The organism is Loktanella sp. DSM 29012, assembly GCF_900110705.1.
In the GTDB taxonomy this organism is placed as follows: Bacteria; Pseudomonadota; Alphaproteobacteria; order Rhodobacterales; family Rhodobacteraceae; genus Loktanella; species Loktanella gaetbuli.
In genome coordinates, this window is the sequence record NZ_FOEJ01000001.1 from 7,501 (window position 1) to 121,571 (window position 114,071).

General features: G+C 62.3%; 114 protein-coding genes, 1 tRNA gene and 1 pseudogene (2 of these 116 only partly in view). 33 read left to right on the top strand and 83 right to left on the bottom strand.

What is annotated here, in order from left to right:
* Nucleotides 1-294, bottom strand: partial view of a protein-methionine-sulfoxide reductase catalytic subunit MsrP gene (gene msrP, locus BMX27_RS00040; RefSeq protein ID WP_090157912.1) — the start only. The gene continues 609 nt to the left of window position 1, outside the view; the window shows 294 of its 903 coding nt (coding positions 1-294); it begins with the start codon at nt 292-294; its stop codon lies beyond the left edge, outside the window.
* A gap of 293 nt (nt 295-587) precedes the next feature.
* Here msrP and BMX27_RS00045 point away from each other — a divergent pair, with 293 nt between their 5' ends.
* Entirely contained in the window at nt 588-1,070 is a 483-nt protein-coding gene (locus BMX27_RS00045) for a fasciclin domain-containing protein (RefSeq protein ID WP_090157913.1), read from the top strand.
* Nucleotides 1,071-1,137: 67 nt separating this feature from the next.
* On the opposite strand, the gene BMX27_RS00050 is transcribed toward BMX27_RS00045, so the two are convergent.
* From BMX27_RS00050 to BMX27_RS00060, 3 genes are all read right to left on the bottom strand, one after another.
* Nucleotides 1,138-1,869, bottom strand: coding sequence for a M48 family metallopeptidase (locus BMX27_RS00050; RefSeq protein WP_090157914.1), 732 nt, complete (start codon nt 1,867-1,869; stop codon nt 1,138-1,140).
* 124 nt (nt 1,870-1,993) lie between these two features.
* Nucleotides 1,994-4,597 (bottom strand): ATP-dependent chaperone ClpB, encoded by a 2,604-nt coding sequence (gene clpB / locus BMX27_RS00055; RefSeq protein ID WP_090157915.1) that lies wholly within the window; start codon nt 4,595-4,597, stop codon nt 1,994-1,996.
* A gap of 186 nt (nt 4,598-4,783) precedes the next feature.
* On the bottom strand, nt 4,784-5,563 hold the full coding sequence (locus tag BMX27_RS00060) for a hypothetical protein (RefSeq protein WP_143056765.1): 780 nt from the start codon (nt 5,561-5,563) through the stop codon (nt 4,784-4,786).
* A gap of 149 nt (nt 5,564-5,712) precedes the next feature.
* Here BMX27_RS00060 and pyrF point away from each other — a divergent pair, with 149 nt between their 5' ends.
* Together pyrF and BMX27_RS00070 are read left to right on the top strand one after the other, a co-directional pair.
* Nucleotides 5,713-6,435: an orotidine-5'-phosphate decarboxylase gene (gene pyrF, locus BMX27_RS00065; protein WP_090157917.1), complete on the top strand. Its 723-nt coding sequence runs from the start codon at nt 5,713-5,715 to the stop codon at nt 6,433-6,435.
* Nucleotides 6,436-6,542: 107 nt separating this feature from the next.
* On the top strand, nt 6,543-6,755 hold the full coding sequence (locus tag BMX27_RS00070) for an orotidine 5'-phosphate decarboxylase (protein WP_090157918.1): 213 nt from the start codon (nt 6,543-6,545) through the stop codon (nt 6,753-6,755).
* Between the two features lie 112 nt (nt 6,756-6,867).
* Here BMX27_RS00070 and BMX27_RS00075 read toward each other — a convergent pair whose 3' ends face one another.
* The 14 genes from BMX27_RS00075 to BMX27_RS00140 form a co-directional block, all read right to left on the bottom strand.
* On the bottom strand, nt 6,868-7,137 hold the full coding sequence (locus BMX27_RS00075) for a hypothetical protein (protein WP_090157919.1): 270 nt from the start codon (nt 7,135-7,137) through the stop codon (nt 6,868-6,870).
* Nucleotides 7,137-8,027: an SPFH domain-containing protein gene (locus tag BMX27_RS00080; RefSeq protein ID WP_090157920.1), complete on the bottom strand. Its 891-nt coding sequence runs from the start codon at nt 8,025-8,027 to the stop codon at nt 7,137-7,139. The genes BMX27_RS00075 and BMX27_RS00080 overlap by 1 nt, the downstream gene beginning before the upstream one ends.
* A gap of 291 nt (nt 8,028-8,318) precedes the next feature.
* Nucleotides 8,319-8,561, bottom strand: a complete 243-nt coding sequence (gene pufX, locus BMX27_RS00085; protein ID WP_090157921.1) for an RC-LH1 core complex protein PufX — start codon at nt 8,559-8,561, stop codon at nt 8,319-8,321.
* A gap of 12 nt (nt 8,562-8,573) precedes the next feature.
* Nucleotides 8,574-9,503: a photosynthetic reaction center subunit M gene (pufM, locus tag BMX27_RS00090; RefSeq protein ID WP_090157922.1), complete on the bottom strand. Its 930-nt coding sequence runs from the start codon at nt 9,501-9,503 to the stop codon at nt 8,574-8,576.
* A 13-nt stretch (nt 9,504-9,516) separates the two neighbouring features.
* Entirely contained in the window at nt 9,517-10,350 is an 834-nt protein-coding gene (gene pufL / locus BMX27_RS00095) for a photosynthetic reaction center subunit L (RefSeq protein WP_090157923.1), read from the bottom strand.
* A 95-nt stretch (nt 10,351-10,445) separates the two neighbouring features.
* Entirely contained in the window at nt 10,446-10,613 is a 168-nt protein-coding gene (gene pufA / locus BMX27_RS00100) for a light-harvesting antenna LH1, alpha subunit (RefSeq protein ID WP_056029170.1), read from the bottom strand.
* A 12-nt stretch (nt 10,614-10,625) separates the two neighbouring features.
* The gene (gene pufB / locus BMX27_RS00105) at nt 10,626-10,784 is read right to left on the bottom strand and encodes a light-harvesting antenna LH1, beta subunit (protein ID WP_056029173.1); all 159 of its coding nucleotides are present in this window, start codon (nt 10,782-10,784) and stop codon (nt 10,626-10,628) included.
* 108 nt (nt 10,785-10,892) lie between these two features.
* Nucleotides 10,893-11,114 (bottom strand): cytochrome PufQ, encoded by a 222-nt coding sequence (gene pufQ / locus BMX27_RS00110; protein WP_056029176.1) that lies wholly within the window; start codon nt 11,112-11,114, stop codon nt 10,893-10,895.
* Nucleotides 11,111-12,562: a chlorophyllide a reductase subunit Z gene (gene bchZ, locus BMX27_RS00115; RefSeq protein WP_090157924.1), complete on the bottom strand. Its 1,452-nt coding sequence runs from the start codon at nt 12,560-12,562 to the stop codon at nt 11,111-11,113. The genes pufQ and bchZ overlap by 4 nt, the downstream gene beginning before the upstream one ends.
* A gap of 109 nt (nt 12,563-12,671) precedes the next feature.
* Nucleotides 12,672-14,276: a chlorophyllide a reductase subunit Y gene (gene bchY / locus BMX27_RS00120; RefSeq protein WP_256212338.1), complete on the bottom strand. Its 1,605-nt coding sequence runs from the start codon at nt 14,274-14,276 to the stop codon at nt 12,672-12,674.
* Nucleotides 14,263-15,267, bottom strand: a complete 1,005-nt coding sequence (locus tag BMX27_RS00125; RefSeq protein ID WP_090158680.1) for a chlorophyllide a reductase iron protein subunit X — start codon at nt 15,265-15,267, stop codon at nt 14,263-14,265. Before BMX27_RS00125 ends, bchY begins: the two co-directional genes overlap by 14 nt.
* A complete protein-coding gene (gene bchC, locus BMX27_RS00130; protein WP_090158681.1) occupies nt 15,264-16,199 on the bottom strand; it encodes a chlorophyll synthesis pathway protein BchC in 936 nt (311 codons plus the stop codon). Before bchC ends, BMX27_RS00125 begins: the two co-directional genes overlap by 4 nt.
* A gap of 100 nt (nt 16,200-16,299) precedes the next feature.
* Nucleotides 16,300-17,427, bottom strand: a complete 1,128-nt coding sequence (locus tag BMX27_RS00135) for a methyltransferase (protein ID WP_090157925.1) — start codon at nt 17,425-17,427, stop codon at nt 16,300-16,302.
* Nucleotides 17,424-18,299, bottom strand: coding sequence for a polyprenyl synthetase family protein (locus tag BMX27_RS00140; RefSeq protein WP_090157926.1), 876 nt, complete (start codon nt 18,297-18,299; stop codon nt 17,424-17,426). Before BMX27_RS00140 ends, BMX27_RS00135 begins: the two co-directional genes overlap by 4 nt.
* A gap of 89 nt (nt 18,300-18,388) precedes the next feature.
* On the opposite strand from BMX27_RS00140, the gene crtD reads away from it, so the two are divergent.
* Both crtD and crtC read left to right on the top strand, forming a co-directional pair.
* Entirely contained in the window at nt 18,389-19,861 is a 1,473-nt protein-coding gene (crtD, locus tag BMX27_RS00145) for a 1-hydroxycarotenoid 3,4-desaturase CrtD (RefSeq protein ID WP_090157927.1), read from the top strand.
* Nucleotides 19,862-19,932: 71 nt separating this feature from the next.
* On the top strand, nt 19,933-20,772 hold the full coding sequence (gene crtC / locus BMX27_RS00150) for a carotenoid 1,2-hydratase (RefSeq protein ID WP_143056766.1): 840 nt from the start codon (nt 19,933-19,935) through the stop codon (nt 20,770-20,772).
* Here the strand turns inward: crtC and BMX27_RS00155 are convergent.
* From BMX27_RS00155 to BMX27_RS00185, 7 genes are all read right to left on the bottom strand, one after another.
* Nucleotides 20,769-21,401, bottom strand: a complete 633-nt coding sequence (locus BMX27_RS00155; RefSeq protein WP_090157928.1) for an ATP-binding cassette domain-containing protein — start codon at nt 21,399-21,401, stop codon at nt 20,769-20,771. The two genes, crtC and BMX27_RS00155, sit on opposite strands and share 4 nt — an antisense overlap.
* Entirely contained in the window at nt 21,394-23,103 is a 1,710-nt protein-coding gene (locus BMX27_RS00160; protein ID WP_090157929.1) for an ABC transporter permease, read from the bottom strand. Before BMX27_RS00160 ends, BMX27_RS00155 begins: the two co-directional genes overlap by 8 nt.
* Nucleotides 23,104-23,161: 58 nt before the next feature.
* Complete coding sequence (locus BMX27_RS00165; RefSeq protein ID WP_090157930.1) at nt 23,162-24,355, bottom strand: ABC transporter substrate-binding protein; 1,194 nt, start codon at nt 24,353-24,355, stop codon at nt 23,162-23,164.
* Nucleotides 24,352-24,975, bottom strand: a complete 624-nt coding sequence (locus BMX27_RS00170; protein WP_090157931.1) for a CDP-alcohol phosphatidyltransferase family protein — start codon at nt 24,973-24,975, stop codon at nt 24,352-24,354. Before BMX27_RS00170 ends, BMX27_RS00165 begins: the two co-directional genes overlap by 4 nt.
* Before the next feature lie 93 nt (nt 24,976-25,068).
* Nucleotides 25,069-25,416, bottom strand: a complete 348-nt coding sequence (locus BMX27_RS00175) for an antibiotic biosynthesis monooxygenase family protein (RefSeq protein ID WP_090157932.1) — start codon at nt 25,414-25,416, stop codon at nt 25,069-25,071.
* The gene (locus BMX27_RS00180) at nt 25,413-27,425 is read right to left on the bottom strand and encodes a hydantoinase/oxoprolinase N-terminal domain-containing protein (RefSeq protein ID WP_090157933.1); all 2,013 of its coding nucleotides are present in this window, start codon (nt 27,423-27,425) and stop codon (nt 25,413-25,415) included. The genes BMX27_RS00175 and BMX27_RS00180 overlap by 4 nt, the downstream gene beginning before the upstream one ends.
* Before the next feature lie 167 nt (nt 27,426-27,592).
* Nucleotides 27,593-28,033, bottom strand: a complete 441-nt coding sequence (locus tag BMX27_RS00185) for an NUDIX domain-containing protein (RefSeq protein ID WP_090157934.1) — start codon at nt 28,031-28,033, stop codon at nt 27,593-27,595.
* 25 nt (nt 28,034-28,058) lie between these two features.
* Between BMX27_RS00185 and BMX27_RS00190 the strand changes: the two genes are divergently transcribed.
* On the top strand, nt 28,059-29,312 hold the full coding sequence (locus tag BMX27_RS00190) for a DNA polymerase IV (protein WP_090158683.1): 1,254 nt from the start codon (nt 28,059-28,061) through the stop codon (nt 29,310-29,312).
* 9 nt (nt 29,313-29,321) lie between these two features.
* Here the strand turns inward: BMX27_RS00190 and BMX27_RS00195 are convergent, their stop codons facing one another.
* The gene (locus BMX27_RS00195; RefSeq protein WP_090157935.1) at nt 29,322-30,182 is read right to left on the bottom strand and encodes an N-formylglutamate amidohydrolase; all 861 of its coding nucleotides are present in this window, start codon (nt 30,180-30,182) and stop codon (nt 29,322-29,324) included.
* Between the two features lie 130 nt (nt 30,183-30,312).
* On the opposite strand from BMX27_RS00195, the gene BMX27_RS00200 reads away from it, so the two are divergent.
* The 3 genes from BMX27_RS00200 (at nt 30,313) to BMX27_RS00210 (ending at nt 31,951) form a co-directional block, all read left to right on the top strand.
* Nucleotides 30,313-30,387, top strand: a tRNA-Val gene (locus tag BMX27_RS00200).
* A gap of 80 nt (nt 30,388-30,467) precedes the next feature.
* Entirely contained in the window at nt 30,468-30,593 is a 126-nt protein-coding gene (gene ykgO / locus BMX27_RS00205; RefSeq protein ID WP_083484190.1) for a type B 50S ribosomal protein L36, read from the top strand.
* Between the two features lie 134 nt (nt 30,594-30,727).
* Nucleotides 30,728-31,951, top strand: a complete 1,224-nt coding sequence (locus BMX27_RS00210; RefSeq protein ID WP_090157936.1) for a DVUA0089 family protein — start codon at nt 30,728-30,730, stop codon at nt 31,949-31,951.
* A gap of 21 nt (nt 31,952-31,972) precedes the next feature.
* Here the strand turns inward: BMX27_RS00210 and BMX27_RS00215 are convergent, their stop codons facing one another.
* The 13 genes from BMX27_RS00215 to BMX27_RS00275 form a co-directional block, all read right to left on the bottom strand.
* Nucleotides 31,973-33,475: a peptidoglycan-binding domain-containing protein gene (locus tag BMX27_RS00215; protein WP_090157937.1), complete on the bottom strand. Its 1,503-nt coding sequence runs from the start codon at nt 33,473-33,475 to the stop codon at nt 31,973-31,975.
* Nucleotides 33,476-33,485: 10 nt separating this feature from the next.
* Nucleotides 33,486-34,682: a phenylacetate--CoA ligase family protein gene (locus tag BMX27_RS00220; protein WP_090157938.1), complete on the bottom strand. Its 1,197-nt coding sequence runs from the start codon at nt 34,680-34,682 to the stop codon at nt 33,486-33,488.
* 139 nt (nt 34,683-34,821) lie between these two features.
* The gene (locus BMX27_RS00225; protein ID WP_090157939.1) at nt 34,822-35,649 is read right to left on the bottom strand and encodes an ABC transporter ATP-binding protein; all 828 of its coding nucleotides are present in this window, start codon (nt 35,647-35,649) and stop codon (nt 34,822-34,824) included.
* Between the two features lie 78 nt (nt 35,650-35,727).
* Complete coding sequence (locus tag BMX27_RS00230) at nt 35,728-37,011, bottom strand: ABC transporter substrate-binding protein (protein WP_090157940.1); 1,284 nt, start codon at nt 37,009-37,011, stop codon at nt 35,728-35,730.
* A gap of 73 nt (nt 37,012-37,084) precedes the next feature.
* Complete coding sequence (locus BMX27_RS00235) at nt 37,085-38,161, bottom strand: branched-chain amino acid ABC transporter permease (RefSeq protein WP_090157941.1); 1,077 nt, start codon at nt 38,159-38,161, stop codon at nt 37,085-37,087.
* Nucleotides 38,162-38,350, bottom strand: a complete 189-nt coding sequence (locus BMX27_RS00240) for a hypothetical protein (protein ID WP_090157942.1) — start codon at nt 38,348-38,350, stop codon at nt 38,162-38,164.
* Nucleotides 38,337-39,332, bottom strand: a complete 996-nt coding sequence (locus tag BMX27_RS00245; RefSeq protein WP_056029235.1) for a branched-chain amino acid ABC transporter permease — start codon at nt 39,330-39,332, stop codon at nt 38,337-38,339. The genes BMX27_RS00240 and BMX27_RS00245 overlap by 14 nt, the downstream gene beginning before the upstream one ends.
* A gap of 11 nt (nt 39,333-39,343) precedes the next feature.
* Nucleotides 39,344-40,162: an ABC transporter ATP-binding protein gene (locus BMX27_RS00250; protein WP_090157943.1), complete on the bottom strand. Its 819-nt coding sequence runs from the start codon at nt 40,160-40,162 to the stop codon at nt 39,344-39,346.
* Between the two features lie 67 nt (nt 40,163-40,229).
* Nucleotides 40,230-42,188, bottom strand: coding sequence for an AMP-binding protein (locus BMX27_RS00255; protein WP_090157944.1), 1,959 nt, complete (start codon nt 42,186-42,188; stop codon nt 40,230-40,232).
* Nucleotides 42,189-42,402: 214 nt separating this feature from the next.
* Nucleotides 42,403-43,242, bottom strand: a complete 840-nt coding sequence (locus tag BMX27_RS00260) for a DUF481 domain-containing protein (RefSeq protein ID WP_090157945.1) — start codon at nt 43,240-43,242, stop codon at nt 42,403-42,405.
* A gap of 225 nt (nt 43,243-43,467) precedes the next feature.
* The gene (gene fdhF, locus BMX27_RS00265; RefSeq protein ID WP_090157946.1) at nt 43,468-46,257 is read right to left on the bottom strand and encodes a formate dehydrogenase subunit alpha; all 2,790 of its coding nucleotides are present in this window, start codon (nt 46,255-46,257) and stop codon (nt 43,468-43,470) included.
* 98 nt (nt 46,258-46,355) lie between these two features.
* Nucleotides 46,356-47,129 carry a peroxide stress protein YaaA gene (gene yaaA, locus BMX27_RS00270; protein WP_090157947.1) on the bottom strand — a complete coding sequence of 258 codons (774 nt, stop codon included), beginning with the start codon at nt 47,127-47,129 and terminating at the stop codon, nt 46,356-46,358.
* A 72-nt stretch (nt 47,130-47,201) separates the two neighbouring features.
* Nucleotides 47,202-47,885: a helix-turn-helix transcriptional regulator gene (locus BMX27_RS00275; protein ID WP_090157948.1), complete on the bottom strand. Its 684-nt coding sequence runs from the start codon at nt 47,883-47,885 to the stop codon at nt 47,202-47,204.
* Nucleotides 47,886-47,957: 72 nt separating this feature from the next.
* Here BMX27_RS00275 and BMX27_RS00280 point away from each other — a divergent pair, with 72 nt between their 5' ends.
* A complete protein-coding gene (locus BMX27_RS00280; RefSeq protein ID WP_090157949.1) occupies nt 47,958-48,575 on the top strand; it encodes a glutathione S-transferase family protein in 618 nt (205 codons plus the stop codon).
* Here BMX27_RS00280 and recQ read toward each other — a convergent pair.
* A complete protein-coding gene (gene recQ / locus BMX27_RS00285) occupies nt 48,572-50,611 on the bottom strand; it encodes a DNA helicase RecQ (RefSeq protein ID WP_090157950.1) in 2,040 nt (679 codons plus the stop codon). The two genes, BMX27_RS00280 and recQ, sit on opposite strands and share 4 nt — an antisense overlap.
* Nucleotides 50,612-50,739: 128 nt before the next feature.
* Here recQ and BMX27_RS00290 point away from each other — a divergent pair, with 128 nt between their 5' ends.
* Together BMX27_RS00290 and BMX27_RS00295 are read left to right on the top strand one after the other, a co-directional pair.
* Complete coding sequence (locus BMX27_RS00290; protein ID WP_090157951.1) at nt 50,740-51,384, top strand: histidine phosphatase family protein; 645 nt, start codon at nt 50,740-50,742, stop codon at nt 51,382-51,384.
* Nucleotides 51,385-51,441: 57 nt separating this feature from the next.
* Complete coding sequence (locus BMX27_RS00295) at nt 51,442-52,491, top strand: saccharopine dehydrogenase (protein ID WP_090157952.1); 1,050 nt, start codon at nt 51,442-51,444, stop codon at nt 52,489-52,491.
* Nucleotides 52,492-52,551: 60 nt separating this feature from the next.
* Here BMX27_RS00295 and BMX27_RS00300 read toward each other — a convergent pair whose 3' ends face one another.
* From BMX27_RS00300 to mutL, 8 genes are all read right to left on the bottom strand, one after another.
* Nucleotides 52,552-53,244 (bottom strand): hypothetical protein, encoded by a 693-nt coding sequence (locus tag BMX27_RS00300; protein WP_090157953.1) that lies wholly within the window; start codon nt 53,242-53,244, stop codon nt 52,552-52,554.
* A 108-nt stretch (nt 53,245-53,352) separates the two neighbouring features.
* Nucleotides 53,353-54,087 (bottom strand): SDR family NAD(P)-dependent oxidoreductase, encoded by a 735-nt coding sequence (locus tag BMX27_RS00305; RefSeq protein ID WP_090157954.1) that lies wholly within the window; start codon nt 54,085-54,087, stop codon nt 53,353-53,355.
* 23 nt (nt 54,088-54,110) lie between these two features.
* Nucleotides 54,111-55,352: an MFS transporter gene (locus BMX27_RS00310; RefSeq protein WP_090157955.1), complete on the bottom strand. Its 1,242-nt coding sequence runs from the start codon at nt 55,350-55,352 to the stop codon at nt 54,111-54,113.
* Complete coding sequence (locus tag BMX27_RS00315; RefSeq protein WP_090157956.1) at nt 55,352-56,104, bottom strand: DUF1365 domain-containing protein; 753 nt, start codon at nt 56,102-56,104, stop codon at nt 55,352-55,354. The genes BMX27_RS00310 and BMX27_RS00315 overlap by 1 nt, the downstream gene beginning before the upstream one ends.
* Nucleotides 56,101-57,399: an NAD(P)/FAD-dependent oxidoreductase gene (locus BMX27_RS00320; RefSeq protein WP_090157957.1), complete on the bottom strand. Its 1,299-nt coding sequence runs from the start codon at nt 57,397-57,399 to the stop codon at nt 56,101-56,103. The genes BMX27_RS00315 and BMX27_RS00320 overlap by 4 nt, the downstream gene beginning before the upstream one ends.
* Before the next feature lie 86 nt (nt 57,400-57,485).
* On the bottom strand, nt 57,486-57,875 hold the full coding sequence (locus tag BMX27_RS00325; protein ID WP_090157958.1) for a hypothetical protein: 390 nt from the start codon (nt 57,873-57,875) through the stop codon (nt 57,486-57,488).
* A 27-nt stretch (nt 57,876-57,902) separates the two neighbouring features.
* Nucleotides 57,903-59,150, bottom strand: coding sequence for a DNA recombination protein RmuC (locus BMX27_RS00330; RefSeq protein WP_177172611.1), 1,248 nt, complete (start codon nt 59,148-59,150; stop codon nt 57,903-57,905).
* Complete coding sequence (gene mutL, locus BMX27_RS00335) at nt 59,147-60,967, bottom strand: DNA mismatch repair endonuclease MutL (RefSeq protein ID WP_177172612.1); 1,821 nt, start codon at nt 60,965-60,967, stop codon at nt 59,147-59,149. The genes BMX27_RS00330 and mutL overlap by 4 nt, the downstream gene beginning before the upstream one ends.
* Nucleotides 60,968-61,051: 84 nt before the next feature.
* On the opposite strand from mutL, the gene BMX27_RS00340 reads away from it, so the two are divergent.
* A complete protein-coding gene (locus BMX27_RS00340) occupies nt 61,052-61,393 on the top strand; it encodes an ArsR/SmtB family transcription factor (RefSeq protein ID WP_090157961.1) in 342 nt (113 codons plus the stop codon).
* Nucleotides 61,383-61,850, top strand: coding sequence for an SRPBCC domain-containing protein (locus tag BMX27_RS00345; RefSeq protein WP_256212341.1), 468 nt, complete (start codon nt 61,383-61,385; stop codon nt 61,848-61,850). The genes BMX27_RS00340 and BMX27_RS00345 overlap by 11 nt, the downstream gene beginning before the upstream one ends.
* 6 nt (nt 61,851-61,856) lie before the next feature.
* Here the strand turns inward: BMX27_RS00345 and BMX27_RS00350 are convergent, their stop codons facing one another.
* The 7 genes from BMX27_RS00350 to BMX27_RS00380 form a co-directional block, all read right to left on the bottom strand.
* Complete coding sequence (locus tag BMX27_RS00350) at nt 61,857-63,167, bottom strand: M16 family metallopeptidase (protein ID WP_090157963.1); 1,311 nt, start codon at nt 63,165-63,167, stop codon at nt 61,857-61,859.
* Nucleotides 63,164-64,504, bottom strand: coding sequence for a M16 family metallopeptidase (locus tag BMX27_RS00355; protein WP_090157964.1), 1,341 nt, complete (start codon nt 64,502-64,504; stop codon nt 63,164-63,166). Before BMX27_RS00355 ends, BMX27_RS00350 begins: the two co-directional genes overlap by 4 nt.
* Nucleotides 64,505-64,597: 93 nt before the next feature.
* Nucleotides 64,598-64,816, bottom strand: coding sequence for a DUF3035 domain-containing protein (locus BMX27_RS00360; protein WP_056029299.1), 219 nt, complete (start codon nt 64,814-64,816; stop codon nt 64,598-64,600).
* Between the two features lie 52 nt (nt 64,817-64,868).
* Nucleotides 64,869-65,354, bottom strand: a complete 486-nt coding sequence (gene lspA, locus BMX27_RS00365) for a signal peptidase II (RefSeq protein ID WP_090157965.1) — start codon at nt 65,352-65,354, stop codon at nt 64,869-64,871.
* Nucleotides 65,355-65,363: 9 nt separating this feature from the next.
* Nucleotides 65,364-66,953 (bottom strand): bifunctional phosphoribosylaminoimidazolecarboxamide formyltransferase/IMP cyclohydrolase, encoded by a 1,590-nt coding sequence (gene purH, locus BMX27_RS00370; protein WP_090157966.1) that lies wholly within the window; start codon nt 66,951-66,953, stop codon nt 65,364-65,366.
* Nucleotides 66,946-68,742 carry a heparinase II/III family protein gene (locus BMX27_RS00375; protein ID WP_090157967.1) on the bottom strand — a complete coding sequence of 599 codons (1,797 nt, stop codon included), beginning with the start codon at nt 68,740-68,742 and terminating at the stop codon, nt 66,946-66,948. Before BMX27_RS00375 ends, purH begins: the two co-directional genes overlap by 8 nt.
* 39 nt (nt 68,743-68,781) lie before the next feature.
* Nucleotides 68,782-70,053, bottom strand: coding sequence for an RsmB/NOP family class I SAM-dependent RNA methyltransferase (locus BMX27_RS00380; RefSeq protein ID WP_090157968.1), 1,272 nt, complete (start codon nt 70,051-70,053; stop codon nt 68,782-68,784).
* A gap of 67 nt (nt 70,054-70,120) precedes the next feature.
* Here BMX27_RS00380 and BMX27_RS00385 point away from each other — a divergent pair, with 67 nt between their 5' ends.
* Nucleotides 70,121-70,297 carry a DUF1674 domain-containing protein gene (locus BMX27_RS00385; protein WP_090157969.1) on the top strand — a complete coding sequence of 59 codons (177 nt, stop codon included), beginning with the start codon at nt 70,121-70,123 and terminating at the stop codon, nt 70,295-70,297.
* On the opposite strand, the gene BMX27_RS00390 is transcribed toward BMX27_RS00385, so the two are convergent.
* Nucleotides 70,294-70,653 carry a dihydrodipicolinate reductase gene (locus tag BMX27_RS00390; protein WP_256212342.1) on the bottom strand — a complete coding sequence of 120 codons (360 nt, stop codon included), beginning with the start codon at nt 70,651-70,653 and terminating at the stop codon, nt 70,294-70,296. The genes BMX27_RS00385 and BMX27_RS00390 overlap by 4 nt on opposite strands.
* 59 nt (nt 70,654-70,712) lie before the next feature.
* Complete coding sequence (dapB, locus tag BMX27_RS00395) at nt 70,713-71,522, bottom strand: 4-hydroxy-tetrahydrodipicolinate reductase (protein ID WP_090157970.1); 810 nt, start codon at nt 71,520-71,522, stop codon at nt 70,713-70,715.
* Between the two features lie 89 nt (nt 71,523-71,611).
* Between dapB and rbfA the strand changes: the two genes are divergently transcribed.
* From rbfA to BMX27_RS00435, 8 genes are all read left to right on the top strand, one after another.
* Nucleotides 71,612-72,022, top strand: a complete 411-nt coding sequence (gene rbfA, locus BMX27_RS00400; protein WP_371260049.1) for a 30S ribosome-binding factor RbfA — start codon at nt 71,612-71,614, stop codon at nt 72,020-72,022.
* Complete coding sequence (locus BMX27_RS00405) at nt 72,022-72,738, top strand: phosphodiester glycosidase family protein (protein WP_090157972.1); 717 nt, start codon at nt 72,022-72,024, stop codon at nt 72,736-72,738. Before rbfA ends, BMX27_RS00405 begins: the two co-directional genes overlap by 1 nt.
* Nucleotides 72,739-72,802: 64 nt before the next feature.
* A complete protein-coding gene (gene truB, locus BMX27_RS00410; protein WP_090157973.1) occupies nt 72,803-73,720 on the top strand; it encodes a tRNA pseudouridine(55) synthase TruB in 918 nt (305 codons plus the stop codon).
* A complete protein-coding gene (locus BMX27_RS00415) occupies nt 73,707-74,231 on the top strand; it encodes a DUF1643 domain-containing protein (RefSeq protein WP_090157974.1) in 525 nt (174 codons plus the stop codon). Before truB ends, BMX27_RS00415 begins: the two co-directional genes overlap by 14 nt.
* Nucleotides 74,228-75,118 carry an alpha/beta fold hydrolase gene (locus BMX27_RS00420; RefSeq protein WP_090157975.1) on the top strand — a complete coding sequence of 297 codons (891 nt, stop codon included), beginning with the start codon at nt 74,228-74,230 and terminating at the stop codon, nt 75,116-75,118. The genes BMX27_RS00415 and BMX27_RS00420 overlap by 4 nt, the downstream gene beginning before the upstream one ends.
* A 90-nt stretch (nt 75,119-75,208) precedes the next feature.
* Nucleotides 75,209-76,078, top strand: a complete 870-nt coding sequence (locus tag BMX27_RS00425; protein ID WP_177172613.1) for a calcium-binding protein — start codon at nt 75,209-75,211, stop codon at nt 76,076-76,078.
* Between the two features lie 112 nt (nt 76,079-76,190).
* Nucleotides 76,191-76,460, top strand: coding sequence for a 30S ribosomal protein S15 (gene rpsO, locus BMX27_RS00430; protein ID WP_056029334.1), 270 nt, complete (start codon nt 76,191-76,193; stop codon nt 76,458-76,460).
* 189 nt (nt 76,461-76,649) lie between these two features.
* Nucleotides 76,650-76,832, top strand: coding sequence for a CsbD family protein (locus tag BMX27_RS00435; protein WP_090157977.1), 183 nt, complete (start codon nt 76,650-76,652; stop codon nt 76,830-76,832).
* Between the two features lie 69 nt (nt 76,833-76,901).
* On the opposite strand, the gene BMX27_RS00440 is transcribed toward BMX27_RS00435, so the two are convergent.
* On the bottom strand, nt 76,902-78,446 hold the full coding sequence (locus BMX27_RS00440; protein ID WP_218144637.1) for an alanine/glycine:cation symporter family protein: 1,545 nt from the start codon (nt 78,444-78,446) through the stop codon (nt 76,902-76,904).
* Nucleotides 78,447-78,457: 11 nt separating this feature from the next.
* Nucleotides 78,458-78,895 (bottom strand): universal stress protein, encoded by a 438-nt coding sequence (locus BMX27_RS00445; protein WP_090158685.1) that lies wholly within the window; start codon nt 78,893-78,895, stop codon nt 78,458-78,460.
* Between the two features lie 363 nt (nt 78,896-79,258).
* Here BMX27_RS00445 and pnp point away from each other — a divergent pair, with 363 nt between their 5' ends.
* Nucleotides 79,259-81,394 (top strand): polyribonucleotide nucleotidyltransferase, encoded by a 2,136-nt coding sequence (gene pnp, locus BMX27_RS00450; protein ID WP_090157979.1) that lies wholly within the window; start codon nt 79,259-79,261, stop codon nt 81,392-81,394.
* Between the two features lie 300 nt (nt 81,395-81,694).
* On the top strand, nt 81,695-81,826 hold the full coding sequence (locus BMX27_RS16985; protein ID WP_256212343.1) for a hypothetical protein: 132 nt from the start codon (nt 81,695-81,697) through the stop codon (nt 81,824-81,826).
* Nucleotides 81,827-81,869: 43 nt separating this feature from the next.
* Here BMX27_RS16985 and BMX27_RS00455 read toward each other — a convergent pair whose 3' ends face one another.
* The 10 genes from BMX27_RS00455 to mutM all read right to left on the bottom strand — a co-directional run bounded on the left by BMX27_RS00455 (nt 81,870) and on the right by mutM (nt 93,518).
* Nucleotides 81,870-83,279, bottom strand: a complete 1,410-nt coding sequence (locus tag BMX27_RS00455; RefSeq protein WP_090157980.1) for a hypothetical protein — start codon at nt 83,277-83,279, stop codon at nt 81,870-81,872.
* A gap of 149 nt (nt 83,280-83,428) precedes the next feature.
* Nucleotides 83,429-85,846, bottom strand: coding sequence for a DNA topoisomerase (ATP-hydrolyzing) subunit B (gene gyrB, locus BMX27_RS00460; RefSeq protein WP_090157981.1), 2,418 nt, complete (start codon nt 85,844-85,846; stop codon nt 83,429-83,431).
* Nucleotides 85,847-85,926: 80 nt separating this feature from the next.
* The gene (locus BMX27_RS00465) at nt 85,927-86,547 is read right to left on the bottom strand and encodes a LysE family translocator (protein WP_090157982.1); all 621 of its coding nucleotides are present in this window, start codon (nt 86,545-86,547) and stop codon (nt 85,927-85,929) included.
* Nucleotides 86,544-87,071, bottom strand: a complete 528-nt coding sequence (locus tag BMX27_RS00470) for a GNAT family N-acetyltransferase (RefSeq protein ID WP_090157983.1) — start codon at nt 87,069-87,071, stop codon at nt 86,544-86,546. The genes BMX27_RS00465 and BMX27_RS00470 overlap by 4 nt, the downstream gene beginning before the upstream one ends.
* Nucleotides 87,061-88,179 (bottom strand): DNA replication/repair protein RecF, encoded by a 1,119-nt coding sequence (recF, locus tag BMX27_RS00475; protein ID WP_090157984.1) that lies wholly within the window; start codon nt 88,177-88,179, stop codon nt 87,061-87,063. Before recF ends, BMX27_RS00470 begins: the two co-directional genes overlap by 11 nt.
* Nucleotides 88,180-88,246: 67 nt before the next feature.
* Nucleotides 88,247-89,365: a DNA polymerase III subunit beta gene (dnaN, locus tag BMX27_RS00480; protein ID WP_056029364.1), complete on the bottom strand. Its 1,119-nt coding sequence runs from the start codon at nt 89,363-89,365 to the stop codon at nt 88,247-88,249.
* Nucleotides 89,366-89,467: 102 nt separating this feature from the next.
* Nucleotides 89,468-90,838, bottom strand: a complete 1,371-nt coding sequence (gene dnaA, locus BMX27_RS00485) for a chromosomal replication initiator protein DnaA (RefSeq protein ID WP_090157985.1) — start codon at nt 90,836-90,838, stop codon at nt 89,468-89,470.
* Between the two features lie 568 nt (nt 90,839-91,406).
* A complete protein-coding gene (gene rpsT, locus BMX27_RS00490) occupies nt 91,407-91,670 on the bottom strand; it encodes a 30S ribosomal protein S20 (protein WP_056029372.1) in 264 nt (87 codons plus the stop codon).
* Nucleotides 91,671-91,815: 145 nt separating this feature from the next.
* Nucleotides 91,816-92,592, bottom strand: coding sequence for an enoyl-CoA hydratase (locus BMX27_RS00495; protein WP_056029375.1), 777 nt, complete (start codon nt 92,590-92,592; stop codon nt 91,816-91,818).
* Between the two features lie 74 nt (nt 92,593-92,666).
* Nucleotides 92,667-93,518: a bifunctional DNA-formamidopyrimidine glycosylase/DNA-(apurinic or apyrimidinic site) lyase gene (gene mutM / locus BMX27_RS00500; RefSeq protein WP_090157986.1), complete on the bottom strand. Its 852-nt coding sequence runs from the start codon at nt 93,516-93,518 to the stop codon at nt 92,667-92,669.
* 82 nt (nt 93,519-93,600) lie between these two features.
* Here mutM and ubiE point away from each other — a divergent pair, with 82 nt between their 5' ends.
* Nucleotides 93,601-94,350: a bifunctional demethylmenaquinone methyltransferase/2-methoxy-6-polyprenyl-1,4-benzoquinol methylase UbiE gene (gene ubiE / locus BMX27_RS00505; RefSeq protein ID WP_056029381.1), complete on the top strand. Its 750-nt coding sequence runs from the start codon at nt 93,601-93,603 to the stop codon at nt 94,348-94,350.
* 3 nt (nt 94,351-94,353) lie between these two features.
* Complete coding sequence (gene ubiB / locus BMX27_RS00510; protein WP_090157987.1) at nt 94,354-95,883, top strand: 2-polyprenylphenol 6-hydroxylase; 1,530 nt, start codon at nt 94,354-94,356, stop codon at nt 95,881-95,883.
* Nucleotides 95,884-95,956: 73 nt separating this feature from the next.
* Here the strand turns inward: ubiB and BMX27_RS00515 are convergent, their stop codons facing one another.
* Both BMX27_RS00515 and BMX27_RS00520 read right to left on the bottom strand, forming a co-directional pair.
* Nucleotides 95,957-96,556: a flagellar hook capping FlgD N-terminal domain-containing protein gene (locus BMX27_RS00515; RefSeq protein WP_256212344.1), complete on the bottom strand. Its 600-nt coding sequence runs from the start codon at nt 96,554-96,556 to the stop codon at nt 95,957-95,959.
* 11 nt (nt 96,557-96,567) lie between these two features.
* On the bottom strand, nt 96,568-98,115 hold the full coding sequence (locus BMX27_RS00520) for a flagellar hook-length control protein FliK (RefSeq protein ID WP_090157988.1): 1,548 nt from the start codon (nt 98,113-98,115) through the stop codon (nt 96,568-96,570).
* A gap of 102 nt (nt 98,116-98,217) precedes the next feature.
* Between BMX27_RS00520 and BMX27_RS00525 the strand changes: the two genes are divergently transcribed.
* A complete protein-coding gene (locus tag BMX27_RS00525; protein ID WP_371260050.1) occupies nt 98,218-98,505 on the top strand; it encodes a rod-binding protein in 288 nt (95 codons plus the stop codon).
* The gene (locus BMX27_RS00530; RefSeq protein WP_090157989.1) at nt 98,498-98,839 is read left to right on the top strand and encodes a hypothetical protein; all 342 of its coding nucleotides are present in this window, start codon (nt 98,498-98,500) and stop codon (nt 98,837-98,839) included. The genes BMX27_RS00525 and BMX27_RS00530 overlap by 8 nt, the downstream gene beginning before the upstream one ends.
* 154 nt (nt 98,840-98,993) lie before the next feature.
* Here the strand turns inward: BMX27_RS00530 and BMX27_RS16675 are convergent, their stop codons facing one another.
* The 8 genes from BMX27_RS16675 to BMX27_RS00565 all read right to left on the bottom strand — a co-directional run bounded on the left by BMX27_RS16675 (nt 98,994) and on the right by BMX27_RS00565 (nt 106,116).
* Complete coding sequence (locus tag BMX27_RS16675; protein WP_371260051.1) at nt 98,994-99,128, bottom strand: hypothetical protein; 135 nt, start codon at nt 99,126-99,128, stop codon at nt 98,994-98,996.
* Nucleotides 99,129-99,208: 80 nt separating this feature from the next.
* Entirely contained in the window at nt 99,209-99,982 is a 774-nt protein-coding gene (locus tag BMX27_RS00535; protein ID WP_090157990.1) for an FkbM family methyltransferase, read from the bottom strand.
* Nucleotides 99,979-100,383, bottom strand: a complete 405-nt coding sequence (locus tag BMX27_RS00540; RefSeq protein ID WP_090157991.1) for a DUF6165 family protein — start codon at nt 100,381-100,383, stop codon at nt 99,979-99,981. The genes BMX27_RS00535 and BMX27_RS00540 overlap by 4 nt, the downstream gene beginning before the upstream one ends.
* Nucleotide 100,384: 1 nt before the next feature.
* A complete protein-coding gene (locus tag BMX27_RS00545) occupies nt 100,385-101,746 on the bottom strand; it encodes a tetratricopeptide repeat protein (RefSeq protein WP_090157992.1) in 1,362 nt (453 codons plus the stop codon).
* A gap of 7 nt (nt 101,747-101,753) precedes the next feature.
* Nucleotides 101,754-102,539 carry a hypothetical protein gene (locus tag BMX27_RS00550; protein WP_090157993.1) on the bottom strand — a complete coding sequence of 262 codons (786 nt, stop codon included), beginning with the start codon at nt 102,537-102,539 and terminating at the stop codon, nt 101,754-101,756.
* A gap of 87 nt (nt 102,540-102,626) precedes the next feature.
* A complete protein-coding gene (locus tag BMX27_RS00555) occupies nt 102,627-104,276 on the bottom strand; it encodes a glycosyltransferase family 4 protein (protein WP_090157994.1) in 1,650 nt (549 codons plus the stop codon).
* Entirely contained in the window at nt 104,273-105,334 is a 1,062-nt protein-coding gene (locus BMX27_RS00560; RefSeq protein ID WP_218144638.1) for a Gfo/Idh/MocA family protein, read from the bottom strand. Before BMX27_RS00560 ends, BMX27_RS00555 begins: the two co-directional genes overlap by 4 nt.
* Nucleotides 105,331-106,116 carry a ThuA domain-containing protein gene (locus tag BMX27_RS00565; protein WP_090157995.1) on the bottom strand — a complete coding sequence of 262 codons (786 nt, stop codon included), beginning with the start codon at nt 106,114-106,116 and terminating at the stop codon, nt 105,331-105,333. Before BMX27_RS00565 ends, BMX27_RS00560 begins: the two co-directional genes overlap by 4 nt.
* Before the next feature lie 138 nt (nt 106,117-106,254).
* On the opposite strand from BMX27_RS00565, the gene chlG reads away from it, so the two are divergent.
* The 4 genes from chlG to idi are packed head-to-tail and all read left to right on the top strand — an operon-like array spanning nt 106,255 to nt 110,156.
* Nucleotides 106,255-107,160, top strand: a complete 906-nt coding sequence (gene chlG / locus BMX27_RS00570; RefSeq protein ID WP_090157996.1) for a chlorophyll synthase ChlG — start codon at nt 106,255-106,257, stop codon at nt 107,158-107,160.
* Between the two features lies 1 nt (nt 107,161).
* Nucleotides 107,162-108,442 carry a BCD family MFS transporter gene (locus tag BMX27_RS00575; RefSeq protein WP_090157997.1) on the top strand — a complete coding sequence of 427 codons (1,281 nt, stop codon included), beginning with the start codon at nt 107,162-107,164 and terminating at the stop codon, nt 108,440-108,442.
* Between the two features lie 2 nt (nt 108,443-108,444).
* Nucleotides 108,445-109,626 carry a geranylgeranyl diphosphate reductase gene (locus BMX27_RS00580; RefSeq protein ID WP_090157998.1) on the top strand — a complete coding sequence of 394 codons (1,182 nt, stop codon included), beginning with the start codon at nt 108,445-108,447 and terminating at the stop codon, nt 109,624-109,626.
* Entirely contained in the window at nt 109,623-110,156 is a 534-nt protein-coding gene (idi, locus tag BMX27_RS00585) for an isopentenyl-diphosphate Delta-isomerase (RefSeq protein WP_090157999.1), read from the top strand. Before BMX27_RS00580 ends, idi begins: the two co-directional genes overlap by 4 nt.
* A 155-nt stretch (nt 110,157-110,311) precedes the next feature.
* Here the strand turns inward: idi and BMX27_RS17115 are convergent.
* The 4 genes and pseudogenes from BMX27_RS17115 to BMX27_RS00605 form a co-directional block, all read right to left on the bottom strand.
* A pseudogene (locus BMX27_RS17115) lies at nt 110,312-110,456 on the bottom strand (DapH/DapD/GlmU-related protein); the annotation flags it as partial.
* A gap of 475 nt (nt 110,457-110,931) precedes the next feature.
* The gene (locus tag BMX27_RS00595; protein ID WP_090158001.1) at nt 110,932-111,942 is read right to left on the bottom strand and encodes a cytochrome d ubiquinol oxidase subunit II; all 1,011 of its coding nucleotides are present in this window, start codon (nt 111,940-111,942) and stop codon (nt 110,932-110,934) included.
* A gap of 2 nt (nt 111,943-111,944) precedes the next feature.
* Entirely contained in the window at nt 111,945-113,333 is a 1,389-nt protein-coding gene (locus BMX27_RS00600) for a cytochrome ubiquinol oxidase subunit I (RefSeq protein WP_090158688.1), read from the bottom strand.
* 206 nt (nt 113,334-113,539) lie between these two features.
* Nucleotides 113,540-114,071, bottom strand: the 3' portion of a protein-coding gene (locus BMX27_RS00605) for an ABC transporter substrate-binding protein (RefSeq protein WP_090158002.1). 452 nt of this gene lie beyond the right edge of the window; the window shows 532 of its 984 coding nt (coding positions 453-984); its start codon lies off the right edge, out of view; the stop codon is at nt 113,540-113,542.

The window sequence follows — 114,071 nt, forward strand, 5'->3', positions numbered from 1 at the left end:
ATATTCGCCGGGGTTGTCCACCATACCGTCGATGGTCACGGTCCAAGGGTCGATCACCATGGCACTGGCGTTCTGTACAGGATCGGTCTTGCCGGTGCCGAATTCATAAAAGTTGTTGTAGGTCGTGATGTCCTCAAAGCTGTTGGGCACCAGTGCGTCCTGCGCCCGTGCGCCGCCCGCGACGGCGATCGCACCCAGACCTGCCGTGCCCGCGATCAACTGGCGCCTGTTCAGGAACAGGGACTTTGGTGTGACGTCTGCGGGTGTCAGGTCGTTCTTCCAGCGATAGGCCATGCGGCGCTCCCTCGTTTTTTGTGTCTCTCTATATACGCATGGATTGACTGAAAGGTTTCTCACGATGCAGCCAGCCACTGAAATGCCGCACAATCAGGGGGTGAAATCGATCACGAAAACTCACGGGCGATCACACAGATGGCATTTGAAAAATAAAACTATCGCAGCTTAGTGACAGACCTAGGTCTGACCAGTGACATGCTGCCGCAGAAGGCTACGAAACTTTCGCGCGAGAGGGGCATTGGGAAGCATACAGCGCATGACGCTGTTGGATCAAACTAGGAGACGACAAAATGCTACGCCGTACCTTTATGACGACCGCCGCCCTGATGACCTTGGGCACCGGTGCGTTTGCCGCCGCCCACGCCGCTGAAAAAGACATCGTGGACACCGCTGTCGAAGCCGGCAACTTTACCACGCTGGTTGCAGCCGTTGAGGCCGCTGGCCTGGTCGAGACGCTGAAGGGCGAAGGCCCGTTCACCGTGTTTGCACCGACAGATGAGGCATTTGCCGCGCTGCCCGAAGGCACAGTCGAGGGTCTGCTGGCAGATCCCGAAGCACTGGCCGCCGTCCTGACGTATCACGTCGTGCCGGGTTCCGTGATGTCCACGGACCTGTCCGATGGCATGAACGCCACAACCGTCAACGGTGCCGATGTCACGATCACCGTGGGTGATTCCGTGATGGTCAACGACGCAACGGTCACGACCGCCGACATCGCAGCCACCAATGGCGTGATCCATGTGATCGACACCGTTATTCTGCCGCCGATGTAATCGCCGCATCAGCGACAGAGAAAGGCCCCGGCAATTGCCGGGGCCTTTTGCGTTGTTGGGCCTCGTTCTACAAATCGGCGATGATCGCCTCGATCTGCTGAATCCGCGTGTTCGGCGCGGGATGGGTCGCCAGGAACTCGGGGCTGCGACTGCTGGCACGGCTCATCTTTTCCCAAAATGTCAGGGCAGCGCGCGGGTCGTAACCCGCTGCATCCATCAACGCGATACCCAAGCGATCTGCCTCCAGCTCGTTCCGGCGCGAATAAGGCAGCAGGACACCGTATTGCACCCCCATGCCCAGGGCCGACCCGATCTGTTCGCGGCCCGCGACCTCGCGCGCACCCAATGCAGCGTCCAGCACACTCAATCCGATTTCGCTGGCCATCTGGGCCGACACTCGTTCCGCTCCGTGATTTGCCTGCAAATGCGCGATCTCGTGCCCCACGACCGCGGCCAGTTCCGCATCGGTGCTGGCAATCTGCATCATGCCTGAAAACACACCGATCCTCTTTCCCGGCAGGGCAAAGGCATTTGGTTCAGGGCTCTGAAACACCTGCCAGCGCCAACTGGAAGAATTCTCACCGGCGGCGTCCAGCAGGCGGCGCGTCACACGATCAAGCCGGTTCTGATAGGCCGCGTTGTTCGACACCGGGACCTGCTGCTGGATCGCATTCCATTCCTGCAATCCCATCTGCGCGACCTGTTGTTCGGACACCAGTGTCGGTCCGTCATCGCAGGCCACAAGGCCGAGTGCCGCGATGCTGGCGAAAATCGTGCTGCGAATGGTCATGATGCGCATGCTGTGCCTCCGTTGGACATGATTGCGTTTCAACACATTGCACCATGACGCGGTTCCCCGCCATCACGCCGTCACGGCCCCGCACAAGAAAAGGGGGCGGGCATCGGCCCGCCCCCGTCCGTGTTCAGTGGACGATTTCAGGTTTGGGCAGCCGGGTCGCACTGACCCTGTCGCCCACGATCAAACCATCGGCACCGGCGCTGATCTGGACGGTATCCCCGTCACGCACATCACCACCCAGAATCATTTCGGCCAGATGATCCTGAATGGCCCGCTGGATCACGCGCTTCAACGGGCGCGCGCCGAACACGGGATCATAGCCTTCGTCGGCCAGCCACTGCCGCGCCGCCGCATCGAGGTCGAGCGTGATGTTGCGGCTTTCCAGACGGCGCTCCAACCGCCGCAACTGGATATCGACGATCCCGCCCATGTCGTCGCGGCTGAGCCGGTCAAATATGACGGTGTCATCCAGCCGGTTCAGGAATTCGGGCCGGAAATGCGCCTGCACCGCTTGCATCACATCACGCTTGGCCGCCGCGGAATCCGCACCCTCTGGCAATTGGCTCAGCGCTTGCGACCCAAGGTTCGAGGTCAGGATGATCAGGGTCTGCTTGAAATCCACGCGCCGCCCCTGCCCGTCGGTCAGAATACCGTCATCCAACACCTGCAACAGGACGTTGAACACGTCGGGGTGTGCCTTTTCGACCTCGTCGAACAGCACGACCTGATAGGGTCTGCGCCGCACCGCCTCGGTCAGCACGCCACCTTCGTCGTAGCCGACATAGCCCGGAGGCGCGCCGATCAGGCGGGACACGGCGTGTTTCTCCATGAATTCACTCATGTCGATACGCACCATCGCGTTGTCATCGTCGAACAGATAATCCGCTAGGGATTTCGTCAGTTCGGTCTTGCCGACGCCGGTTGGCCCCAGGAACAGGAACGACCCCAGCGGCCGCGCCTCGTCGTTCAAACCCGCGCGTGCGCGGCGCACGGCGTTAGACACCGCGCGCACGGCAAACTCTTGTCCGATGACGCGGGCACCCAGCGCCTCTTCCATGCGCAGCAGCTTGTCACGTTCGCCTTCCAACATCTTGGACGTGGGAATACCGGTCCAGCGCTCGACGACCTCGGCGATCTGTTCAGGGCGTACGGCATCCTCGACCACCTGATCGTCACCGTCGGTTTCCGCCAGCTTGCGTTCCAGCTGCGGGATTACGCCATAGGACAGCTCTCCGGCTTTGGCGAGGTTGCCCTCGCGCTTGGCGATGTCCAGCTCGGCGCGGGCGCGATCGAGCTGCTCCTTGACCTCGCGCGCGCCCTCCAGCTTGTCACGCTCGGCCTGCCAGGCAGCCGTCATTTCCGAAGCGCGTTCCTGCAATTCGGCAAGATCCTTTTCCAGCCGTGCCAGCCGTTCCTTGGACGCCGCGTCGTCTTCCTTGCGCAGGGCCTCCTGCTCGATCTGCTTTTGCATGATGTCGCGATCCAGCGCGTCCAGCGCCTCTGGCTTGCTGTCCACTTCCATCCGCAGGCGGCTGGCGGCCTCGTCCATCAGGTCGATCGCCTTGTCGGGCAGGAACCGGTCGGTGATGTAGCGGTGCGATAGCGTGGCAGCAGCGACCAATGCGGCATCGGCGATCCGCACGCCGTGGTGCAGCTCGTACTTTTCCTTGATCCCACGCAGAATGCTGATGGTATCCACAACGGTCGGCTCCTCGACCATGATCGGCTGGAACCGCCGTGCGAGGGCCGCATCCTTTTCGACATACTTGCGGTATTCGTTCAACGTCGTCGCACCCACGCAATGCAGCTCGCCACGCGCAAGCGCCGGCTTGATCAGGTTGGCCGCGTCCATCGCACCATCCGATTTGCCCGCCCCCACCAGCGTGTGCATTTCGTCGATGAACAGGATCACCTCGCCTGCGGCGGCCTCGATTTCCTTGAGGATCGCCTTCAGTCGTTCTTCGAACTCGCCGCGATATTTTGCACCGGCAATCAGCGCCCCCATGTCCAGCGCCATCAGGCGCTTGTTGCGCAGACTTTCCGGCACATCGCCATCGACGATGCGCAGGGCAAGACCCTCTGCGATCGCGGTTTTGCCGGTGCCCGGTTCGCCGATCAGCACAGGGTTGTTCTTGGTCCGGCGCGACAGCACCTGCATCGCGCGGCGGATTTCCTCGTCCCGGCCAATGATCGGGTCGATTTTCCCTTCGCGGGCGGCTTCTGTCAGGTCGCGGGCGTATTTGTTCAGGGCGTCATAGCCATCTTCGGCGCTCGCGCTGTCGGCCGTGCGCCCCTTGCGCACGTCGTTGATCGCGCTGTTCAGGCCCATGGCCGTCACCTTGCCGGCGTCCAGCGCATCCTTGGCCTTGGATTTGACCACCGCCAGCGCCGTCAGAATGCGTTCGACAGGAACAAAGCTGTCACCGGCCTTGGACGCCAGCTTTTCGGCCTCGTCCAGCACCTTGGCCGTCAAGGTATCGACGTAGATCTGGCCACTGCCGCCAGTGACGCTTGGCAGTTTGGCTACGGCGGCATCGACGGCAGCACGCACGACCGCAGCATCGCCAGCGGCCTTGGTAATCAGGTTATTCGCCAACCCCTGTTCGTCGTCCATGACGGCTTTCAACAGGTGTTCGGGCAAGACGCGCTGGTGATCTTCGCGCATAGCGATGGTCTGGGCGGCCTGTATGAAACCGCGCGACCGTTCCGTGAATTTTTCGAGGTTCATGTCATCTCTCCTGTAAAGCACCCTGTCTCGGCGCCCGCTTTGCGGCACGCCCGTTCTGGGCCTCAGAATAGAAATGGGTGGGGTCAGCAGGTGTTGCAAGTCTGCCGCAGTCGATTTCTACGCGCCTCAAACGCAAAACGCGGCCCGCAAACGGGCCCGCGTTTCGTCAGGTCATCAAGACCCAGATCAGTTGTTGGTCAGCGGATCGCCGTCAGCACCTTCGGGACCGGAAGGAGTCGGAAAGAACGGTGCAGCACCACCGTCCGGATCAGGACCGCCTGCGGCACCCTGATCGGGATCGACAACCTCGTCGATGACCAGACCGCTTTCGGTCGTGACGCTTTCGTCGCCCTCCACCTCTGCAGGCGCATCCTCGGTAGCGGCCTCTGTATCGTCACCCGTGGGGGCCTCGGCTGCCGTGTCAGATGTCGGGGACGTTGTGGCATCGGTATCTTCAGGTGTGACGGCATTGCCGCTTTGCTCTTCGACGGCAGCATCGGGGTCAGGTGCGCCTTCACCGACGGTGTCACCATCGGTTGCCTCTTCCACAGCCTCGGATTCGGCGTTGTCGCTGGCCTCTTCCTCTGCGGGAGCAGCTTCTTCCTCGGCAGGCGCAGCTTCTTCCTCACCCGGAGCAGCCTCTTCCTCAGCCGGTGCAGCTTCTTCCTCTGCCGGAGCAGCCTCTTCCTCAGCCGGAGCGGACTCTTCCTCAGCCGGAGCGGCTTCTTCCTCAGCCGGTGCGGCCTCTTCGGTCATGTCTTCTGCTGCGGGCTCTTCCATGGCGTCATCAGCCGTGGCCGGTTCGGCCTCTTCGGCAACATCGACCTGCGGGCCGGACCCTACGGCCTCTCCGACATGCGGCGCAGTCGCCGCGATGGCGATCGCGATCAGCGCGGCTGCACCAACGCCGAGACCGACAATCATGAAAAACGGGTTGCCGGACATACCGCCAGTTGAATTCGCCATCTGTGTCTCATCCTTCATCTTTCGCCGGTTCCGGCGCGTTCATCTATAAATAGGGTTTCACGGGATGTGGTCAATTCAGACCGGCCTGTCACATTGCCCTTTTTCGGTTCCTTCCCTAAACGACATTTACCCGCGAAAAGGAAGCTGCCATGTCCCTGCCCGCCGATGACCGCCTGATTGTCGCCCTTGATGTGCCCAATGTAATTGCGGGGCTGGAACTGGCACAGACCCTCGGGGATGCGGTTTCATTCTACAAGATCGGGCTGGGCATGTTGACCGGTGGCGGCCTCGCGTTGGCTAACGAACTCAAGCAGGACCAAGGCAAACGCATCTTTCTGGACATGAAGCTGTTCGACATCGGTGCCACAGTCGAGGCTGCGGTGCGGGGTTTTGCCCAGTTCGATATCGATTTCCTGACGGTCCACGGCGATCCGCATGTGGTGCGCGCTGCCAAACAGGGGGCCGCTGGCAGTGATCTGAAAATCCTTGCCGTGACGATCCTGACTTCGCTGGACCGCGCCGATCTGGACGCGTCCATGATCCGCGACGGCGCGGTACCGGATCTGGTGGTCGAACGTGCAGGCCGCGCCTTTGACGCCGGCGCTGACGGCATCATCGCATCCCCCCAAGAGGCCGCCGCAATCCGCGCCCTGCCCGAATCGCAAGGCCGCCTGATCGTCACACCGGGGGTGCGTCCATCGGGTGCTGCATTGGGGGACCAGAAACGCGTTGCTACACCTCAAAGCGCCATACAGGACGGGGCTGACCACATCGTTGTCGGGCGCCCGATCTGGCAAGACAAGGACCCCAAATCAGCCGCGCAATCGATTCTCGCACAGATGAACGCGGCCCACAGCCATCAGGCGATGTAAACGTTTTTTATACGAGCCCGGAACTTTTTTCGCCGACGGCTCGTTACTCTTGCAACAGTCAGGGCCAAGCAACGGAATTCGCTGGCCTTTTGAGCAGGAGTAACACGATGACACAGATCAACCTCGGTTCCGTCAGCTACAACGCCACCGCCGGCGCATTCGAAGCACGCGTCGACATTCGCCGCGCAGGTCAGACGTTCCGCTACCCCTGTCAGGTTGCCGGCCCGATGACGATGGACATGGAACGCGTCAAATCCGGTCTTGCACGCCACGCATTGCGCATGTCCGACAGCGGATCAAATCTGCTGTCCCACGTCTGAATACCATCCCTTCCGAAGGTTCGGCTGCGATCCCTGCCTCTGTCCCAAGAGTGATCGCACCCCTTGGCCGACCTTTTACTGTGGGCCCGTCACATTTGGCGGGCCCATTTTTTCAGTCGTTGATATCGCGATCCCAGACCTTGGGTTTGGACCCTGGAAGTCCAAAGACCCGGCGCATCGCCAGATAGGCCAGCAATGACAGGACCGCGAAAATCACAAGTACCCAAGCCAGCGCGTTGATCGGCGCAACCAGCAGGATCAGCCCAAGCGCTGCTGCGCCAGCGGCAAACCCCAAAAAGATGTAGCCCGGCACCATCACCTCGAGCGTGGCAAGTGCCAGCGCCGCCGACATCCAGACCCACCAGACGGACCACAGCGCCATCAGACCTTGCCCCGCAGCATTTTGAACGCGTTGCCGAATGCCTCGACCGCGTCGGCGGGCAGGATGATGGTCTGCTTGCCCGGCCCGGACCCCAGCTTGTTCAGCGCCTCGACCTGTTTCAGCGCGACCTGGTACTGCGCCGCTTCCAGTCCGTTTTCCGCAATCGCGACCGCCACCACCTGGGTTGCATAGGCTTCGGCGTCGGCCAGAACGCGGCGGGCCTTGGCCTCTTGTTCTGCGGCATAGAGGTCGGCATCGGCCTGCAATTCGACTGACCGCTTCTTGCCCTCGGCCTCGGTCACCTGGGCGCGGCGGGCGCGTTCGGCGTTCAGCTGCTGCAACATCGCAGCACGGGTCGCGGCATCCAGATTGACGTCCAGAATTTCGGCGCGCGTCACCTCGATCCCCCAGTCATCGACCTGCTGGGCCAGTTGTTCGCGCACGGCGGCAATCACGCTGGACCGGTTGGATTGCACCTGATCCAGTTCCATCCGGCCGACCTCTGACCGGACGATGCCTGCGACCGTGGTGCCGATGGCGCCGTCTACGTCGCGGATACGGTACACCGTCTTTTCGGGTTCGATGATGCGGTAGAACACGCTGGTTTCAACCTGCACCAACACGTTGTCCGATGTGATCGCGTCCTGCTGCATCGTGGGCAACTGACGTTCCAGAATGCTGACCTGATGTTTGACCCGGTCCAGAAAGGGAATGATGAAATTGATCCCCGGCCCCAACACCGCCCGCAGGCGGCCCAGCCGTTCGACAACGAATTTTTCGGACTGCGGCACGATCCGGACACCCGCAAGGATGCAGACGATCAAAAAGATCGCGAGCAGGATCAGAACCAGATTGTCAGCCAAAAATTGCAAAAACACGTCCTCGGCCATGATCGCCTCCTGATTGCTGCGACAGAGCTATGTTAGCACGGGATGCGTTGCAATGATCCAGTTTGACCCATCGCGGTCGTTTTTGCGCCGCGCGCAAAGCATTTGACCAAATCGCGGACAGGGTAGAGACTAAAGAACGCCGCCGGACCTGGGTCCGACGACGTTCAGCCCTGTAGCCAACAGGACGGGAACAGGTGCCGCAGCCGGGAAGCGAGGCACCCACCGGACCGACTGCAAACAGTCGACCGATCCCTATGCCCCGGCGCACGACGCGCGCCGGGGAAACGCTTATCAGACCCGTTTCAGGTCCGTGATGGACATGTCCCACGACAGCGGCGTGGGGTCGGGTTGCTGCCTGCTCTCTTCGGGCAGGGCGCGTCCGACCAGCGCGATGATTGCGATCACCGCCCAGATCGACAGAACCACGATCGCGGCATAGCCTGCCCCCTTGAGCATCAGCATCAGCACGTCACCAGCCAGCCGGGACTTGTTGCTGACGCCCAGCAAGTTGGTCGAAGTTTCGTCGCTATTCATATCGCACGCTCCTTAGTTGACTGGCGCATAGCCGTGGATCTGTGCCCAGGCGAACCAATTGTCGACAACCGTGCCGGTCAGCAGGATCCCGATGCCGCCGGTCAGCGGTGTCAGGACAGCGAACCACCAGGCCCAGCGGTGAATGCCTTCCATCGTGGCGTTGAACCCCATGGTCCAGCGCCAGAACAAGGCGGCGCGTTCCGTTGCCGTGCCGCGGTCCACGATCTGTTCCAGCTCTCGGTCGCCGCCGAAACGGCTGACCGCCAGAATGGTTGCGCCATGCATCGCGAACAGCAGGGCAGAGCCATAAAGGAACGCGATCGAAAGCGCGTGGAACGGATTGTAGAACAGGTTTCCGTAGGTGATCGAAAACAGATTGGTCCAATCGAGGTGGCTGAACACGCCGTAGGGGACGCCTTCGGACCAGCTGCCCATGGCAATCGGACGAAAGAAGTTCAGCACAAAGATCAGCCACAACAGCGCGGCAAAGGCCCAGCTGACGTGATGGCCCATCCCCAGCGCCGTGGCGCGGGTATAGGTGCGGATCCACCATGCGATGCAGCCCACCCCAAAGAAGAAGCTGGAAATCAGCCACCAGCCACCTTCGTCCAGCGGGGCAAAGCCCAGACCGTAATCGGCTGGCGGCGGGTCCAGCGACAGCCAGAACAGATCGCGCAAGAAGATCCCCGGCGAATAATCCGCCTGATCCCAGAACGCCATGCCGATGATAAAGAACCACGCAGCAAATCCGATGACCGCGACCAGACCGTATGGTCCCAGATGCACCGGACCGATCTGGGCGTTGCCGAAAATACCCGCCAGTGTCGAAAAGCCCGCCTTCTTGGACCGTTCGAAATCGGTGGTCAGGTCGCCTTCGCTGACGCCCATTTCGGGAGGACCCTGAACCTGGACGGCCGTAAAGATGTTTTGATACTCAGGCATGTCTCATTCCTCCTTACAGGTTCACCCACCAGGGCAGTTCGTAATACCAGTCCCACCAGACGATCCATTCCTCGAACCAGATGGTGCCGGAAATCACGATGCAGACGGCTGACCAAAAACCGGCCATCAGCGCCAGGAACAGACCCAGACGGTGGATGCCCAGCGGCCCGATCGAATAACCGATGAGATCGCGGAAATAGGTGTCTTCGTGATCAGGCGAACGCACGACATCGCCTTTGCGGGCCGGGTTCATGGCCGACAGGATCAGCGATCCGTGCAACGCCAGCGCCAGTGCCGTGATCCAGAAGAAACTGATCGCGACCATGTGGGCGGGGTTATAGTGGAAGTTGCCGTAGGCGTATCCCACGTTGTTGACCCAATCGAGGTGGCTGAAGATGCCGTAGGGAAATCCGTGACCCCAGGCGCCCATAAGGACGGGGCGGATGATGACCAGTGTGACATAGGCGAAAATCGCGACGCCGAATGCGAACGGCACGTGATAACCGATGCCCAGCTTGCGGCAGATTTCGACCTCTCGCATCATCCAGCCGACAAAGGCGAAGACGGCGCAGATGGTGATGATTTGCCACAACCCGCCTTCCAGCAGTGGCGCGGCCCCAAGGCCCACCTCCAGGCTGGGTGGATTGATGGAAATCAACCACGGGTTCCAGGTCGGTCCCTGACTCGCACCGTAGAAAATCAGAATTGTGCCCAAGGCCGAAAAGAAGAAGGTCACGACCCCGAAGAAGCCGACATAAAACGGCCCCACCCAGAAATCGAACAGGTCTCCTCCGACAAGCGTCCCGCCGCGGACGCGGTATTTTCGCTCGAAGCTGAGTTGCGCCATTATGCGTCCCCTCGTTGCGTGACGCGGCCCCCATGGCCGTATCGTTTGTTGTTTACCGAGGGCGGGTCACCCCGCCCTCGGCGAAGTTTCAATGCTTATTCAGCGGCCATTTCGCTACCGAATGCACGGTTGAACCAGTTCGTCTCCGGATTGCTCAGCAGGACGAGGTGAATCATCGCTGCCAGCAGAAAAAGGAAGACGCCCTGTGCCACGAAAACGCGGCGCGGATCGAAAATGAGCCAGATCTTGTAGAACTGTGCCATGATAGGTCTCCTTTAGCTCCAGTTGAACCAGGGCAGTTTGATGTACGTCAGTACGTGAGCGACGACTGCGACCGCGGTAAAGATCGCAAATCCGCTCATGTAGACTGTGTGCAGCTCCTGCGCTTGCTCGTCTGTCAGACCTGTAAAGGACAGGTCAGTTTTATCAGCCATCGTTAGTCTCCAACTTTGAACTGACGCCGCGCACCCCGGCGGCCGGGTCTTACGAGGGCTCCTCCCTCGTGGTATCCGCAAGTCCGGGGACCGGCGAAATTCGAAACGCTAGGCACTGAAGATGTGCGGCGTGATGATACGGGCCTGGCTCCAGGCGCTGGCGATGGGGCCCTTTTCGGGCAGCTCCATCCGGCGCGCGGCCTTCAGCACCCAGGTCAATAGCGACAGCGGCAGCGTCGCCGCAAAGATCAGCGCGAAATACGCATAATACTCGCGCTTGGGCGGTGCCGTGCGATCGCGGACCATCTGGTTTGTGGTGAAGTCAGTCATGTCTGTCCTCCTGATTGAAGCGCCGCCACGGTGGTCAGCACCACGCGGTCGTCCCCGTTGTCGCGGGCCGATTTTTCAGCGGCGTCGCGCAATGATTTGGCCGCCGAGATCCGGGTCAGGATCGGATGGCTGGCCACGATTTCATCCAGACGCGCCTGCGCGTCGGCATCCCACGGCAACTGCCGTGTGGTGGTCGGTGTCGCCGGGCCCGCGTCCATGTCGGACCCCAGCGGCAAAATGTGGAACAGGGCATCGAACAGCCCGTTGCAAACCTCTTGCAGCAGATAGGTCGCACCGGCGTAGCCCATGAAAGGCGTGCCGGTATGCCGGCGGATCGCGGCCCCGGGAAAGCTGGCGGGAATAAAGGCGGGTGCGGGTCCGAACCCGGCCTTCATTTCGGCCATGTACATTTTTTCGTTGATCGACCCCATCACGATCAGTGGACGTTTGGTGTGCATCATGTGCCGCACCTCGTCGTTGTTCGTTTTCTTGCCGCGCACACGGGACACCGCAAAAGCGCAGGGAAATCCCAAATCGGTTTCCAGGTAATTGCGGATGCCGCGGGTGTAGGTTTCGTTCGCGACCACGGCGAATTCGCATGTCGCGAAAAAGTCCTGCGTGACCGACCGCCACAGATCCCAGATCGGTTTCAGCGTGGAATGCTTTTCCTGCTCAATAAATGGTTCAGGGTCGAGGCCCAGCAAACCACCCAAAGTGCGCAGAAATTTCGTCGTCTGTTCGATCCCCATGGGGGCTTGCAGATACGGCTTGCCCAGCACCTCGCATAGCCCGCGACCAAATTCACGATACATGCAGATGTTGACGTCGGCATTCACCAGATTGCGCATCTCGGCCAGATGGCTGCCCAGCGGCATGACCATGTTGACGTCAGCGCCGATGCCTTCGACCAGACGCCGGATTTCAGCCAGGTCTGACGGCATGTTGAACGTGCCATACATCGGCCCAAGGATGTTGACCCGCGGGGCCGCACCCTCTTCGCGCTTTTTCTCGGGGGGCATACGCCCCTTGGTCTGGCCGAATTCGGTAAACAGCCATGTCATCGCACGGTCAGCCGATTCCCATTGATCCTCGTCGATGGTTCGCGGCAGGAAACGCTGAATATTGGTGCCCTGCGGCGTGACACCGCCACCGATCATCTCGGCAATCGACCCGGTCACGACAACGGCGGGCAGTGCGGGATCCAACACCTGCCAGGCGCGCTTCATCGCCTCTTCGGTGCCTTCGCCCATTTCGGTTTCACCTAGGCCGGTGACGACAATCGGCAGCTCGTGCGGCGGCAATCCGTCGGTGTAATGCAGAACAGAGGTCACAGGCAGGTTTTCGCAACCCACGGGACCGTCAATGACAACCTGCAAACCCTTGGTGGCGCAAAACGCATAGACAGCACCCCAGTACCCGCCGGCCCGGTCGTGATCGGTGACTAGCATGGCGCAGCCCTCCGCATCATCTTGCCCGAAATACTCCGGGGTCCGGGGCAGCGCCCCGAAAGGGGTGGGTGGGCGGGCCTACCCACCACATATGACCGGGATGCAGACATCATATCATCTGCTCCGCTTTGGTAGCGCGGGCCTGCTTATCCAGCTTTTTCTGGTGCTGTGCGCGGAAATCGGGGCGCAGGTTGGGTGCGCCCTCCCAGACACCAGCCGTATCGCCATGGCCCACACCCTCGAAAAAGCCCTTCATCTTGGCCATCCGATCGGTATTGCCCATCGCGGCGGTGACGACCTGTTGCAGGCTGCCCGCACCGGCAGGCCCCATCAGGGGCCGGGCGGAAATAAGATTGGTGAAATACAGCGCCGGGATGCCTAGCTCCTTGGCCTTTTGCACGACCGGCGTCGTACCGATCGCGAGGTCAGGACGGACACCTTCCATTGCAGCCAGATCATCCTCGAGGCTCGCGCGGAATTTGACTTTGACGCCCTTCGCTTCCAGCCAGGCGGCATCATCGGCAGACCAAGGCGTCTTGGGGCAAGCCGTGCCCACATAGGGCACATGCGCGCCGCTTTCGATCAGCAGCCGCGCGACCAGCAATTCAGATCCTTCGTATCCCGACACCGTGATCGTGCCCTTGACCTGCGCGCCGGACAGCGCACCCTTGATCGCGGGCAAAAATGCGTTTTGCGCCGCTGCAACCTTGTCGGCAGCGATCCCGTAGGCGTCGCCGATACCGGCCAGCCAGGCGGCGGTGCCATCCATCCCGACCGGTGCAGAACCGACGACCTTGCGGCCGGCCGCCTGAAACTCGCGCACGCTTGCGGTGTAGAATGGATGGATCGCCGCCGCGACACCGCAATCCAGCGCGGCATATAGCTCGCGCCATTCACGTGTCGGGACGGTCGGACCGGCGGACAGGCCCATCGGGGCCAGCATGGCACCAATCATCATCGGATCGGCGGGGAACATCTCACCCAAGAGGGCGACGGCGGGCAGATCCGACGCCGCGCGATCCGGTCGCGCGACGGGTCCGGCCTCCGCCTCGGCACGGGCATAGTTCAGCATGGCCCCTGCGAGAACGTCCTTTGCCTCGGCGTGGGTGGGGATGCCGAAACCGGGCACATCGATCCCGATGATGCGCACGCCGTTGATGTCCTTAGGCAGCAACCGCAGCGGTACGCCGGAGGCAGTCGGCACGCAGAGGTTCGTCACCACGATCGCGTCGTAGCGATCAGGATCGGCCATGTCGTGAACGCTTTCGCGGATGTCCTCGAACAGCTTGCCCGTGACCAGCGATTCGGAATTGAAAGGCACGTAACCGACAGACCGGCGCGCGCCGTAGAAATGCGACACGAACGTCAGTCCGTAGACGCAGCAGGCAGAACCCGACAGGACGGTTGCCACGCGTTTCATTCGCAAACCGACACGCAGTGACCCGAATGCAGGGCACATCGACTGCGGCTGATCGTGTGGCCCCTTGGGGTAATCGACGGCATATTGGTCGAGGATATCAGATTGGCCCGCATTGCGCGCGGCGGTGTCCAGTTCGGATTTCGATGCGCATAGGCCTGCGTCAGCAGGGGGCTCTGCCCCCGATGCTATCGCATCTCCCCCGGGATATTTTTGACCAGAAGAAGCCGGGGCCTCGGTCACCATGACCGTGCCGGAGGCGTCCTTGCTGACATGAAATCCCTCACGCATCGTCATAGATGACCTCGAGGCTGTCCTTGATGGCACCGTGCTTGCCGCGCATGTCCGTGTCGGTTGCGGGCACCAATTCATAATCGCCGCCCGTGTCCTTGCTGTCGAACAGGGCCAGAAGGCCGTCCTGATCCAGCGGCGTCGGGCGGACGGGGGGCGCGATGCCGACGGCCTCTGCTAGGCCCTCGAACATTGGACCCCACTGCGATTTATGCGTGCCGACGATCTGGTAGTTCGCCGATTTCTTTCGCAAGTCATCGTCCTGCGGGATTGCCGACAGCACCGGGATATCGACGGCCTTCGCAAAGGCTTGCGCCTCACCGGTGCCATCGTCCTTGTTGATCACAAGGCCCGCGACACCGACGTTGCCGCCCATCTTGCGGAAATATTCCACGGCGGAGCAGACGTTGTTCGCCACATACAGAGATTGCAGGTCGTTTGACGCAACCAGAATGACCTTTTGCGCCATGTCCCGCGCGATGGGCAGGCCAAAGCCGCCGCAGACCACGTCGCCAAGAAAATCGAGCAGGACGTAATCAAAATCCCAATCGTGAAAGCCCAGCTTCTCCAAGAGCTCGAACCCGTGGATGATCCCGCGACCGCCACAGCCGCGACCGACCTCTGGCCCGCCGAGTTCCATCGCGAACACGCCGCCGCGTTTGAAGCAGACGTCGCCGATCTTGACCTCTTCGCCGGCCAGTTTCTTCTTGGAGGAGGTTTCGATGATCGTGGGACAGGCCTTGCCGCCGAACAGCAAAGATGTGGTGTCGGATTTGGGATCGCAGCCGATCAGCAGCACACGTTTGCCCATTTCGGCCATCATGTGCGACAGGTTCGCGAGCGTGAAGGATTTGCCGATGCCACCCTTGCCGTAGATCGCGATGATCTGCGTTTTGGACGTGGGTTCCCCCTGAGGCACCTCGAGCGTGGCCTCTGAGTTGGCCTCGTCGCGCAGGGTGCGATCGTAATCCTTGAGGTTCGGGATTTCGTCTTTCATGCGGCGTTCCAATCGAGGATCATTTTGAGACAAGCGGTATCGGTAAAGGCTGTTTGATAGGCCTCTGCCGCGTTACGCGCCGGGCGCGTGTGGGTGATGAGGCCGGACAGGTTCAAAAGTCCGCCCTCGACCAGATCGCGGGTGGCGACCATGTCGGAGGCCTGCCATTCGGCGGCGATGCGGATGCGGGCTTCGCGCATGAAGGCCGGAGCAAAGGCGAACTGGATCGGATCGGTGTAGAACCCGGCCAGCGTGATCTCGCCCCCTTTGGCCAGACGGCCAATAAGGTCCGGCAGCAGGCTGGCCTGGCCAGACGCGTCGTAGATCGCGTTGTAATCGCGGCGCTGATCGGTGGCGGGATCAATGACATCGTACCCCTGCGCACCACCGCGCCGCGCCGGATCGATTTCCCAGACTGTCGGGGCCAGGGCACCAGACAGCACAGTCAGACGGGCCAGCAGGCGACCCAAGGTGCCGTGTCCCACAATGAGGTCAGGTGCGGATTTACCAGGGCCCGTCATCGCATGATAGGCGGTCGCGGCGAGGGCCAGCAAGGCACCAGCGGGCCCGTGTCCTGCGTCCATTTCCGTCACCCGCGCAGCAGGTGTGACCAGCGTTGCTGCGGACGCCCCGAACAGACCATGCGCGTCGCGGTAGCAGGTGGCACCGGGGACAAAGACGGTTGCACCGACAGCCACTGACGGGTCATGCGATTCGACGACCTCGCCGGTCGCCTCGTAGCCGGGCACCAGCGGGTAGCCCATGCCGGGAAACGGCGGCATCGCCCCGGACCAGAACAGCTTTTCGGTTCCTGTGGAAATACCCGAATGGCGCACAGCCACAACAACATCCCCCGCAGACGGCGGCGTCAAAGCCACCGATTCGACGCCGATGCGGCGCGGTTCATGCAAGAGGATGGCGTCAGTATTCACGAAGCTTTCCCACGTTTCCCACACAGTCGTTGCGACCCCGGGGCAACTGTCACTTTAACCTGACGCGACGTTGTGTCAACCCAGTTAGACATTATATGTGTCAACTTTGATTTACACCTGTCACGACGCTCGTGACGAAGGGCCGCGCTGATCGCGGTATCCGGACATCCCCGAAACCGGCCTGCATCAAGAGGGCGGACACCTGTGCCGGTGACCGCGCAGCACCCGTGCGCATCGCCTGACAATAGAGTGCAAAATAGGCATCTCCTGCACGCGTCGGACGCGCGCCGCCCGTCATGGGTTCTGACACGATGATGCGTCCGCCCCGCGGCAGTGCCGCCCGGACCGCCCGCAAAAGCGCCAGGACCGTATCATCCGCATGGTCGTAGAGCACCCGCACGAGGGTGATGACGTCCGCGCCCTCAGGCAGCGGATCGTCGCGGAATGATCCGGCATGGATAATCGTGCGCGCCGACAGCCCGGCCTGTGCGAATCTCTGGCGGGCGGCGGGCACGACGGCAGGCAGATCAAACAGCATCAGCTGCGGCGCAGCGTGCCGCACACCGACTGCCGCCAGAAACGCACCCGTGCCACCGCCGATGTCCATGATGCAGCGCGCGCGCCCCAAATCGACGGCATCCAGCGTGTCCTGTGCCACCAGCGACTGACTGTCCGCCATCAGCTGTGAATAGGTCTGCGCCACGGCAGGGTCAGCAACACCGCCCGCTCCAAAGACATAGGGCCAGAAATCCGCGAGTTCTGTCGTCACCTCATCGCGAAAAAAGGCAACCGGGTCCGACAGATCCCTGTACAGGACGTCGTGGTGCGCGATCATCTGCTGCAACCCCGGCACACCGGCCAGCGCAGCCCCCCGCGTCGTCAGTTGCCACAGGCCGCGCCTCTGCCGCAGCAGGCCCAGACTGGCAGCGCCATTCAGCAAAAGCGTCATGTTGCGCAGCGGGACCGAGGCACGTTGAGCCAGCGCCGCCGTCGGTGACGGGGCGTCGAGCAATTGCGCCGGTATGTCGAAACGTACAAAGGCCTGCAAAATCTGACTGTGGCAAAACCCGGCCACCAGATCGAACATCGCCTCGCCTTCGCGCCGGACGAGGCGACGCAGCAGTGGAATGCGGGCACAGCGCGCCTGAAACGCAGGATCAGCCATCAGACGGGTCCAGCGCGAGGTCCGCACACCCAGTCGCGCAGGCCGGTCGTCGATTGCCGTCATTCGCCGGGCACGGGTTGTCTGGCGACCGCAGGCACCAACCGGTCGGCATAGGCGCGCACCATGCCGGCAAGCGCCGCTTCTCCGGGGCAGGCCGGGATCGACGCGATGGCACCGCCCAGAACATCGTCGAACCGCGCCACGGCCCCACGGACCCCAAGCGCCGCAACGGCGTTTGGTCGCCCGTGCAGATCGTCCTGACCAGCAGGCTTGCCCAGATCAGAGGCGCTACACAGCGCGTCGCGTAGATCGTCGGCAACCTGAAACGCCTCGCCGATGCGGTCGCCCAACTCTTCCCATGGCTCGGCCTCCTGGCCTGCCGCGATGGCACCCATCGTCGTGGCCGCAATGAACAGCGCACCCGTCTTGGACCGGTGATAGGCCGCGAGATCGATGGTTTCCTCGCTCTCCCAACCTTGTCCTGCACAGATACCGTCCGGCATGCCGGTGCGCGTCGCCAGTGAGTCGATCAGCGCAACAGCACGCGCGGGGTGCTGTGCCGCTGCGCGGGCGAGGGTTTGGAACCCCATCACGATCAGGCTGTCACCCGCCAGGACCGCCAGCGGTTCGGAATAGGCGCGATGGACCGACGGCTTGCCCCGCCGGGTATCGGCGTCGTCAAAACAAGGCAGGTCGTCATGCACGAGGCTGGCGCAGTGGATCAGCTCCAGCGCCGCGGCGGCTGCATCGGCAAGCGGCGGCGCATCATCGCCACAGGCACGCGCGACGGACAGCAAAATCGTGGGCCGAATGCGGGCACCACCCGGCGCAGTTGCGTAATCCAGCGCCGCAGCAAGCCGCGTCGGTGCCAGTCCGCCCTGCCCGGTTGCGATGGCCCGCTGAATGGCGGTTTCGATCCGTTGGGTCAGTGGCATTGGACGCACTCCGCAGGTTGTCATTTATTTCTGACAGTTTTGTGTAAATCAGACTGGACAGTTTTAGGCCTGCTGTCAACAATGCAACCATGACATCGCGCACGACCCCACCCGTCATAGCCATCATCGGCACCGGTATCGGCGGGCTGGCCGCAGCATTGCGGCTGGCACATGCAGGTGCGCGAGTGACCGTGTTCGAGGCGCAACCGGCCCCCGGCGGCAAGATGCGCACGATCCCCAGCGCGGCCGGCCCGATCGACGCAGGCCCCACCGTGCTGACGATGCGCAGCGTTTTTGACGACCTGTTTGCCGCAGCCGGGTTGCAACTGGATGATTACGTTACACTGACGCCGCTGGACACGCTGGCCCGCCACTATTGGCCGGACGGCACGATGCTGGACCTGATGGCTGATCCTGACGACAGCCTGGATCAGGTTACGGATGTCTTTGGGCCGCGTGCCGCTGACGAGGTGCGCGGATTTTCGGCCCGTGCGGCGCGGCTCTTTGATGCTTTCGAGTCACCGATGATGAAAACCGCCTCACCCCATCTGGCCGCCATGGCGGGACGTGTCATGCGACAGCCGGGCCTTGCCCTGGACATGGCACCGCATCTCTCTCTGGCCGGTCTGGTGCGGCGCAGCTTTGGCGACCCACGGCTTGCGCAACTGTTTGCACGTTATGCCACCTACGTCGGCGGCGCGCCGCAGCAGTCACCCGCATTGTTGTCGTTGATCTGGGCGGCAGAGGCACGGGGTGTCTGGACCGTCACGGGTGGCATGCACCAACTGGCTGTGACCCTCGCACGACTGGCACAAGAGGCGGGGGCAAGGTTTCACTACAACACGCCTGTCCACCGCCTTGCGGCACAAGGCGGCAGGGTCGCAAGACTGGAATACACCGGCGGCACCCTCGACGTGGATGCGGTCTTGTTCAACGGCGACCCACAGGCCATCGCCCAAGGTCTGCTGGGTGCGGCACCGCGCCCGACTGTCAGACCCGACAGTATCCGGCCGCGCAGCCTGTCCGCCCATGTGGCAAGTTTCGCCGCGACACCTCGGGGCCTGCCACTTGCGCATCACACCGTATTCTTTGCCGACACGCCCAACACCGAATTCGATGATATCGCCAAGGGCCGCACCCCCGTGGATGCCACGCTCTATTTGTGCGCGCAGGACCACGGTCACGTTGCTGCCGATGCGTTGCACCGGTTTGAAATCATCCGCAACGCACCGCCCCTGCCGACTGACAAAAAGGAAGATGACCAATGCAAGACCATGATGTTCGATCGCATGCGGCAGTTCGGCCTGACCTTCAGTCCGGGACCGGTGACGATCACGGGGCCGCAGGAATTCGCGACGCTGTTTCCGGCCAGCGACGGCGCGTTGTACGGGCGATCCCCGCAGGGCACGATGGCGGCGTTCAAACGTCCGACGGCACGCACGACGCTGCCGGGTCTGTACCTGTGCGGGGGCGGTGCACATCCGGGGGCGGGGGTGCCGATGGCCGCACTCTCCGGCCAGCATGCGGCAGAGGCGATGAAACACGACCTGTCTTTGACCTAGAGATTCCACCCGACGGCTATGCTTGGTGGTATGTCGATGGCGTCAGCCACGACAGCAAGCAGGCCGTGAGCGTGATCGGTTTTATCGGATCGGTGTTTTCGCCGTGGTACAAATGGTCTGGCCGTCGCGATCCTGCAAACCACTGCTGCATCAATGTCGCCACCTACGGACCCGGCGCCCGGTTCACCATGACCGACCGTGGCCGCGCGGCCTTGCGCACCACTGACGACACGCTGACCGTCGGCCCGTCGTCAATGCATTGGCAGGACGGCAAACTGGTGATTTCCATTGACGAAATCAGTGCCCCCCCCATCATCAGCCGGGTGCGCGGCACGATCACGCTGACACCGCAAGCGGTGACAGGGGTGGAATTGCCACTGACCACGGACGGCGCCCATGTCTGGCGACCCTTTGCGCCCATCGCCGATATCGCTGTGGATCTGGAATCGGATGGTTGGCAATGGGACGGTCACGGCTACTTCGATGCCAATTTCGGCACGCGCGCGCTGGAAGCGGACTTCGATTTCTGGACGTGGGGGCGCTATCCGACGGCCACCGGTGCCACATGTTTCTATGATGCGACCCTGCGCGATGGCGGCGGGTTCGAGACTGCAATCGCCTTTGACCGTGATGGCGGTGCGGCCCATGTCGCTGCACCCCCGCTGACCCCGTTCAAACGATCCCTATGGCAGGTGAAACGCGAAACACGGGCCGATCCCGGTGTTACGCCAAAACAGCGGTTGAACATGCTTGATGCGCCGTTCTATTCGCGCAGCACCGTGGATACCGTGCTGAACGGCGAATCCGTCACCGGCGTGCACGAGGCGCTGGACCTGACCCGTTACCGGCAACCGCTGCTGAAACCGATGCTGGCTTGCCGGGTGCCGCGCCGCGCGGGCTGGACGTTCTAGCCCAGCGTCACGACAGCACCGCCTGCCGCGGCCGCATCCTCGGCGTCATGTGTGACCATCAGCACTGGCAGATCGCGGTCACGCGCGCGGGCAAAGACCAGATCACGGACCTGCGCGCGCAACGCTGCATCCAGACGGGAAAACGCCTCGTCCAGCAGAAGGGCACAGGGGTCTGACAGCAGCATCCGGATAAGCGCGACCCGCGCCTTTTGCCCCCCAGAAAGCGTGGCGGGATCGCGGTCGGCAAAACCCTCCAGATCGACCTCGGCGAGGGCCGCATCCACCTTAGCGCGGCGCTGGTTACGGCTACCGCCGGGCCGCAGGCCAAAGGCCAGGTTTTCACCCACGCTCAGATGGGGAAACAGCAGGTCGTCCTGAAACAGGATACCGATCATGCGCTGGTGCGGTGCGACGTCCGTCACGTCGCGCCCATCCAGCAGGACGCGCCCCGTGGCGGTAAAGACAGGTGGCAGCGTGCCGGTGACAAACGACAGCAATGTCGATTTGCCCACACCGGACGGCCCCATGACAGACAGCACCTGCCCCGGCGCGATATGCCGGTCCAGCGCCACCATTGGCGTGCCGTTCTTCGATATGCGGACATCCCGCAGGGTTAGCCCCTTATCCATGTTGCAGTCCTTTGCGATTGCGCCAGATCAGCGCGGGTATGCCAAGGGCCAGCGCGAATGGCACCAGCGCCGCCGCGGTCTGCATCAGCCCGTAGGTCGCGATGGCGCGCCGGTCCCCGCCAGAGGCAAGCGCCACGGCCTCGGTCGTGAGGGTGGATACCCGGCCGCCGCCGATCAACAGCGTGGGCAGATATTGTCCGACACTGACCGACAGGCCAATGGCTGTGGCCGTCAGCAACGGGCGCAGCAGAATCGGCAGTCGCACGCGCCACAGCACCCTGTCGGGCGAGGCCCCCAATGCCGCGGCAACGGTCGCGTTGCGCACGTCCCATGCCCGAAACGGATCGGCAAGCGACAGGTAGACATAGGGCAAAACGAACACCAGATGCGCCAGCATGACGGGTGCCCGCCCGGTGTCTGCACCCGCATTCAAGAGCAGCGTCTGAAGCCCTGGCAGAAACGCCGTCTGCGGAATGATCAGCGGCAGATACAGCAACCACATGCCGCGCCGCGTCATACGCAAACCGTGCCGATGCTCGGCCTCCAGACAGCCGATCGTCAGGACCAATGCCGCGGCAGTGACGCTGATGGCGATCACGGCAGTCTGCGTCAGTGCGTCGCCCAATCCGGCGGCATGACGCATCCAGTTTTTCAGCGTCAGCGCGTCAGGCATCGCGTCGGGGAATCCCCAGAACCCCGCAAACGACCAGACCACCAGCACGGCAATTCCCCCTGCAATCGCAAAGGCCGCGGTCGCTGACAGGCCCAGTGCAGCGGCCGCGATCGTGCGATCACCGCAGAACCGCCTGCCCGCCACGATCCAGCGCCGCCCAGCCCAGGCGACGATGCGTTCTGCCAGCCGCCAGACGCCCAGTGCTGCGATCACCAGCGCCAGTTGCAGCAGGGCCCCCGCATTGGCCAGCAGGCGGGCCGCGAAATCGGGCTCTCCCATCCAGCGGACAATCTGCACGGACAGCGGCGGCGGCGTGTTCGGTCCTAGGATGACCGCCACGTCAACCACGCTCATGCCGTAGGCCAACACGACATAGACCGGCAGGCGGATCTGCGCATAGACGCGCGGGAATACGCATTTCAGCCACCCCGTGACGCGCCCATACCCCAGGGACGCGGCGATTGTGCGGGCGCGCACCGCATCGGTCTGCCCCAGTGCTGCCAGTGTCATCAGCAGCAGGAACGGAATTTCCTTGATGACCAGACCCGCCGTCATGGTCAGACCCCACGTGTCCTGCACGATCAACAGGTCAGGCGGCCGGTCCCATCCGGTCAGCCAGGGCGAGGTGGCCCGCGCCACCCAGCCCGAGGGCGCGATCAGAAACGCAAGGCCAAAGGCCGCCGCCGCATGCGGCACCGACAGCAGTGGCGACAGCGCACGTTCCAGCACGCGAAACGCCGCAGTGCCGGACCAGCCTGCAACCAGCCCCATGACGATGGCCAATGCGATGGCCGTCGTCGTGATCCCTGTTGTCAGCGACAGCGTAACCGCACGCGGCAACCCCGGCCAGTCGAACAGGCCGCGCATCGCCTCCAGCGACGGGCCGGTCAGCCCCGCCGCGGGCAGATGGCCAAAGGCGGGCAGCACGGTGCCATAGAGACCCGCCACCACCGGCCCCAACATCGCAACCAGCGTCAGCGCCGGCAGGACCGGCAACAACCGCCGCCGGGTCACAATGCGACCCGGCATGTGCAAACGCCCCCGAAAGGGGGCGCTGCGATCACCTGAAACACTGGCAAAGCCACCGTTACTGCGCGACGCCGTAACGGGTGACCCAGTCATCGGCGATGCGGGTCATCCAGCTGGGATGCGGTTCGGCCTGAACGGTGCCCAGTTCAGCGGGCGACAGCGTGGCCACGCCCAGTTCCAATGCGTCAAAGGCCGCGCGCTGATCCGCATCCAGTTTGTCCATGTCCAGCACCGTGCCATAGCCCAACACGTCGGGGTCCTGCGCACGGGCCTGCGCCTCGGGCGACATCAGGAAATTCGCGACGACCATCGCGCCCTCTGCACTACCAGAGTTGTAGGGGATCGCGACAAAGCTGGCGTTGCCGATGGTGCCCTTGTCCAGAACAAAGGTCCGCACGGTGTCCGGCAGCTCAGAATTCGCGATCGCGGTCGAGGCTGCACCCGGCGAAAAGGAAATCGACAGGTCCAGTTCCTCGTCCGCGATCAGCGGGAACATGGCCGTGCCGGTCGCGGGATATGCGCGCCCCTCGCGCCACAGGGTCGGCGTCAACGCATCGAGGTAATCCCACAGGGGTGCTGTCACAGCGTCGTAGTTTTCGTCCGTCGCGGGCGATTGCAGCACACTGGGATCATCCAGCGTATCGACCAGCACCTGTTTCAGAAACGTGGTGCCCAGAAAATCCGGCGGCTGCGGATAGGTGAACCGGCCAGGGTTGGCGGTCGACCAATCCAGAATGGACTGCATCGATCCCAGCGGCTCCATGTCGGCGCTGTCGTAGACGAACACGACCTGCGCCATGGCCCAGGGGGATTCGTAGCCTTCGACGGGGACGGTGAAATCGGTCTGCACGGTCTTGCCGTCGACGTCGACATACTGCCAGTTCGGCAACTGTTCGGCAAAGGGCCCGAACAACAGATCAGCCTCTTTCATCGCGGCGAAATTCGCGCCGTTGATCCAGATCATGTCGATCGCACCGTCGGTGTCGGTGCCGGCCTGCTTTTCGCTCAGCACGCGGGTCACGGCATCGGCGGTATCCGTCAGCTTTACGTGTTCCAGCGTGACGCCATAATCCTCGGCCACACGCTCTGCGACCCACGAGATAAAGTCATTGGTCGTCGTGGAACCGCCCCAGGCATTCCAGAAAACGGTCTGCCCCTGTGCAGCAGATGTCACGGCATCCCAGTCGGCGGGGTCGGCCTGCGACCATGCGGGCGTTGCCGCAACGGCCGCGAGTAGAGCGAGATATTTCATGCAGAGGGTCCTTTATCCACAAAGATACGCGACGCGCCGTAAATCCGAAGTCCGGCGGTCAGAAAACACAACATTCCAAACATCCACGCCAGCGCAGGAAACGCCGCCGGGAACATGCAGATGACAACAAAGAACACGATGGTTTCGGTGCCTTCAAGAATGCCATTCGAATAATACAGGGATTTGATCCCTTGTGCGCGGGTTTCCAGGCCGTGTTTTTCGGCCAGGATGGCATAGCCCAGAAAACTGGTGCCATTGACGTAGAACGCAAACAGCAAGAACGCCCCGGCCAATGTGTTCTGCGCGGGGTCGAGAACGACAAAGGCGAATGGAACGGCTCCGTAGAACATGAAATCGGCAGCGATATCGAGGTAGCCACCAAAATCGGAGCCTTTCGTTGCGCGGGCGACGGCCCCGTCCAGACCATCAGCGATGCGGCTGGCCAACAGCGGGATCAGCGCCAACAGCGGCGCGCCCAGCGCGATGACCAGTGCCGACAGCACGCCCAGCGCCAGTCCCAGCAAGGTCACACCATTGGCCGTCCAGCCCGCAGCGGCCAGACGCGCGCCTGCGCGGTTCAGCGGCGGGTCGATCAGACGGCGTGCGGCGGCGTCAAACATGCTCGGGGGTCTCCTCTTGGGACAACCTGACGCAGGTCGCGGGGACTGACAACGGACCTGACGCTAACGTGAGAGGCTGCAACGTGACGGCCTCTAGGCCCCGTGCACGTCGCGGCTGTCGGCCGGGGCCTGATCGCGCTCGAACATGCCATAATCCCGGATCACCCCGGCCACCCGCAGACGGTAATCCGCAAACATGCCTTGGCGTCCGGCCTTCTGGGCACCCCGATGGGCCGTCAGCCTGCGCCAGTCGTCCAATGCCTTTTCATCCCGAAAGAACGACACCGACAGCAGCTTGTCAGGGTTGGTCAGACTCTGGAAACGCTCGACCGAGATGAAACCGTCAATCTGTTCGACCAACGGGCGCATCTGTGCGGCCATGGCCAGGTAATCGTCCTTTTTGCCCGGTGCAGGTGTCACTTCGAAAATGATGCCGATCATGCGCTGTCCCTCGCGATGCGGGGGCGGCCACGTGCCGTGACACGGATGGTCGCCCCGTAGAATGTGTCCGATCCCTCGACCTCGGCGCGATTGATATCACGCGCGACAGCGACTTGCGGGTCACTGACCCCGGCATCGGCCGCGCGGGCCGTCACCGTGGCGGTCAAATCCGCGATCAACGTATCCATCGCTGTATCAGGGTCGCCGTAGGAAACCGGACCGCCCGACAGATGCGCGACAAACCGACCGCCCCCCGGCGCGCTGACCGTCCCGGTGGCATGCTGCGACACCTGCCCCACCACCGCACCGATGGCATTGGCGACATCGGCGTGTTCGGGCACGATCACCCGGGTGTGCAACGTGTCACCCACCGCGCCGTAATAGCTGGCCGCAGATGCCCCTAGCCCAATCACAGGCACCGCCAGCGACAGTTGCGTGGCGATCAGACCATTGTGCCGCGCCAAGCCGGCCCGGGTCAGCGGGTGCCGCGCCAGCGCATCCGGTGTGGTATCCCCCCAGGCCCCCGGGTCATCGGCAAAGGCGGCCTGCAACAAACAATCCGCCGTCTGCGCGGTGACCTGATCGATGATCCGCCGCGCCAGCGCGCTGGCATCCGCGGCGCACCGACTGCCATCGCCACGCCTGCGCCGGGCAAAGAGCGTCAAGGCCTTTTGGGCAGCGGTCCCATCCCATTGATCGGTCAGGCCCAGCACATGCGCCGCATCCGATGGCGTGACACCCGCCACCATGACTAGCCCGCGTGTGACAAGCCGTGTCAGCGCCGGTGCCTCCATCCGGCTGAGAACGACATCACCGGTGCGGCGTGGCCCCTCCGACAGGCGGCTCGCGACCAACGCCTCGCGCTTGTCCAGCCCCATGGGTGTGGCCGACCACAGCGGGACGGCAAAGGTGCCGCCATCCAGCGGCGGTCCGATCGCCGTCAGTGCGAGATCCAGCGCCGCGTGCACAAGTGTCGGTTGGCTGACGGCCAGCAATGCAATGGGCATCACCCGGCGCGGCCCCAGGCGCAGATCGCCCGATAGCCCGTCCTGCAGATGCACCTCGCTGTCGCCACCCAGCCCCCAGGTCCGCATCGCGACCGCCTCGACCATGGTGCGAAAGCCGCCCACCAGCGCACCCTGCGGGTCGATCCGGGGACGACCGTCGGTCAGCTGGCAGATATCCGTCGTGGTTCCACCGATGTCGGACACCAGCGCATGGGACGTATCCGTCAGCCATGCAGCACCCGCAGCGGATGCAGCGGGACCGGACAGGATCGTTTCGATTGGCCGGCGACGCGCCAGATCGGCGGGGATCAGCGCCCCGTCGCCGCGCACCACCATCAGGCGCGCACCGGTTCCAATCAACGCCAGATGCGCCTCGACCGCATCGATCAGCGACGCGATCATGCCGATCAGTCGGGCGTTCAGCACCGCCGTCAGGGCACGTTTCGGGCCACCAAGGGCCGCCGAAAGTTCGAACGAACAGGTCACCGGCAGTCCGGTCTGTGCCCGGATCGCATCGCGTGCGGCGCGCTCATGCGCGGGGTTACGCGTGGCAAAACGCGCAGCGACGGCGAAACCGGTGACACCCTCCAGCGCGGCGACCTGCGACGACAGCGATTCAAGGTCCAGCGGTGCGGCCTCGCTGCCTGCGTGGTCGTGCCCACCCGCCAGCGCGATGACCGGGTCGCCGTTCAGCGCCACATCGAGGCCACCGCGCGACAACTCTGCCGCATCGAAACCGATGAAGACAAGCGCTACGCGCCCGCCCTGCCCCTCGACCAGCGCATTGGTTGCCAGGGTCGTCGACAGCGATACCATGTCGATCTGTGCAGGGGTGACGTCTGCCGCCGCCAGTGCGGCATCAATGGCGGCGGCGACCCCGGTCGACAGATCAGGCCGCGAGGTCAGTGCCTTGGCACGGCCCAGCACACGGGTCGCGGCGCCGTCCAGAACAGCCGCATCGGTATAGGTCCCGCCCGTATCGATCCCCAGCAAGTGGCCCATGTCACGCTCTCCTTTGAGCGGCCTTGTGCCAAGGATCGACGGCGCTGTCAGCATCGATGTGTGCAGGGGGCTGTCTGCCCCCGCGGCTGCGCCGCCCCCCCGAGGAGTATTTCCAACCAGAAGAAGCATGGGACCGGTGCAACCCGTGTTGCCGTTGCAGGGCCGCGTCAGACAGGTGGTGCCGCAGGCGGGACGTCGCACGCGGCCTGCCCGGCCAGCCAGTTGGCCAGCCGTTTTTGCAACTGGCCCGCGACATCCGGCCATTGCAGCACCTCTGTCACGGTTGCGAGGCACCAGAACTGGCCTTCGTCGCCGAATGTGACCCGGGCATCCCCCGGCAGCCGCGCCACGAAAAACCAGACCACACCCCTGTCGGATCGGTCGCAGGTCTGCCAGCAGATATCAGCAGGTGTCAGGGGCAATCCGACCTCCTCCAAGGTTTCGCGCGCCACGGTCTGGAACGGCGTTTCGTTCCCTTCGCGCCCGCCACCGGGAAAATCCCAGTGATCGGGATACGCAATGTCGGGTCGGTCGTCGCGGCGGATGACTAGCAACCGATCACCGATGAACAGGGCGACCTTTGCGCCGTCGAAACCCGTTGTTGTCATGCGCCGTGCCCCTTATCTTGCGGCCATGCCCAGCCTGTGCCGCGACTGCCTGACGACCTTTGACGACGCGCGGCGCTGTCCCGCGTGCCGGTCGCCCCGTATCTTGTCGCACCCCGAACTGTTCGATTTGACAATCGCGCACATGGATTGCGACGCATTCTATGCCAGCGTGGAAAAACGTGACAATCCCGCGCTGGCCGACAAACCCGTCATCATCGGGGGCGGACGGCGGGGCGTCGTGTCGACCGCCTGCTATGTTGCCCGCATCCGCGGCGTGAAATCCGCGATGCCGATGTTTCAGGCGCTGAAACTCTGCCCCGACGCCGTCATCGTGAAACCGCGATTCGACGCCTATGTCGCTGCCTCCCGCGCCATTCGGGCGATGATGGACGACCTGACCCCCGTGATCGAGCCTTTGTCGCTGGACGAGGCGTTTCTCGACATGACGGGCACCGCCCGGTTGCACGGCGCACCGCCTGCCGTGATGCTGGCCGGTCTCGTCAAACGCATGAAAGACGAACTTGGGCTGACCGGTTCCATCGGACTGAGCCACAACAAGTTCCTGGCAAAGGTTGCCAGTGATCTGGACAAACCGCGCGGGTTCTCCGTGATCGGCAAGGCCGAGACCACGGCATTTCTGCGCCCCAAACCCGTGCGGATCATCTGGGGGATCGGTGCAGTCGGACAGGACCAGTTGGCACAGGCCGGCATCCGCACCTTTGACGATCTGCTGCGCTGGGACAGGCGCGACCTTGGTGATCGCTTTGGCGGCATGGGCGACCGGCTGTGGCGGCTGGCGCGCGGCGAGGATGGCAGGCGGATCAGCGCCAATACCCCGGTCAAGGGACTGAGCAACGAGACCACATTCAACGAGGACACGTCAGACCCCGACATCTTGGACGGACACATCTGGCGCATGGCCGAAAAAGTGTCTGACCGCGCCAAGGCCAAGGAAAAGGCCGGGCGCGTTGTTACGCTGAAACTGAAACGCGCCGATCACAAATTGATCACCCGGCGGCAATCGCTGCGGCATCCGACGCAACTGGCCGATACGATCTATCGCACTGCGCGCGGGTTGTTCGACGGGGCTGCGCCGCATCCCGCCTACCGTCTGCTGGGGGTCGGCATTTCGGACCTGACAGGCGTGACCGAGGCCGACCGCGAGGGTGACCTTCTGGATCCCGGAGCAGCGCGGCGCACGCAGGCCGAACGCGCCGCCGACAAGATCAGGGCCCGATTCGGAGCAGATGCAATCATCAAGGGTCGGGCGCTGCGCTGATGCGCCCCGTCATTCCGCCGCCAGTTGTCCTGCCTGCGGTGCACCAATCGCCGCAATCCGGGACAGGACGCCCGTGATCAGCGCCTTGAAATCCGCAAAATCGGGGCGCAGCGTCAGTGTTGCCTCGTCCATGTAGAGCGCACGGTCAACCTCGACCTGGATTGCGTGTTGATGCCGCGACGGGCGACCATAGGCCTGCGTGATATAGGCCCCGGCAAAGGGATTGTTGCGCGCGACCCGCAGACCAGCCGCGACAAAGGCGGCCTCGACCGCCTCGACGATGCGCGGCGATGCGGCCGCGCCAAAGCGATCTCCGATCACGATCTCTGGGCGTGTGCCGTTCTGGCTGGCCTGGTCCAGCGCCTCGTGCGGCATGGAATGGCAATCGATCAGGATTCCCATGCCGAAATCCCGGCGTGATTCGTCCAGCAGTGTTTGCAGCCGGTCATGATAGGGACGCCAGTAGGCGCTGATCCGGTCATGGGCATCTTCGATCGGAATCCTGCCGGTGTAGATTGCGCGCCCACCAGCGACGACACGGGGAATCACGCCCAGACCAGAGGATACGCGGGGGTTCTGACTGATCCGGCGCACCCCCGCGATCAGCGCCGGGTCCAGTTCCTCTGGCGCACGATTGAGGTCGACATAGGCCCGTGGCGCAAGGGCGGTCAAGAACGGCGCGCCGAAATCCGGTGCCCGATCGTAAAGCAGATCGACAAAAGCATCCTCTGACGACCGGATCGCCAGCGAATCAAGGCGGCTGGTTGCCAGAAAGGATTCAGGATAGGCCCGCCCACTGTGGGGTGAGGCGAACACCACCGCCGTGGTGCGCCGTCGCGGCAATGCAATGGAATAGGCGTCGGGCGGCATCCGTGGCTCCTGTTGAGAGGGAACAGATAGCGCGATTGTCGAAACCTTCAAAAGGCGCTTGATCCCCTCGCGGTCACCTTCTATAGACCGCCTGACCGACGCAAGGGGCTAGCGCCTCTGTGGCCGGAATGGATGATTAGCTCAGCGGTAGAGCACTTCGTTGACATCGAAGGGGTCACTGGTTCGATCCCAGTATCGTCCACCAGAATTCACCGGGCCTCCGCTGGCCCAGACCGTAACCCAAAGGCGCATCGCCGCGCCGCGACGACAAGAAGGAGACTTTCGATGAAAGTTCGCAACTCCCTCCGCTCGCTCAAGCAGCGCCACCGCGATTGCCGCATCGTGCGCCGTAAGGGCCGCGTCTATGTGATCAACAAGACGCAAGGTCGGTTCAAGGCTCGTCAGGGCTGAACCACCCCGATACTTCGGAATGCAAAAGCCGCGCCCGGCAACGGGACGCGGCTTTTTCTTTGCGCGGCACACTAGCCCAAAAGGCAAGGCGTGGCCTAAGGTAGCGGCAAATGCACGCAACCCACAGGATCGTCATGACCCGCTTGATCGCCACCTCCGCCATCGCTCTTTGCGCAGCGACGCCACTGTTAGCCCAGGACGCCGCCTGCCCCGCAGTAGGTGGCAACGGCCAATGGATCGGGGGATCAGCGGCAGCGTCGGATATCGCGACGATGGACAGCTACGGCGAACAGATGGCGCTGGTGCTGAACGGCAACCGCTATGCGAGCGTCTTCAGCCTCAGCGCGCCGACCTCGACCCGGATCGAGGCGCAGGGTCGCGCCAACGGCGATCCCGTGCTGACGCTGTATGACCCTGCGGGCGACGAAATTCTGACGGACGACGATTCGGGCGGCAACGGGGCAGCCCGCGCCGAGGTCGATCTGAATGCGGGCACCTACTGCGCCGTGATCACCAGCTACGACGGCGGACCGATGACAGCCTTTGTCCGGATTGGCAGAACCGAGATGGACCCCCTGACAGAAGGGCGGGGCAACATGCCGGACCCCGACCCCGGTGCGACCGGAACCGCCGGTGCGGGCTGTCAGGACACGGTCAATTTCGGAACACTTGCGCCCGGTGGTGCACCCCTGTCGATCGCCACAGCCGCCGGAGAGACCGGCTACCTCAGTTTTGACCTCACCGAACCGATGCCAGTCACGATCACCGCCGAAAACGAAGACGCGGACCCACTGATCAGCCTCAGCGGCCCTGACGGTGAAAACCTGGGCGAAAACGACGATTTCGACGGGCTGAACGCGCGGCTGGACATTGCGACCCCACTGGCACCCGGCACCTATTGCATTGCTCTGAACGCGCTCAGCGATGAGGCCGTACCCATTGATGTGACCGTCACGGCCTATGATCCCGAGGCCGCACTGATGGGACTTTATGCCCGTGGCGAGGCGGCCCCGCCGCTGGATGGCAGCGTTCAGATTACTGATCTGGGCACATTGGAAACCGTATTGCGCGCCGATATCGATGTGGGGTCGGACACCCAGTGGTTCCGCCTAGACGTGCCGGCGGCGGGATTGATGGTGATCGAGGCGAATGCAATCGGCCCATCGGGTGATCCCTGGCTCGTCGTGTTTGACGTGGCAGGCCGCGAGATTGCACAGAATGACGACACGCCATCCGGCACCGACGCGCAGGTGATGCCGCGCGTGAACGCAGAAACCTATCTGATCGGTGTGAAACAGGTCGGAGACCGTCAGGGGTTTGTCCGTCTGCTGCTGGAACGGTTCGTGCCCGCCCAGTAACACCGGACGGGCCGCGCAATGCTAGCGAAAGGCGTCGACCAACATCTGGCTGACCGTGGCCTGATCCAGATACCCGGTTGCCCCCAGATCGCGGTCACGCTGATAGCGGCGGATCGCCCTGCGGCTGTCGTCGTCCAACTGGCCATCAACGCGACCGGGGTCGAGGCCAAGCTGCGACAGGCGCGCCTCGACCAGTTGCAGGCTGATGGCATCCAGTGACAATTGCGCCTCGCGTGCGGCGGCCGCCGCGTTGGTTTCGGCAGTTGCACGTGCGCGGCCCAATCTCTCGTTTGCCTCTGCTGCAAACAGACCGTCAGGGAACCGTTCCAGATAGGCGCGCAGGTTGCTCTCGCCGCCGGGCACGCCGGTTTCCTGCCAATATGCCCGGTCACGGCGTTCCAGTTCCGCCCGTGCCGCGGCGGCCTCTGCCTCGCGCTGTGTGGCGCGGGTGGTCGCCTGTGCCGACAGCGTCGCAATCTGATCGCGGGTCAGGAAACCATTGGCCGTGATGCCGTTCTGCTCTTGCCAGCCCGTGATCGCACCCCGCGTCCCCGGGCCAAAGATTCCGTCGATGCCGCGGGTGTCGAAACCCATGATCTGCAAATCGCGCTGAATCGCTTGCCGTGCCTCGGACGACAAGCCCAGCGCATTTTCCGCATCACGCAGCGGATTGGGCGGATTGCGCCGCAACTCGGCCAGCCGCGACACGGCATTTGCCGCATTCGCGCCCTGCGGATAGGCATCCAGATAGCGGGCATAGCTGTTCTGCGTGTCCGCCGCGCGGGCAGCCGTCCAAGCGGTTTCCTCGCTGCCGGATGCGGCGGCCGTCAGTTCGGGGGGCAGGGTCACACGCTCTGTCGGCACTGCGGCCGCATCGCCGGGGATCAGTGTCAGGCTGTCAGGCACGAAACCGGACAGATCGACCCCGCGGGTCCGGCGGGCAGTGGCAATCACATCGCCTCCGGGCACGGCCAGCGCGTAACGCATCAGGCCCTCGATCGCCTCGGGCGAGCCGCGCACAACCGTGACACCGTTCGGGATCTCCATTGGCCCGATCCCGGCCGACAATCCGGTATCATAGTCCGTGTCGGCCTCCGTCTCGCCCAACAGCAACACGGCACCTTGCGATGCCTGGGCCAGCGCATTCAGCGCCGTCTGAACCAGGATGCCCTGCTGGCCAACCGTAAAATCCTGTGGCGCGGGTGCATCCTGCCCCATGAACCATGTCAGCGCACCGTCCGTCGCGAATTGACCGGACAGCGCCACGACGATCCGGTCGGCATCCTCCGCTTCATCCGAAAAGACGCGCGCCTGCGAAAACAGATCATCCACATCCAGGTTGCGCCCACCCTTGATTGAAAACCCGTGTTCCCTCAGGGCGGCACCCGCTGCGACCAGGCGATCCGCCCGCGACACGTCGGACAGGTCGTCATAATCCGAAATGCCGACCACCAGGGCCGCATCCTGCGCCGCGGCCATGGCCGCAGTGCAGATCAGTGTCGTCGCAAGAAGGAATTGCCGCATGTGAGATCCTCTAGGTATCGTAGCTGCGACGGTCCTCGATCACGAGCCCGTCGCGGGGAAGCGTGCCGGGCGCATGAAGCGTGACCGTGCCGCGCAATTTCAGAATATCCGTCACGGCCTTGGACGCCGCTTCGGTGTCAAGGTCCAGCCCTTCGAGCTGGATCGCCATCGTATCGGCGTCACCCTGCCGGTCGGCGATGACACGGGCCCGATCCGCACCTGTCACAGACACCAGTGCCGCGACCTGTTCGGGACGTACGAACATGCCCTTGATCTTGGTCGTCTGATCGGCGCGGCCCATCCACCCCTTGATGCGGGCATTGGTGCGCCCGGTGGTGCTGGTGCCCGGCAGGACCGCACTCAGATCACCGGTTGCGAAACGGATCAGCGGATAGTCCGGGTTCAGCGTGGTGACGACGACTTCGCCGACCTCGCCCGGTGCAACCGGATCGCCCGTGCCAGGTGTCACGATCTCGACGATGACATGTTCGTCCAGGATCATCCCGTCATCAACTGCGGCCTCGTAGGCAATCAGGCCCAGATCGGCGGTGGCGTAGCATTGCAGACAGGTGATGCCGCGATCAGCATAATACTGGCGCAGTTGTGGAAACAGCGCGCCGCCCGATACAGCGGCCTTGGTGATCTTCAGCGCGACACCCATCTCGTCGGCCTTTTCCAGTATCACCTTGAGGTAGTCCGGCGTGCCGGCATAGGCCGTCGCACCCAGCGCATGGGCGGCCATGACCTGCTGCTCGGTCTGGCCCGTACCTGCCGGAATGACCCGTGCACCGACCGCGGCGGCACCGTTTTCGAACATCGTGCCGGCGGGTGTCAGGTGATATGCGAAACAATTCTGGACGGTGTCACCCGGACCGATGCCGCAGGCGTGCAGAAACCGGCCAAAGCGCCACCAGTCAGGCGCATTGCCACCGGGTTCGTAGATCGGGCCGGGCGATTGAAAGACGTGACTGATGTGCGACACCGGAATGCCGCCGAATGGCGGGACTTCGGCCTGCATGCGCCCCAAATCGGATTTGCGCAGCACTGGCAGACGGGACAGATCGTCCAATTCGGCGACCACCCCACCCGCAAGCCATGACGCGTCAGACCCCGCAACGCGGTCAATCTGCGACTTCAGGCCCGCCAGCTGCGCCAGCTGGCGCGTCTGTGCATCGCGGGTTTCAAGATCGTCGAAATAGATGGTCATGGCGGTCACTCCTGTCCGGGGGTTGATTGGGGTCATCCGCGGACAAGTGTCATCCCATGGCCGCGGCAGGGCGTTATGCAATATCAGTCATGGGTCATGGGATCGCGGCGATGGACGGCTGGCAGCAGCCGACCCCGCCTCAGGCCAACCAGCGCTTGCGCCGCCGGTAGCTGCGCACATCACGAAAGCTCTTGCGGCCCTCGTCGGACATGCCGAGGTAGAATTCCTTGACGTCCGGGTTTTCGCGCAATTCTGCAGCAGGTCCCTCCATCACGACGCGGCCGGACTCGAGGATATAGCCGTGATGCGCAAACCGCAGGGCCACATTGGTGTTCTGTTCCGCCAGCAGGAACGACACGCCCTCGCGCTCGTTCAGATCCTTCACGATGCCAAAGATCTCTTCGACCAGCTGCGGGGCAAGGCCCATCGACGGCTCATCCAGCAGAATGGTCTCGGGCCGCGACATCAACGCGCGCCCGATGGCGCACATCTGCTGTTCCCCGCCAGAGGTATAGCCCGCCTGAGATTTGCGCCGTTCGCGCAGGCGCGGAAAATAATTGTAGACCATCTCGAGGTCGGCGCTGACAGCGCCGGACCCGTCGCGGCGCGTATAGGCACCGGTCATCAGGTTTTCCTCGATGGTCAGATGTTCGAAACAATGCCGGCCTTCCATGACCTGGATCACGCCGCGCTGCACCAGATCGGTCGGTGTCAGGTCCTGCACGCGGTCACCGCGATACCGGATCGATCCCTTTGTCACCTCGCCACGCTCGGATTGCAGCAGATTTGAAATCGCCTTGAGCGTGGTGGTCTTGCCCGCACCATTGCCCCCCAGCAGGGCCGTGATGCCGCCCTTGGGCACCTTCAGCGACACGCCCTTCAGCACGAGGATCACGTGATTGTAGATCACCTCGATATTGTTGACCTCCAGCAAGGTCTCGGTCGTGGTCTCGGTGGTGTCCAGCATGGCGCGGTGTCCCCTGCATCATCTTGCCAAAAATACTCAAAATCGGGCGGCCCCGGCAGGGGCCGCCCGACATCAGGCTTACAAGCAGCCCGGCGTGATGTTGTTTTCAGCCGCAAAGGCCATCGCGTCCTCGGTGATCAGAGGATCAATGACGCTGTCGTCGGGGGCGATGAAATCGGTCAGCGGCACGAACACACCGTCAGCGGCGTTCCACTGTTGCACCAGACCTTCACCCGAACCGCCGTGGTTCTGACAGTTCACGCTGAATTCCGGCCCGATTCCGCCCATGCCCAACTCGGTCATGCGCGCCTCGGTGATTTCCAGCGCTTCCATGCCGTCGCGCATCATCGCGGGCGTGATATCGGACACACCGTGGATTTCCTGCGCCTTGGCAATGGCCTCGGCCGCCAGCATGGCCGCATACATGCCGCGCACATACAGCACCTTGCCCAGGTTGTCGCCCGCGCCCGCCGCAAGGCCAGCATCCACGACCATCGTCTGGATTTCGTCCAGCACCGGATAATCCTGGATACGGTTCATGTTCAGCGACTTGTAGCCATCAGCCGCAGCACCCGCGGGTGTCACGTCATGTTCGGCACCCGCCCACCAGTTTCCGATGAAATTCTCCATCGGGAAACCGACGTTCGCTGCCTCTTGGACCGCGACCTGGTTCATCACACCCCAGCCCCACATGACAACGTAGTCGGGACGCTCGCGGCGGATCTGCAACCACTGTGATTTCTGCTCCTGACCGGGATGATCGACGGCCAGCGTGCTCAGCGTGAACCCGTGCTTTGCCGACAGCTCTTCCAGTGTGCGGATCGGCTCCTTGCCGTAGGCGCTGTTGTGATAGACCAGCGCGATCGTCTTGCCGGACAGGTCGCCACCGTTTTCATCCAGCAGATAATTCACCGCAACGGATGCCGCGTCCCAATAGTTGCCGGGATAGTTGAATACCCAGTTGAACACCTCGCCTTCGGCGGCAGACGTCCGACCGTAGCCCAGGGTATGGATCGGAATACCGTCAGCGGTTGCCTTCGGGATCAGCTGATAGGTGATGCCGGTGGACAGCGGCTGATACACCAGCGCGCCTTCGCCCTTGGTCGCCTCGTAGCATTCCACCCCTTTTTCGGTGTTGTAGCCGGTTTCGCATTCCACGATTCGGACAGGCTCGCCGCCGATGCCGCCATCACGCGCATTCAGCAGGGCAAAATAGTCCTGATACCCGTCCGAGAACGGAATACCGCCTGCCGCATAGGGACCCGTGCGATAGGACAGGTCGGGGATGACCAGTTCTGCCGCCGCGGTATTGGCCGCCATCAGACCCGCGATGGCCGCGGCCGAAAATGTCGTAAACTTCATTGTCTTCCTCCCAGTTGTGAAATGCCGGGCTTTGCCCCGGTCTTTCGATAAACCCGTGCCTCCTCGCACGAGCCTAATACGGAAACGGCCACAGCCGTAATTTCTCTTTGATATGCCGCCACATCTGCGCCAGGCCATGCGGTTCCTTGATCAGGAAAAACATGATCAGACCGCCGACGACGACCAATTGCAGGTGGCTGACGATCTGTGTGGGCCAGCCCAGCACATCGACGCCCAACACCTTGAGCGCGACAGGCAGCAGCACCAGGAACGCCGCCCCGGCAAAGCTGCCGAACAGACTGCCAAGACCGCCGATGATGCACATGAACAGCACAAGGAACGACTTGTTGATGCCGAATGCCTCACCGACCTCGACGGCCCCAAGGTAGACCGCAAAGAATAGCGCGCCGGAAATACCGATGAAAAACGATGACACGGCAAAGGCCGTCAGCTTGGCCTTCAGCGGATCAACCCCGATGATTTCAGCGGCGATATCCATGTCGCGGATCGCCATCCACGACCGGCCAATGGTGCCGCGCGTCAGGTTCCGCGCCAGCAGCGCACAGCCGGTCACGAACAGCAGGCAGATCAGGTATTGCGCTGCCGGTGTCGTATTGGCCCCCGTCACGGCATGCCCGAAAACGAACCGTTCGGGCGCATTGATCTGACCCGAGGCCGAATAGTTGTAGAACCAGGACACCTTGTTGAACAACCACACGAGGAAAAACTGCGCCGCCAACGTCGCCACCGCCAGGTAGAATCCCTTGATCCGCAGGCTGGGCAGACCAAAGGCCGCCCCGACAATCGCGGTGATGCCGCCAGCCAGCAGGATGTGCACCAGCATCGACACATCCGGAAAGGACGTCATCAGCTTGTAGCAGGCGTAGGCGCCGACGGCCATGAAACCGCCCGTACCCAGGCTGACCTGCCCGCAATACCCCGTCAGGATGTTCAACCCGATCGCCGCAATCGCATAGATCAGGAACGGCACGAGAATGGCGTTCGCCCAGTAGTCGTTGATGACGAACGGGATCACCAACCAGGCCACGGCCAGCACCGCCCAATAGCGCCAGCGGTCGAACGCGATGGGGAACGTCTGGCTGTCCGCCTTGTACGTCGTCTTGAAATCACCTGCTTCGCGGTACAGCATCTATTCGTCGCCCTTTTTGTAACGCAAGAACCCGACCTTGCCGTAGAATGCCCCCGCCGCCGCACCGGTCAGCAACAGCAGCGATTGTTCCTGGATTGCCAGCATCGCAAACAATGCGCAGGTCGCGGCCCCGAAACAGGCCGTAATCAACCCGGCGCGGGCGGTCTTGATCTCGTTAAACCCTTTCAATGATCTTCTCCCCGAACAGGCCCTGCGGGCGGAACACGAGGAAGATCAGCGCCAGCACATAGGCAAACCAATTTTCCGTTGCCCCGCCGATCATCGGGCCGATCATGTATTCGAACAATTTTTCACCGACCCCGATGATAAGGCCGCCGACGATGGCGCCGGGGATGGATGTGAAGCCACCCAGCATCAGCACCGGCAGCGCCTTGAGCGCGATCAACGACAGCGAAAACTGAACGCCGGACTTTGCACCCCACATCACGCCAGCCACCAGTGCGACCAACCCCGCCAGCGACCAGACCAGCACCCAGATGTAGTTCAGTGAAATGCCCACGCTCAGTGCGGCCTGATGGTCATCCGCCACCGCACGCATGGCGCGGCCCTGCTTGGTGTATTGCGCAAACCCGATCAGGGCCGCGACCAGCACGATAGCGACCAGCGTGGCGACCATGTCCAGCTTGTCGATGAAGAAGCCGTAGAAATCATCGCCACCCAGCCCGGCGGTCAGATCCTCGACGAATAGCGAACCACCCTGCGGCAGGCCGACGGCCAGCGTTTTGATATCCGACCCCCACATCAGGTCGCCCACGCCTTCGAGGAAATAGGCCAGACCGATGGTTGCCATGAACAGAATGATCGGCTCCTGTCCAACCAAATGCCTGAAAACAAAGGTATGCACCGCCCAGGCAAAGAATATCATCACCCCCAGTGTCACCAGGATCGCGGCAAAGGCCGGAACGGTCCAGCCAAAGTGATGGATTTCAGTGCCGAACACCGCGTTGATCAGGTGGCTGAACGGCACCTGGCCCTCCATCACGCCCACCAGCGTCAGAGCCGCAAACAGGGCCATCACACCTTGGGCATAGTTGAAAATGCCGGACGCCTTGAAGATCAGCACAAACCCAAGGGCCACAAGCGCGTACATGACACCAGCCATGAGGCCGTTGATGACGACCTCGATCCCGTACAGAAAATCAGCGGACATTTGCGTGCTCCTTAGTCATGGGCGACCCCCAGATAGGCGTCGATGACATCCTGGTTGTTGCGGACCTCTGACGGGGTGCCGTCGCCAATTTTTCGACCGTAGTCCATCACGACGACCCGGTCGGAAATATCCATGACCACGCCCATGTCGTGTTCGATCAGCGCCACGGTCGTGCCGAATTCGTCATTTACATCAAGGATATATCGGCTCATGTCCTCTTTCTCCTCGACGTTCATGCCCGCCATCGGTTCGTCCAGCAGCAGCAGTTTCGGTTCCGCCGCCAAGGCGCGGGCCAGTTCCACCCGCTTTTTCAGGCCATAAGGCAGACGGCTGACCGGTGTCTTGCGGATCGCCTGAATTTCCAGAAAATCGATGATCCGTTCCACCGCCTCGCGGTTTTCGGTCTCTTCGCGCTCGGCCTTGCCCATCCACAGGGCCTGCGCCAGCATCCCCGATTTCATATGAGTCAGACGGCCGGTCATGATGTTGTCCAGCACGCTCATCCCCTCGAACAACGCAATGTTCTGAAATGTGCGGGCGATGCCCTGCCGCGCCACCTGATAGGGCTTCATCGGCGGGCGCTTTTCGCCCCGGAACCAGACTTCGCCTTCCTGGGGGTGATAGAAACCCGAAATGACGTTCAGCATTGACGATTTGCCAGCGCCGTTGGGGCCGATGATCGCGCGGATTTCACCCTCGCGAATGTCGAAACTGATGTCCTTGATCGCCTCGACACCACCGAACCGCAGGGTGATGCCGCGCATGTCCATCATCACGCCGCCGATGGTGCGCCCGTCATCGGTGACGTAGCTGTCAACGGTATCCTTCATGCATTTCCCCTTTCACGGGATGGCGGGCGGGGCGCCTTTTGCGCCTGCGCAAAACAGCGTCGCCCCGTCATTCCGCAGCCATCCGCGCCGTATTCACGACGACCGCGTCGCGGATATCCAGTGTCGCGCGCAGCTTGCCCTTGCGTCCGTCCTCATAGGTGACCTCGGTCTCGGTCGCGATGGTGTCCGACCCGTCATACAGCGCGGTCACCAGGTCGTTGAACTTGTCACCCACCACCGCGCGGCGCACCTTGCGCGTGCGGGTCATCTCGCCGTCGTCGGCGTCCAGTTCCTTGTGCAGTACCAGAAAGCGGTGAATCTGGCAGGCTGCCAGCATCGGGTCCTGCGCCACGCTCGCGTTCACCGCATTCACGTGGTCCTCGATCTGATCCAGCACGCGCGGGTGTTGCGACAATTCCTGATAGGACGAATAGGCGATGTTGTTGCGTTCGGCCCAGTTGCCCACGGCGTTGAGGTCGATGTTGATGAACGCCACACAACGGTCACGGCCCGCGCCGAACACCACCGCCTCGAGGATGTTGGGATAGAACTTCAACTTGTTCTCGACATACTTGGGCGCGAACATCGCACCATCGGCCATTTTCCCCACGTCCTTGGCCCGGTCGATGATCCGCAGATGGCCGCTGCCTTCTTCGATGAAACCAGCGTCGCCCGTGGCGACCCAGCCGTCCGGATCCTTTGTCGACGCGGTGCTTTCGGGGTTCTTGTAGTAGGCCTCGAACGTGCCGGGCGAACGATAGAACACCTCTCCCCGGTCGTCGATCCGCAGCTCGACCCCCGGTGAGGGCACGCCGACCGTGTCGGATCGCACCTCGCCGTCGGGTTGCTGGGTGATGAAAACCGTCGCCTCTGTCTGGCCATAGAGCTGCTTGAGGTTGATCCCAAGTGACCGGTAGAAATCGAAAATTTCCGGCCCGATCGCCTCGCCTGCGGTATAGCCCACGCGCACGCGGCTCAGGCCAAGCGTGTTTTTCAACGGGCCGTACACAAGCAGATCGCCCAACCTGTAACGGAGCCGGTCCAGCAGGCCCACGGGCTTGCGATCCAGCAGATCGGGCCCCACGCGGCGCGCCAGCGCCATATAGTGATCGAACATCGCCTTCTTGATCCGGCCCGCGTCCTCCATTCGGATCATCACGGTCGTCAGCTGGTTTTCGAACACCCGCGGTGGGGCAAAGAAATAGGTCGGCCCGATCTCGCGCAGGTCGGTCAGCATGGTGTCCGGGCTTTCGGGACAATTCACGCAGAACCCGGTCCACATCGCCTGACCGATGGAAAAGATGAAATCCCCCACCCAGGCCATCGGCAGATAGGCCAGCACCTCGTCACCGGCACGCAGCCGGTCGAATTCAGCCGAATTGCGCGAGGTCGCGATGACATTTCGGTTTGACAGAACCACACCCTTTGGGCGCCCGGTCGTGCCAGAGGTGTAAAGCATGACGCATGTATCATCGAGGGTGCGCGCCTGCGTCAGCGCCTCCATCTCGGCACGTCGCGTACTGGCGCGGCCAGCGGCCTGTGCGTCCGCAAAGCTGGACATCGCCGTGTGGTCATAACGTCGCAGCCCCCGTCCATCGACGTAAATCACGTGCTTCAGGGTCATGTTTCCGGCCTGCGCGTCAATCAGCTTGTCGACCATTTCCTGATCGCCGACCACCGCGAACCGCGCACCTGCGTGATCCAGCGCATAGGCGATCTCTTCGACCGCGGCGTCCTGATAGAGTGGGACCGGAATGCAGCCGATCTTTTGCGCGGCCACCATCGCCCAATACAGCGCCGGACGGTTGCGCCCCGTGATCGCGATATGGTCGCCGACCTGCGCGCCCAATTCCAGCAGACCCAGCGCAAAGGCGTCTATTTCCTCGGCGGCCTGCGCCCAAGTCCAGCTCTGCCAGATGCCGAATTCCTTCTCCCGGTACGCCGGCTTGTCGCCGTGCCGCGCGACGTTGCGCGCCAGCAAATGCGGAATGGACCGTGCATCGTCGCCAATGGCGCCGCTCTTCATATCGGTAATCCTCCCCTCGACCTGGCCCGTCGGGCCAATGGGTCGCACCTCCTCAAGCGGACCCATGCTTCATCTTGGATAAGAACGACCGTCGCGGTCAAATTCTTTTTTTGAACACTTGTTCAATTAAGTGGCATTTTCACGAAAAAGGGCGGTGGCTTGCGCCACCGCCCTCACTTCACTGACAGTCTTCGGGAATGCAATCCGAGTGAGATCAGTTGAAGTTGTAAACGACCGAAACACCCAGGGTGTTGTTTGCATCCGAAAAGCTGCTGTCGGATTCGTCGTTGTAGATCGTGGTCAGCGACGTGCGCAGCGCCAGCGCGTTCGTCATGGACACGTTCAGCGCCAGTTCGTTCTGAATCTGCGCGTTCGCATCAGAGAAGATGACGTCGGTGTCGTTGGTCAGATAGGACGTTTCGGACAGCGAACGATAGTAGTTCGAAGACACCGAACCTGCGACTTCACGCACGTCTTCGCCGTTGACCTGCTCGGCGTAGCGGTAGCCCGGACCAGCCTGGATCGACCACTGCGCGGTCGCGTCGTTCAGGATGCGGTAACCCACACCGGCACCGGCAAAGATGTCGGTGTCATACGAGTCTGCATCCGTGACAGCCGAATCAAGCAGCACGTCCAGCTTGCCATAGGCAAAGAAGGCACCCGAAAGGTCGCGGCGATAATCAGCACCAGCCAGCAGGCGGTTCGTTGTCTCGTCACCGTTGTCGGACGCGTAGTCATACTTGGCCGACACGTCGACGCCGTTCACGCCGTCAAAGGTGCCGTAGCGCAGGCCGACGCCGACATTCGAGTTATCGTCGTCGTCGTTGCTGTTGGCAGTCGCGCGCAGTGCGACCGAACCGTAGGAACCGACGATGCGGCCTTCGTTGCCGAACTGGTTAAAATCACGCTCGGCATCCTCGGCGATCTGCTCTTGCAGGTCGTCGACGGCGTCGACTGCAGCGTCTTCGTTTGCAAAGACAGTGGTCTGCGCAGCAGCGGCACCAGCGATCAGGGATGCGGTCGCGGCGGCTACGAAAATATTCAATGTTTTCATGGTCTCTTTCCTTGTGTCCCGCTGTGTGCGGTGTGGGGGTTAAATGCCCACGCGCGACAAAAGTTCGAGACCCACCGGGCCATTTGGATACGGCTATGGGGCTACTGTTCCATCACAGCCACACCCCACAATCCCGTGATAATTTTTATTATTAAAATCAACTACCTAAAGAAATCACGGGAATATGCAGGTCGTTCACGGGCAGATTTCAGTTTTGTGATGGAACTAAAATGCGTCTTCCGGTTGCGCTGCGGGCTGTGACGCCTTTTCGACGCGCACAGCCGCATACTTGAACTCCGGGATCTTGCCGATGGGGTCAATGGCGGGATTCGTCAGCAGGTTCGCCGCTGCCTCGACGTAGGCAAATGGCAGAAACACCATATCGCGGGCCACGGCCCGATCCGCGCGCGCCATGACGGTGATACGGCCGCGGCGGGTGGACAGGGTCACATAGCCGCCAGCCTCGACGCCCAGATCGCGCAGCGTGTGCGGATGCAAAGAACAATTTGCCTGCGGTTCCACCGCATCAAGCACCGTCGCTCGGCGGGTCATCGCGCCCGTGTGCCAATGTTCCAATTGCCGCCCGGTCGTCAGCACCATGGGATATTCCGCATCCGGCTGCTCGTCGGGTGCGATCACATCCGCAGGGGTGAACCGCGCCCGGCCACCCTCGCGGGGAAAGCCATCGGCAAACAGGATCGACTGACCGGGGTCATCCGGACCGCCGGTCGGATAGGTGACGGCCTGATGTTCCAGCCTGTCCCAACTAATGTGGTCCAGTGACGGCATCGTGCTGGCCATTTCGGCATAGACGTCGCGCGGGTGGCTATAGGTCCAGTCCAGTCCCAGCCGCTGACCCATGTCGATCAGGATGCGCCAATCCTCGCGCGCCTCGCCCGGTGGCGGGACGGCAGGACGTCCCATCTGCACCTGACGGTTGGTATTGGTCACTGTCCCGGTTTTTTCGGCAAAGGCCGACGCAGGCAGGATCACATCCGCGAAGTTCGCGGTTTCGGTCAAAAAGATATCCTGCACCACCAGATGATCCAGCATCGCCAGACCCGCGCGCGCGTGGTCCAGATCAGGATCTGACATGGCCGGGTTTTCACCCTGGATGAACATCCCCTTGATCTGTCCGTCATGGATACCTTGCAGGATTTCCGTCACGGTCAGGCCTTTTTCAGCGGCAACGGTACCGGCCCCCCAAAGGGCATCGAAACTGGCGCGCACCTCGGCACTGGTGACTGATTGGTAATCCGGCAAATACATCGGAATGAGGCCGGCATCAGACGCACCCTGTACGTTGTTCTGACCGCGCAGCGGATGCAGCCCGGTGCCGGGTCGGCCGATCTGCCCCGTCATCAGCGCGAGCGAGATCAGGCAGCGCGAGTTGTCGGTGCCATAGGTGTGCTGGCTGATGCCCATGCCCCAAAAGATCATCGCAGATTGCGCCCCGGCAAAGGTCCGCGCCACATCGCGAAGCGTGTCGGCGTCGATGCCGCAGATCTCTGACATCGACTCTGGCGTGAACCGTTTCAGGTGTTCGCGCTCTGCGTCCCAGTTTTCGGTATAACCGTCGATATATTGTTCATCGAACAGCCCTTCGGTGACGATGACGTTGCAGATGGCGTTCAGCATCGCGACATCGGTGCCGGGTTTGAACTGCAGCATGTGCGATGCATGCCGTTTCAGCGCCTGACCGCGGGGGTCCATCACGATCAGCTTGCCACCGCGCGCTGCGAATTGCTTGAAATAGGTGGCCGCGACGGGATGGTTTTCGATCGGGTTGGCCCCGATCACGATCGCCACATCGGCGTTTTCAATCTCGTTGAACGTCGCCGTAACACCGCCAGAGCCCACGTTTTCCATCAGCGCCGCAACGGATGACGCATGACACAGCCGCGTGCAGTGATCGACATTGTTGTGGCCGAACCCCTGCCGGATCAGTTTCTGGAACAGATAGGCCTCTTCGTTGCTGCATTTGGCAGACCCAAAGCCGGCAACGGTTTGACCGCCCTGCGTATCGCGCAGCTCCGACAGGCCGCCTGCCGCGCGGTCCATCGCTTCCTCCCAGGTCGCCTCGCGGAACACGTCGAGGTAATTGCCGGGATCGACGTTCATCCCCTTGGCGGGCGCATCATCGCGGCGGATCAGCGGTTTCGTCAGACGATGCGGATGATTGATATAGTCGAACCCGAACCGCCCCTTGACGCACAAACGGTTCTGATTGGCAGGACCGTCAATCCCTTCGACATACTTGATCTTGCCGTCCTTGACCTTGAGGCTGATCTGGCAACCGACCCCGCAAAACGGGCAGACGCTGGCAACCTCCGTGTCAAAATCCTTGCGGTCACCGACCTGGGCGGTATCGACGACGCTGGCCTCCATCAGGGCACCGGTCGGACAGGCCTGCACACATTCGCCGCAGGCCACACAGGTGCTGTCGCCCATCGGGTCGTCCATATCGAACACCGGATAGGCGTCATGCCCACGCCATGCCATGCCGATCACGTCGTTGACCTGCACCTCGCGGCAGGCACGGACGCACAGGTTGCACTGGATACAGGCATCCAGATTCACGCGCATCGCCACATGGCTGTCATCCAGCAGCGGCACGTGATCCAGATCCTTGGCCGGGAACCGCGACGTGGTCACGCCCTCGGCCTGCGCCATGTCCCACAGGTGGCTGGACTTGTCGTGTGCCACATCCTGCGCAGGCTGATCGGCGACCAGCAGTTCCATCACCATGCGGCGGGCCTGCCGTTCGCGCGGCTGGTCGGTCGTAACGACCATGCCTTCGGTCGGCTTGCGCAGGCAGGACGCCACAAGGTTCTTTTCCCCGTCAACGGCCACCATGCAGGCGCGACAATTGCCGTCCGGGCGGTAGCTGGCGGCGTCCTTGAAACACAAATGCGGGATCACCAGACCGCGGCCATGCGCGACCTCCCAGATGGTCTGGCCGGCGGCGGCCTCGACCTGCTGGCCATCAAGGGTGAAGGTGATCGTATCAGACATCGGGTCGCTCCATCGGGACTGTAACGATCCTAGCGCGCGATGCCCGGCCCGTCACATGACACAGACGACAGATTGCCGATTTTTTGCGCCAGTTTGTCCTATTGGGTCGGATAATCCCGCACGAACGCCCAGGTGTCGCCCTCTGACAAATCGGGATCGTAGGCGTAACCGCCGCTGTTGAACCCTTTGACGTCATTGATATCGGTCAGGCGGTTTTCCACGACAAACCGCGCCATCGCACCCCGCGCGCGTTTCGCGAAAAAGCTGACCATGCGCGGGCGGTCGTCCTTCACTTCGAGGAACTTGGGCGTGATGACCCGCAGTTTCAGCGCAGGTGTCTGGGCCGCGTTGAAATATTCCTGACTTGCGCAATTCAGCAGCGCGTCGGTGCCACGCTCGGCCGCACGGGCATTCAGCGCCTTGGCAATCGTATCGCCCCAATAATCATAGAGGTTCGCGCCACGCCGCGTTTTCAGCCGGCTGCCCATTTCCAGCCGATAGGGCTGGATCGCATCCAGCGGGCGCAACACACCATACAGACCAGACAGGATGCACAGGCAATCCTGCGCAAAGGCAAGATCGTCCTCTGACAACGTTTTCGCCTCCAGGCCCTGATAGGTGTCACCATCGAACGCCAGCGCCGCCGGTTTCACTGCATCCGCTGCCGGATCGTCAGCAAAATCCTTGAACCGGTCACGGTTCAATCGCGCAAGCTCGTCCGAAATGCTCATCAGTTTGCGCAGATCACCCAGGGTCTGGCCGCGCATCGTCTTGGCCAGCCGCACGGCGTCGGCCTGAAACGCAGGCTGCGTCGGGGTGATATCGACGGGATCAAGGTTGAGCGATTTGGCGGGCGAGAGCGTGACGAGCATGGGACCTCCGGACAGTGTGCGCGACGTTGTAGCACCCCAGCCACCGGGCGCCACCCGGCGGCGTGTCGCATCCTACCGCGCAGTCAGGATTGCCACGTAGTCCCGCAGCAGCGCGGTGCGGCGAGGGCGGAAACTTTCGTCTGTCGCCGAAACGCCCTGAATGCGGTCCGCCATGAACTTGCGAAAGTCCTGGCGGAGAACGCACCACGCCAGGATCATAACCCCGCGATCGATATAGACGGTCGCCAGCGGCAGGATGCGCCGGTCGGACGGCGTACCCGTCGCGTCGACATAGCTGATCCTGACAGCCGTTTCGTCCCAGATTGCCGCCCGGATCAACGACAGGTCAGCCAGTGGTGCGGCAGGGCGTTCTGCGCGCCGCACCATCACGGCAGCATGTTGCGCCTGCCGCTGCTGGCGGTCGGGCAATGTCGCGATGATCTTGCCAAGTGCAGTTTCCGCCGCCAGCGCCAGCGCGCGGTCACCCCGATGCGGCACCTCAGCCAGTCCCAGCAGCAGTGCCTCGATTTCCTCGCGGGTGAACGTCTGGGGCGGCAGGGCCGAATCCTCGGTCAGGGTATAGCCATAACCCGGCGCACCATCGATCAGCGCGCCGCCCGCGCGCAGCGTGTCGATGTCACGATACAGGGTGCGTTCAGAGACCCCCGTTTCATCGGCCAACCGCGCGGCAGTCACGGGCTGCGGCAGGCGGCGCAGCGTATCGAGCAGGCGAAACAAACGATCGGTGCGGGCCATAACGATCCTGACAGAAACTGACAGGAGTGTTCCCGTATTCAGGCTGCATCGCAACCCTGAAAGGACAAACCGATGCTGATCCTCTATCATGCCCCCTACACCCGCTCTTCGAGCATCATCCAACTGCTGATCGAACTGAATGCGTTGGACCGCGTCGATGTACGCGTGGTCGACGTCGCCCGCCAGGACGGCAGAGGCACCGCCGATCCCGCGAACCTCCACCCCGAGGGCAAGGTCCCCCTGCTGGTCCACGATGGCGTCATGATCCGCGAACGCGGCGCAATCATCCAGTATCTGACGGAACTGTTTCCCAGCGAACTGGCCCCCAAACCCGGCGACCCGACGCGCGGCGCGTATCTCGGCTGGCTAGCCTACTATGGCGCGGTGATAGAGCCGGTGATGGTCACGACGATGCTGGGTCTGGATCACCCCGGGCTGCACGCCAATTTCCGTGGCAAGGCCGAAATGAGCGATGCACTCATCAACGCACTCACCGACCGACCCTATCTGTTGGGTGACAGGTTCACCGCCGTGGACCTGCTGGTCAGCTCACCTTTCGACTGGATGCCGTCCTTTGCGCCGACGGAACAGGTTGTGCAGGACTGGCTGGCGCGCTGCACAGATCGGCCAGCTTACCGGGCCATGGGCAGCTATGACGCTGGCCTGATGCCTGCGGCCAAGGCGGGTTAATCCACACCCTCGGCCAGGACCGCCAAAAAGGCGGCACCAAACCGCTGCGCGTGGCGTTCGCCGATCAGCCGGGCCAGCGCATCCGCATCGGGGCTGCGCAGCTGTGCCACCTTGGCCAGTTGCGCAGCCGTGCAGGACATCGGCTTGTCCGCACCGTCCGGGCCGCGTTGCAGATCAGCCTGCACGGCCAGCAATCGGTCATAGATCGCGCCCTCTGCCCGCCCGGCCAGCTTCATCCGCGCGGGGTGCACCTGTTCGACGGCACCCGCGATCACCTCGAGGAATGCACGGCCGTAGCTGTCCAGCTTTTTCGCACCGACGCCGCTGATCCCCGCCATCTGGTCCAGGGTTTGGGGTTTGCGTTCCGCCATCTCGATCAGCGTCTTGTCGTTGAAAATGATGTAGGCCGGACCGCCAGCCGCCTCGGCCAAGGCGCGGCGCTTTGCCTTGAGCGCGGACAGCAGCGGCGCATCTTCTTCAGACACCATCTGGCGCACAGCGGGGCTGAACTTGGCGGCCTGAACAGTATCGCGGCGCAGGGTGATCTGCGCCTCGCCCCGCAGAATCGGCAGTGCGGCATCGGTCATCCGCAGTGCGCCGTGCCGCGCAGGATCGGGGCGGAACAGATCCAGCCCCATCATTTGCCGGAAAATCGCCTGCCATTGGCGTTTGGAAAACTCGCGCCCGACACCGAACGTCGGCAGCGCATCATGCCCGCGCTCGCGGATTTTCGCTGTATCCGCGCCCATCACGATGTCGATCAGGTGACCCGCCCCAAACCATTCCTCGGTCCGCAACGCCGCGGACAAGGCCATGCGCACGGGCGTCGTGGCATCAAACACCTCTGCCGGGGTATCGCACAGATCACAGTTGCCACAGGGCTGCGGGTCCTCGCCAAAGTAACGCAACAGGTTTTGGCGGCGACAGACCTGCGCCTCGGCCAGACCAAGCAGCGCGTTCAACCGGCCATGATCGGCTGCACGCCGCTCAGGTGGGGCCAAACCTTCGTCGATCTGCTGACGCCGGTAGCGCACATCGTCCGGCCCATAAAGCGTCAGGGTTTCCGCAGGCCCGCCATCACGCCCAGCGCGACCGATTTCCTGATAATAGCTCTCGATCGACTTTGGCAGGTCGGCATGGGCGACCCACCTGATGTCCGGCTTGTCGATCCCCATGCCAAAGGCGATGGTCGCACAAACAATCAGCCCGTCCTCTTGCTGGAACCGCCGTTCGATGTCGCGCCGCGCCTCGGCCTCCATCCCGCCGTGATAGGCACAGGCCGAATGTCCCGCCTGACCCAGCGCCTGCGCCAGCGTTTCCGTCTTGGCCCGCGTGCCGCAATAGACGATGCCTGACTGCCCTTTGCGAGCACCGGCAAAGTTCATGATTTGCGCTCTTGGCCCGTCCTTCACCGCAAATGCCAGGTGAATGTTCGGCCGGTCGAACCCGCGCAGGAACGATTGCGGCTGCACCCCACCGAACAGCTTTTGCACGATTTCTTCGCGTGTTTCTGCATCCGCCGTCGCCGTGAATGCTGCCAGCGGCACATCCAGCGTTTCACGCAGTTCGCCGATCCGCAGGTAGTCGGGCCTGAAATCGTGTCCCCACTGGCTGACGCAATGCGCCTCGTCCACGGCGATCAGGCTGACGCCCGCCTCGCGCAGCATCCGCTGGGTGCCGAATGACGCCAGTCGTTCAGGGGCCATGTACAGCAGTTTCAGCGATCCGTCCGCCAGGGCCTGCCAGACGGCATCGGTTTCTTCCTCCGTGTTGCCAGAGGTCAGCGCGCCAGCAGCGACCCCCGCCTCGCGCAGGCCGCGCACCTGGTCGCGCATCAGCGCAATCAGTGGCGAAATGACGACGGTTACACCCGGTCGCACCATCGCTGGCAGCTGAAAACACAGCGATTTGCCACCACCCGTCGGCATGATGGCCAGCGTGTTCTGACCCGCGACGACAGCATCCACGATCTCTTCCTGGCCGGGGCGAAAGCCATCGAACCCAAAGACATCCCGCAGGATATGTGCCGCTTGCATCGTCTGCCCCCAACCGTGCCTGAGGGTGCTTCATTCCACATGAAGAATCAGTAAACAAGCGCCCCGCGACCGCGACCGTTGCCAATCGCCGCCCGCTCGCCTACCCAATCACCGCAAAGGAGACCGACATGGGCGAAATCACACTGGTCCGGCACGGGCAGGCCAATTCCGCAGCCACGAACGAGGCGGACTATGACCGTCTGTCTGACCTGGGCCACCAACAGGCCAAGTGGCTGGGCGACTGGATGCGTGACCACGACCGCCCCTATGACGTCGTGCTGTCCGGGACGCTGCGCCGCCAGCGCGAAACGCTGACCAATCTAGGATACCCGGATGCCGAGCGCGACCCACGCCTGAACGAAATCGCCTACTATGACCTGACGGACGAGATGACGCGCGTACACGGTTCGGGTGCCCACGACCCCAGTGATTTCGTCACCCGCTTTCCGGCCACCCTGACCGCATGGCGCAAGGGCGAGATCGGTGGTGCGGAAACCTACGACACCTTTCGCGACCGTGTGCGCGACGTGATGGATATGGCCGCCCAGCCTGGCAAGCGTGTGCTGTGCGTCTCGTCAGGCGGCATCATCGCGCAGGCTGTGTCAGACATCCTGGGGCTGGACATCCCGCAGATGGCGCGGATTGCCCTGCCGATCTTCAATACCTCGGTCCACAGGATCCACGTCACCGACCACGGCCCGCTGCTGGTCAGTTTCAACAGCGTGCCGCACCTCGATACCGCCGACCGCGCCGACAATCGCACGTTCTACTGACGCGGGTTCTGCTCCCGCTGACCTGAACCACAACACTCACGAAAGAGGACTGCCGACATGACACATCTCTGGGTCCGCGCCGAATCCCGCGATCACGAGGCACGGGTCGGCATCATGCCACAGGGCGTGGCCCAGCTGATCGCGGCGGGCTTTCACGTCACGGTCGAGGATTCACCCGACCGGATCGTGCCAACGACCGACTACGCTGCAACCGGGGCAGATATCGCGCCTGCTGGTGGCTGGACCGACGCGCCCGATGACGCGCTGATCTTCGGGCTCAAGGAACTGCCCGCCGACGGCAGCCCTCTCCGCCATCGCCACATCATGTTTGGCCACGCCTTCAAGGTACAGCCGGACGGGCTGCGCCTGCTGGACCGGTTCAAGGCCGGTGGCGGCACGCTGCTCGATCTCGAATACCTGACCGATGACCAGAACCGACGCGTCGCCGCATTCGGCTACTGGGCGGGCTACGCTGGCGCGGCCGTGTCATTGATGTGCTGGATTGCACAGCAGCACGGCCGCGATATGGGTCCGATCCGCGCCGTCCCCTCAGCCGCACACCTGCTGGCAGACCTACAAAGCGACCTTGTCACGCTCGGAACTCAGCGCCCGACCGCCCTGATCATCGGGGCCAAGGGACGGGTCGGCACCGGTGCCGCCGATCTGTGCCGCGAAATGGGCGTCGCCACCACCCGCTGGGATATCGAAGAAACCGCCCACGGCGGCCCCTTTCCACAAGTACTGACGCACGACCTGTTTCTCAATTGCATCCTTGCGCGACCCGGCACACCGGTTTTTGTGCCCGCCTCGGCCAGGACAGCAACGCGCAAACTGTCCGTCATCGGCGATATCGCATGCGACCCCGACAGCGATTTCTCCCCGATCAAGGTCTACGACCGCGTCACCACATGGGACGCCCCAGCGCTGCGGGTGCACGATGATCCACCGCTGGATGTCACCGCCATCGACAACCTGCCGTCCCTGATGCCGCTGGAATCCTCGCAGGACTTTGCAGACCAGCTTCTGCCGCACCTGGCCGCCCTGCCGGACAGCGACGTCTGGGCGCGCGCCGCACAGATCTTTGACCGGGCGATCAGCCGCCGCTGATCCATTCGCTGTTTTCGAAATATCCCGGGGGTCTGGGGGCAGCGCCCCCAGACGTGGCCATCAGCGCCTGCGCCGTCTGCGGGACACGAGGATCAAGACGCCGGCGACAACGATAAACACCAGAATACACAGCAGGAAAAACCAACCGGGGCAAAGCACAGTCAGTGTGATCACCGTGGCACCGGCCGCAGCAGCCGCCGACAGGCTTTTGCCCTGCGCGCCGGGTGGCAGACCGTTGAACGACCGGTTGAGATCCTCAATCGCTTGCGCGACACAATCGCGGCTTGCCTCCAGCGACTTGCGAAACTGGCCGTCTTTTTCAGCGCGCGCCGCGATTGATTTGAGCAGACCTTCCGCGCTGTCCATCTCTTGGACGGCGGTCAGAATATCCTTGCGCAGCGCGGTTCCGGCCGACGCACTATCGGGCAGCACCCGCATCGCACGGCGCACCGATGGTCCGTCAACATCGTCCTGCAACCCGTCGTAAAGCGTCAGGTGCAGGTAGGATAACAACAGCGACTGCGCCTGCCCCACATCCGGGATCGGCTTGAAATCAATCCCGGCTTCGGCAGCGGGATCGAGCCGGAAATCCCCGATGATTTTCTCGATCAGCGCCTCTGCGCCGTCGGGTGGTTCGCCCGGCCGGTCGGCATGCAGGTAGGTCTGCACCGCCTCGACCAACAGGTCGGGTTGAAACGTCGAACGTGAAAACGCGTCTTTACCAATTACACTGGTGATATCATCGAAATGCATGTCGATCTCCCAAGTCAGAGTGAATTGCGCCCGGTTCGGGCACGACAACTCTGCCTTGGGTTGTGATTCGTTTCTACAAAAACCGCCTTACGCGCATTTCCGGCCGGCTCAACGACCGAAAATCGGATAGTAGAGCGCGTCGGGCAAGAACTGCCCCAGCCGGAAAATCGACCCAAGCAAGCGCGGGAATGTCTTTTTGAAATTCGCGCTGTCCATCAGTTCGAACATCTCGCGGGCGGCCTCTTCGGGCTCCATGATCTGGGGCATCGAAAAATCGTTCTTGTCGGTCAGGCGCGTCTTGATGAAACCGGGGTTGGCGACCTGCACCCTGACGCCTGTCTTGCGCAGATCCGCATGCAGGCATTCCGCCATCGACAGGATCGCCGCCTTGGACGAGGTATAACCGATTGATCCGGGCAGACCCCTGTAGGCCGTCAGCGAAGAGGTCAGGACGATATGGCCTGCGTCCCGCGCGGTCATGTCGCCAATGACCGCGCCAACACAGCGTTGCGCGCCCAGAAAATTGACCGTGGCCATGGTGTCGGCCTTTTCCTGATCCCATTCACCCGCCGCCATCGGCCAATAGACACCGGCCAGATAGACCATGCCGTCGATCCGTCCGACCTGTTCGGCAGCCGTCTGGACGGAACCCAGATCCGCGACGTCGACCGTCACATATGACGCCTTGCCCGGCAGTTCGGCCACCAGATCCTTGAGCCTGTCTTCGGAGCGGGCCGATACGATCACCTCGGCCCCGACCTTGGACAGCTGATGCGCCAGCGCGCGGCCCAGCCCTTCGGATGCGCCGACCAACCAATACCGTTTGCCCTGCCAGTCACTCATATCTTTCTCCTCTGCGTTAGAGGTCAGATAGGGTCGCGCTGCGGGTCCTCAAGCGACAGCCGCGCCAAAAGCGCGATCGCCAGCAGTTTCAACCCGCATGGCACCCCCGCATAAAGCCATGTCAGCAGCACAAGCGCGCTGTCGGGACTGTCGCCCGTCGACCGAAACCCGGCCTGTTCCAGCAAGGGCAACAGAGCCGCTGCGGCAAAGGCCAGCGTCAGTTTGTTCACCAGACTCCACAGACCGAAACCCTGACCGCCGTTAGGCGACACCCGCGCCATGCGACGCGCGAACAGCGCAGGCAGCAGCGTCAGATCCGCCCCGATGGACGCACCCGACAGCACGCAGACCACGGCGAATGCCACCGTGTCACCGGCCCCCAGCGTCAGGGTATAGCCAAACGACAGCACCGCCAGGACCATCGCCACCAGCAGGACACGCTTGGCCCCCCAGCGCCGCGCGGCGGCAGACCATGCCGGCGATGACAATGCCGCCGCAAGAAAGAACAGCACCAGCAGCGGTCCTTCCCAGCCGGGTGCCTGCAACCGGCTTTCGACAAAGAACAAAAACAACGTGGACGATACCGCCAGCGGGGTGGCGTTCACCAATGCCAGCAACAGAAGACGGCGGGTGATGCCGTCCGACAGGATTGTGCGGATCGGCGTGGTTTCGGCCTGTGTGCGGCCCTTCCATTCGGGCCACATCACGACGGCGGCAACGACCGCCAGTCCCGCAAACCAGAACGCAAATACGGCAAATGGCGCGTCGACCAGCCCCATCAGGGCGGTGGGCGCAATGGCGGCGATGCAGATGCCCAGCAGACCGCCGCTTTCGCGCCAGGCGGCCAGCCGGACGTGACCGTCATCGCCCGGTCCGGCCTTGGCCACGCCCTGCGCGTAGAAATTGATCGTCAAAAAGCTGAAGGCGCTGAACAGCGCGGTCACGGTCAGTCCGAACCACCACAGCGGGGCAATGGGCGGTGCTATGGCAAACAGCCCCAGCATTGCCAGCGCCAGCACCAGCACACCGGCGGTCACGGCCAGCCGCTTGCCCTTGTCCAATCTCTCGCTGACCCACCCCAGTGCGGGGTCCTGCACTACGTCCACCAGCCGCAGCGCAGCCAAGAGAGCGCCGAGTGCGGTCAGGCTGACACCGTAGGTGTCGGCATAATATTTGGGTGCGTAGATATAGATCGGCAGGCCGGCCGCGTTGATGATCGCGGCGAACAACGCATAAGCAGGCAGGCGCTGGGACCAGGCGTTCATCAGGTGACATCATCCTCTGGCGGCGGCGTCCACGGGCGAAAGGTGGCACCCTTCCACCACAGTTTCAACGCCTGCCAGTGGATCAGCGCCAGCACGCGCCGCGACCCGAACGGGCGACGCAAGGCGGCGGCCAGGATACCCCGATTGGTCAACGGCTGTCGCGGTCCCTGCAGTGTCGCGATCAGACCACCCGCGTCCCGCCCATAGTCGATCCGGATGTCGACCGCATCGGCTGTGATGTCGAAATAGAACGTGTAATCACCGGCAATCGGCTGGAACGGCGAGACGTGGAAAACCTTGCGTGCGTGCAGCGCGTCGCGCCCGGTGATCGGGGCCAGATCGTCGTGGTGGCACAGATAGCAATGCCGGTCGCCAAAGGTGTTGCCGACCTCTGCGATTACGACCCGCAGCACGCCGCCCGCGTCAAAGCACAGCCAGAACGACACCGGGTTGAACACATGGCCAAGCACGCGCGGCTGCGCCAGCAGAGAGATGTCGGTGATCCCATCCAGTGCAGCCGCCGCCAACGTCTGGCGGACCCAGGCGGCACCGCTGCCCTGCTGCACGACGCCGCCATGGTCCGCGTCCCAAAGGGACATCAGGCCGCGCCGGTTACGCCCGAACAGACCGGGGCCCGTGACATCGGCCTCGGCATCGCACATCACGTAGTCGATGGAATAGCGAAAGGCGTTTTTCACAGCCCCCTTGCGACCGTGGTAGGTCTGACCCGGGATATGCTGGATGCCCGTCACTCTGCCGCGATCCGTCGCGTATGGGCGGCATTCAGGCGGTCAACCACGTCATAAGCGCTGGCCAGACCATCCTCGTGGAACCCGTTTCGCATCCATGCACCACAGAACCAGGTGTTGTTGGTCCCGTTCATGCGCGCCGCATCCTTTTGTGCGGCAAGTGCGGCGGTATCATAGACCGGATGACGCAGGTTGGTTTCGTCCCAGATCAGATCCTCGCGGATCGTGCGGGTCGTGTTCAGCGTCACCATGTAGTCCTGACCGGTCAGCCAGGGTTGCAGGCTGTTCATCCAGTAGGTCAGGTCGATTTGATCAGACCGCTTGTTCGCGGCCTCGGTATATATCCAGGACGCCCAGACCTTGCGGCGTTTGGGCATGATCGCGGTGTCCGAATGCAGCACGACACGGTTGCCCTGATAGCGCACGGCACCCAGTGTCGCGGCCTCTTCGGCGCTGGCATCCGCCAGCAAGGCCAGCGTATCGTCGGAATGGGTTGCGAACACGACCTCGTCGAACGTTTCCCACTCTGCGCCGATGGCCCGCACCTGCACCGCGCCGCCCGTGCGCCGGACACCCTGCACACCGGCCCCAAGGCGCAGGTCCACACCGCGCTTTGCCATGTCGGCACCCAGTTTTGCCACGTATTGCTGGCTACCGCCCGCGACCGTGTACCACTGGTGCTGTCCGGTTGTGTTCAGCAGCGCATGATTGTCGAAAAACGTCAGCAGCGCATGGGCCGGAAAGTCGAGAATCTTTTCCTTGGGCGTCGACCAGATCGCACCGGAAAACGGCGTCAGGTAATGGTCGCGGAAATAATCCGACAGGCGCAGCTTTTTCAGCAGGCCGGCGATGGTGAGGCTGGTGTCCTGTGCGGCGGCCATACCATGTTTGTTGAAATGCAGGATGTCGCGCACCATCCGCAGGAATTTCGGGTTCGCCGCGTTGCGTCGCTGCGCAAACAGGGCATCCAGCGAATGCAGCGCATATTCCATACGCCCCCCGTCAAACGACGCGCCAAAGCTCATGTTGCTTTCGACGGTATCGACACCCAGCTCGTCGAACAAACCGACAAGGTTCGGATAATTCGCATGGTTGAACACGATGAATCCGGTGTCGACAGGCGTATCCGCCTGTGGTCCGGCCATCCGTGTGCGGGCATGACCGCCCAGCCGCTTGGCCGCTTCGAACAGGGTCACATGATGATCACGGGCCAATGCATGCGCGGCACCCATGCCGGATATACCAGCGCCGATCACCGCGATGCGACGCGGCGTGGGGGATATTCTGGGCAGGCTCATTGCAGTCTCCGTCGTGGTCAGTGTCGTCAGAGCCACGGTACGTAGCGCAGATCAGTTGCAGGGCAGTGCGTATGAATTGTCGCAGGTCAGTCCCAGGCCAGCGGGATCATCTGGCCGCGCTCTTGCAGAAATCCGTCACCGTTGCGATCCAGAAAGAACGTCAGCCCTGGATAGGCGTTCGCGACGACGTATTGACCGTCGATGATGGACGACTGGCCGACGGGGCCATTCTCGGACCCGCCACAGACCTCGGTATTGTTGCGGCAGGGTGCCAGCGTAAAGGTGCGCATCACCTGCAAGGGATCGGCATCCTGAACCAGAATGCGGATCGGGCCGTCATCCAGCGGCGTGTCGCCAAAGGCTTCGGTCAGGGCTATGCCCGATTGCGCAACACCATCCGAAAACGGCGCGGGGTTCATCGGGTTCGTGCAGCCGGCCAGTCCAAGACTGCCGAGGATCATCAGGCGGGAAAACATCTATGGTGTCCTTTTGTCGTCTTGGCCTCAGTCTTGGCCGTCAGAACCACTGGCCGCAAGGGGCAATGGCGCCTGCGCCTGTGCTGCCAGTTCCTCAAAATCGAAATTGTCCAACCTGTCGGCGCGTTTGCCGGCCCGCGTCGCGGCCGTCAGAATACCGGAGACATCTTCGCCCGCCTGCCGCAGGTGGGTTTCCAGCTTGCCCGCCCGATCGCCGATCAGCTGCACGTCGCGGTGCAGCTGTTTCAGGCTCTTGCGGATTGCCCCCGTCTGCTCGCGCATGCGTGCGTCCTTGAGAATGGCGCGCATGGTGTTCAACGTCGCCATGCAGGTGGTGGGGGACACGATCCAGACCCGCGCGTCAAAGCCGTCACGCACCACGGCAGGCAGCCGGGCGTGCAGCTCGGCATAGACGGCCTCTGACGGCAGGAACATGATGGCACCATCCGCCGTTTCGCCAGCGATGATGTATTTGTCGGAAATCGCCTTGATGTGAACGCGGACCGCTGCCGCCAGTCCCTTGAGCGCTGCGTCCTGCTCTGCGCGGGTCTCGGCGCGGGTCAGCGTCTCGTAGGCCTCCAGCGGGAATTTCGCATCCACCACGATCGGTCCCGGCGGGTTGGGCAGATGGATCAGGCAATCGGCCCGTTTCCCGTTCGATAGCGTCGCTTGCAGTGAATAACTGTCGGCAGGCAACGCCTTGCCCACGATATCGGTCAGCTGGATTTCACCAAAGGCCCCGCGTGTCTGCTTGTTCGACAGGATATCCTGCAGCGACAGCACGTCGCCCGACAGTTTTTCGATATTGCTTTGCGCGCGATCAATGGTGGCCAGACGCTCTTGCAACGCGGCCAGTTGCTTGGTCGATTTTTCCGAACTGCCCGCCAGCGTGTCCTTCATCCTTTCCTGAAGATCGGCCAGACTGCGTGCGGACCGCAGCGCGTTGTCGGCCAAACGTTCGGCGACCTGCGCATTCACCTCGGCCAGGCGTTGTTCCATGGTCTGCATGATGCGGGCCTGACCGGCGGTCTGGCTGTCGGACACGGTGCGCAGGTTTTCACCCAGACGCGCCTGATTTTCGGCCAGCGTTTGCATGAACCCCGATAATTGTCCGACCTGCCCCGACAGCGCATCAACCGCCTGCCCCGACCGCCCGGCCCTGCGCACGGTGGCGATCAGCAGTGCAAAGAGTGCCGCCAACAGCAGCAATGCCACAGCCGCCGCCCATAGACGCGGATCATCCAACGCAAACTGCGTGTCACCCACCTGGATCACGTGCGGCCGAACAGCCGTTCGATGTCGGTCATCGACAGGGTCACCGATGTCGGGCGCCCGTGATTGCATTGTCCCGACAGCGGCGTTGCCTCCATCTCGCGCAGAAGGGCGTTCATCTCCGGCGCGGACATGCGGCGTCCCGTGCGCACTGACCCGTGACAGGCCACCCGGCTGAGGATGGCGTCGATCCGCGCCTTGAGTGGCCCGGTGTCGCCGCCGTCCTGCAACTCGTCCAGCACGTCCAGCACCAGACGACGCGCATCTACGGTCCCAAGGATCGCGGGTGTTTCGCGCACGGCCACGGCGCCACCGCCAAAGGGTTCGATCCCCAGCCCCAGACGCGCCAGATCATCGGCCTGCGACAGCAGTAGTTCCGCCTCTCCCGGCGTCAGTTCGACGATTTCAGGGATCAAGAGCGTCTGCGCCGTGACCCCATTGTCGCGCATCTGCGCCTTGAGCCGTTCGTAAACCAGCCGTTCATGCGCGGCATGGGCATCCACGATCACCAGGCCATCGGCGGTCTGCGACAGGATATAGTTTTCATGAAGTTGCGCCCGCGCCGCGCCCAGCGGCCGGGCCTCGTCCACAATGGCATCTGGCGTGTCCGGGACCGGATCAATCCGGGCGGACGGCAATTCGGCAAAACCGGACTGGAACATCATGGTCTGCGCGGTAAAGCGCGGCGTCGGACGGTCCATCTGGTAGACGCGCGGTTCCGTCACGGGCGTCATTGCCCCCAATGTCGCCGCGCTGACGGTGGTGGACGACCGATGCCCGGCCTCGGCCAGCGCATGACGGATTCCGCTGACGATCAGACCGCGCACGACGGCCGGATCGCGAAACCGCACCTCGGATTTCGCAGGATGCACGTTGACGTCGACCAACGTGGGATCGCAGTCGATGAACAGGCAGGCCACCGGATGCCGGTCACGCGACATCACGTCCATATAGGCCGCGCGCAAGGCACCCAGCAGCATCTTGTCCCGCACCGGGCGACCGTTGACACACAGGTATTGGGCGACGGCAGCCCCCTTGGAAAAGGTCGGCAGCGCTGCATAGCCGGTCAGGTGAAACCCGTCGCGTTCCGCGTCCAGCCGCAGCGCATTGTCGGCAAAGTCGCGTCCGATGGCGGCCCGCAGGCGCCGGTGCAGCGCGTCGAACATGTCGCCGGTTTCGGCATCCGCGCGGTACAGCGTGCGCGCCTCGCCGTTGCTGCTGTCACGCAGAATGAACGTGATGAACGGTTCCGCCATCGAAAGGCGTTTGATCACATCCGTGATCGCCTGCGTTTCGGCCCGGTCACTGCGCAGGAATTTCAATCGCGCGGGCGTGGCATAGAACAGATCGGCCAAATCAACCTGTGTGCCGCCCGGATGGCCTGCGGGCCTGACAGGGTCCATGCGTCCACCTGCGACGCGGATGCTGGACCCCTCGTCACCGCCACGAGACGTGATGGTCAGCCGCCCGACCGCACCCAGCGATGGCAGCGCCTCGCCCCGAAAACCGAACGAATGGATATTGAGCAGATCACTGCCGTCAATCTTTGACGTGGCATGCCGCGAAAGGGCCAGCGGCAAATCCGCAGCCGTCATGCCGCAGCCGTCGTCGCTGACGCGGATCAGAGTCTTGCCACCATCCGCGATTGTCACGTCGATCCGCGTGGCACCGGCATCAATGGCATTCTCGACCAGTTCCTTGACCGCAGATGCGGGCCGTTCCACGACCTCTCCTGCCGCGATCCGGTTGATTGCGGCGTCATCCAACTGGCGGATCACGGGGCTGGCTGATGTCTGTATCTGGGGTGAAGTCACTGTCATGCTACAAGGGATAGCATCGAAACGGTTGATTCGACGAGGGGCGAATTTACTGACAAAGCATCCAATTCATGCTATATAACCAAAATGTTAATCGAATCGATCAACCCCGCCGTGCTGGCCGCACTCGCCGATCCGATCCGCCTGCGGATCGTCGATCGTCTTGCCGCTGGCGAATGTACGGTGGGCGAATTGGCCGCGCCGTTCGACGTGTCGCAGCCCGCCATTTCACGCCACATCCGGGTGCTGACAGACGCGGGTATCGTCGTGCAACGGGTCGATGGTGCACGCCGACCCTGCCGTCTGGCACCTGAATCCCTCGCCGCGCTGGACGCCTGGCTGACCCAACTGCGCAAGACATTGAGTGCACAATACGACCGACTTGATGCCGCACTGGCCGAACTGGAGGATGAGACGCATGACCCTTGAACTGACCCTGGTGGGGGACACGCAGATCATCGCGACCCGCCATTTTGCAGCCCTGCCGTCACTGGTGTACCGCGCGCATATCGACCCTCAGATCATCCGAAAATGGATGGTCGGGTCGGACGGCTGGACCATCGACACGATCAGCGTGGATGCCCGGGTCGGCGGCGAATTCACCTATCGCTACAACGGGCCTGACAACGACAGCTTTGCCATTACCGGCACGTTCATGGAATTGGACCCAGGTCGGCGCATCCTGCATGTCGAACGAATGTTGTTTCCAGACCCGACACCCGACAACCGGATCGAAACGGTGTTTGACGCGCAGGGCAGCGGTACGTTGATGACCATGACGATGACCCTGCCCGATGCCGAAACGCGGAAGATGTTGATGGACATGGGCATCCAGACCGGCATGGAAGGAAGCTATGCCGGTCTCGACGCTGCTGTATCCGGCTGACAGCGATCAGTTCGTGCTGGTCAGCCCCACGGGCTGGCCCACGACGACGAAATGCAGATCCTCGGGCCGGTAGAGGTCGGCCGCCACGCGGTTCACCTCCTCAAGCGTCACCGCCTCGATGTAGTCGTTGCGGTTGACGACGTAATCACGCGGCAGGCCGATCATCTGCATCCCGACAAGGATGCTGGCGATATTCGCATTCCCGTCGAACCGCAGCGCGTATGACCCGGTCAGAAACAGTTTCACCCGGTCCAATTCCTCTTGGGTCATGCCGTCCTGCGCGATCTTGGCCCATTCATCGCGCACGACCTCGATCGCTTCGGCAATGGTGTCGTTGGACGACGCCAGCTGTCCCAGAACCATGGGCGCATGATCCTTGGGGACTAGGAATGTCGACACACCATAGGTCAGGCCACGCTTTTCCCGAACCTCGTCCATGAGGCGGGATTCAAAGCCGCCTGCCCCCAGCGCCTCGTTCAGGATCGTGGCCGCGAAATAGTCTGGATCGTCCCGTTCCATGCCCGCGTGGCCGAACAGTGCAACCGATTGGGGTGTCGGAAAATCGACGACCGTGATCCCGCCGTCCAACGCGAATGTGGTATCCTCGGGAAGTGGCGGCCCCTCGGCGGGAAGTTCACCCAGCAGGGTGTCCAGCACCTCGCCCAGCGCCTCTGGCGTGATGTCACCGACTGCGCCCACATAAATGCGGTCACGCGTCAGCGCATTTTGCCAGGCGGTCACGATGTCGTCACGCGTCAGTGCCGCGACACTCTCTGCCGTGCCGGTGCTTGACGATCCATAGGGATGGTCCGGAAACGCCCCGGCATTCAGCGTATCGCCTGCTATGGCATTGGGTGATTTGGCATCGGACGCGATGCCGGAAAGGACCTGCGCGCGGACCCGGTCAATCGCCGACTGGTCAAAGCGCGGTTCGATCAGTGCCTGCCGCAACAGGGCAATGCTTTCATCCTGATTTTCCGTCAGGAAACGGGCCGAGATACTGGTGACGTCGTCACCGATATCGAAACCAAAACCCGCTGACAGTTCTTCGCGGCGCGTCTGGAACGCTTGCGCATCCATGTCGGCGGCACCCTCTTCCAGCAGGCCCATCATCAGATTGCTGGCACCGCGCTTGCCGGGCAGGTCCAGCGATGCGCCACCCTCGATCCGGATTTCCAGCGCGGTAAAGGGGATGCTGTGATCCTCGACCAGCCAGGCGGTGATTCCGCCGTCAGAGGTCACTTCCTGGATCTCGACCGCGGCAATGGCAGCGGTTCCGGCGAATGTGGCACAGATGGCCAGAACGTAGCGGATCATTGGGCCTGCTCCTCGTTTGCGACAACCCAGCCGGTCACCGACTGGTTCAGGTTGAACACCTCGGCCGCCGCGGCCTTGATGTCCTCTGCGGTGACGTCTTGCAGAATTTGTGGCCAAGCGTGCACATCATCGACGGTCAGCCCTTGGGTCAAGGCGGCCCCATAGCGCTGCGCGCGTCCCTGCGTGCTGTCCATCGCATAGATTTCCGACGCGCGGATTTCGGACTTGATCCGATCAAGGGCCGCCGGATCGATATCCTTGGCCATGAAATCGGCGATGACCTGATCCATGGCCGCCTCGGCCTCTGACAGGGTCACACCCTGCGCGGGCACCACCGAAAGACTGAACGACGTGTCATCCAGACTGCTGCCGCGATAGCCTGCCCCCGCATAGACGGCGATCTGGCTGTCGAACTGCAACGCACGCCCCAATTCCGAGGTAAAACTGGACCCACCCAGCAAATCGGCCAGCAGCGTCAGCGCAGCGGCCTTTTCCTGCGCACCGCTGTCGCGTTCGGGCGCAAGGTAGCTGCGCACCAGATAGGGTTCACTGACACGTTCGTCGGTGAACACGATCCGGCGCGGTGCCAGCTGCGGCGGCTCTGATGACCGGATGCGTTCAGGCAGATCGGGTTCAGCCGGGATCGGTCCATAATATTGTTCCGCCAGCGCACGCACCTCGTCAGGAAACACGTCACCGGCCACGATCAGGATTGCGTTGTTGGGGGAATAGTACAGATCATAGAACGACACCGCGTCCTCCAGATCCAATTCTTCCATTTCGTGTTTCCAGCCGATGATCGGCACGCCGTAGCGGTGGTTCTGGTAGAGGGCCGCGTTGAACTGTTCGCGCGCCAGTGCCCCCGGTGAGGATTCCGTGCGCTGGTTGCGTTCTTCCAGGATCACGTTGCGTTCGGTGGCGATGTCGTCCTGATCCAGCTGCAGATTGACCATGCGGTCGCTTTCCATCTGCATCATCAGCGGCAGGCGGTCCGCCGCAATCCGCTGGAAATAGGCCGTGTAGTCATAACTGGTGAACGCGTTGTCGGTCCCGCCGTTTTTGGCTACCGTGGCGCTGAATTCACCCGGTTCCAGTGTCTCGGTCCCCTTGAACAGCAGATGTTCCAGGAAATGCGCGACACCTGACTGCCCCACCGGTTCGTCAGCGGACCCGGCGCGATACCAGACCATGTGAACCACGACCGGGGCGCGATGATCCTCGATCACCACGACCTCCATCCCGTTATCAAGCGTGAATGACGTAACATCGTCGGGGGCGACCTGCGCCATCGCAGTGGTCGCGAAAACAGTCAGGGCAGCGGCCAGAGATCGGATCATGGGGTGCCTATGGTTGGATGAGTTCAGGACCAACCTAGGAAGCCGCGCCCGACTTGCAACATCCCGTACAGGGTTGTCACGCAGCTGTCAGGTTCAGGGCCTGCCGCCCATCGCGCGGATGGCCAGTTCCTGCGGGTCCAGATCGGCGGGATTCGTGCCGCCGGGGCGCGGTGCCGGCAAGGCGTTCGTGGCCGGAATAATCAGCGGATTTTGCGGAATGACCGAAAATTCGTCGGGCCCGCCACCACCGGTTCCGCCGCCGCAACCCGCGAGTGCGGCACAAAGTATCACTGGCAAAATCACGTGACGCATGGTGGTCCCTCAACTGGTATCGGCGCTGTTCTAACGCAGTTCGGTCGCGGCGTCACGCGCCCTTGCGCGCCTTGGTCTGCCGGGCATCCGGCCCCGGCAGAAACGCGAGCCCGATGGCACCGGCAAAAATGGCGATGTCCGCGATGTTGAACGCATAGGGGTTGGAAAACCCGCAGCAGCTCATGTTCAGGAAATCCGCGACAGCACCGTAGAGCACACGGTCGACCACGTTGCCCAGCGCGCCGCCGACCAGTAGACCCGCTGCAATATACATCCACTTGGTCCCACCGCTGCGCCAGAGCCAGACAAGAACGCCGACCGAAATCGCCAGGGCGACCCCGATCAGCACCCAACGCATGTCCGCCTGCGCGCCGAGGCCGAAATTAACGCCACGGTTCCAGGCCATCTGGAACACCAGAAACGGCGGAAACACCTCGATCCGCTGACGGGTCATCAGGTCCAGCCAGTGGACGATGGCGTACTTTGTCGCCTGATCCAGCAGGAACGTCCAAAAGCCCGCCCAGAAAACCAATCGCATTCCGTGATCCTAGTGCTTGAAGTGGCGCATGCCGGTGAACACCATTGCGATCCCGGCCTCGTCAGCGGCCGCGATCACCTCGTCGTCGCGCATCGAACCGCCAGGCTGGATCACGCAGGTTGCACCTGCGGCAGCAGCCTCTAGCAATCCGTCGGCAAAGGGGAAAAACGCATCGGACGCAACCGCGCTGCCAATGGTCAGCGGTGCTGCGAGGTCCATCGCCTCGGCCATGCGTTCTGCCTTTTTGGCGGCGATCAAGGCGCTGTCCAGACGGCTCATCTGGCCTGCACCGACACCGACGGTTGCACCGTCGTTGACGTAGACAATGGCGTTGGACTTGACGTGCTTGGCAACCTTCCATGCGAATTGGAGGTCGGCCATCTGGGCATCGGTCGGCTGCACCTTGGTCACCACACGCAAGGCGTCCGCTGCGACGCGGCCCGTATCCTTGTCCTGCACCAGCATGCCACCCGCGACCTGACGGTAGGTCGTCACAGGGGCAGTAGGGTCCGGCAGACCGTCCGTGGTCAGCAGGCGCAGGTTCTTTTTCGCGGCAAAAACAGCGCGCGCCGCATCGGACGCACCCGGTGCGATCACAACCTCGGTAAAGATTTCGGCGATCGCCTTGGCCGTATCTTCGTCCAGCGGCATGTTCAGCGCGACGATACCGCCGAATGCGCTGGTGCGGTCACAGTCGAACGCCTTTTTATAGGCCTCCAGAAGAGTGTCACCCCGCGCCACGCCGCAGGGGTTGGCGTGTTTGATGATCGCGACGGCGGGACCATCGGCGGGGTCGAATTCCGCCACCAGCTCGAACGCGGCATCGGTGTCGTTGATGTTGTTGTAGGACAGCTCCTTGCCCTGATGCTGGGTTGCCGTGGCGACGCCGGGGCGGTCGCTGCCGTCGGTGTAAAAGCTGGCGGTCTGGTGCGGGTTTTCACCATACCGCAGTTCCTGACGCACGGTCCCGGCAAAGCTGCGGCGGCGCGGCGTGTCCAGATTGATCGCGCCAGCCATCCAAGTGCTGACAGCCGTGTCATAGGCCGCAGTGCGGCCGTATGCGGTCTGCGCCAACCCCTTGCGGAACGCGAGCGTGGTCTGACCGTCGTTGGCCTCCAGCTCGGCCAGCAGGGAATCGTAATCGGACACATCCGTCACGACGTTCACAAAAGCATGGTTTTTCGCAGCTGACCGGATCATGGCCGGGCCGCCGATGTCGATATTTTCGATGCAGGTGGCGTAATCCGCGCCCTTGGCGACCGTTTCCTCAAAGGGATAAAGGTTCACGACCAGCAGATCGATACCGCCGATCCCGTGTTCATCCATGGCCGCGACGTGGGCGTCGTTGTCGCGCACCGCCAGCAGGCCACCGTGAACCACCGGATGCAGCGTCTTGACCCGACCATCCATCATTTCCGGAAAGCCCGTCACCTCTGCCACGTCCTTTACGTCCAGGCCCGCATCGCGCAACGACTTGGCCGATCCGCCGGTGGACAGCAGTTTCACGCCGCGTGCGGACAACGCTTGTCCCAATTCAATCAGGCCGGTTTTGTCGGAAACGCTCAGCAGCGCGCGGGTCACGGGAATAAGGTCAGTCATGCTCGTCCTCGAATGATGCATCATCGTCATCCGTTCGGGCAGGTGCCAGGTCGCGGACCACATCGGGGGTGTCCTGCGCCTTGGTCAGGGACCAACGGATGCGCGTCGCATAAGACAAAGCGACGCCGGATAAAACCACCTGTTGTGCTGCGCGCGGCTTCAACCGGCCTGTTTCAAGGTAAACAGACGGTGTCAGCGCCAATTCTGCGTGACCGTCATGACGGAACACCCAGATTTCACCTGACTTGAGCGCCATTGATACGGCGGCACCCCCAAGGTCGACATGCGCCTCGACATCGGGATGCAGATGAAACCTGATCGCGAACGGCACGGACCCGCCGGTCAGGCCGCAGGCCCGTTCGAACCGTTCCTTGTCCAGATCATTCAGGGTGGTCAGCAGATCCTCGCCCACCAGACCGCGCCCATCCAGTGTCATTTCCAGAATGCGGGCGTGGGTCTGGCCATGGGTCAGGCGAAATCCGTCGTGCGACAGTTCGGCCCTGTGACCGTCATCCATCCGCGTGATGATACATTGCACATCGGTCGGCGTATCGATCAGCGGTTCGGCCAACACGCCACCGACAAGCTGCGCAGGCCCCAGCCGAGAGGACGAATACCCGGCCATGCACAGTGTCGAATGGCTGGGCGTGGCCCGGCCCGCGCGCCGCCAGTCCGCACCAAAGGTCACCCCTGACCCGCAATTCACCACCAGTGGACGCCGACCGGATGTCAGCTCGAACGCGAGTGTTGCAGCATGGGCATTATAGGACGCCGCGTGCAGCGGCGGCACGGCCCCGTCTACGATGACACTGGTGCGGCCCGCCGCGATCCGGGCATAGCCCATGCCCATGTCGGCGACGCCCCGCCCGGTCGCACCCAACCGGGCCAGCGCCTGGTCCAGCCGTCCATCGACACCGCGACCACCGCCATGAAACCGTGCCAACCCGCCATCCGCATGCCGCAGGCTGCGCAGCGTCGGTGCGATCCGCCCAAGGGCATCCGTCAGTGCGGCAGGCACGGGACGCGCGCTTGCCTCCAATGCATCCTGCGCCCAGAGCAGAAGTGTCAGGATATCCATCAACTCTTCGGGGTTGCGCGATGCGATTCCCCCATCGGGCCCGACATGATCCGCGCAATCACTGGCCAGCGCCGCAATCGCCGGATCGGTCAGATCCTCCATGCCTTCCAGTGACAGGCCCGCATAGATCATGCCGGCCAGCGCCTCGAACCGCGGCAAACCTGCGCGCGCGGCCCGCCATCTGCGCGACAAGAACAGCGTCTGCTGCCCGAGACTTTGGAAAAAACGGTCCTGCGCATCACGATCAAGACCGCGCAGCAACATCAACCCGTGCGAAATCCAGCGGATCAGGCGACGCCCTGTCAGGTCAGGTGTCCAGCCCGGTCCCGTGCCATCACCGAAATCGTCGATCCATTCCGCAACCCAGGCCTGCGCCGCCGCCCGCGCGCGACCATCACCGACGGCTGCCAGGTCATCGAGCCAGGCAAAGCCATGCAATTCTTGATCCACCAGATCGCGGTCACCCTGCGCATCCCAGATCGAACCGTCAGGCGACGTGGTCAGGACGCCCGCAAAAAGAAAATTGCCGGCCAGCAGCTGCTTGCCCCGCGCAAAAAGACCGATGCTGCGGGGCTCCGGCTGCGACACGAACCCGGTCACAGGTTTGGCACGCGCGGCGCGGCGCGCATGATACTGATGCAAATACGTCGTAAGACGTGTCTGCCAGGATGGATTTTGTGCCACCTGCTGCCCCGGTCTGCGATTTCGCATTCTTGTTGGGCGCAAGGTTAGCGCAGGGTCAGCGTTCTGTCACGCGGGCTTTGTCAGCACGGCCATATAGAACCCGTCCATGCCGCCGATATCCGCCCAGATGTCCGGACGCAGCCGCAATCCGCCCTCTGGTGTGATCCATGCGGGATCGATGCCGGGCCGGTCCAGGGCCGCGCGGTCGACCGTCAGCGCAGGGTGGCGTTCCAGTGCCTCTTCGATCTGGACCTCGCCCTCGTCCGGCAGCAGCGAGCAGGTGCAGAACAGCAGGCGTCCACCGGGTTTCACCAGCGTCAGGGCGTGGTCGATCATGGTTTCCTGTTGCGCGATCAGATCGCCGAATTCGGACCCGTCTTTGGCATAGGGCAAATCCGGGTGGCGCCGCATCGTGCCAGTCGCGGAACAGGGCGCATCCAGCAGGACCACGTCCCATTGCCCCGTCACGTCAAAGGCGTCATCGGTGCGCACATCTGCCTGCAACCCCATGCGCCGCAGGTTCTCACCCACCCGCGCCATGCGCGTCGCGGAATTGTCCACCGCCGTCACGACAGCACCGCGTGCGGCCAGCTGCATCGTCTTGCCACCCGGTGCCGCACAAAGGTCCAACGCCGACAGGCCCGCGATGTCCCCCAAGAGCTGGACCGGGATCGCGGCAGCCGCGTCCTGCACCCACCAGTCGCCAGTATCGAAACCGGGCATCTGGCTGACCTGCCCCGCACCCGCGACACGCACCGAACCGGTTGGCAAGATCTTGCCACCCAGCGCTGCGGCGACAGCACCCGCGTCACCCTTTGGCGTGACATCCAGTGGCGGTGCGACAGCCTGAACGGCCTCCATTGCCGCGACATCGGACCGCCCCCAGGCAACCACCAACGGCTGACGCAGCCAGCCCGGCAGCAACGGCTGGGCCATCGCGTTCCATTTGTCCGGCCCGGCGGCGGCGATCTTGCGCAGTACCGCGTTCGTAAGCCCCTTGAGCCGCCCGACATGCGGGTTGCGGCTGACGATTTCCACGTAGGCGTTCACGACACCATGCGCCGCCTCGCCCTGCCCCAGCTCTACCGTGCCCAGTCGCAGCGCGTTCATGACGTGATCTGCGGGCGTTTGCCGCAGGTGCGGTTTCAGCATCCGGTCGGCGCGGTCCAGCATCCGCAGGGTATCCGTCGCCAGCCGCTGCGCCCGCGCACGGTCCTGTGGTTCCAGGTGATCCAGCACGCCTGCACCGATCAGCTCGGACAGCAAACGGCCCTCTGTGGTGACCTGTTGCAGCAGATGATGGGCGGCGCGACGCGGCGCCAGACCGGAAGTGTCCATGAGCAAAGCCTTGTAGGGTGCGTGCTGCGACGTATATCAGCATGGACGGACCGACAAGGACCCAGCCATGACAGACACCCAGGACGACCTGCCACCCGCCGCGAAACGCGCCCTCGAAGAAGCCGCAGAACGCCGCAAAAAGGCCGAAGAGCTTGCGCTGCCACCCGAACTGGGGGGGCGCAACGGACCCGAACCCGTGCGCTACGGTGATTGGGAAAACAAAGGGTTGGCGATCGATTTCTAGCGCAGACGCAGGCTGGCCGCGCGGCCTGCACCCTGATCGACGGTAAACCGGACCTCGTCGCCGCGCGCCTCGACCAACTGGCAGTTGTAGCCCAGATCGTCACCGCCCCAGTCCAGGCTGCGGCAGAAATAGCCGTCCTGCCACGTCCATTCGCCGGTCACGTCCCAGCCCATGGCATCGCCCGTGATCGCGCCAGATGGGGAAACCGCGATGTCGATGTTGTACAGCAGATGGGTCAGCCTTTGATCGCTGACCAGATCGAGGAAAACATCCTCGTCTGAAATGCGCTGCCAGTCCTGCGCCGCAGCGGCGACAGGCATCAGCAAGAAAACGGCAAACAGGCGAAACAGGGTCATCGTGGCGTCCTCCTCTTACGAAAGCTAAGGTAGGTCGCCCGCACACAGATCAAGACAGGCTAAAGCCCCAGCACATTCAACATGTCGTAATGTCCCGGTGCACGATCCTGCCCCCAGAGCGCGGCCTTGAGCGCGCCACGCGCAAACACACTGCGGTCGGTGGCACGATGGCGCAAAGTGATCTGCTCGCCGTCTGCGGCAAAGATCACATCATGGTCACCCACCGTATCGCCACCCCGGATCGCATGGAAACCGATGTCGCCCCGCTTGCGCGCACCCGTGATGCCGTCACGCCCCGAATCGCGCACGTCGGCCAGATCGACACCGCGCCCGGCGGCGGCGGCCTCGCCCAGCATCAGCGCGGTACCGGACGGCGCATCAACCTTGTGACGGTGGTGCGCCTCGACGATTTCGATGTCGTAATCAGCGTCCAGCGCCGCCGCCACCTTTTGCGCGAGCACGGTCAGCAGGTTCACGCCCAGCGACATGTTGCCGGCCCGCACGATCACCGCGTGATGGGCTGCGCGGTCGATGGCGGCGATGTCTTCGGGAGTCAGGCCGGTTGTGCCGATCACATGAACCGCACGCGCCTGTGCCGCCAGACCTGCGAACTGCACGGTCGCGGCGGGGGCTGTAAAATCAATCACGGCCTGCGCCTTTGCAAATGTTGCGACCGCATCGTCACTGACCGTCACACCCAGTGCCGCACCGCCCAACGCCGTGCCGATGTCCTGACCGACCCAATCGTGGCCGGGCCGTTCCAGCGCGCCCACCAGACGGCAAGCGTCCGATGCGGTCACGGTCTGCACCAGCATCTGGCCCATTCGTCCCGATGCCCCGGTGATCACAATGCCCGGCAGATCTGTCATGGTCTCGTCCCCTTGATATGCCCCGCCCTGATAGCGAGGTCGCGCCGTCACGAAAAGCCTTGCTTGGAAATCCCGCGCCCCACGGTTAGATGAACCACATGGCAAAGAAAAACTCTTCGGGCGGTGCCCCAAATCAACGACAGCTGCGGGTGGGCGAATTGATTCGCCGCCGTTTGTCGGAATTGTTGCAACGGGGCGAAATCCACGACCCTGACCTTGCACGCATGATGATTACCGTGGGCGAGGTGCGCTGTTCACCCGATCTGTCCGTGGCGACCGCCTTTGTGCTGCCGCTGGGCGGCAACCAGAAGGAAGAAGCGCTGCTTGCGCTGCGCAAATCCCGTCACGAGATCCGGCGCGAGGTCGCAAAGGTGCTGAACATCAAGTTCGCCCCCGAAATCCGGTTCGAGATCGACGATACCTTTGACCGCATGGACGCGACCCGCGCCCTGTTCGCCGAGGAAAAGGTACGCCGCGATCTGGACCAGGACGAAGAGTGATGCGCGCGCTGCTTGCCGGTTTGCTGCTGGCCGCCAGCCCCGCAGCAGCCGTCACCTGCGAGGACATCACGTTCGAAGGTGCGTCCTTTACCGCCTGCACCGTTGACGCCACTACCGAGGATCTGCGCCTGTTCCACCGCGATGCGGCAGGCGAGGTTCTGGGCACATTCAGCAATATTGAAACCGCGATTGCGCCGCGGACGCTGGCGTTCGGAATGAATGCGGGCATGTATCACGAGGACCGCCGCGCGGTCGGCCTGTACATTCAGGACGGGGTGCAGACAGCCGGGATCGTGACATCCGACGGGCCCGGCAACTTTGGCCTGCTGCCCAACGGGTTGCTGTGCCTGACCGACGACAGCGCACGGGTCATCGAATCGCTGGCCTATGTGGCGACCGAACCCGATTGCCGTGACGCCACCCAGTCCGGCCCGATGCTGGTCATCGACGGCGCGCTGCATCCCGATTTCATCCCCAACAGCGACAGCCTGAACATTCGCAACGGAGTCGGCACCAGCGGCGACGGCACCCGTGCCGTTTTTGCCATTGCCAACCAGCCGGTGAATTTCCACACCTTTGCACGGTTTTTCCGCGACCGCATGGAAACGCCCGACGCGCTGTATTTCGACGGTCGCGTCTCTCGGATGCTTGCGCCGCAACTGGGCCGGAACGATTTTGGTCTGCCGATGGGGCCAATGGTCGGCGTGGTCGAATAGACCAGCCGCTTGACCCGGCGGCGCACGGGGCCTAGCACGCGCCTTCATCTATTCGGAGCATGACATGGGTCGTCGCAAAAAGGGTCGCAATATTTCGGGCTGGCTGGTCGTGGACAAACCCGCCGGAATCACCTCGACCAGCGTTGTGAACAAGGTGCGCTGGGCATTGGACGCCAACAAGGCAGGCCATGCGGGCACACTCGATCCCGATGCAACCGGCGTTCTGGCCATCGCCCTGGGCGAGGCCACCAAGACGGTGCCCTACATCACCGACGCGCTGAAGGCCTATACATTCACCGTGCGGCTGGGACAGGCCACGAATACCGACGACGCCGAGGGCGAGGTCATCGCATCCTCTGACGCGCGCCCCACGGACGACGAAATCAAGGCAGCACTTGGCGCGTTCGTCGGTGACATCGAACAGGTCCCGCCGCAGTTTTCCGCGGTCAAGATCGACGGTGAACGCGCCTACAAACGCGCCCGCGACGGCGAGGCAATGGATATCGCGGCGCGCCCCCTCTGGGTCGACAGTCTGCTGATGGACGACCGCCCAGATGCGGACCACGTCACATTGGAAATGGTCTGCGGCAAGGGTGGCTACGTCCGGTCCATTGCCCGCGATCTGGGTCAGGCGTTGGGCTGCTACGGTCACGTGCGCGAGTTGCGCCGCATCTGGTCCGGCCCGTTCAAGGCCGAGGATGGCCTGACGCTGGACCGGATCGATGCGCTGGCCCGCACGCCGGAACTGGACGCCCATGTGCTGCCGCTCGAGGTGGGTTTGCACGACATGCCAGAGGTCACCTGCATGACAGCGAGCCTGGGTCCGCTGCGCAACGGCAACGCAGCCACGGTCATCGCAAACGGCATCGACTACGGAACCGAAGTCTGGGCATCGCACGAGGGGCAGGCGGTCGCCGTTGGCCGCCTGATGGGATCCGAAATCCACCCCAGCCGCGTCTTTGTACGCCATGACGACGCCTGACGGCACAGTTACACGGCATTTCACGGCACCCGATGGCACCGTGTCCACGGCGGTCTATTCGGACTGCGACAGCTACCGCTATGCGCTGACACGACGCTGGGGCGATGCCCCGACGCTGGCCTTTGTCATGCTGAACCCGTCCACCGCGACCGAGGCCGCGAACGACCCCACGATTGCACGCTGCGAGGCGCGCGCCCGCGCTGGCGGTCACGGTGGGCTGATCATCGCCAACCTGTTCGCCTTTCGCGCAACCGATCCGCGCGACCTGAAATCTGCTACAGCGCCCATCGGCCCCGACAACGACCGCCTGCTGTTGGACATGTGCCGCAATGCCGGATTGGTCGTCGCAGGCTGGGGCGTCCACGGTGTTCATCTGGACCGCGCGGCGACGGTCCGCGCGCTTTTGCGTGACAGCGGGCTGATGTTGCATACACTGGGCCTGACAAAGCATGGCCATCCGCGCCATCCACTATACGTCAGCTACGCCACCCAGCCGGAGCCATGGTCATGATCGACGGATTTACACAGACCCGGATCGATTGTGGCGATGTGCATTTGTCCGTGCACCGCGCCGGACAAGGCATGCCGCTGATCCTGCTGCACGGCTATCCGCAAAATCACCATTGCTGGGCCAAGGTCGCCCCGACATTCGCGCGGCATTTCGACGTGATCGTGCCGGACCTGCGCGGCTACGGTGACAGCGATGCGCCACCGGACAACTCGGAACACAGCACCTATTCCAAACGGACGATGGCCGCAGATATTGCCAACATGATGAATGCGCTTGGCATCGATCGTGCGCATGTGCTGGGACACGACCGGGGCGCACGGGTGGCCTACCGCTTTGCGCTCGACCATCCCAAGCGGATCGACCGTCTGGGTATCATCGAGATCGTCCCGACCGGGGATTTCTGGGGCGCATGGAACGCCGATCTGGCAATGGCGGCCTATCATTGGACGTTCCTCGCACAGCCTGCCCCACTGCCCGAACGGATGATCGGCGCGGACGGTGCGGGCTACGCCGACTGGACACTGAGCGCCTGGACATTGGCAAAAGGGTTGGACGATTTTACCCCTGCTGCACTGGCATCCTACCGCGCGCAGATGGCCGATCCGGCGCGCGTTCATGCCATGTGTGCCGACTACCGTGCCGGTGCGTTTTTCGACAGACCGTTGGACGAGGCAGACCGCGCAGCCGGCGCACGGATCGCTGCACCGCTGCGATTCCTCTGGGCGGAAGGCGGGTTTCCCGCACGCACCGGCGACCCGCTGGACCTGTGGCGCGGCTGGGCAAGCGATGTCACCGGCAATGCCTGCCGGTCCGGCCATTTCGCGATGGAGGAAAATCCACAGGCGGTGCTGAACGCCTTCCTGCCGCACTTCGGGGCGTTAACCTAAGAGTCAGTTCACCCATAGGCCTGGCCGTTTTTGATGGTATCCCCGGTATCGCGACTGGACCGGGGGCGTTCCAATTCAAAGGATGTCAGAATGCTTGGGTTTCTTGGACTGTTCGGCCTCGCCATGGGCGGCCTTGTTTACATGCAAAACGATACCGAGGACGACGATCAAACGGTCAGCGGTGCCTCTGCTGACGACACCAGCCAGATGGCGGGCCTTGACCAGATGCTGGACGCCAGTGGCACGGATGTTCTCGCCATGGTGCAGGTCGACGAAACCGCGGGGGATGACGCAGACGGGGGCGATTATGTCCCCCTTGATGACGGAACGCAGAACGATCCCCGCTGGATCGCGATTGCCCGGACCCAGGGCACGGATGACGATGATATCCTGTCCGGTGATGAAACCGACAACACCATGGACGGCGGCACAGGCGACGATACGATCACTGGAAAAGGTGGCAGTGACAGCCTGTCGGGCGGCGATGGCAGTGACCGGATCAACGCGGGTCAGGGGAATGACACCGTGTCCGGCGACGCTGGTGACGATATCCTCGAGGGCGGTTGGGGCAATGACACCCTGACCGGAGGAGAGGGCCGTGACACCATGTTCGGTGGACGCGGTGACGATCTCATGAACGGCAACGACGATGACGGGACACAGGATTTTATCAATGGGGGCGACGGCGATGACACCCTGATCGCTGGTCAGGACGACATCCTGCACGGCGGCGACGGCAGCGATCTGTTTGTCATGAATGTCAGGGCCGGTGCGACGATCTCGGATTACAACGCCGCGCATGACACGATCGAACTGACATACGACAACTCACCGCCAGAACTGTCGACACAGACCGACGGCGATGGCCTGACGCTGTTCGCCGACGGGGCACCGGCGGCGCGTCTACTGGGGGTGACCGAACTGGACCTCGACACCGTGGTCCTGACACCTGCTGCATAAACTGCTTTTCTTTTGGTCGTGCGCTGACTATAGGCACGCATCCACCCTCCACGGGCCTTTCTGGACGACATCCCGGATTGCGCCATTCACCCTTTTTAAACAGGAGACCCCGATGTCGATTACACCCGAAGAAAAAGCACGGATCATGAAAGAATTCGCAACCAAGGAAGGCGACACCGGTTCGCCCGAGGTTCAGGTTGCGATCCTGTCCAGCCGCATCGCGACGCTGACAGAGCATTTCAAGACCCACAAGAAAGACAACCACGGCCGTCGCGGCCTGCTGAAGATGGTTGCCCTGCGCCGCAAGCTGCTGGACTACGCACGGTCCAAGGACGAAGCGCGCTACCAAGACCTGATCAAGCGTCTGGGCCTGCGCCGCTAAGCGCCTAACGCCCAGCGCCTAACGCATCAAGGAACACCCGCCGGATATCCGGCGGGTGTTTTGCGTTGAAGCGGAAAAATTTTGCCGACGCGCAGATTCGGTGAAACCAAAACACGCCTTTTGCGTTCTCTTTCCAAGCAGGGTGTCACGACGATTATCGTCGCACCTGCAACAAACAGGAGAACTCAAATGGGTGAACTCACAGACAAGGCAAAAGCAGCTGGCAACAAGGCCGCAGGTTCCATCAAGGAAGCGGTCGGCAAAGCCACCGACAACGAAGAACTGGAAGCTGAAGGCAAGGCGCAGCAGGTCAAAGGCTCTGCGCAGGACGTGTCCGGCACGGTCAAGGGCAAGTTGGGCGACGACGTCTGACCTCCACCCCAGAACGCAAAAACGCCCGCCGGTTATCCGGCGGGCGTTTCGCGTTTCAAGTGGTTTGCATCAGTATTCGAACTTGCGAATCTCGCCCGATTTTAACCGCGTGCCGTAGCTGATCAATTCCCGACGGACAATTTTCATCAGGAAATACAGCGCAAAGATGTTCACCACGGCCATCGAGAAGATCGCGGCATCGGAGAAGTCGATCACCGGACCAAGGTTGGCAGAGGCACCGATCACGATGAACAGGCAGAAAACGATCTTGAACGCGATTTCCTTGTTCTTGCCTTCACCGACCAGATAGGTCCATGCCTTCAGCCCGTAGTAGGACCAGCTGATCATCGTCGAAAATGCAAAGAGCACCACGGCAATTGCCAGCACGAAGGGGAACCATGAAATGGTGGACCCAAAGGCCGCCGACGTCAGGGCGACACCTGTGTTTCCGTCAACCGTCTGAATTGCGGTTCCTGCCTCGTTCAGGACGAACAGGCCCGTTTCGGGGTTCATGATCAACTGACCGGAAATCGTGATGACCAGCGCCGTCATGGTGCAGATCACGACCGTGTCGATCAGCGGCTCCAGCAGGCTGACGAACCCTTCGGTGATGGGTTCCTTTGTCTTCACGGCCGAATGCGCAATCGCAGCGGACCCGACACCTGCCTCGTTCGAAAACGCGGCACGGCGGAACCCCTGGATCAGTGCGCCGACCAGACCACCCGCAACACCCAGACCGGTAAATGCCCCGGCAAAGATCTGGCCAAAGGCCTGACCGATCAGGTTGTAGTTGGCGATCAGGATGATCAGCGACGCACCGACATAAATGACCCCCATCAGAGGCACGACCTTTTCGGTGACGCGCGCGATGGATTTGACGCCGCCCACGATCACCGCGAACACGATCAAGGCAAAGATGATGCCCGTGATCCAGCCGGGATATTCACCGGTGATCTGCGTGATCTGCACATGCGCCTGGTTCGCCTGGAACATGTTGCCACCACCCAGTGCACCAAGGATGCAAAAGACGGAAAACAGCACCGCCAGGACACCACCACCGGGCAGACCCAGTTCGGCGAAACCCTTTTTCATGTAGTACATCGGGCCGCCGGACACGGTGCCGTCAGGGTATTCATTGCGATATTTCACGCCCAGGGTGCATTCGGTAAACTTGGCCGCCATGCCCAGCAGACCCGCAAGGATCATCCAGAACGTGGCCCCCGGTCCGCCGATGCCAACAGCAACCGCGACGCCCGCGATGTTGCCCAGACCCACGGTGCCCGACAGGGCCGTCGCCAACGCTTGGAAATGGCTGACTTCGCCCGCGTCGTTGGGGTCGGAATAGTCACCTTTGACCAGCGAAATGGCGTGACCGAAATAACGGAACTGCACAAAGCCAAAGTAGATCGTGAAGACGGCCGCCCCAACGACGAGCCACATCACGATCCACGGGAAATTGGTCCCCGGCAGGTTGGAAAAAATCAGGGACACATAGGGGCCGGTTGCATTCGCAAAGGCCTGATTGATGGTTTCGTCGATACCCTGCGCGCTGGCCGGTGCCGCGAACATCAGCGCCGACAGCGCAATCAAGAATCGGGAATAGAGGTATTTCATCATCTGCCCTTTCAGTTGACGACGGTAACGGGCACGCGCGCCTGCATCACCAGGTTGGATGTCGAGCTGCCGAAAAACCGCGCGCCGATCCCGGTATCCGCGACACGGCCCACGATGATCTGTTCCGCCTCGTGTTTCCGCGCGAGTCTGTCCAGCGTGTCGGACACGTTACCGTGCTGCACCACGCCGCTGGCCTTTTGACCATCAGCGATGACCTGGGCGACAGCCGGTTCGACGATCCGCGATTTTGCCAGATCGATTTCTTCCTCGCGCCGTTTGTGGCGCAGGGCGTTTTCCTCGGCGGTCTGGAATGCGAACGGCGACCATTCGATCACGTAGGCGATGACCAGTTCGCAGTCCCCGATCAGTTTCGCCAGCGCCTGTGCATGTTTCAATGCCCTTACGCCGCTGTCATGGCCATCAAGACCGACCAACAGTTTTGTTGTCATTTCGTGTTCCCCAGCTTGAAGCTGCGACATCGCAGCCCATTCCTGATAGTATCGCCATCAGCAGTTAGATGCGCCCAAAGATACCCCGACAAACAGAAAATTCGGCTGCGAAATGCACCCATCTCGGTCCAATTGAATTAAATCAAGCGACTGCTTTTAAATTCATCAAGATGAAAACTGCCCCTGCGCAACTGCGGAAAAGTCCACGATTCGCCTGACCCTTCCCAAGTGGGCGGAATTCGGATAAGGCCCAGATATCTTGAGGAAGACAGGCGCCCGGACCCCAGCGCCGAACAAGATACCGGGGTCAGGGGGAATACGCCCCCTACGCAACAGGGCCAAACGCCCGATAAGGAAGAACTGATGTTCAAAGAATTCAAGAAAAGCATGCAGTGGGGCGAAGAGACGCTCACACTCGAAACCGGCAAGGTTGCCCGTCAGGCCGACGGCACCGTGATCGCCACGCTGGGCGAAACCTCTGTCATGGCCAACGTGACATTTGCGAAAAAGCAAAAGCCGGGTCAGGACTTTTTCCCGCTGACAGTGCACTACCAGGAAAAATACTATGCCGCAGGCAAGGTGCCCGGTGGTTTTTTCAAGCGTGAGGCACGCCCAACCGAAAAAGAAACACTGACGGCACGTCTGATCGACCGTCCGATCCGCCCGCTGTTCGTCCCCGGCTTCAAGAACGAAGTGCTGGTGATGTGCACCGTGCTGTCCCACGATCTGGTCAACGACCCCGATATGGTCGCCATGATTGCGGCCTCCGCTGCACTGACGATTTCCGGCGCGCCCTTCATGGGTCCGATCGCGGCCTGCCGCGTGGGCTATACGGATGGTGAATACATCCTGAACCCTGAAATCGACGACATGCACAACCTGCGCATGAACCCCGAGCAGCGTCTGGATCTGGTCGTCGCCGGCACCAAAGACGCCGTGATGATGGTCGAATCCGAAGCCTACGAGCTGACCGAAGACGAAATGCTGGGCGCCGTGACGTTTGCCCACGACGCGATCCAGCCCGTCATCGACCTGATCATCGACCTGGCCGAGGAATGTGCCAAGGAACCGTTCGATTTCCAGCCGCCGAACTACGACGATCTGTATGCTGCCGTAAAATCGGCAGGCGAGCAGAAAATGCGCGACGCCTACGCGATCCTGGACAAGCAGGAACGCACCGCTGCCGTAGCACAGGCCAAGCAGGACATCATCGACGCCCTGAACGAAGAACAGCAAGAAGACGCAAACCTCGGCCCTGCGCTGAAAAAGCTGGAATCAAGCGTTCTGCGTGGCGATGTCGTGAAAAACGGCCGCCGCATCGACGGGCGCAAGCTGGACGAGATTCGCGACATCGTGTCCGAAACCGGCATTCTGCCGCGGACCCACGGTTCAGCCCTGTTCACCCGCGGTGAAACGCAGGGTCTGGTCGTCACCACGCTGGGCACCGGCGATGACGAACAGATGATCGACGCCCTGACCGGCATGTATAAATCCAACTTCATGCTGCACTACAACTTCCCCCCCTATTCGGTGGGCGAGGTTGGCCGCGTGGGTTCTCCGGGTCGTCGTGAAATCGGTCATGGCAAACTGGCATGGCGTGCGTTGCAGGCCGTTCTGCCGGCTGCGACCGATTTCCCGTACACCATCCGCATCGTGTCCGAGATCACCGAATCCAACGGGTCCAGCTCGATGGCATCCGTCTGCGGTGGCTCCTTGTCCATGATGGACGCCGGTGTGCCGCTGAAATCGGCTGTTGCCGGTGTGGCCATGGGTCTGGTGATGGAAGACGACGGCGATTATGCCATCCTGTCCGACATCCTGGGTGACGAAGACCACCTGGGCGACATGGACTTCAAGGTCGCTGGCACCGAAAACGGCATCACGTCGCTTCAGATGGATATCAAGATCGCAGGCATCACGCCCGAGATCATGAAAAAGGCGCTGGAGCAGGCCAAGCAAGGCCGTCTGCACATCCTGAACGAGATGTCGAAGGCACTGACCGGGGCCGCTGAATTCAGCGTCCACGCGCCCAAGATCGAGACGATGCAGATCCCGACCGACAAGATTCGTGAAGTCATCGGTTCCGGCGGCAAGGTCATCCGCGAAATCGTCGAAGTGTCCGGCGCCAAGGTCGACATCAACGACGACGGTGTGATCAAGCTGGCATCCAACGACGCCGAGGCGATCAAGAAGGCCTACGACATGATCCACTCGATCGTGGCCGAACCCGAAGAAGGCGTCATCTACAAGGGCACGGTCGTCAAGCTTGTCGACTTTGGTGCCTTCGTGAACTTCTTTGGCAAACGTGACGGTCTGGTGCACGTGTCCCAGATCGAAAATCGCCGCCTGAACCACCCCTCTGACGTGCTGAAAGAAGGCCAGGAGGTTTGGGTCAAGCTGCTGGGCTTTGACGATCGCGGCAAGGTGCGTCTGGCCATGAAGATGGTCGACCAGTCCACCGGCGAAGAGCTGAAGAAAGAGGAAGGCGACGCAGAGTAAGCGTCACCTTTTTGACAGCACGCATAGGGCCCCGGCGGAGACGTCGGGGCCCTTTTTTCGGGCGGCAGCGTGACAAGACGCCGGCGCGACTTAGTTTTCGGGACACACAAACCGGAGAAACATCATGCGCATTGCCATTTGCCTTCTTGCAACACTCACACTTGTAGCATGTGGTACAACAACAGGCATGAATACGCCTGCCACGATCGACGCCCCTAGCGGGGCCGACGCGGAAACTGCAACCCTGGGCAACACCGTCATCAACTAAGACGGAGACCCCGATCTTTTGAGGAACCGAGCATGACCAAGATCATATTGACCGTAGCGGCACTTGCCGCACTGACCGCCTGCGCCCAGAACGCGCCAACCGGCAACGGCACCGTGGTGACCCCCACGCCAATCATGACCGAACCCACGATGAACAAACTCTGACACGACTGCCGGGCGACCCCGCGTCGCCCGGTAGTGCTGCCGTTTACAGCAGTTTCAGTGCGATCAGGACCCAGACCGACAGGACGACACCGCAGGTCAGGGCATAACCGCCATTCCATCGCAGGCCGACGTGGCTTGCCGATACCTTGCCGTATTGTGCGATCAGCAGGGTGGACGCGGTATAGGGCGATGTTGCCCCGCTCAGCGCCCAACCGCCCGTGATTGCGACAATGAACGCCGCAGGCGCGGCACCTATTTCCGCCGGGGCAGGCAGCAACGGCGCAAGCAGCGACACCGACAGGATCGGGTTCATCCCGAATTGTCCTGCCAGCGGAATGGTCCAGAACAGGACCAGCAACACGACAGGGGCGGGCACCGACGACAGGTCGATGCCGGACGACACGATGACAGGCGATAGCAGGGCAGCGCCCAGCGACCCGATGAAACCCGCCATGGCCAGCAGCACGATTTCGGACCTGTTTCCGGGCAGTTCGGTCATGGCATAATCCCGCGCCCGTCCCGCGACATGCAGCACCGGATGCCTGTGATGGTTCAGCACGTCCTGTTCCCCCATCCACAGCACCGCGATCACAGGCACGACGATCATCACGACCCCAACCACGCGGACCCCGGTCCCCAGGTGCAGGCCCAGCGTCACCGCCCCGATGACCAGCAACAATGTCAGCAGCGGCATCAACCGACGCAACCACGTGCCGTCTGGCGGATCAAATGTCGCGGCTGGGCCGCTGATGCGCGGCTTGAAGATGCTGTCCATCGCCCATCCGATGCAAACCAGGATCACACCCGACACGGCGCAGGGCAGCACGGCCCCGGCCCAGGTCGCGCCAGGGATCAGCTGGGTCGAGATCGCCATGGAAAACGCCAGCGGCGACCAGGGCAAGGTTGCGATGAACCCGCGCTGGATCGCAACGAGCATGCGGCGCAAACGATGCCTGCGGCGTTCGGGATTCGGTTCCGACGTCACACTCTGCGCGGCAAGCCCCCCCAAGAGCTGGATCGCACCATACATCAGGATCAACCCGAACAATCCGCCGCCAGCGGTCAGCGCCAGATAACGCCGCCCCGGCGGCTGTGAGGCGAGGAATTCACCTGTCCTGACGATCGGGGCCGAGGTCAGCGCCGCACTGCGCAATGTTGTCAGCGCAGCAAAGAACCCGGTGATGAAACTGACCAGCATCACCGCCTCGGTGATCGCCCTGCGACCATCCGGCAAGACCACCAATGCGATCATCGTCAAAACGATGCCGATGATCAGGAACACCCGCCGCGACCAAGGAATATGGGCAGCGAACAGGGCGAGCGCCGCCACGCTGGACACCATCGAGACATTCAGAAAAGCATTGCCGCCACCCCATTCGTAGATGCCGCGCGCGATCATCGTCACGATCAGCAGGAGGCCGCCAATCGCATCTGTCAGTGTCAATCGTTGCATGGGTGCCTGCCTCTGGGTCAGGCTATGGATAGACGGGATAAATGCCGATCAAAACCCTGCATGAATAGCGAGGCGGCCCCAATCATTCCCACGCCGTCACAGGCAGGGGCAATCGGACCGCGCAACATCATGCGCGGTCCGACAAGCGTTCAAAAATCGAGATGTTCGACGTTCAGCGCATTGTCCTGAATGAATTCGCGGCGCGGCTCGACCACATCGCCCATCAGCTTGGTGAACAGGTCGTCAGCCTCGGCCAAGTCCTGCACCTTGACCTGCAACAGCGTGCGCGCGTCGGGGTCCAGCGTGGTTTCCCACAACTGATCCGGGTTCATCTCGCCCAGACCCTTGTAGCGTTGCAGCGTCAGTCCGCGCTCACCTTCTTCGAGGATGGCCGCCAGCAGGTCCAGCGGTCCGTTGATCAACTGGTGGCGATCCTTGCGATGCAGCGTCGCGGGCAGTTCATAGACATCGCGCAGCGCCTGCGTAAAGGTACCTGTCTTGCGGGCCTCACCGGACCGCAACAGACCACCGTCCAGCGTGCGGACCTCTTCGACGCCGCGCAAGATGCGGGCCAGACGGATGCCATGGTCCTGCGTGATTCGCCCCTGCCAGCCGCGTTCCCATTCCAGCGCGATCAGGTTCAGACGGGTGGCGACCTTGTCCGCGACGCCTTGCAGGTCCTCGGACACCGCACCGGGGGCAAACGCCCCGGCGATGGCGGCCTGTTCCAAAATATGGCGCGGGTAATGGGTCGGAAACGCGTCCAGCACGCGGCGCAGGCTGCGCGCATCCTCGACCACGCGGCGCAGGTCCTGCCCGGTGATCTCCTCGCCGTTGCCCTGCCGCAGCATGGCGCCCTCGATGCCCTGTTCGATCAGGTATTCGTCCATCGCGGCCTGATCCTTGAGGTAGACCTCTGACTTGCCGCGCTGCACCTTATAAAGCGGCGGCTGCGCGATATAGAGGTAGCCACCCTCGATCAGCTCCGGCATCTGGCGGAAAAAGAACGTCAGAAGCAGCGTGCGGATATGCGCGCCATCCACGTCGGCATCGGTCATGATGATGACCTTGTGATAACGCAGTTTGGCGATGTTGAATTCGTCGCGCCCGATGCCGGTGCCCAGCGCCATGACAAGGTTGCCGATCTCCTGACTACCCAGCATCCGGTCAAACCGGGCGCGTTCGACGTTCAGGATCTTGCCCTTCAGCGGCAGGATCGCCTGCGTGCCACGGTCACGGCCCGTCTGGGCAGACCCACCGGCAGAGTCGCCCTCGACCAGGAATACTTCGGTCTTGGTCGGGTCTTTTTCGGAACAATCCTTCAGCTTGCCTGCGAGAAAGTTCACGTCCATCGGGTTCTTGCGCCGGGTCAGTTCGCGCGCCTTGCGGGCTGCTTCGCGCGCCAATGCGGCCTCGACAATCTTGCCGACAATCACCTTGGCGATCTGAGGGTTTTCCTCGAACCACTCGGCCAGCTTTTCACCAACAAGGTTTTCGACCGCTGGGCGCACCTCGGATGACACCAGCTTGTCCTTGGTCTGGCTGGAAAACTTGGGGTCGGGAACCTTGACCGACAGCACGCAGGTCAGACCTTCGCGCGCATCGTCACCGGTAAAGCTGACTTTTTCCTTTTTCGCGATGCCACTGGACTGGGCATAATTGTTGATCGTGCGGGTCAGTGCAGCGCGGAAACCGGCCATATGGGTGCCGCCGTCGCGCTGCGGAATGTTGTTGGTGAACGGCAACACCATCTCGTTATAGCTGTCGTTCCACCACATCGCGACCTCGACACCGATGTCGTCGCGCTCGCCCTTGACGTAAATCGGCTCTGGCAGGATCGAGGATTTCGACCGGTCCAGATATTTGACGAATTCCTTGACCCCACCGTCGTAGTACAGCTCGGTCCGCAGCGGTTCTGCCGGGCGTTCATCCTCGACGATGATGCGGACACCGGAATTCAGGAACGCCAGTTCGCGCAGGCGTTTTTCCAGCGTGTGAAAATCGTAGTCGCGGTTGCTGAATGTTTCCGTGCTGGCCAGGAACCGCACCTCGGTCCCCTTGCGCCCGTTCGCATCGCCGACCACGCGCAGGCTCTCGGTGGTGTAACCCCCCTCGAACCGGGCGAAATGCTCCTTGCCGTTGCGCCAGATGCGCAATTCCAGATAGTCGGACAGCGCGTTTACCACCGACACACCGACGCCGTGCAGACCGCCGGACACCTTGTAGGAATTCTGGTCGAATTTGCCGCCGGCGTGCAGCTGGGTCATGATGACCTCTGCGGCTGACACGCCTTCTTCCTTGTGCATGTCGACAGGAATGCCGCGCCCGTTGTCGCCCACGGAAATCGATCCGTCGGCGTGAATTTTCACGTAAACATGGTCTGCATGACCGGCGAGTGCCTCGTCGATGCCGTTGTCCACAACCTCATAGACCATGTGGTGCAGGCCCGACCCGTCATCAGTGTCACCGATGTACATGCCAGGGCGTTTGCGTACAGCCTCCAACCCCTTGAGAACCTTGATGGAATCGGCACCATAGGCGGTGTTTTCAGCGTTGTCGTCGACCATGCGGAATTATCCTTGTTCTTATCCGCAAAATATATGCTTTTTTGCCGGTCCTGTCACCCGCAAACCCCCATATTTTGTAGTCAGACAAAGGGTATCGCAAGACCCACGGCGATCAGCAAACCGCCTGCAATCCGGTTGGTTCGGCGCAGTGCGACAGGCGAGGTCAGCAGCGCCCGCGCCCGCCCGAAAAAGAACGCAAGGATCAAGTTGCCCATCAGCGGCACCACAAAGGATGCCGTGCAGATCGCGACCACGTCCCAGCGCGTCAGTGCCCCCAGATCAAAGAACCCCGGCAACACCCCCATGTAGAACAGCACCGCCTTTGGGTTGCCGAGGATGACAGCCAGCCCGGCCAGAAACCCCGCCCAGATGCCGGGCCGTGTCAGACGAGAGTTCGACGCCACGCCGCTGCCCGCGTTGCGGATTACCAGCCACCCCATCACCAGGAACGTGATGCAGGCCACCCAACGCAAGGCGGTCATGAAACCCGCATAGACCGACACGACCCAGGACACCCCGAGGATCGCCAGCAAGGGCCACAGCACGTCGCCCACGACGACACCCAGCGCCAAAGGCCAGGCCGCGTTGAACCCACCCGACATGGTGCGCGCGATCAATGCAACCCAGACAGGTCCCGGCGTCAGAAACAACGCAAAAAGCGCACCGACATAAAGCGCCATATCACCAGCCGAGATCGTCAAAACAGATGCCCCACCAGATCGACCCGTGCCTGAAAATCCCATGCGCTGCCCCGCAGTGGCAGGATCATCAGCCCGTCATCGACCCGTGATTTCATTCCTTGGGTCTGCGCGTCGCCCAGCAGCGCGTAGGTCAGCGTGTTATTGGCCCGCAGAAATCCGTGACCCGCGTAGATCGGCCTGTCGCCGAACAGCACGACAAATTCCGCAAGCGACGCACGCGCCTGCGTCAACGCCTCTGTCAAGAGCGCGCCTGCAATACCCTGCCCGCGACATGCAGGATCGGTCGCCACCTCGGCCAGACCGATGATCGGCACCAGTCGCGCCCCCAGCCGGATGTCGCGCATCAACAGCGCCACATGCCCCAGGATGTCGCCGTCCCGGCGCGCCACGATCCGCAGATGGTGGCGCTGCTTGAAAAATGACCGACCATCGAAACCGGGGCCGAACGCGCGGTCAAGCAGGGCCGCGATCGCTCGGTCATCCTGCGCGGTCAACGCCATTTCGGGAATGACATCAATCTGCATGGCTTGGCTCCGGTGTCACCGTCGACGCGCCGGCGCTGTCGGTCACGCGCAGGTATTGCCCGCGCGCACCCAGCGCATCAAACAGCCCCGGTTCCGTTCCCGTCATCCAGGCCTGAGCGCCCAGCGCGCAGATCTCGTCATAGAGTGCGGCCCGCCGGTCCGCATCGAGGTGCGCCGCAACCTCGTCCAGCAGCAGGATCGGCGGCTGGCCAGTATCGCGCGCGAGCGCGCGGGCATTCGCGAGGATCAGACTGATCAGCAGCGCCTTCTGCTCGCCCGTCGAACAGTCGCGTGCAGGCACGCCCTTGACTGCATAGACCGCTTCCAGATCGCTGCGGTGCGGTCCCGACAGCGTGCGCCCCGCCGCCATGTCGCGCCCCCGACCGTCCTGGAACGCCGCCAGCAGGGCCTCGGCCCCGTCGGCCATGATCTCGCCAGTGTCCGTCAGCGCCAGTTCGGCTATCGGAAATGCCGTCGCGGCTCCGTCCTGAGCTGCAATCAGGGCTGCGACACAGACCGCGCGGTTGGCTTGCACTACGGCCCCCGCTTCGGCCATCTGCTGCTCCAGCGCGCCATACCAGTGGGCGTCGCGCACCATGTCCTTCAGCAGGCGATTGCGTTCGCGCATCGCGCGCTCGTAACGCAGGCTCGCCTCGGCGTGGTCAGGTACAAAGGACAGTGTTGCGCGGTCCAGAAACCGCCGCCGCCCCTCGGCCCCCTCAATCCACAACCGGTCCATCGCGGGGATCAGCCACAGCACCCGCACCACGCTGGCCAGTGCGGTCTGCGTCGCGGCCTTGCCATCGATCGTGACCGTCCGGGACGCGGTGCCCTCCGCCCCAGTCACCAATTCGGTCACCCGGCCAGTGTTGCTCAGTTCGGCTGAAATCTTCCATCCCAGCGCCTCTGGTTTGCGCGCGACGTCGCCGGTCTGGGCACGCCGCAGCCCGCGGCCCGGAGACAAATAGGAAATCGCCTCGATCAGGTTGGTCTTGCCCGCACCGTTCGGGCCATGAATCGCCACTGGACGCGCATCGACGTCCAGCACCGCCCGCTTGTGCGAGCGAAAGTGCGACAGCTGCAAATGCGTCACCGCAAGGCTGGTCACGCGGCATCCATTCTTCTGGTCAAAAATATCCCCGCCGGAGGCATCGGATAATCGTCAGATTATCCGATCAAACCCGCATCGGCATGACAACATAAACCGCAGAGGTGTCATTGCCTTCGCGCATCAGCGTCGGATCACCGGACGAGTTGAACAGGAACACCGCATTCTCGCGATCCACCTGGCTTGCGATTTCCAGCAGGTATTTCGCGTTGAACCCGATCTCCAGACGCTCATCGCTATAGGCCACGGCCAGCTCTTCTTCGGCGTTGCCGCTGTCGGGGGCATTCACCGACAGGATCAGACGATCCTCGTCCAGTTGCAGTTTCACGGCGCGCGACCGCTCGGAACTGACGGTCGCGACCCGGTCCACCGCCTTGGCAAACTCAGAGGCGTCGACTTCCATCTTGCGGGTGTTGCCGGTCGGAATGACGCGGGTGTAGTCGGGGAATGTCCCGTCGATCACCTTGGACGTCAACGTGATGTCCGGTGTGGCGAACCGCACCTTGGTCTCGGACACCGACACGGCCACCTGCAAATCGTCATCATCCAGCAGCTTGCGCAGCTCGCCCACGGTCTTGCGCGGGACGATCACACCGGCCATGCCGGATGCGCCCTGTGGCAGATCTGCGTCGATGCGCGCCAGCCTGTGACCGTCAGTCGCGACACAGCGCAGAACCTTGCCGCCCTCGCCGTCAGCCTCGTGCATGTAGACACCGTTGAGGTAATAGCGCGTCTCTTCGGTCGAGATTGCGAATTTAGCCTTGTCGAACAAGCGGCGCAGCACCGGTGCCGGCGCGCTGAAGTTGGTGGTGTAGTCGGATGTCGCCATCACCGGGAAATCTTCGCGCGGCAGCGTCGCCAGCTGGAAATTCGAACGGCCTGCCTGAATCGTCAGACGTCCGGAGGCCGTATCCTCGGACAAGGTGACCAATGCACCATCCGGCAATTTGCGCACGATCTCGTTCAGCGTGACGGCAGCCACCGTCGTCGCACCGGCGCGGTCAACCTTGGCAGGCGCGCGGTCCACAACCTCGATATCCAGATCGGTGGCGCGGAACTGCACGGTGTCGCCTTCGGCCTCGATCAGGACGTTGGCCAGGATCGGAATGGTGTTGCGCCGCTCGACGACCGATTGCGCCTGTGCAACCGCCTTGAGTAGGCTGGCCCGTTCGATGCTGAATTTCATGGTCGTCCCCGTCGTTGACCGGCCACCCGCGGGCCGGACCGTGACGCTACTGCTTTTCGGCTCCGACTCAAGGGTTTTTCAAACGATTTATCCGCTGTGTGGCTACTCTTCCAGCGCGCGTCGCAGGTTTTCCAGATCATCCGCGATCTGGCTGTCGGTTTGGGCCAGATCCTCGATCTTGCGCACCCCGTGCATCACGGTCGTGTGGTCCCGCTTGCCGAACCGGCGACCAATGTCAGGCAGCGACCGGCTGGTCATGGTTTTCGACAGATACATCGCCACCTGACGCGGCCGGGCAAAGCTGCGGACGCGTTTCGGCCCCAGCATGTCGGACAGGCGAATGTGGTAGTAATCGCTGACCTTGCGCTGGATTTCCTCGACCGTGACCTTGCGGTCATTGGCACGCAGAATATCCGCCAGACAGTCGATCGTCTGATCCATGTCGATATCCAGCCCCACCAGGCTTGCGTGGGCGAACAGGCGGACCAATGCGCCCTCCAGGACACGCACGTTCGTTGTGATCCGCTGGGCCAGGAATTCCAGCACACCGGGTGCAACCTTGAGGTCAGGATAGATGTCCTGCTGCTGGGCCACCTTGGACTGCAACACGCCAAGGCGCAGTTCGTAATCCGTCGGATGAAGGTCGATCACCAGACCGCATTGCAGGCGCGACCGCATGCGGTCTTCCATGTTCTTGATTTCACCGGGCGCGCGGTCGCCGGACAGAATGACCTGCTTACGGGCGTCGACCAATGCGTTGAACGTGTGAAAGAATTCTTCCTGTGTCGAATCCTTGCCGCCCATGAACTGGACGTCATCGACCAGCAATACGTCAACGGACCGCAGCAGGTGCTTGAATTCCATCATCTTGCGTTCGCGCAGCGCGGTGATGAACCGATACATGAACCGTTCGGCCGACAGATACAGCACGTTCAGCTCTGGCTGGCGCAGGCGGATCTCGTTGGCGATGGCGTGCATCAGGTGGGTCTTGCCCAGGCCGACGCCGGAATACAGGAACAGCGGGTTGAATGTGACGGGTCCGCCCTCGGCCACACGGCGTGCTGCGGCATGTGCCAGCTCGTTGGGTTTGCCCACGACGAAATTGTCGAATGTCATCTGCGGGTCCAGCGGCAGGCCCAGCGGGTCGGAATCATGTCCGAAATCGGCGGTCGATGTCTTGGCAGTGGCGGCCTTGACCGGCTGGGCCTCGGACGGGTTCGCCTGACGATCGGCATTCACGCCAAACCGCAGGCGGCTGACTTCCTGACCGTTGCGGTTGAAACTGTAGACGATCATATCGCCAAAATGCTGTTCGACGTAATTTCCGATAAAGGCCGTCGGCACATCAAAGGACACGACGCCATCGGAAACACCAGCGTATTCCAGAGAGGCAATCCAGCTTTGGAATTTTGCCTTGCTCATGCTGTTCCGTAGATCGTCCTGTACCCGTCCCCACGCGGTCGCTTCGCCCATTTTGCCTGCCCTGTTTCCCAAATCATCTCGACAGGGTCTCCCTGCCGCGCCGCACATCAGACCGGGGCGGATCGCACATCTCCAAGAGCCTAACCCTGGACATGGCACCATCGCCGTCTTGTTCACGCCAACGGATCGGATGACCCGTCACCGCCTTGCGTGGGATACACGGACTGTGCAGACGCGGGTGCGCAGAGCACCCGGACACAGACACAGAACAAGCGTTCGCACGAAATGAATTTCGCGCGCTGATCCTCGCTTTTCTGTCGAAAGCACGACGCCTAAGGAACACATCGCTGGGCCGCCGCATACCGGCGCAAACCCGTTCCTGTTTGGTCGCGGCCCTCCATGTTCCCCCCGGAACGAAGTGAATCGCTGGGTGAAGTTAGCAAGGTGTCAGAGGGCATCACAACCGCAACAACGCGCTTGACTCACGACTCCGTGCGAAAGAATCCCTGACCCCTTTGAAACGTCACAAATTTTTTACAGCGGCGACTCGGGCATGAAAAAAGCGCGCCCCGGCAGGAGCGCGCTTGATCGTCGTCATTGGGCCACAGAGGCCCCAGAATCAGCCCAGTGCTTTGACGCGGCTGGCCAGGCGGGACATCTTGCGGGCCGCTGTGTTCTTGTGGACGACACCCTTGGTGACGCCGCGCATCAGCTCGGGCTGTGCGGCCTTCAGGGCAGCAGCAGCAGCGGCCTGATCGCCAGAGGCGATGGCCTCTTCGACGGTGCGCAGGAATGTGCGGATACGCGAACGGCGCATCTTGTTGACGGCAAAACGGGCTTCGTTCTGTTTTGCGCGCTTCTTGGACTGTGGTGTATTGGCCATGCTGGGCTTCCTTCGGGTCGATCAAATACTGTTATAGCGCCTGAACGGCCCGCCCGGGTTTTCATCTACCGGGTTGATCTGCCAAAGCGGGCATCACGCGCATGTAGGGCGGCCTATAAGGGGCGCCGCCCCGTTTGGAAACCCCTTACTTGTCGCGGAACTGCGCCTCGCGCTTTTCCTGAAACGCCGCCATGCCCTCTTTCTGGTCCTGCGTCGCGAACAGACCATAGAAGGTGCGCCGTTCGTAATTCAGGCCCTCGGCCAGCGAGACCTCGAACGACCGGTTCACGGTGTCCTTGACCGCCATGGAGGCAAGCAGCGACTTTGCCGCTATTTTCGCGGCGGCACCGCGCGCCTCGTCCATCAGCTTTTTCGCAGGAACGACCCGGCTGACCAGGCCAGAGGCCAGCGCCTCTTCGGCATCCATGAAACGGCCCGTCAGGTTCATATCCATTGCCTTGGCCTTGCCGACGGCATGCGCCAGACGCTGCGTGCCGCCCATGCCGGGGATGACGCCCAGATTGATTTCAGGCTGGCCGAACTTGGCCGTATCGGCCGCGATGATGAAATCACACATCATCGCCAATTCGCACCCGCCACCCAATGCATAGCCGGCCACTGCGGCGATCACGGGCTTGCGGATCGCGGTGATGCGTTCGGACTGCGCCTGGAAATAGGCCTGGCCGACCATGTCGACATAGGACTTGTCTGCCATCTCGGTGATGTCCGCACCGGCGGCAAACGCCTTTTCCGATCCGGTGACGATGATGCAGCGGGTCTGGTCGGACCCATCGGCCTCTTCCAGCGCCTGGCACAATTCCTGAAGCAATTGCTGATTGAGGGCATTCAGCGCGTCAGGACGGTTCAATGTGATAACCGTGATGTCATCGCTGGTGTCGACTGTAATGGTCTCAAAGGCCATGCGGCACTCCGTTTGATCGGGTCATTTGGTCGTGTCAGGCAACCGTGTTGCTTCAAACACGCGCGGCGATCAAGCTATCTTTGACAGCCGGGGCAAAAGAACGATGACCGCCCGGACTGAACGATACGGTCAATGACGCCGGGGCATCCATCACGCGTGCAGGGTGCGCCCTCGCGGTCATAAACGGCAAAGCCATGCTGAAAATATCCAAGCTCTCCATCCGCTTGGCGGTAGTCGCGCAGACTGGACCCACCCGCTGCAATCGCCTCTTGCAGGACCTGCCGGACCAGCGGCACGAGGCCCGCAATCCGCGAGGCGGAAATGCGTCCCGCCTTGCGCGCAGGATGGATTCCCGCCCGATGCAGCACCTCGCACACGTAGATATTGCCCAGACCCGCGACGATTCGCTGGTCCAGCAATGCCGATTTGATCGGCGTGTTCCGCCTCTTAAGTCGCCCAACAAGGTATGTTTCGTTGAATTGGTTGGAAAAGGGTTCCGGCCCCAGATCACGCATCAGCCAATGCGCATCCGCCTCTGCCGTGGGCATCAGGTCCATCGCCCCGAACCGGCGCGCGTCGTTGAACGTGATCCGCGCGCCCTGCCCCATGTGAAACACGACATGATCGTGTTTTGCCGGGGCCGGATGTGGGTGATGGAATTTCCCTACCGTATGGCCCGAAATCAGCATCCGACCGGACATGCCCAGATGGATCAACAGTGTTTCGTCACTGTCCAGATCGGCCAGAATGTATTTCGAACGCCGCCGCAAACCACGCACGGTTGCCCCTGTCAGCCGGTCCGCCATCCTGTCGGGAAACGGCCAGCGAAGGTCGGGGCGATTGACCTCGGCCCGCTGGATCAGTTGACCTTCCATCACCGGGGACAACCCGGCGCGCACGGTCTCGACTTCTGGCAATTCGGGCATGCAGTGTTCCTATGTGTCGCACGACGTTGTAGGTGGGTTGCGGCGTCCTACATCTGGGGCGAGACGAGAAGGACGACAACCCATGACCGACGGACCCAATACCACGCATTTCGGCTTTGAAACCGTCGATGAGGACCAGAAGGCGGGCCGCGTCAGGGGTGTCTTTTCGTCTGTCGCATCGAAATACGACATCATGAACGACGTCATGTCAGGTGGGATCCATCGCATCTGGAAGGATGCGATGATGGACTGGCTGGCCCCGCGCGCCGGTCAGCGACTGTTGGATGTGGCAGGCGGCACCGGCGATATTTCGTTCCGGTTCCTGCGCCGCGCGGGTTCAGGCCACGCCACGGTGCTTGATCTGACCGAACCCATGCTGATCGAGGGTCGCAAGCGCGCCGAGGCCGAACGCATGGCCGGTCAGCTGGACTGGGTCGTGGGCGACGCGATGGCACTGCCGTTCGAGGACAACACCTTTGACGTCTACACCATCAGTTTCGGCATCCGGAACGTGACCCGCCCCCAAGAGGCCCTGAACGAGGCATACCGCGTCCTGCGGCCCGGGGGCCGCCTCATGGTGCTGGAATTCAGCCAGCTGCCCAACCCCATGATGCAAAAGGCCTATGACGCCTACAGCTTTAACGTCATCCCGCGGATGGGCCAGATGATCGCCGGTGATCGCGACAGCTATCAGTACCTTGTCGAATCGATCCGCAAATTTCCCGATCAAGAGACATTTCTGGGGATGGTTCGGCAGGCAGGGTTTGAAAACGCCAAGTATCGCAACCTGACGATGGGTGTCGCTGCCCTTCACTCTGGCTGGAAACTCTGATCCGTGCGCGGCCCGCATAACATCATCCGCCTGATCCGCACCGGCGCCACGCTGGAACGCACCGGCGCGATGCGTGTGATCATGGACGCATTTGAGGTCGGACCGCTCTTGCGCGGTGTCGTCCGCGGCGTGGTCTGGCCGTTCAAATGGCTGGGCTACAAGGGCGACGTGACCATGCCGCCCGCGCCGCGCGCGCTGACGGCGCTTGGCCCCGCCTACATCAAGTTCGGCCAGGTCCTGTCGACCCGACCCGATGTCGTCGGAAACGAAATGGCAACGCAACTGCGCGTCCTGCAGGACAAGCTGCCACCATTTTCCCTCGCCGAGGCCCGCGCCGAGGTGCGCCGCGAACTGGGGGTCGAGGTCGAGGACGTTTTTTCCAGTTTCTCCGACCCGGTTGCGGCCGCCTCCTTGGCGCAGGTGCACAAGGCCACCCTGGCCGCGACCGGCGAGGATGTCGCCGTCAAGATCCTGCGCCCTGGAATCGAGCGCGCCTTTCGCCGTGACATTGACGCATTTTATTTCGCCGCACGCTTTGTCGAGGTGCTTTCGCCTGCATCGCGCAGGCTGAAACCGATGGACGTGATCACCCATTTCGAAGGTGTGGTCATGGGCGAATTGGACCTGCGCCTCGAAAGTTCGGCCGCGGCGGAATTTGCCGCCAACACCGAAAACGACGCCGGGTTTCATGTGCCGCGCATTCGCTGGGACCTGTCGGGCCGCCGCGTGATGACGCTGGACTGGGCCGAAGGCATCGGGGCCGGCGATATCGACGCGCTGGACGCCGCCGGTCTGGACCGCAAGGCAATCGCGGACCGTGTGCTGACACTGTTCCTCAACCATGCGCTGCGCGACGGTTTCTTTCATGGCGACATGCATCAGGGCAACCTCAAGATTCGCGCCGATGGCACCATCATCGCTTATGATTTCGGGATCATGGGGCGCATCGACAGCTACACCCGCAGGGTCTACGCGGAAATCCTGTTCGGCTTTATCCGGCAGGATTATCAGCGCGTGGCCGAGGTCCATTTCGAGGCCGGCTATGTCCCCGCCGACAAGGACGTGGATGAATTCGCCCGCGCGCTGCGTGCCGTCGGAGAACCGATCTTCGGGATGGACGCCAGCCGCATCTCCATGGCCCGGCTCTTGTCTTACCTGTTCGAGGTCACCGAACGTTTCGGGATGGAAACCCGAACCGAACTGATCCTGTTGCAACGCACCATGGTCGTCGTCGAAGGCGTGGCACGCACCCTCGATCCCAACATGAATATCTGGCAATCGGCCAAGCCGGTGGTTACCGACTATGTCAGCAAGAGCATCGGGCCGCGCGCCCTGCTTGATGATCTGCGCCGCACCGCGATCATCCTTGCGCGGTTCGGACCACAGCTGCCGCGCCTCGCCGAAGAGGCGCTGATTCGTCTGAACAACCCACCGCCACCGCCCCGTCCGCAGCGCCGCATCGCGCGTATCTCTTGGGCCGCGCTGGGTGCGACGATCGTTGGTCTGCTCTGGCTTGCTGAAAGCATTCTTTAACGCCCCCGAAGCGCCGGATCACGCACCGCAGTCACCTCTGCCGCAGGAACCTTTTGCCCCGAGGCGAACAGGATCATGTTCTGACCATTTCAACACGCACTTCGGCGATGGTCCCGTAAATCCCGACCGGGTCCTGCGACAACACCTCGCCGCCACGCAGGCTGACCGTTTCGAAACTGTAGCGCCCGTTTGGCAGCGGCGCACCGTCAGCCGTCACGCCAGCCCATGTCAGCGGATCGTTCCCAACCGGAATGGGGATGCGCTGCACCTCATTCCCACTGACATCGCGGACAATCAGCCGCGCGTCCTGCGCCCCGCCAGGCATGATCGGATTGATCGTGATCGGTGTGCCGTCGAACAAGACCGCGCCTTCGGTCCGCGCTTCCAAGCCGACCCAGCCTGCGAGTTGCGACAAACCGCCGGCGGCCAATTGTCCTGTCATGATCCGCAGCAAATCGTTGGTCTGAACCTGCTGTTCGACACCCGAAAACGTCGCAAGCTGCGTCGCGTAATCGGCCGAATCCACCGGATCAAGAGGATCCTGATTCTGCATCTGCACCGTCAGCATCTTGAGGAAGGTCTCGAAATCGGCACTGATTGCGGTCGTGTCTGCCGCAGGCACGGCAGTCGTCGCCGTTTGCAATTGCTGGGACGTGATCTGCGAAATTTCCATTTTGCTTTCCTTCAGAGCCTGAGGTCCAAACCGCCGGTACGCAGCGCCGCCGGCTGGGGCTGGATCGGTTGCTCGCCGGTTGGAACAGTCCCGATCTCGTTTGCGTTCTGCGACGACTCGGGTTGCCCCTTCGCACGATCACGGGTCGCACCACCCGCGTCGAAATCCAGCGTCACCGATGTGTACCCCAAGGCACGCAGCTCTTGCTGCAACACATCAAAATGGCGCCGCATCAGGTCCGCGGTTTCCGGCCGTTCCGTCAACACATGGATGGCCATGCCGTGATCCTGCGCTGTCAAAGTCATCCGGACGCGCCCCAGTTCAGCCGGGTTCAGCGCCAACTCAACCGTGCCTTCGGTGGCCTGATTGATTGTGACTGCGATCTGCTGCGCGACGGAGCCCGCGACGGGTGAGGCGACAGTTGACCTTGAAACACGCTCTGCTTGCAAATCGCCAGACCCAAGGCCCAAAGGCGCAAACGGCGTCATCAAATCGGATCGCGCACCACTGTCCGACGTCAATCCAGCATGAACGAATCTCAGGAGGTCGACAGAATCAGAATCGGGTCGCATCATCGAGGTGATCCCATCGAAAATGCTACTTTTCTCATGTGGATCTGAAACAGGCGTTGCCTGAATTTCAACCGCACCTCGTCGCTGTCCCTCCAGCGTGCGCCGAAAGGCCTGTTTGTCGTTCGCCGACAGCCCGACAGTCATGTCGTCCGACACTGCGCCGCCCAAGGGCGGCATCACGGGCACCGTGGTTACTGCACGCAAACTGCCCACAGTTTGATCGTCTTGGCGCAACTGCAGGTCGGTGCGCGGTATGGACGTTCGCGGCGCGTTCGCAAAACCGACCACTGGGTTTGTGACCGCGATTGCAGCTGGGCTGATCGTGGTGGCAGCAGGTATGATTTGATCAACGGACTGAAAAAACGCGCTTTTTTGCGTATCCCCCCTTACGAATTGATCGTTCGCCTTGTCCGACACATCGAGTTTCGCAGTCGTCGTGTCGGTCAAGGTCGACACCGGTTGTCCCGGTGATTCTTGTGACTTTGCATTTGGTGCCCCGATCTCTTTGACGGGCGACACGACTGTCAGATTGCCGTCGGTGTCAATTTGCTGCGCAGTCATGCCCTCTGTCGCACGGGACCCCCGGTGGGCATCGACACGCACACCGGGACCGTACGTGCCTGTGAGGGTTGGCATATCTTCGGTTTCAGTCGCGGCAGGCCACGAAGAAGAAGCCACCACTGCCTTCACTGCCCTCTCGTTTTGAGGCATGTGTATCGACACCATTGGATCGCTTGGTATCGGCAAAATCGCCTGCGGGAGACGTCCGGAGGCACCCGCGTCAACGATATGGACCAGATGAGCAGATTCGCTTTCGTCACCCGCTTCGCCCCCAGCGGCCTTTTCCTGATCTGGCATCTGCCAGACGCCGACATCCCCAGTCAGGAATTCCTCAAACGGAGCTGACGGCACCATGACATCGCTGGGCGACACGACGTCAAACAGCACCTGCCCTCTCGTCATGCCAGGCCCCAGAGCGATCTGCATTGCGTCCTCCTTGTGACTCTAGCGCTTTGATGAAGCACAGAAGTTAGCAAATGTTTTACCCCACTGCGCTTTCTTGGACGGATCGCAACAAGAGGTGCCATCGTGATCCCCACTGCTGTTCCGCCCGTTCCGCCCAGACAGTTGCCAGTTGCAACTGGCCCGGACACCGATTTGCTGCAGGCCGCCCGCAAGCTGGAGGCAACATTCCTTTCGGAAATGCTCAAATCCATGCAATTCGATGGGGCGGCTGGCCCATTCGGCTCCGGGCCCGGTTCGGATCAATTTTCATCGTTTCTGCGTGACGCGCAGGCGGAAAAGATGGTGGCCGCCGGCGGTATCGGCATCGCCGAATCGCTCTTTAACGCGATGAAGGCTCGCACCGATGACTGACCGGATCACCCTGCTTTGCGAAAACCTCTTCAGAGAGGAGTGGACCGCCTTGCGAACCGGCGATCTTGAAAAATTGTCCGGCCTGACGGTGCGCAAGGATGCGCTGATCGCAGAATTCATGCAGCTTGCGCCCGACGGTGCGGCCTTGGCCCGCATGACGACGTTGATGAACCGAAACGGCAAATTGCTCGAGGCACGTTGTGCGGGCATCAGGGCGGCGGCCGCGCGGCTGGCCGAGATCAGATCAGTCAAGGACGGCCTGAGCCTTTACACGCAGGCCGGCCAAAAGGAACGAATCGACGCGTCAGACCCTGTCATGGAACGGCGGGCCTGATTTTGCCGTCTCCACAAAATTGCCCTGAAAAAACCTTGGGGCATTAACGCACCGTACACGGAATTCAGGGCATCAAGTCGAGGTTCAGAATGAACGGCCCTTTCCGGTTCTTGTCAAAATGACACGTCACTCGCCCTGAAAACGGGGTTCACTCTTACCAGAGGGCGGCAAAAGCCGTCGCAAATAGGACAACGCATATGGCGACCTTCCAGGCCCCACCGTGGTGCCCGCCACCTGCGATGACCTTCTTGCGTTTGATGATGATCGGTCGATTGCTACCAGTGCTCATGTCCAGTCCTTGCGTTGCCACCCGTGACCGGGATGACAACGCAGGGATGAACAAGGCACTAACCGCAAAATGCGCGGAATTTAGGTTGCGATATCCTTATGGACATAGATCTCGTCCACGCCGCAGAATTCCGCCAGATTATAGCCATGTTCGCGCATCAGTGCCGCGATGTCGCGCGCGGTGGTGTTGTTCTCGATCGCCCAGACGCCGACCTTGTATTTGTCAAAGTCGAAGGCCCGCAACGCGGCCAGCTCTCCGCCCTCTATATCAAGCGAGACAAAATCCACCTCGGTCACGCCAATTTCGTCGAACAAGGCGTTCAGAGTCCTTGTCGGCACGGTGATGCTGTCCTCGGCGTGGCGCGGATCGGCGCGCACCCGTTCCAGCAGCTTGGCATCATAGGTGCCTTTCAGCCCGCTCATCTGGGTATAGCCCTTGGTCACCGCAATGAATGGTGCCTCGCCGTCGCTGTCAGAGATCGCATAGGGCAGGCAGGGTGCCGTGCGCCACATTGCTGCCGTATCACGGTACTCTTTCACCGGCTCGACCAGGGTGCCGGTCCAGCCGCGCCACTTCTCGAAATACAGAGAATTTGAACCAGTTATTCCGTTGAACGCACCGATATCCACAAAGGTGCCGTCCCGCTTGCCCTTGAAAATCGTATCCACGACCTGATCCTGGCCCGCCTGCGAGGCATAGGGGAATCCCGGCGTCATCATGCTGGCGACCTCATGCAGCAATCGCACGACCGGGCCACGCTTGCGGCTTTTCTCGGTCTTGAGGATCTTGGACAGCTGCTGGCGCACCTCGTGCAATTCCTTGCGGGCGGCGTTGACGCGGTCTTGGGGGGTCATATTCTTTGGCTCTCCGGACTGTAGTATGACTTTTCTTCCACGATGGCAGAGCCAAGCAGAACGTTGATCCGCTTTTTCACGGCGGCGCGTTGATCGTTGGTGACATATACCGCACGCGCCAGGGCGATGAAACCGGGACCGAAATCGCGGCGGGCCTCAAAGGCACGAATATCGTCCTCGATTTCCCACAGGTCGGCGTTGATCTGATACAATTCATCCCACAGGGCAGTCAGCGCGGCACTGTGCTGCAACGCCTGATCCGCAATAGCCTGCAACACTCGGCGCTCATGGCGGACATTGGTCAGCTTGGCCTGATCGGTGATCTTCTCTTCCTTCAGGCGCAGGATCGTCAGTTTGTCGATCAATTCGCCGGGTGCAGTCGGAACGAGTAACTCTTTCATCTCAAATCTCCATCTGGGCGCGAACGGCTGACGTCACATCCGCCATAACGCCGTCCCAGTCTAATGGTTCATGCTGCCGGAACAGGCGCATTGACGGATACCACGCCGTGCTCGTCCCAGCATGGCGGTACACCCAAAAGGCATCCCAGTGCAAAACGACCCACACCGGCACGCCCAGCGATCCGGCCAGATGCGCCGTGGCCGTGTCTGACGTGATCACCAGATCCAGTTGCCGCATCATCGCGGCCGTATCCGCAAAATCGCGTTCGCTGCTGCCGGTGTCGATGATCACACTGTCCGTGCCGTCGGCGTGGTAGGGTGCCAGTTCCGGCCCCTTGTACAGCGAAAAAAGCTGAACACCCGGCACGGCCGCCAGCCCAAGGTAGTCACGGTGGCTGAACGACCGGAATGCATTGCCCTTGTAGGTCACGGACCCGGTCCAGACGACACCGATCCGCATTTTTCCAGCATGGGGTTTCAACAGGGCGCGCGCGCGCGCGCTGCTGTCGTCAGGCATCGTCAGGCGACACGGCGGTGGCACGGACCCATCCTGCTCGAAATGCAGCAGCGCGAGGTCCATGATATTGATCCAATAGTCCGCCTGCATATCAGCCGTGAGATCCGGCACGATTGCATCGACGCCGTCGATCCCCGCAAACAGACGCCGCAGGGGTTTCTTGACCTGCATCACGACGCGCGCACCACGCCCCCGCAGCACGGCGGCAAAGCGCGCAAACAGGATTGCGTCACCGAACCCCTGTTCGGGCAGGATCACGATGGTCTTGCCGTCCAGCGGTTGACCCGTCCACTCGGGAAAAGGCAGATCGCGCGGCTTCAACTCTCCTGCACGCCAACGCGCGCGATAGTTCCGGAACGCCTGCGCGTAATCCCCCGCCCCCAGTTGCGCAAAGGCCAGTTGCATCTGCAATTCCGCATCATCCGGGAACCGCGCACGCGCGGCATCCAGCCAGCGAATGGCGGCTGCATAGTCACCCTTGCCGCGTAGGCAGCGTCCGACCATCGCCAGATGGTTCAGATCGTCAGGGGTATGGTCCAGCAATCTGTGCCGCAAGGCCAACGACTCATCGTATTGCCCGACATCGGACAGCGCATTCGCCGCGTTGTTCATGACAGACACATCGTTCGGTGCCAGCGCCAGCGCCCGCCGATGGGCGAGCAGCGCTATCTGCGTGCGGTGCGCGCGTCTGTGCAGCGCCCCCAGGTTCGACCACATCCGCGCATCCCCCGGCACCTGTGCCAGATAGGCTGCATAGGCGCGCAGCGCGGTTTTGGTATCGCCATCCGTATGCGCCTGCGCCGCAGACGCACGCAATTCGGACAGTGACTTGCCCGTATCCGTCACTGCGCCATCACTCCGACCGGTCTCGCTTGACCGGGCAGACCAGGTTTTTCGGACGCCGCGCCTCTGCTGCCTCGAACAGCGAAAACGTCTGGTTGACGTAATTCACCGCTCCCGAAATCAGCTCCATGTAATTCTTCAGGTCCTCGGTCTGTTCGACCTCCTGCACGACGACCGACCGGTCCTGCGGCATCGTCTCGAACGTGATGTAGAACAGCGGGTCGCCCCGGTTCACGACCAGCGGCTTGGTATGGTCGACCCACTCGAACGCCCACATCAGCGGACGCGGCCAGACGTTGATCGGGAACCGCCCGCCAAAGATCGTGCCCGGCAGAGGCGTTTTCGCGTAATGCATGAACGGCGCGACCTGGCTCATGTAAACCGGCTCATCCGCGATGAACGTGTATGGCAGTTCCAGCTGGATGGTCGGCACGCCGGGATAACGCCATTCATGTTCCGCCGCGATATGCAGTTTTTCACGCAGCTTGTTGCCACGGATGCCACTGCGATCCCCGTTGAGGTTGCGCATCGCGGGCTTGCCGTCCTTGTCGCGCACGAATTCAAGGTTCAGATCGAACGGGCAGCGCACCACGAAATAGCGGCTTTCCATGTTGATGACCGCAGGGCAGCGACTTGCGGATTTCGCGTGGGTCTTGTTCATGTCCACGGACCGCACCCGTTCAGGCGGGAAATAGACGATCCCGGCCTTCATCTGGTTCAGGAACCAGCCGACCTGCACAGGGCCTTTGCCAGGCTCTGTCCCTTGTGTATTTTCAAATCTGACCGATAGCTGCATTGCCCAAACCTCTTGCCGTCCGCGTTCTTTGGTCCGTTACTTGTCCGGACTGGCGGTTGATTGGTCAATATATCGTAAATTACGGCCTTACTGTGGTGGGGCCGGGTCCAGTTTCAGATAATCGTATTTCGCCAGGAACAGTGCCGCCGCGATGGCAAGGTCGCTTCGCAGACCCATTGCCGCCGCGATGTCGCCGATCCGGGCCATTCCGGCACGCCCCGCCGCATCGACGAACCCCAGAATACGCGCATCCGGCAATTGCTTGCGCTGGTACAGCCCGCGCCCGTTCAGCGCATCAAGTGCCGCAAGCGCGTCCTGCCCCATCGGTCGCACCTGTGACACGACCCAATCCGTCGTGACATGATCCGTCGGATACCCGGAATAGAGGTCAAAAGGATCAATCTGCAACGGCATCACCGCCAGGCGGGCCTTGGCCGCGGCGCGCCGCGCCGCCAGTTCATCGCCCAGCGCCAGATACTGCGGAATGACCGCCGCCCAGTCATAGCGCGCGCGCACGTGCGCCACACCCGCCTGCCCCATCCGGCCCCGCAAGCCTGCATCCAGCGCGAGGGCGCGCAGGCCATCGGCATAAGCGGCCACATCGATTTGCGTCTGCTGCTGGATCAGTGACAGATGATGCAGATAGCCATCCCGTCCGTCGGCAAATCGCGCCGCCAGATCGGCCCCAACGGGTTGACCCGGCCCGGTCATGCGGGTGGGGATCAACATACCCGTCTCACCATGCAAAACGGTGTCACGGAACCCGTTCCAATCGGGCATGACAACGGGCAATCCCGCGGCCATCGCCTCGACCGGGACCAGACCGAATGTCTCCTGAATGTTGTCCACAGGCAGGGTGAATACATCAGCCCCCGCCCAGATATCGCGACGAATATCCGCGTCGCGCCCGTCGATCTGCACCACCTTGACCGACGGACAAAACACCGCCGCCGCATCACGGTGCAGCGCCGCCTCGTTTTCGCGGTTGGCCCAGCCGACCTGCCACAGATGCACCGGGCGTCCCAAATCCTGCGCGACCTGTTCCAACGCCAGATACAATGGCACGGGGTTTGCCTTTTCCACGCTGGTCAGACGCCCCATCGTCATGACGACAAAGGCATCATCCGCCCCAAACCGCGCCCGCATTGCAGCCCGCGCACCGTCGCGCTGCGCAAAGTCATCCGCATGAATCCCCAGCGGTATGACCGGCAATTGCGGTATCGGCATCCGGGTCGCCCCGAACCGATCCGCATAGAACAGCACTTCTTCTTCCATCTGGCGGGCGACCACGGATTGTACCGCGCGACTGGTGCAGATCACGGCGTCCCAGTCATGCACAGGCTCGGCCAGCAGCTTGTGCAACCCTTCCATCACGCGGCGCGTGGACACCGTATGCGTGATGCCCACCAGACTGCACGCCGCGGTGCCAAATCGCTGCCGCTGCCATGCCGCCTGCATATAGCCCGGACCGGGGAAAAAGATCGTCCCGACCCCCGTGAAATCCGCACCGGAATTCAGCGCCACCGCAGACAATGTCCGCGTTTCGCCCAGTCCGCGCGCAACGGCATCAAACGCCTTGGCCGCTGCGGGGGTTTCCACCAGCGCATGCACCATCTCGCCCGGCACATGTCGCAGGAAACCGCGCAGGAACGATTGCCCTGCGCTGCGCCGACCGACCAGATCCTTGCCTTCGCCCTCGATCGCATCCGAATGGAAAAAGATCGCGGGCCCGGTCATCCCAGAACGATATCCCGGCAGCCGTCGCCGTCACTCAGCACCGCTGCATCCAGCGCCCGCTGCAACGTCGCACCACGCGCAAAATCGGGCAGGACCGATTGCCCCGCGCGAATGGCCTCGATGAACCCGACATAGTTCGTCTGAACGGGCGGCACCTCCAGATACTCCCACGCAGCCGTGCCGATCTGGTCCCCCAGACAGGCCCGCAAGACGGACTGGTTATCCTCCCAGCGCACATCCAGACCGCCCTCGGTTCCGAAAACCCGCAGCCGCAGGTCGTTCATGTGTCCGCTGGCATAGCGACTGGCGTGCACCACGCCGATCGCCCCGTTGGTCAGCTGCACCTGCATCGTCGCACTGTCGTTGGCATCCAGCACATAGGCACCGATCTGCCCGCCCGGTGCCTTGTCGAACGTCCTGAGCCGGCACGACACCGCAGCCGAATCCGCACCCGCAACGAAAGTTGTGAAATCAAGGATATGCACCCCCACATCGCCCAGAACACCCAACGACCCGTGTTTCGACGACAGCCGCCACAGCCATTGTTCTTCTTCGTCCCACTTGCCCCAGGCTGGCTGGGTCAGCCAGCTTTGCAGATAGGACGCCTCAAAGTGTCGGACCTCGCCGATGGCACCGCTGGCGACCAGTCGCTGCGCCTCCATGATCGCGGGAATGTTGCGATAGGTCAGGTTGACCATGTTCACGACACCTGCCGCCTGCGCGGCCACCGCCATCTGTGCTGCATCCTGATAGGTCACGGCAAGCGGCTTTTCGCACAACACATGCTTGCCCGCCGCCAGCAGCGGCATGGTCGTCGGGAAATGCACGGCGTCGGGCGTCACGTTGGACACCGCGTCGAATTCCCCCCATTGGATCGCCTCGATCACGGAATCGAATCCGTGGGTGATTCCGTATTGCGCGTTGAATTCATGCAGGTTCTCGGGGTTCCGGTCGACACCGCCGACCAGTTCGACCCCCTCCATCGCCTGATAGGCACTGGCATGGGCATGCGCCATGCCGCCTGTCCCCACGATCAGGACACGTATGGGATCGCTCACTTGAAACCCTCTTCGCCGTCCGCGTGCAGGCTTGGCCCGCGCGCCTCGATGGGTTCCAGCGCCTGTTCTACCGGCACGTTGGGCGCGTCTGTCGGGGCAGGATCGCGCATCGCGGGATTATGCGCCCAGCGCACGGCGTTTTCGATCACACGTTGCACGTTGCTGTCGAAATACGTCGGATAGGTCTCGTGGCCGGGGCGGAAATAGAACACGTTGCCCGCACCACGCTTGTAGGTCAGGCCGGACCGGAACACCTCGCCCCCCTGAAACCAGCTGATGAACACGGTTTCCAGCGGTTCCGGCACGCCAAAGGGTTCGCCGTACATCTCCTCGTTTTCCAACTCGAAATGATCGGGCAGCCCGGCCGCAATCGGGTGATTGCGGGACGTGACCCACAACCGCTCACGCTCGCCTGCCTCGCGCCAGGTCAGGTTGCAGGCGCTGCCCATCAGTCGTTTGAACGGCTTGGCGAAATGCGCCGAATGCAGCGCGATGAAACCCATGCCGGACCAGACCGCCTCTGTCACGCGCGCGACCACGGCGTCATCGACATCGCCGTGCGCGGCATGACCCCACCAGATCAGCACGTCGGTATTGTCCAGCCTTTCCTGCGTCAGACCGTGCTCCGGCTCTTGCAGGGTGGCTGTCGTCGCAGCGATTCCGTCCGCCTTGTTCAAGGCATCGGCGATCGCGCCGTGAATACCGTCGGGATACAGATCACCGACGATCTTGTTGTGGGTTTCGTGGACATTTTCGTTCCACACCGTGACGCGAATAGTCATGTCAGGAATTCTCCAAATCGTTTCGGATACGGTGCATCGGGTGCAGGGAAAGTGCAAACACAAGTTAGGATATGACACGACCTGTCCGCATTAGTTTACACTTGCCCCCTGCGTATGTGTCTAGTTAGACTGACAGTCATGAGTACCCTCGCAGATCACCCATCCACACCGCGTCGCTGGCCCGCGCCAAAGGCACTGTTGCGTCTGGTCAAGCCGTGGACATGGTTTCCGCCGATGTGGGCCTACCTGTGTGGCGTCGTGTCCGTCGGCACATTGTCAGCCGACTGGACTCTGGTGGCGCTGGGCGTCGTGCTCGCCGGTCCCGTGACCTGCGGCATGAGCCAAGCCGCCAACGACTGGTGCGACCGCCATGTCGACGCGATCAACGAACCTGACCGACCTATTCCGTCCGGTGCCGTGCCCGGTCGCTGGGGCCTGTGGATCGCACTTGCGATGACCCTGCTGTCGCTGGCCATCGGATGGCAGCTTGGTGCTTGGGGGTTTGGTGCAACCGCGCTCGCCTGTGCCGCCGCCTGGGCCTATTCCGCCGAACCTCTCCGGGCGAAACGTTCGCCTCTGTGGGGGCCGCTGCTCTGTGGGCTGGCCTATGAAACCCTGCCGTGGATCACGGGCGCTGCCGTGTTGTCAGCCGGTGCGCCGTCACTCCTCATCATGGTGATCGCCACGCTCTACGGGATCGGTGCCTACGGAATCATGGTGCTGAACGATTTCAAATCGGTCACCGGTGACCGCGCACTCGGCCTGCGATCACTGCCCGTCGTCCTGGGCCCAGCCCGCGCCGCGCGCGTGGCCTGCTGGGCCATGACCTTGCCGCAGATCGCGGTCATCATCCTGCTCGACCTCAACGGCAAGCTGCTGCACGGCACCGCCGTTGCCGCCCTGCTCGCGATCCAGCTGATCGCCATGCGCACCCTGCTGCGCGACCCGCTGGGACGTGCGCAATGGTATCAAGGCATGGGCATCCTGTTTTTCATCGCAGGCATGATGGTCACCGCCACCGCCCTGCGCAGTATCGGAGGCTGATATGCTGACCTGGTTCCAGATCATGCGCCTAGGCCTCGTGCAGATGTGCCTCGGCGCAATCGTGGTCCTGACCACATCCACCCTGAACCGCCTCATGGTTGTCGAGTTGTCACTGGCCGCCGTCCTCCCCGGCGCGCTGGTGGCATTGCACTACGGCATCCAGCTCAGCCGCCCCAAGTGGGGTTTCGCATCTGACGCAGGCGGACAGCGCACCCGCTGGATCATCGGCGGCATGGCGATCCTTGCCGCGGGCGCACTGCTGGCAACCGTGGCGATCCTGTTGTTTCCCGTCAGCTTTGTGCTTGGCCTGACCGTGTCCATCGCAGCTTATGCAATGATCGGCCTCGGCGTCGGCGCATCAGGCACGTCACTGCTGGCATTGCTCGCGACAACGACCGCGCCGCAGCGCCGCGCCGCCGCCGCCACGATCACATGGCTGATGATGATCTTTGGCATCGCGGTTACCGCTGGCACCGTGGGTGCATTCCTGGATCCATACACACCCGCCTTGCTGCTGAAGGTCGTCACCATCGTCGTGACCGCCGCCACAGCCCTGACCATCCTCGCCGTCTGGGGCCTCGAACGCCGCCTGATCAAGGTCACGGAACCCGACGCCACCCCCTTCCGCCAGGGCCTGGCAGAGGTCTGGGCCGAACGCCGCGCGCGAAATTTCACCCTCTTTGTGTTCCTGTCGATGACTGCGTACTTCATGCAGGAACTGATTCTCGAACCCTACGCCGGCCTCGTCTTTGGCTTTACCCCCGGCCAGTCCACCTCGCTGTCGGGCGCACAGAACGGCGGCACATTCGTCGGTATGCTGGCCGTCGGCATCCTCGCCACCGGGTTCAAGATCGGCGGCCTGCGCGGCTGGGTCGTCGCGGGCTGCATCGGGTCCGCCGCATCGCTGGCGGCACTCGCTTTCATCGGGCCAATGGGACCGGGCGCACCGCTGGTGCCCGCTGTCGTGGCACTGGGTTTCTTCAACGGCATGTTCGCCGTCGCCGCCATCGGGTCGATGATGGCGCTGGCAGGCCAGGGCCGCGACCGCCGCGAAGGCACCCGCATGGGCCTGTGGGGGGCCGCCCAGGCGGTCGCCGCAGGCTTTGGCGGGCTGACGGGCGCGGCCCTCGTCGATCTGGGCCGCACAACTTTGGGCGACGCGCAGGCCTTCGGCTCTGTCTTCATCTTCGAAGCCGCCCTGTTTCTGACCGCCGCCCTGATGGCCGCCAAAATCATGGACCGCCACCGTGCGTCCGCATCCACACTCGTTCCGGGAGAATAGCCATGAAATATGATGTCGTTGTCGTGGGCGCAGGCCCCGCCGGGGCCACCGCCGCCGAGGATCTGGTTCGTTCCGGTCACCGGGTCGCGATGCTGGACCGGTTGGGCCGGATCAAACCCTGCGGTGGTGCAATCCCGCCCCGCCTGATCGCGGACTTTTTCATCCCCGACGACCAGCTTGTGGCGAAAATCACGACAGCACGGATGGTGTCCCCGACCCAACGCCACGTCGATATCCCGATCGAGAACGGTTTCGTCGGGATGGTCGACCGCGAACATTTCGACCCCTTCCTGCGTGACCGCGCCGTATCAGCCGGGGCCGATCTGATCGCCGGCACATTCGTGCGCATCACCCGCGACGCGGACGGCAGCCACGTTGTTTACCGGGACAAGGAAACGGGCGAGGAACAGATCCTCGACACCAAAATGATCATCGGTGCCGACGGTGCCCGGTCCAAGGTCGCGGCCCAATGCGTGCCGGGCGGCGACAAAATCCCCTATGTCATCGCCTACCACGAAATCGTCGAAGCACCCGAGGCCAACGCCTCTTACGACCCCAAACGCTGCGACGTGATCTATGACGGCAAAATCTCGCCTGATTTCTACGGCTGGATTTTCCCCCACGGCGGTCAGGCCAGTATCGGCATGGGGTCGCTGGTCAAATCGGTGGACGTCAAACAGGCCACCGCCGACCTGCGCGCCGCCCACGGTCTGACGGACTGCAAAACCATCCGCCGCGAGGGTGCACCGATCCCGCTGAAACCGCTGGACCGTTGGGACAACGGCAATGACGTGGTGTTGGCCGGTGACGCAGCCGGCGTCGTGGCCCCGTCGTCCGGCGAAGGCATCTACTACGCCATGGTCGGCGGCCGCGTCGCCGCCACCGCTGCTGCGGCGAAACTGAAAACCGGCCGCGCCAAGGACCTGCAACTGGCCCGCAAATTGTTCATGCGGGAACATAAACAGGTGTTCCGGGTTCTCGGCGCGATGCAAAACGCCTATTACCGCAGCGACGAACGGCGCGAACGGTTCGTGTCGCTCTGCCACGACGTGGATGTTCAGAAACTGACGTTCGAGGCCTATATGAACAAGGCACTGGTAAAGGCACGGCCCATGGCGCACCTGAAAATCGGCATCAAGAACCTCGCCCATCTGTCAGGGCTGGTCAGCGTCACGCGCACATGACGGTGATGATCCCCGCATGGATCGACGGCACACTGACGCCCGTCGAAAAACTGGACGCCCACCTGCGTGGCCTGCGCCACAAGGCGATCAGCGTCTTTGTCATGCGCGGCGATCAGGTGCTGATCCAGCAACGGGCCTTGGGGAAATACCACACGCCCGGCCTGTGGGCGAACACCTGCTGCACCCATCCCGACTGGGGCGAGGATTCGCTGACCTGCGCCACGCGCCGCCTGAACGAGGAACTGGGCATCACCGGCCTGACCATGACCCACCGCGACCATCTTGAATATCGCGCGGATGTCGGCGGCGGCCTGATCGAACACGAGGTGGTCGAGGTCTATACCGCCGAAGCCCCCGCCGATCTGCCCGTCACCCCAAACCCCGAAGAGGTCATGGCGACCCGCTGGGTGTCACTGCGTGAACTGATGGCGCAGGTTGAACGCGACCCGGATGCCTTTACCCCTTGGCTGAAAATCTACCTCGCAGACCACGCGCAGGCGATCTTTGGCGAGGCAGCGCTGGCGGACTAGTCAGTTAGACCCGGCTTTGATCCGCTCGATCTGGTCCAATGCTGCATCTACGTCGTTGAAAGTGACGCCGTCCATTTCTTGCGGGGTAAGCGTCCACCACTTCACCCGCTGAAACCGCGCGATCGTCGCCTCATCGAACCGGTAGCGAATGACCCGCGCCGGGATACCGCCGACGATGGCGTAGGGTGGCACGTCTTTGTTCACGAACGACCCTGCCCCAAGGATCGCACCATTTCCAACCTTGACCCCCCGCCGGACGATCACTTTCGCGCCGATCCACACATCGTTGCCGATCACCGTGCGCGGGCGTGATTTGTGCTTGATCCGGCGCGGCTTGTCATAGCCGGGGACGTCCTGAAAGTGACCTGTATTGTACTGGAAAGAGTGGACACTCATCCAATTCATCGGGTGTTCCGGCGGACCAATGTCCACACCCATCGCGATCGTGCAATACCGACCGATCCTGGTACCACGCGCCACCCGCGTCCCACGTTTAAGGTAGGTATAGCGCCCGATGCTTGCACGATCCTTGATGATGGCGCCGCCCGGACTGACCGGCCATTCCAGCTTCGCGCTTTTCGAAACATACCGAAACTGCCGGCGCCTGGCCCGCAGCTTTCTTAACAACTTGATAATCATACGCTCCGCGCCAATGCTACTTCTACGGCCGCGCAGCAGCATTGCCATGACCCGCCCGGACGGTGATACTCTGCGGGAAGGACGCGAATTTCGCAATTCGAATGCGCCCCAGCCATTCACGACCGGGGCGCAACAGTCAGTCGTAACGCAGCTCTGTCGCCTTACCCCGGAAAATGAAATACGACAGCACGGTATAGCCTGCTATGGCTGGCAGCACGAACAGCGTCCCCACCAGAATGATCATCAGGCTCTCGGGGGCCGATGCCGCATCGTAGATCGTGATCTGTTCCGGCACCACATAGGGATAGAACGAATAGGCCAGCCCCCCGTAGGCCAAGACGAACAATCCCGTTGCCGCAGCAAACGGCGTCCAGGCCCAGCGATCATCCACGAACGGCAGGCGACGCAGCTTCCACCACAGATAGCCGACCAGCGCCATCGACAGGATTGGCAGCGGCGACAGATAACCGATTTCGGGCCAGCTGAACCATTTCTCAAAGATGCGGAAACTGACGAACGGCGTCGCCAGAGAGATCGCGCCAATGCCCAGTATCAGTCCCCAGATGCCACCCTTGGCCCAGCGCACCGCGTGCTGTTGCAGATCGCCGTCGGTTTTCCAGATCAGCCAGGCCGCGCCGATGAAACTGTAGCCGACCGTCAGGAACACAGCCGTCAGCACAGCGAAACCGACATGCGGCAGCGTCCAGGTCAGGCCCATGATGTACATGCCCAGCATGAAACCCTGGCTCAGCGATGCCAGCAGCGACCCGGCAAAGAATGCACCGTTCCACGCCGCCTTTTGCGACAACGGGGCCTTGGCGCGCATCTCGAACGACACGCCGCGCAGGATCAACCCGATCAGCATGACGAATACCGGCAGATACAGCGCCGTCAGGATCGCACCATGCGCCGGCGGAAACGCCACCAGCAACAACCCGACGGCCAGCACCAGCCACGTCTCGTTCGCGTCCCAGAACGGGCCGATCGACGCGACCAGCCTGTCCTTTTCATCGTCGTTGGCCAGCGGCATCAGCAGGCCAACGCCCAGATCGAAACCGTCCAGCACCACATAGATCAGGATCGACAATCCCATGAGTGCGGCAAAGGTCCACGGCAGCCAGACGGCCGGATCACCAAACAGGTCCATCGTTATTCCCCCGGCTGCAATGTGGCGATGTTGACCTCGCCCCGACGCGGATAGCGCCGGTTCGAGAACGGCTCACCCTTGGTCGCCTTGCGCGCGAGGTAAGTGATCACGCCGATGTAGGCCACGATCAGCACCGCATAGACGGCGAGGTATCCGATCAGCGTGCTCAGCACCATGCTGGCGGGCACATCGCTCACCGCGTCCTTGGTCGTCAGCACACCCTGCACCAGCCACGGCTGACGCCCGATTTCGGTCGTGTACCAGCCCGCCAGCGTCGCGATCCACCCGCTAAAGCTCATCGCGGTAAAGGCCAGCAGCGGCAGCTTGGGCATCTCGCCGGCACCGTAGCGACGCAGCAGGAACGCACCACCCCAAGACAGCAGCAGCATCGCAACACCCGTGCCGATCATGATGCGAAAGGCATAGAACACCGGGGCCACACGCGGGTGCAATATTTCGCCATCCTCACCGACAAAGTCATTCAGACCGGGCACCACACCATCCGCCTTGTGCGTCAGGATCATCGATGCACCATTCGGAATGCTGATCTCAAAGTCATTCGACCGGGTTTCCTGGTTCGGCACGGCAAACAGCACCAGCGGCACATTCGACTGTGTTTCCCAGTTGCCCTCCATCGCGGCGACCTTGGCCGGCTGATATTCCAGCGTGTTCAGCCCGTGCATGTCACCGGCCAGAATTTGCAGCGGGATCAGCACGGCACCCGTGATGATGCCGAACCGCAACGTGGATTTCACCGCCTCGCCGCGATCGCCCCACAGCATCCGCAGCGCAGAGATACCCGCGATCAGGAATGCCACCGTCAGGCCGGACGCCAGCATCATGTGCACGAACCGGTACGGCATGGAGGGGTTGAAGATGATCTCCATCCAGTTGGTCGCATGGACCACACCGTCGATCACCTCGTACCCTTGCGGCGTGTGCATCCAGGAATTCAGCACGATGATCCAGAACGTCGACATCGTCGTGCCGAACGCCACCAGAAACGTCGCCAGCGTATGCACCCAGTTTTTCACGCGGGATGCCCCGAACAGCATGATGCCCAGGAACACCGCCTCAAGGAAAAACGCCGTCATGATCTCGTAGGCCAGCAGCGGACCCGCCACGTTGCCCACGGTTTCCATGAACCCCGGCCAGTTGGTGCCGAACTGGAACGACATCGTGATGCCCGACACCACGCCCATGGCGAACGACAAGGCAAAGATTTTCACCCAGAACATATAGGCGTCCATCCACTTCTGGTCGCCGGTCTTGTTGAAACGCAGCTTAAAGAACAGCAGCACCCAGCCCAGCGCGATCGTGATCGTCGGGAACAGAATGTGAAATGAAATATTCGCACCAAACTGGATACGAGAGAGTAGAAGAGTGTCCACCGCAAGCTCCGTCAAGACAAGTTCATCTGTGACAAGAATTTATGAATTTTGCGGTTGCAGCAAAAGTCCGTGCGACAATACGCACAGACGACAGACGCGGGTAAATCGCCCCGATTTAAGGGGATTCAAGGTGCTGCGTCAGCAGGTCGCGGACCGGACCTGCCGTTTGGGTGACGCCGCGACCGTGGCCGCGGCGCCTTTTGCCATCAGTTCAGTGCAGCGTCCGTGATGACGCTGGTCCATGCACCGGTCGGTGCTTCGGAAATCACCGGATCGGACCCGCCGGCCAGCAGTGTGTCGACCGTGCGCTGGTAATCAGCCTCGTCCAGCGCGCCGTTCGATCCCGCCGTCAGCATTGCAACCTCGGACATCATGCGCTGCTGCGCCTCCAGGCCCTGTGCGCCGGTCATGTCGTTGTCCAACACGATCTGTGCGGCCTCATCGGGATTGGCCTCGGCGTATTTCCAGCCTTCCATCGAGGCCCGGACAAAGCGTGTCATCTTCTCGACGAACGCCGGGTCCTCCAGGTTTTCCTCCAGCACCCACATGCCGTCTTCCAGCGTGGCGACGCCCTGATCCTCATACTTGAACGTCACCAGCTCGTCCGGGCTGACGCCCGCATCCAGCACCTGACCGTATTCGTTGTAGGTCATGGTCGAAATGCAATCGGCCTGACGTTGCAACAGCGGATCGACGTTGAACCCCTGCTTCAGCACCGTGACACCCTCTTCACCGCCG

Bases quoted from the DNA above. Each gene is read 5' to 3' on its own strand.
- BMX27_RS00380 (WP_090157968.1), bottom strand. From the start codon at position 70,053: ATGGACACTTCCGGTCTGGCGCCGCGTCGCGCCGCCCATCATCTGCTG.
- BMX27_RS00420 (WP_090157975.1), top strand. From the start codon at position 74,228: ATGATCGACGGATTTACACAGACCCGGATCGATTGTGGCGATGTGCAT.
- BMX27_RS00215 (WP_090157937.1), bottom strand. From the start codon at position 33,475: ATGCGGCAATTCCTTCTTGCGACGACACTGATCTGCACTGCGGCCATG.
- BMX27_RS00125 (WP_090158680.1), bottom strand. From the start codon at position 15,267: ATGAAAGACGAAATCCCGAACCTCAAGGATTACGATCGCACCCTGCGC.
- BMX27_RS00190 (WP_090158683.1), top strand. From the start codon at position 28,059: ATGCCCAGCCTGTGCCGCGACTGCCTGACGACCTTTGACGACGCGCGG.
- mutM (WP_090157986.1), bottom strand. From the start codon at position 93,518: ATGCCCGAATTGCCAGAAGTCGAGACCGTGCGCGCCGGGTTGTCCCCG.
- idi (WP_090157999.1), top strand. From the start codon at position 109,623: ATGACGGTGATGATCCCCGCATGGATCGACGGCACACTGACGCCCGTC.
- BMX27_RS00250 (WP_090157943.1), bottom strand. From the start codon at position 40,162: ATGAAGGATACCGTTGACAGCTACGTCACCGATGACGGGCGCACCATC.
- BMX27_RS00210 (WP_090157936.1), top strand. From the start codon at position 30,728: ATGACCCGCTTGATCGCCACCTCCGCCATCGCTCTTTGCGCAGCGACG.
- BMX27_RS00415 (WP_090157974.1), top strand. From the start codon at position 73,707: ATGACGACGCCTGACGGCACAGTTACACGGCATTTCACGGCACCCGAT.
- clpB (WP_090157915.1), bottom strand. From the start codon at position 4,597: ATGAACCTCGAAAAATTCACGGAACGGTCGCGCGGTTTCATACAGGCC.
- BMX27_RS00405 (WP_090157972.1), top strand. From the start codon at position 72,022: ATGCGCGCGCTGCTTGCCGGTTTGCTGCTGGCCGCCAGCCCCGCAGCA.
- pufA (WP_056029170.1), bottom strand. From the start codon at position 10,613: ATGGCACAGTTCTACAAGATCTGGCTCATTTTCGATCCGCGCCGCGTT.
- fdhF (WP_090157946.1), bottom strand. From the start codon at position 46,257: ATGTCTGATACGATCACCTTCACCCTTGATGGCCAGCAGGTCGAGGCC.
- BMX27_RS00445 (WP_090158685.1), bottom strand. From the start codon at position 78,895: ATGACAACAAAACTGTTGGTCGGTCTTGATGGCCATGACAGCGGCGTA.
- BMX27_RS00195 (WP_090157935.1), bottom strand. From the start codon at position 30,182: ATGCCGCCCGACGCCTATTCCATTGCATTGCCGCGACGGCGCACCACG.
- BMX27_RS00280 (WP_090157949.1), top strand. From the start codon at position 47,958: ATGCTGATCCTCTATCATGCCCCCTACACCCGCTCTTCGAGCATCATC.
- pufL (WP_090157923.1), bottom strand. From the start codon at position 10,350: ATGGCGCAACTCAGCTTCGAGCGAAAATACCGCGTCCGCGGCGGGACG.
- lspA (WP_090157965.1), bottom strand. From the start codon at position 65,354: ATGCGATTGGTTTTCTGGGCGGGCTTTTGGACGTTCCTGCTGGATCAG.
- BMX27_RS00075 (WP_090157919.1), bottom strand. From the start codon at position 7,137: ATGGCGCTGTGGTCCGTCTGGTGGGTCTGGATGTCGGCGGCGCTGGCA.
- BMX27_RS00435 (WP_090157977.1), top strand. From the start codon at position 76,650: ATGGGTGAACTCACAGACAAGGCAAAAGCAGCTGGCAACAAGGCCGCA.
- BMX27_RS00595 (WP_090158001.1), bottom strand. From the start codon at position 111,942: ATGGACCTGTTTGGTGATCCGGCCGTCTGGCTGCCGTGGACCTTTGCC.
- BMX27_RS00555 (WP_090157994.1), bottom strand. From the start codon at position 104,276: ATGACCGGGCCCGCGATCTTTTTCCATTCGGATGCGATCGAGGGCGAA.
- BMX27_RS00050 (WP_090157914.1), bottom strand. From the start codon at position 1,869: ATGCGCATCATGACCATTCGCAGCACGATTTTCGCCAGCATCGCGGCA.
- bchZ (WP_090157924.1), bottom strand. From the start codon at position 12,562: ATGCTAGTCACCGATCACGACCGGGCCGGCGGGTACTGGGGTGCTGTC.
- BMX27_RS00080 (WP_090157920.1), bottom strand. From the start codon at position 8,027: ATGGCCGAGGACGTGTTTTTGCAATTTTTGGCTGACAATCTGGTTCTG.
- rpsO (WP_056029334.1), top strand. From the start codon at position 76,191: ATGTCGATTACACCCGAAGAAAAAGCACGGATCATGAAAGAATTCGCA.
- crtD (WP_090157927.1), top strand. From the start codon at position 18,389: ATGACATCGCGCACGACCCCACCCGTCATAGCCATCATCGGCACCGGT.
- BMX27_RS00425 (WP_177172613.1), top strand. From the start codon at position 75,209: ATGCTTGGGTTTCTTGGACTGTTCGGCCTCGCCATGGGCGGCCTTGTT.
- bchY (WP_256212338.1), bottom strand. From the start codon at position 14,276: ATGACGATGCGTGAGGGATTTCATGTCAGCAAGGACGCCTCCGGCACG.
- BMX27_RS00340 (WP_090157961.1), top strand. From the start codon at position 61,052: ATGTTAATCGAATCGATCAACCCCGCCGTGCTGGCCGCACTCGCCGAT.
- BMX27_RS00455 (WP_090157980.1), bottom strand. From the start codon at position 83,279: ATGCAACGATTGACACTGACAGATGCGATTGGCGGCCTCCTGCTGATC.
- BMX27_RS00565 (WP_090157995.1), bottom strand. From the start codon at position 106,116: ATGACTATTCGCGTCACGGTGTGGAACGAAAATGTCCACGAAACCCAC.
- rpsT (WP_056029372.1), bottom strand. From the start codon at position 91,670: ATGGCCAATACACCACAGTCCAAGAAGCGCGCAAAACAGAACGAAGCC.
- pufB (WP_056029173.1), bottom strand. From the start codon at position 10,784: ATGGCTGATAAAACTGACCTGTCCTTTACAGGTCTGACAGACGAGCAA.
- dnaA (WP_090157985.1), bottom strand. From the start codon at position 90,838: ATGGGCGAAGCGACCGCGTGGGGACGGGTACAGGACGATCTACGGAAC.
- BMX27_RS00060 (WP_143056765.1), bottom strand. From the start codon at position 5,563: ATGGCGAATTCAACTGGCGGTATGTCCGGCAACCCGTTTTTCATGATT.
- BMX27_RS00325 (WP_090157958.1), bottom strand. From the start codon at position 57,875: ATGTTTTCCCGCCTGATGATCCTCGGCAGTCTTGGACTGGCCGGCTGC.
- BMX27_RS00175 (WP_090157932.1), bottom strand. From the start codon at position 25,416: ATGATCGGCATCATTTTCGAAGTGACACCTGCACCGGGCAAAAAGGAC.
- BMX27_RS00515 (WP_256212344.1), bottom strand. From the start codon at position 96,556: ATGGAAATTTCGCAGATCACGTCCCAGCAATTGCAAACGGCGACGACT.
- BMX27_RS00470 (WP_090157983.1), bottom strand. From the start codon at position 87,071: ATGCAGATTGATGTCATTCCCGAAATGGCGTTGACCGCGCAGGATGAC.
- BMX27_RS00295 (WP_090157952.1), top strand. From the start codon at position 51,442: ATGACACATCTCTGGGTCCGCGCCGAATCCCGCGATCACGAGGCACGG.
- BMX27_RS00170 (WP_090157931.1), bottom strand. From the start codon at position 24,975: ATGTTTGACGCCGCCGCACGCCGTCTGATCGACCCGCCGCTGAACCGC.
- pufQ (WP_056029176.1), bottom strand. From the start codon at position 11,114: ATGACTGACTTCACCACAAACCAGATGGTCCGCGATCGCACGGCACCG.
- BMX27_RS00535 (WP_090157990.1), bottom strand. From the start codon at position 99,982: ATGACCCCCCAAGACCGCGTCAACGCCGCCCGCAAGGAATTGCACGAG.
- BMX27_RS00580 (WP_090157998.1), top strand. From the start codon at position 108,445: ATGAAATATGATGTCGTTGTCGTGGGCGCAGGCCCCGCCGGGGCCACC.
- BMX27_RS00310 (WP_090157955.1), bottom strand. From the start codon at position 55,352: ATGAACGCCTGGTCCCAGCGCCTGCCTGCTTATGCGTTGTTCGCCGCG.
- chlG (WP_090157996.1), top strand. From the start codon at position 106,255: ATGAGTACCCTCGCAGATCACCCATCCACACCGCGTCGCTGGCCCGCG.
- dapB (WP_090157970.1), bottom strand. From the start codon at position 71,522: ATGACAGATCTGCCGGGCATTGTGATCACCGGGGCATCGGGACGAATG.
- pnp (WP_090157979.1), top strand. From the start codon at position 79,259: ATGTTCAAAGAATTCAAGAAAAGCATGCAGTGGGGCGAAGAGACGCTC.
- BMX27_RS00220 (WP_090157938.1), bottom strand. From the start codon at position 34,682: ATGACCATCTATTTCGACGATCTTGAAACCCGCGATGCACAGACGCGC.
- BMX27_RS00045 (WP_090157913.1), top strand. From the start codon at position 588: ATGCTACGCCGTACCTTTATGACGACCGCCGCCCTGATGACCTTGGGC.
- BMX27_RS00540 (WP_090157991.1), bottom strand. From the start codon at position 100,383: ATGAAAGAGTTACTCGTTCCGACTGCACCCGGCGAATTGATCGACAAA.
- BMX27_RS00350 (WP_090157963.1), bottom strand. From the start codon at position 63,167: ATGATCCGCTACGTTCTGGCCATCTGTGCCACATTCGCCGGAACCGCT.
- BMX27_RS16675 (WP_371260051.1), bottom strand. From the start codon at position 99,128: ATGAGCACTGGTAGCAATCGACCGATCATCATCAAACGCAAGAAGGTC.
- BMX27_RS00375 (WP_090157967.1), bottom strand. From the start codon at position 68,742: ATGCGAAATCGCAGACCGGGGCAGCAGGTGGCACAAAATCCATCCTGG.
- BMX27_RS00495 (WP_056029375.1), bottom strand. From the start codon at position 92,592: ATGGCCTTTGAGACCATTACAGTCGACACCAGCGATGACATCACGGTT.
- BMX27_RS00440 (WP_218144637.1), bottom strand. From the start codon at position 78,446: ATGAAATACCTCTATTCCCGATTCTTGATTGCGCTGTCGGCGCTGATG.
- BMX27_RS00225 (WP_090157939.1), bottom strand. From the start codon at position 35,649: ATGCTGGACACCACCGAGACCACGACCGAGACCTTGCTGGAGGTCAAC.
- BMX27_RS00530 (WP_090157989.1), top strand. From the start codon at position 98,498: ATGACTGACCGGATCACCCTGCTTTGCGAAAACCTCTTCAGAGAGGAG.
- recQ (WP_090157950.1), bottom strand. From the start codon at position 50,611: ATGCAAGCGGCACATATCCTGCGGGATGTCTTTGGGTTCGATGGCTTT.
- BMX27_RS00550 (WP_090157993.1), bottom strand. From the start codon at position 102,539: ATGCAGCTATCGGTCAGATTTGAAAATACACAAGGGACAGAGCCTGGC.
- BMX27_RS00290 (WP_090157951.1), top strand. From the start codon at position 50,740: ATGGGCGAAATCACACTGGTCCGGCACGGGCAGGCCAATTCCGCAGCC.
- BMX27_RS00180 (WP_090157933.1), bottom strand. From the start codon at position 27,425: ATGGGCCACTTGCTGGGGATCGATACGGGCGGGACCTATACCGATGCG.
- yaaA (WP_090157947.1), bottom strand. From the start codon at position 47,129: ATGCTCGTCACGCTCTCGCCCGCCAAATCGCTCAACCTTGATCCCGTC.
- BMX27_RS00165 (WP_090157930.1), bottom strand. From the start codon at position 24,355: ATGAAATATCTCGCTCTACTCGCGGCCGTTGCGGCAACGCCCGCATGG.
- BMX27_RS00320 (WP_090157957.1), bottom strand. From the start codon at position 57,399: ATGAGCCTGCCCAGAATATCCCCCACGCCGCGTCGCATCGCGGTGATC.
- pufX (WP_090157921.1), bottom strand. From the start codon at position 8,561: ATGAATAGCGACGAAACTTCGACCAACTTGCTGGGCGTCAGCAACAAG.
- ykgO (WP_083484190.1), top strand. From the start codon at position 30,468: ATGAAAGTTCGCAACTCCCTCCGCTCGCTCAAGCAGCGCCACCGCGAT.
- BMX27_RS00260 (WP_090157945.1), bottom strand. From the start codon at position 43,242: ATGAAAACATTGAATATTTTCGTAGCCGCCGCGACCGCATCCCTGATC.
- BMX27_RS00135 (WP_090157925.1), bottom strand. From the start codon at position 17,427: ATGACGGCAATCGACGACCGGCCTGCGCGACTGGGTGTGCGGACCTCG.
- BMX27_RS00230 (WP_090157940.1), bottom strand. From the start codon at position 37,011: ATGAAGTTTACGACATTTTCGGCCGCGGCCATCGCGGGTCTGATGGCG.
- BMX27_RS00160 (WP_090157929.1), bottom strand. From the start codon at position 23,103: ATGCCGGGTCGCATTGTGACCCGGCGGCGGTTGTTGCCGGTCCTGCCG.
- BMX27_RS00385 (WP_090157969.1), top strand. From the start codon at position 70,121: ATGACAGACACCCAGGACGACCTGCCACCCGCCGCGAAACGCGCCCTC.
- BMX27_RS00520 (WP_090157988.1), bottom strand. From the start codon at position 98,115: ATGCAGATCGCTCTGGGGCCTGGCATGACGAGAGGGCAGGTGCTGTTT.
- BMX27_RS00185 (WP_090157934.1), bottom strand. From the start codon at position 28,033: ATGACAACAACGGGTTTCGACGGCGCAAAGGTCGCCCTGTTCATCGGT.
- purH (WP_090157966.1), bottom strand. From the start codon at position 66,953: ATGACTGACCTTATTCCCGTGACCCGCGCGCTGCTGAGCGTTTCCGAC.
- BMX27_RS00300 (WP_090157953.1), bottom strand. From the start codon at position 53,244: ATGCATTTCGATGATATCACCAGTGTAATTGGTAAAGACGCGTTTTCA.
- gyrB (WP_090157981.1), bottom strand. From the start codon at position 85,846: ATGGTCGACGACAACGCTGAAAACACCGCCTATGGTGCCGATTCCATC.
- ubiE (WP_056029381.1), top strand. From the start codon at position 93,601: ATGACCGACGGACCCAATACCACGCATTTCGGCTTTGAAACCGTCGAT.
- rbfA (WP_371260049.1), top strand. From the start codon at position 71,612: ATGAACCACATGGCAAAGAAAAACTCTTCGGGCGGTGCCCCAAATCAA.
- BMX27_RS00575 (WP_090157997.1), top strand. From the start codon at position 107,162: ATGCTGACCTGGTTCCAGATCATGCGCCTAGGCCTCGTGCAGATGTGC.
- pufM (WP_090157922.1), bottom strand. From the start codon at position 9,503: ATGCCTGAGTATCAAAACATCTTTACGGCCGTCCAGGTTCAGGGTCCT.
- mutL (WP_177172612.1), bottom strand. From the start codon at position 60,967: ATGACAGTGACTTCACCCCAGATACAGACATCAGCCAGCCCCGTGATC.
- BMX27_RS00275 (WP_090157948.1), bottom strand. From the start codon at position 47,885: ATGGCCCGCACCGATCGTTTGTTTCGCCTGCTCGATACGCTGCGCCGC.
- BMX27_RS00245 (WP_056029235.1), bottom strand. From the start codon at position 39,332: ATGTCCGCTGATTTTCTGTACGGGATCGAGGTCGTCATCAACGGCCTC.
- pyrF (WP_090157917.1), top strand. From the start codon at position 5,713: ATGTCCCTGCCCGCCGATGACCGCCTGATTGTCGCCCTTGATGTGCCC.
- dnaN (WP_056029364.1), bottom strand. From the start codon at position 89,365: ATGAAATTCAGCATCGAACGGGCCAGCCTACTCAAGGCGGTTGCACAG.
- BMX27_RS00355 (WP_090157964.1), bottom strand. From the start codon at position 64,504: ATGATCCGATCTCTGGCCGCTGCCCTGACTGTTTTCGCGACCACTGCG.
- BMX27_RS00255 (WP_090157944.1), bottom strand. From the start codon at position 42,188: ATGAAGAGCGGCGCCATTGGCGACGATGCACGGTCCATTCCGCATTTG.
- BMX27_RS00155 (WP_090157928.1), bottom strand. From the start codon at position 21,401: ATGGATAAGGGGCTAACCCTGCGGGATGTCCGCATATCGAAGAACGGC.
- BMX27_RS16985 (WP_256212343.1), top strand. From the start codon at position 81,695: ATGACCAAGATCATATTGACCGTAGCGGCACTTGCCGCACTGACCGCC.
- BMX27_RS00305 (WP_090157954.1), bottom strand. From the start codon at position 54,087: ATGAGTGACTGGCAGGGCAAACGGTATTGGTTGGTCGGCGCATCCGAA.
- BMX27_RS00360 (WP_056029299.1), bottom strand. From the start codon at position 64,816: ATGCGTCACGTGATTTTGCCAGTGATACTTTGTGCCGCACTCGCGGGT.
- BMX27_RS00345 (WP_256212341.1), top strand. From the start codon at position 61,383: ATGACCCTTGAACTGACCCTGGTGGGGGACACGCAGATCATCGCGACC.
- BMX27_RS00390 (WP_256212342.1), bottom strand. From the start codon at position 70,653: ATGACCCTGTTTCGCCTGTTTGCCGTTTTCTTGCTGATGCCTGTCGCC.
- BMX27_RS00140 (WP_090157926.1), bottom strand. From the start codon at position 18,299: ATGCCACTGACCCAACGGATCGAAACCGCCATTCAGCGGGCCATCGCA.
- BMX27_RS00235 (WP_090157941.1), bottom strand. From the start codon at position 38,161: ATGCTGTACCGCGAAGCAGGTGATTTCAAGACGACGTACAAGGCGGAC.
- BMX27_RS00070 (WP_090157918.1), top strand. From the start codon at position 6,543: ATGACACAGATCAACCTCGGTTCCGTCAGCTACAACGCCACCGCCGGC.
- truB (WP_090157973.1), top strand. From the start codon at position 72,803: ATGGGTCGTCGCAAAAAGGGTCGCAATATTTCGGGCTGGCTGGTCGTG.